Raw genomic sequence first — 85,070 nt, forward strand, 5'->3', positions numbered from 1 at the left:
CTATGGGACTAGAGGCATCTACATGTTATAATCCTAATGAACTAGTTGATTCAATCAAAGAAGCATTACATAAAATTGAACAAACGAACAAACCAGTTTTAATTGAGGCAATTGTTGATCAAAATGAAATTCCACCAACGATGGGGAGGCAATAAGATGGAAAAGAACGAACGATACGCAGCTGGGTTAGAAGTAATGGAAGATTTATTTTCTGAAGAAGTACGCAGCGGCATGGAACAAATGAAAGCAGTTTCTCCCGACCTTTGGGAATTGATTGTCTCTTTTGGTTTTGGAGATTTATATGCGAGAAGCACATTATCCCTTTCACAACGGGAAATTGTTACACTCACGACACTCATCACGCAAGGCGCTTTTGACCAACTTCGCGTTCACTTACAAGCAGCCTTGAACGTAGGACTCACAAAAGAGGAAATTACCGAAATCATCATCCATTGTACCGGATATGTAGGGTTTCCAAAAGCTGTTCAAGCAATGGGAATCGCTGGTGAGATATTCAAACAGAACGAGATGTAAATACTTGTGAGAAGCCATTCAAATGGTATAAAGTTGAAAAGAGCTAGCGACAAGATAAGAATTTGTCGCTAGCTCTTTTATTTTTATCGAATAAGTGTATATCGCACAGGTCGAATTTTCTGCATTGTTGATAAATAATACCTAGTAGACTAGTATGTAATTAGAGTGGAAGCGCTTTCGAGAACAGTATTTGGAGAAGAAACTTTGTAAAGGGGAACGGTGTATAGTGAAAATGGAAAAGGTTCGTTGGGGAATAATTGGGTGCGGTGATGTGACCGAGGTGAAAAGTGGACCGGCGTTTCAAAGAGTTGAGAATTCGGAGTTAGTGGCAGTTATGCGTAGAACTGGTGAGCTGGCGAAGGATTATGCCGAGAGACATGGTGTTGCGAAATGGTACGATGATGCCAATGCATTAATCAATGATCCGGATGTCGATGCAGTCTATATTGCAACGCCGCCAAGTTCCCATAAAGAATATACACTTAAAGTGGCAAAGGCGGGGAAACCTGTTTATGTTGAAAAGCCTATGGCACTTAATATAGATGAATGTAATGAAATGATTGCTGCGTGTGATGAAGCAGGTGTGCCTTTATATGTTGCCTACTACCGGCGGGCAATGCCAAGATTTGTGAAGATTAAAGAGTTGTTGGATAACAATGCAATTGGAGATGTTCGTTTTGTCTCAACGACACAATATCAAAAGCCTTTGGAAGGCGCTGAGAAAGCATGGCGAGTTCAACCTGAGGTATCCGGGGGCGGGCTGTTTTTTGACATGGGCAGTCATATGTTAGATATCTTGGATTTTCTACTGGGACCGATTAAAGAAGTGAAAGGATTTACTTCCAACCAAGCGGGTAATTATCGTGCAGAAGATATCGTAACGGGTGCATTTACATTTGAATCAGGTGTTCAAGGTACAGGGAATTGGTGTTTCGCTGCTTTTGACGATGTAGATATGAATGAAATTGTCGGTAGTAAAGGGAAGTTGTCTTTCTCCACGTTTGGAAACGAACCCATTGTATTAACGACTGCTGACGGAACAACTGAGTTTGAGTTCGAGCCACCGAGGCATGTGCATCAACCACTTGTTGAATTAATTGTAGCTGAATTGACATGCGCTCAGGGTACTCATGAAAAATGTCCAAGTACTGGGCAATCCGGTGCAAGAACGAACAAGGTTATGACTGATTTTTTTACATAAGAGGAGTTGGGAAAATGAGAATCCAATATGATGATATGAAAAATGAATTTAAAAGGATATTACTACAAAAAGGATTTACAGAGGAAAAAGCGGATGAAGCAGCGACATCTTTTACGAATAATAGCCGTGATGGTGTTTATTCACATGGTGTAAATAGATTTCCGAGAGTGATAGATTATATAGAAAAAGGTTACATAAAACCAGATGCTGTTCCAGAGAAAATCAGTGCTTTTGGTGCGATTGAAAGATGGAATGGGAATTTGGCATTGGGCAACTTAACTGCGAAACAATGTATGGATCGATCGATGGAACTTGCATCTGAATTTGGAATTGGCTGTGTCGCCTTACAAAATACAAATCATTGGATGCGGGGCGGGGAATATGGCTGGCAAGCCGCGGAAAAAGGATATATCGGAATTCTATGGACGAATACGATGCCGAATATGCCTGCTTGGGGTGCGAAAGAAAGAAGAATTGGCAATAACCCTATTATCCTTGCGCTGCCTAGAGAAGATGGGCCAGTCGTTTTGGATATGGCGATGTCTCAGTTCTCCTATGGGAAAATAGAAGAGTACCGGATGGCAGGCGAGGAATTACCAGTACCGGGTGGATTTGACAGCGAAGGGAATCTTTCAAAAGAGCCTAAAGCAATCGAGGAAACTTGGAGAGTGTTACCGGTAGGCTTTTGGAAAGGGTCAGGTTTATCGATTGTACTCGATTTGATAGCTGCTAGTTTGTCCGGAGGAAATACGACCCAACGTATTGGGGAATTAGGAGAAGAAGAGTATTCGGTTTCGCAAGTATTTATGTCAATATCGCCCGATAAATTAGGGGATCTGTCAGCTATGGAAGAAAAAATTAACGATTCCATTCAATACATTAAAGACTCCGCTCCTGCTACAAGTGATGGAGAAGTCTATTATCCCGGTGAGCGTACGAAGAATACTAGAGAAGAAAATTTAAAACTAGGAATTCCTGTTAGTGCGGAAGTGTGGGAAAAGATTTTAGCTTTGTAAATCATTCATTGTAATCTTCCTACTAGCGTTTACTAAATAAGAAAACCGACAAAATAAATATTTGTCGGTTTTTTGTCTTTCATTCAAAGTCTTTTATAGAAACGTTACAAAAAAGGTGGAAATATGCTCCTGAAATGAAATAAAGATGGACATTTCCACCAATAAGATTATAATGAAATTAAGAATTAGAAATATTGAGGTGATTGAATGAATTCTATAATAAAATCTCTTGAAGGAGGACTAGTCGTATCATGCCAGGCTCTTGAAGGTGAGCCGTTACATGGTTCTAGCCTAATGAAGAAAATGGCGATTGCTGCACAAATGGGCGGCGCTAAAGGAATTAGAGCGAATAGTCCGATTGATATTCGTGCAATAAAAGAAAGTGTATCTTTACCAGTGATCGGGTTGTATAAAAAGGAGTATGGGGATAGTGAGGTTTATATTACCCCAACTTTAAAAGAAGTAGCGGAAGTAATTGATGCAGGTGCTGATATTATTGCCTTTGATGCAACGATGCGAAGTCGTCCGGGGGGACAATCCCTAGATGAATTTATTGCTCAAGTAAAACATTCCTTTCCTAATCATTTATTAATGGCTGATATTTCTACTTTTGAAGAAGGAATGAATGCTTCTCGTTTAGGGGTAGACATGATTTCAACGACATTAGCAGGCTATACAGATTACACCGTTCATATCAATTCATTTGATAGAGAACTACTTTCAAAACTTTTGAGCAAGTTGGCGCTTCCGATTATTGCAGAAGGAAGAGTGAATACGCCCGAACTTGCAGCGGAATGTATTCGACTAGGTTCATATGCAGTAGTCGTTGGATCAGCTATTACACGGCCACAAGAGATTACTAAACGTTTTGAGTCTGAGATTCAAAAGTTAACGATTGAATGAAATATTGAAATAGATTAGCCAGCACGTCAAGGCATATAGGGGTGAGAATAATTATTGCAGTATTTGGCGTAGTAGATAATATGAAAGAAACTGTCAGATATACGGATTTTTTCTCTGATGTATCAGCGTTGTCAACCATAGATGTCGAAGATTACCAAGTGATTTTGATAAACGGATTTAAAAACAATGCGCCTTCTCTCCTCCCATACGAAGTGGTAAGCAAGCTTTGGAAGTTTGTTGAGAATGGGGGCTTGCTTTACGGTGAAATGGTGAATTGCGAAGATTTCCCTACATCTCGATTATTCGGATTCAAGCAAGACTTCTCAGTAACTTCAAGACGATTAGAAAAGTTACGTATTGCTAAAGACAGTTTGTTTTGTAAAGAAGGCCAGCTCTTAGAATGGAACGGGGAATTTCTAACTGGGTTTACATTTGATACAGAAACACTAGTTGAATTGGATATTTTTCCTGAAACGCATTTATCACAAAAAAACGGTAAGCATCCAGGCATTGTCACAAAGAAACTAGGTAATGGCAGGACAATCTTTTCTGCATTTTCTTTACTGGGCAATGAGCAGAGTTGGACATTAAGACCGAATTGGTTATGGAATCAATTATTGGAGTGGTTAAATTCTGATTTTGGTTTCCCTTTTAAAAACCTTCCTGCAACCATTCAGTTGAAAAGTAAGACTGTAGATCAAGTTATTTCCGAGAGTGCGAATTGGTTTTTACAATCAGGAATAATGCCTAAAGAAGATGGAAGTGCTGGGGTCTATGAAAATGTTCATTCGATTAGAGGGAATGTTAGTAAGGATATGAGACCCGATTGTAATGCGCATGCTGCATTAATGTTTCATTTATTAGGAGAATATAAAAAGGAAAAACATTGGAAAGATGTCTCCAAAAATGTATTATCCTATCTATTTAATTCGGGTTATCAAGATTTGGACCCAACATCTAGCTCTTATGGATTTTGGAAATGGTTTAAATTTCCTGGTGATAAACCAGATCAAATATTTTCGGATGATAATGGATGGGTCGCGTTTGTATTACTCTACTTATATAGACGTACAGGAATCGAAGAATACAAAGTCCGTGGATTATTGACGGCAAATTCCTTACTGCAAACGCAGAACAAATTTGGGTTAAGGCCGGAAGCAATTCGGGAACAGGAATTAGCTTCAAAAGGACATACATACTTTCAAGACTCAGAAAAAAGTAGTATGAATCCACATTTTGAAAGTATCGTTCATGCAGCATTTCTACAGGCGTACATCGTATCTAAAGATGAAAAGTATCTGCTAATCGTTAAAAAGGGGACAACCCATTTATTAGAAAACATTGACCAATTAAAGTATATGTACAGTAAAACAGCGGGATATAGCCGTTTTCTGTTTTCCCTTTCCCATCTATATGCTTTAACGAAAGAAAAAACTTACCTTAATGGAATTAATACGGTAACCGATTATTTAAAAGAACATCAGCATGAGTTCGGCGGAATTGAAGAGGCTGATAATCCTGATCCAGATAGGTACGGTACCGAAGACACAGGGGTCTTCCGCATTAATGGAGAAAAGATTGCAGATCAACTTTACACAAATAATTTTATGATTATTAATAGTTGGGAAGCGTGGAAAGCGACCCATGATCCAAGGATATCCTCGTTTAACAATGAATTAGTACAATATATTTCCGAAATACAAATCGTCTCTATGAAGAAAGAGTTTACCGGTGGATGGATGCGTTCATTTCATTTAGACCGTAAAGAGTATTTCGGTAATAATGGCGATACTGGTTGGGGGGCCTACTGCATTGAGAGTGGTTGGACAAACGCGATCATTACAACAGGCTTATTGTTAAAAGAATTAGACTGGTCATTAGTAGATTAAAAGAAAAGAGGGGTTAAGATGAAGAAATTATTTGTATTTATGCTTGCGTTATTAGTGATTACTGGGTGTTCATCAGGGGATGATGAAAATTCGAAAGATGAAAACAAAGGGGAAAAGGTGAGCATTGAAGTCATGATGTTCGAAGGTGGGTTTGGTTCTGAATGGGTTAAAGAATCCGCACAACAGTATATGGATGAAAATGAGAACGTTGAAGTAAAAGTGAGCGCGAGTCCTGATATTCATCAACAATTGCAAACAAGGTTCTTATCTGGTGAAGTTCCAGATTTAATAAATCCAGGACCAAGTTTCGATATTCAAGGTGTAATTAGTGAAGGAATGATTCAGGATTTAGATAAGGAATTACAAGGGAATGCATTTGACAGTGATGAAAAATGGATAGATACATTTGAAGCTGGTCAATTCAACTTGCAAAAAGATGGAAAAACATATGGAATTCCAACCATTTTTTCGCCGGGCTATATTTTATGGTACGACGAAAAATTATTTGAAGACAATGGATGGGAACTGCCAAAAACACAAGAAGATTTATATGACTTGAAAGAAAAGGCCGATAAAGAAGACATTGCCGTATTCGCTGTTCCTGGGAAACATCCAGGTTACTATTTCTATGGAAGCTTTATGCCGTTAGTTGAAAGAATTGGTGGCAAACAACCTATCTTAGATGCATTTAATCTAAAAGAAGGTGCCTGGCAGTCAGATGCATTTATCGAAGCTGCGAAAGAAACACAAAGAATGGTAAATGAAGGTCTATTTCTCGAAGGTACCTTTGGTTTGTCGCATACAGAAGCACAAACATTATTTTTCCAAAGAAAGGCTTTATTTGTAACAGCCGGATCATGGTTGGAAGGTGAAATGTCGGATGTCATCCCAGAAGATTTTAAACTTCGCGCGATCAATCAGCCAGCAGTTTCATCAGGTTCAGGTGAGCAACTTGCACCAGTTTCAACTGGTTGGGGTGGGGCTTGGTACGTTCCGAGTGATGGTAAAAACAAAGAAGAGACTGTTAAGTTTTTGAAGTTTCTCTCAAGTAAAGAAGAAGTTGAAAAAATGGTGAAATCTAAAGGACTTGCGAGTGTTGTAAAAGGGACAGACGAAGCGATTGAATCTGAAGCATTAAAGAGTGCATTGAAAGTGTTGCAAGATGCAAATGGATCATATGCACCAACTGCAATCAATGATTCTTATCCTGAGCTGATTGGTAATATTATGAACGTCTATCAAAGCTTGGTTCTTGGTGAGATTACTCCAGAAGATTTTGCTGAACAAGCAGAAAAGTTTGCTGAGCAAACACGTAATGACTCGAATATAGAGAAAGTGGAGTTTTCCTGGTAATAATAATTTATAAGAGTGAGAGGTCTATATTAATTGGCCTCTCTTTTTTATTAAGAGGGTGTGAGATTGTGAAGAGTGCTAGTGAAAGATGGTCTATCGTGATTTTCTTATTGCCAGCAGCATTGTTGTATTTATTATTTGTGATTTATCCTTCATTTAATGCGCTGCGAATGAGTTTTTATAATTGGCGCGGACTTGGTTCAAAAACATGGATTGGTTTTGATAACTATAGAAGAATGTTGGAAGATAGTAACTTTATAAACGCATTTAAGGTAACGGGGAAGTATATCATTATTCAAGTTCCAATCGTTTTACTGCTATCCGTTGTCATTGCGATTACCATTTCATTTCTCATCAAAACAAAATGGTTTAATATCTATCGATCAATCATTTTTTTCCCTTATATTTTACCAGGCGTTGCGATTGCAATGCTGTGGTCTACCATTTTTAATCCTGTAAGTGGCATGTTGAACGGGATACTGGACATAGTAGGATTGGATAGTTTCATAACAGAATGGTTAGGTCGAACAGAGACAGCGTTTGGAAGTGTAGTTTTTGTGAATATATGGAGCATGGTAGGATTTTATAGTATTTTGATTTTAGCGGCCATATTAAATATTCCTCAAGACGTATTAGAAGCAGCTGAAATGGATGGTGCTTCCAAGTTTCAAAAAAGTATTTACATAACCTTGCCTATGTTAAAAGATATTATGCAAGTTGTCATTATCTTTACATTAATTAATACTTTAAAGGTTTTCGAGATGCCTCAATTATTAACTTCTGGTGGACCGAATCGCTCGACGCAACCAATATCTTTGTATATGTATGAACAAGCGTTTACCAATTTTAACTTTGGTTATGCTTCAGCAATCGGTGTCGTATTTTTGATATTCACTTTAATCGCATCCTTGTTGACGCTTAAAATTACTAGGGGGAGTGACCGATGATGAAAATTGTGCAAATGGTAAGGAATCACTTGTTCCTAGGAATATTGTCTGTACTCATTCTCATTCCGGTCCTCTGGGTATTTGTAAACTCAGTTAAATCATCTGCGGAGATTTTATTAGAACCATTATCATTTCCTAGTAAATTAGAATTTGGAAACTTTTCAAGGGCGTGGAATGAAGCGGGTTTTGGGACGGGATTTATTAATAGTATTATTGTAACGACCATCACAGTTACGTTAATCGTCATAATTTCAGCGATGGCGGCTTATGTTTTGAGTAGAAAAACATTTCGATTTCGAACTGCGATTCAAAACACCTTTTTAATGGGCTTAATGTTACCGACCTTTTTGGCAATGGCACCGCTTTTTTTATTGATGAATAGTTTGAAATTGGTAAACAGTCTTCCAGGTTTGATCGCGGTGTATGTTGCTTACTCGATATCCTTTACAATATTTATGCTAATTGCTTTTTTTAATCAAATACCTAAGTCATTAGAAGAGGCAGCAATTATTGATGGGTGTGGACCGTTTAAATTGTTTTGGAAAGTTATGTTCCCATTAGTTAAGCCAGGTCTAATATCTGCAGCCATATTTAACTTTGTCGGTATTTGGAATGAATATATCTTAGCGCTTATCTTAATTACTGATGATGATGCTAAGACTTTGCCCCTTAAATTAGCGAACATTATGATGGTCCAACAATATCGTACGGATTGGGGAGCGTTATATGCTGGTTTAGTGTTATCATTTATACCAGTAACAATCTTTTATTTGATATTCCAGAAACGTTTAATAGAAGGATCTACTGCAGGGGCAGTCAAAGAATAATTCAGGAGGTAATATGATGAGCATATCTCATACTTCTTTGAAAGTTAGCAGCTACTATAATAGCTTTACGAAGACAGAAAAAAAAGTAGCAGACTTTGTTTTAGAGAATACAAATGATGTCATGTACTATTCCATAACGGAACTTGCCGATAAAGCAAGTGTGGGGGAGTCAACTGTACTTCGATTTAGTCGGAAACTGGGGTTTTCCGGTTTTCAAGATTTTAAATTAGCAGTAGCTCAAGATCAAGTTCAACCGTCAAATTTTGAAGATGAAGAAATTCAACGAAGCGATGATATGAAGAGCGTCATAAATAAAGTCATAAAAAGGCAAATAAATAGTCTAGAAGGAAATCTTCAACTTCTTGACGATAAATCTATACAAAAGGCAGTAGATATCATATTGCAATCTCGTAAGGTTACATTTTTCGGTGTAGGTTCTTCAGGGATAACTGCCAGTCAAGCTTCTAGTTCCATGTTAAGAATTGGGATTAATTGTGACTATAAGCAAGATACTCATTTTCAAGCCATGAGCGCTTCACTTTTATCGACAGAAGACTGCGTTATTGGTATCTCAGTTTCTGGCAGCACAAAAGATACAATTTATAATGTAGAAATTGCCAAGAAAGCAGGAGCCAAGATTATTTGTATAACAAATAATGCAAAGTCGCCAATTACAAAACTGGCAGATATTGTTTTATTAATATCTGGAAAAGAAAACCCATTAGAAGGTAGTTCAGTTCTATCACAATTAGCTCAGTTATCATGTGTCGACATACTTTGTACTGCCATAAAAAATCAAGGGAATATTAAATCGAAAGTCTTTAGTGAATTAACCGCTAAGGCCTTATCGGAAAAACTATATTAAATTTAAAAAATGATAAAGGGAAGCGTTTTAATTGGGGAGACATATAGGGGATTTCACTTTACAAGAATTACAAAAGTACAGACCAACACTCATAAACAAGCCTACGAATTTCAATGAATTTTGGACTAATCAAAGAGCGCGCCTTCAAGAATTGAGTCCCGGGATTCAAATCGAATGGAGAGATTATCCTATTTCAACAGTTGAGGTTGCGGATATTACCTTTGACAGTTGGGATCAGACACCACTGGCTGGAATATTGATGAAACCAAAAGGAGTCACTGAATTTCCAATAATTCTAAGCTTTCATGGCTATACAGGAAGTCGTGGATTAGCTGGAGATCATCTTAAATGGTTGACCCTAGGCGTCGGTATTTTATCATTTGATATACGCGGACAAGGTGATTCACCTGACTTTGCGAATTACCCAAATGGCAGTAGAATTCCTGGGTGGATGCTTCATGGGATAGAGGATCCAGAGAATTATTACTACACAAACGTTTACCGGGATATTTTGATGCAAATGAATTGGGTCAGATCCAAGGACTTTCCGTTTACGATTACAAAATTTGGTGTCATGGGTGGATCCCAAGGCGGCGGACTTGCCATTAGTGCGGCTGGCTTAGACAGAAATATAGATTTTTTAGTCGCGGATTGGCCGTTCATTTCTCATTTTGAAAGAGCTTTGGAAATCGCGACATCTGGTCCTTATATGGAAATTGTGAATTACTTCAAATGGAATGATCCACAATATAAGAAGCAAAGTACGATTGTAAAAACACTTGGCTATATTGATTGTGTACATTTTGCTCAATCTATAACTTGTCCTACGCTGATGGGGGTAGGACTTGAAGATTCAGTGACCCCACCGTCAACTGTATTTGCTGCTTATAACCATTTGAGTTCAAAAGAAAAACGAATGGAAGTTTACCCACAATTTGTTCACGAGATGAACCCCTTTCATGAGGAGAAAAAGCTAGCGTTTGTTGCGAATCAACTAAAATGAATTTGATAGTTAAAAAATCATTCAATCGAAGAAATCCGATTATATCACAACGGGTTTCTTCGATTTTAATTTCAAAGAGTCTTAGGTGCTAGCGTCCTACCTCACTAAACCGAAAACTTCATAATATTTCCAAACTTAACAATAACATTACAAGAAATTGACACTTCCTTAACAAACCCTCTTTATACTTAACATTGAGTATGACTTTTATAGAGGGGGAAATATTGAGAATGAAACGTTTTCGATCTGCATTGGCAGCTATCACTGCTAGTATCCTATTCCTTACGTCTTTTTTACCATCGGCTGGAACAGTATTTGCTGAGGAACCCGCGGAAGTAAATCATGAGCAGGAATTGGAAAATCAGCTAGAATTACATCATGAACAGCCTCTGGAAATCAACCAGTCCGACCCTTTTCAAGTACAGATACAGAGTACAGCTGCTGATGAAGTGACACTCTTTTATCGTTCATCAGCGCTTTCACAAACAATCGCTCTACAGATGGAGGAAAGTGAAGATAGATTATTTAGCGCGACTATCCCACATACAGCACTCTGGTCATCACAAATTGAATACTGGTTTGAATCAACCGAAAATGAAATAAAGACACAAACCTATCAAGTGAATGTAAACAGTCCAACTGATCATAACAATAAGACAGCCTCGAAAATATTAATTACAGAAGCGAATTTAAATCATGAGGGTTATCAATTTATTGAACTGTATAACAATACAAGTCAGCCTATTGATTTAGCAAATTATCATGTAGTTGCACAGAATATCATATTAGAGTTTACAGAAGGAACTACCATTCAATCACAAGAAACAAAGGTAGTTTGGCTTGTCAATGAATTACGTAACGCGACAGACTTTAATAAGCATTACCAATCAACTCTCGATGAACAGCAATTGGTTATGATTGAAAACAATCAGCCGCTAGCAAATGCTTCACATATCAAGCTAGTGGATAAAAACACAGGAATTTCTGAAGTCGCTGCGCTGTATCAGCAAGTAGCAGAAGATTCCAGTCAACTTTTTTACTTTCCAAAAGAAGGTAATGAAATGAATGACGGTGGCTTTGCGCAGACTGTCCAACCAGGAAAATTGGTTGCAGGACAAGTTCCTGAAAATGCGATCGTCGTTGAAGAACCCACAAATGATGAGGAAAATAAGGAAGAGACAAAAACTGAACCTATCACTGAAGCTACAAAAGAAGATATCGTCGAAACAGAGCCAACTCAACAAGCAGATATCATTCACCAGCCAGTCTTTGAAATAGATGGAGAAAACGCTTTGTCCTTAGAAGCGACTGTTTCCAATGCAAACAACGTAACACTGCAATTTCAAACGGGTCAATCTATGGAATTTCAAAGTCTAGAATTTGTAAGACAAACCGAGACTGATAGATATACAGTGGAAGTACCGAAGAATCAGCTTTGGTCTCCATTCTTTAATTACAGAATTATTGTAGAAACTGAAGAGCATCATACCTCAACATTCCCAGAAATCGGTTATGTTGAAGCAGAAGTTATTTTCACTCAAACTAACGATACACAGCAGATACCACCTTTGTTAATTACCGAAATCACACCAGATACAGCCAATATCAATAAACTAGACGGCTATGAATTTATCGAAATCTACAACAATACCAATCAACCGATTAATATGAAAGACTACAAGATTATCTATCGTTATCCAGCAAGCAGTAGTAGTCCTGAACAACACTGGAATTTAACGGACGATAAAATTATTGGTGCGGAAGACAGCTTTATTGTTTGGATCCATAATGAAGGAAATAAAGACAAAACAGTTGCTGATTTTAATGAATTCTACGGTTTAAATATGGAGGAAAGCAATGTTACCATTATTGAATCTGATGGTATGGCGAACGGTAGTGAACGTTCACTTGTCATTGCAGATAATTTTAATAATGAGATTGTCAAAGCTACCTATAATGACGGGCAAAGAGATGTAAAAGTAGATCAAGGTATTATTTATAAATACCCATCAGAAGGAACGTCTATGGTTAAAGTGGGTGTAAGTGAAACTGTTACACCACTCACAATCATTCCTGGACAAGTACCTAGTCAGCCCGTACAGATTGAAGTCGGTCAAGATGTTCCGGTTATCGAGCATGAGCAACCGACTTTATCTGAAGAAAATCAAGCCATCACTTTGGAAGTGACAGTTACCTCGGAACAAGAGGTATTAGGTGTAAATGCATATGTTAGGCAAAGTAGCAGTATGGATTTTCAAGCCATTACAATGGATTCCACGACAAATCCAGAAATCTATACCTTAACGATTCCATATGAATCTATCTGGAGCGACCATATAAGTTACTATTTTGAAGCATCCAACCAGTCTGGAACAGAAAAAACTGACACTTATCAATTAACTATTCCACAACCAGCAGTGGATTATCAAAATGTTCCACAATTATTTATTACCGAGCTCGTCCCTGATAGTACCAATGTGAATTCACTAGACGGTTATGAGTTTATCGAAGTTTATAATAACGCAGATCAAGCTATTGATTTTACGGATTATACGATTCGTTATCGTTATCCAATGGAAGGTCCTGGCGCGGATTTATTGTGGGGGCCAACTGAGGATGAAAGAGTCATTATTCCATCCGGTGAAACGGTCGTATTTTGGAATATCAATAGCGGCAATACGCATTTAACAGGCGAGGATTTTAACAATAACTATGGAACAAACTTACAAGAAGGAAAAAACCTAATCAAAATTTATAATAATGGGCTAGCAAATAGTTCCTATCGTTCACTTGTCATCGCTACTAAAACAGGCCATGAGTTATCAACTGTCAGTTATTTTGATGAAGTGAATGTCGATGATACCGTTCCCGACAAAGGGATTTTCTACCGTTTTCCGACAGATGGAAGTACTCAGTTAACGAAAATTAGTGCTGGTGTACTAAATGCTACGCCTGGATCGGTGATGTCTGAACAGGTTCCAGTGGAGAAAGTTCAGGTGATCGCAGATAACGAGAAACCAACGATAAATGATTTAACTGAAAAGAGCGAGGTAACTTCTACTGAACCCGTACAAGTTATTTCGGAAATAACAGATAATCATCAAGTTAAGTCAGCAGCATTACATTACCGAACAGCTAAAACAGAAGACTACAACAAAGTAAATCTAGAAATGAAAGAAAATAATCGCTATCAGCATATGATCTACGAACCTGAATTAATTGGTAAAAAACAAATAGAATACTATTTCACAGCTAGTGATGGTGTAAATATAACGACATCAGAAACAAATCGCATCTCTATTCAGCATCCAGGTGTAAGAGAAGGGCTACGTTTAAACGTTTCAGAAGAGGAAATCATGTCTGGTGAGAAAATACTCAAAGCGACATCAGAGCAAGCGCCAGAAAATCTTGCGTTATTCGTCGATGATAAACAAGTGACAGATACATTTACAGCGCTTGAAACGGAAGCCTACTTTGCATTTGATGTTCGTAAAACAAATCTTTTCTTCCAAAATGGCGTGACTATGGGTGACGAGATTCTGTATATTTTTGACGATACCATTAATGCATACACAACATTAACCGTTCCAATTTCAGCGAATCGGTTAGTGCATGGAGATAACACAATCTCCATTCGATCTGGAAATAAAGTAAGTCCTTTTGATGAAGGATCATCTGAAAATCGAGATGACTTTAACATCAAAAATATTCGACTTGTTTTATCAGATGGAACAACGATTTATGATCCAAATTACGTCAATGTAAATGAAGAACTTGCAGTTGGAGACGATGGAAGCTCAATTCCAGTTTTTGATTTTACATTTACAATTGATCCGGAGAAATTTACTTCTTTGGCTTATCAATTAGATACGACAGTGTTATCTGATGGCGTTCACGAAATAAAAGCAGTCCTAAATGAAGAGGAAGTTAAAAACAATATTATAATAGATAACACTGCACCAGTTATTCAACCAACAATTGAGGAAGGAAAATCCTATAAGGGTTCATTCACAATTGATGCAAAAATCACTGATGCAACCAGTGAAGTAGACACGATTACCACCCAGTTAGATGGGAAGTATATTACTTTACCTTATGAAACCTCTTCCGCTCTATTGGAAGCTGGCGCACATGAATTGGTAATCACAGCTAGCGATATTGCTGGAAATACGGGTATGCAGAATATTTCCTTTAGCACGGTCGAGGAAAATCCACTGCTGCCAGAATGGTTAAAGGATGATCCAGAAGACACAAGCGCAACTTTATCCGTTAGGGTGAGCGATCCAACAAATGACACTTTAGACGTTTCGTTCTTTCAATCCTATCAATATACTGCTGCGGACACAGACAACATGAAAATTTCTCATCACGCAGTAAACACAGAGCCACCGCAAAGTTATTTGCCAGAGGGCGAAAAGGATTTCACTGAAGATGAACGCAAGAAAATTGAGGAATTAGACGGTCAGGAATTTGGAACTGAGTCAACAACGGAGTTTCCTTATCATCGTTTTGATGTCACTGTAGATGAGCGCGTCTTGCCTGAAGATGAAATCGAAATTGTATGGAATGGCTCTTCTCTTCCAGGTCGAAAAGTAACGATGTATGCTTGGAATTATGAAACCGAAAAATGGAAAGATCTCGTTTCTACCGTTGCCGGTGAGACGTCATTCGAACTGATTGGTTCTGTAACAGGTAACGAATACATTCAAAATCAAAAAGTGAGTGTCATTGTTCAAGATCAGATTGAAGAGACCCTTCAAGATGATTTCACATTTGTTTGGATGTCTGACACACAATATTATTCGGCAAGTTATCCGCATATCTACGAGACCGAGGTAAATTGGATTGCTGAGCAACAAGAAGCGTTAAACATCCAATACGTTTTCCATACAGGGGATCTCGTCGATAACTCTGAGGACTTTAATCAGTGGGAAGTTGCAGACAATGCAATGAAAGTTCTGGATGATGCGAAAATACCTTATGGTGTGTTGGCCGGAAACCATGATGTCGATCATAAAGATGGCTTATACGACAATTACTATCAATTTTTCGGAGAACATCGCTTCAAAGATCGTTCTTATTACGGTGAATCTTATCTCAACAACCGTGGACATTATGATTTAATCTCAGCAAATGGGAATGACTTCATCATGGTGTATATGGGCTGGGGTGTTGATGAAGCCGGTATCGAGTGGATGAATGAAGTGCTAGAAAAATATCCGAATCGAAAAGCGTTTATTAATTTGCATGAGTATTTACTTGCAAGTGGTACACGAAGCCCGATTGGAGAAGAAGTTTTCCAAAAGGTCGTGCTTCCAAATCCGAATGTGTACGCTGTTCTAGCTGGCCATTACCATAACAGCCAAAAGGTTATCGACGAAATTGATGATAACAATGATGGCATAGTCGATCGCACGGTCTATCAGCTACTTGCGAACTATCAAGGCGGGCCAGAAGGTGGACAAGGTTATATGCGATTACTTAACTTTAATTCAGCAACAAATGAAATCGATGTCCAGACATACTCCCCTTATTTGGATGAATACAATTATTACGATCCAATCGTACATCCAGAAAAAGACGAGTTTAAGATTCCATGGGACATGACACCTCAAGTGAAAAAAGTAGCGACTGATTATGTCGAAGTCAATGTCTATACAAATGATTTAATCGGCAAAGTAGACAATGTACCTAGTGGTGAAATCGCATCAGTCGTATGGAACGATTTAGAGCCAAACGGCAAATATTTCTGGCATGTGATTGCCGAAGATCAGTATGGTGGAAAAAAACGGTCTGACATTTGGTCCTTCCTTACAAAAGAAGGCGTCGTCATCGTAGATCCAGAACAACCCGAGGACCCTGTCAAGCCTGGAGACAACGACCCAGTGATTGAAGATCCAATTGTTCAACAACCAGATCCGAACGATGAGGGTGACAAAAATGTACCACCAGGCGATAACCCGAACAACAACAATAAACCAGACAAAACGGGACCTCCTTATTTTGAAAACACACCAAACCAAAACAAAGGCGGCGCTCCCTTACCAAGCACAGCAACAAATAATTTCAATTACCTCATCACCGGCTTTCTGTTACTACTAGCAGGCAGCAGCTTATTAATATATAGAAGAAAAGAAATGGGGATTGGAATCGAGTAAAAAAGGTAGGAGCATTCTTTGAGGAAAAAAGTACCCTCTCAAAACGGTACCTTTGCAAGAAAAAACACAAAAAACACATTATAATTGCATAAGATGAAAAGAGAGATAGTGACAATATAACACTTTGTCGCTATCTCTTTATTTTTTATCTGAACCGCAGACTTGTCATAATTGCACCTTGCGCAGGTACTACCGCCTAAATTTCACATCATAATTGTGTATTACCTTGTAAAATTAATTATTTTTTTATAATATCTTCTCACTTCACTAAGTTCATGTTCGTTAACTTTCCCTGCCAAAGAAACCAAAGTGCTATTGTTTTTTTCGTTTATTTCCATATTAGAAATTTTTTTCATCATATAAGCCATTACTTCAGGTACAACAAATTCATCTGGATTGTTCAAACTAATTATGGCTTGTGATACCAACCAATCTAAATCACAATCCACTACAGAAAAATATAAGAATCCGTCTGTTATTAAAAATGGATCGTCTCCTTTTTTTATAATTTTCTCAAATTGTGAAGTTGTGTAAGAATTTTCCGCAATTAGTTCAAACTCATCCTCCTCACTATCTCTCATAAGCAGATCAATAAAATCTTCAAAATCAATTGCTAATTTCACATCTATATTTTCATCTACATCTATAAAGGAAACGCAAGGTATTTCTTTACTTTGTCTATAATCTAAAAAAACCCAACTATGCCCATCTCCACTAATCAATACAATATCATCAGGTAGCTTCCATTCTTTTATCATATAAGGCGTGATAAGAATACCTTCATCAAACTTACCTCCAATACCAAGGAGATAATCAACACGAATATTTAATTGATCTAACTGAATTAAATTTCTAAACAAACGTCCTCCGTTTTGAATGCTCATTAATTCTACATACGATCTTGGTAATTTAACTCTTAATGAATTTTCAACCATCTTCAATGTCAGTTCAGTAAAATCTTCTAATTCATATTCATCCATAACATCAAATTCCCAAATTCTCTTATTCAAAACAACATTACCTACTTCCATTTATAGTGTTTTTTCGATGTTGGCTGATGAAATCAACTGGAACAAGTTTCAAGTTGATTAATTGTTTTTACTGTAACATGTTTTTCAAGATAATACGCCGCTTTCCTATTCAGTTTTGTCGTTATCTCTTTGGATTTATCCAAAGTCGTGAATCGTCAGAATTGCACCGTACACAGTACGTCGTTCAGGCATGTGATTAAAAATGGCTATATCGTTAGGAGAATTATAATTTATTACTAGTCTACCTATTCCTTTAGCACTTATTTATCATTAAACGACATTACCTATGATTCATTTTCAGAATATTTAAAGGAATCGCTGGTCGCGGAATGGAATACCTTTAACTACCGTGAAAAGTAGAGGGAGGTAAGAAGAGGATAAATAGGTGGCGAATATTTACGCAGAAAAGATTGGGAAGCTGGCAATTGATTCGAAAATAATAGGAGGAATGATGATTTCATGCCGAAAAACAAATTTAAAAAACTAGTACTAACATTGACACTTTCTGGTGCATTAGTGCTCAGCGCATCACCATTTGCGTCGCCGTATGCAGAAGCTGTAGGAGCACCAATAGGTTACACATCAAATGGAAATCCGGATTCATCTAAAGATAACAAAATTATTAAAAGAGTTGAAGCAGAAAGGGCAATTGAACATATTCGCTATCTTTCAGAAGAAATTGGCCCGAGAGCTGGGGGGCTTGAAGGAGAAAAACAGGCAGCGGATTACGTAGCATCTGAGTTAAGAAGTCATGGTTACGAAGTGGAATATCAATATTTTCCGGTAGCTGACCAATATATAGCTGAAGCCGCTTTTGCTAATGGTGATGCATGGCAAATGGGAGCGGCGCCAAACGGTTCTTTAAGTAATACTGCTGTAAACGGAGAAGTGCTGTTTGTTGAAGGGGGAACTACTGCGAGTGATTTCCCGACGAACACTGTCGGGAAAATTGTTTTAATGACGCGTGAAAGTTCAACTGCGAACTATCGTCTGCAAGTAGACAATGCAGTCAATGCAGGAGCAAGTGGCGTGATTCTGCAAAGTGTAAATGGAAGTCGTGGAAACTATGGTTCTACGTTTAACCCAAGCTTGACGGGGGTGTATGATATTCCCGTGTTCGGTGCTGCCTTCATTCAAGGGGAATGGTTAAAAGAACAACTTGAAGAAGGGCCAGTTGAATTGGCATTAACTGCAGAACGTCATTCAAATCTTGAGTCTGTAAACGTCATTGGAACAAAGAAATCGAAGAATAAAAAAACAGATGCAAAAGAAGTCATTTTAAGCGCACATATGGATAGTGTTGTCGGTGCACCAGGGGCGAATGATAATGCTTCAGGGGTAGGATTAATGCTCGAGTTAGCACGCGTATTCAAAGGATACAACACGGACAAAGACCTTAAGTTCATTGCCTTCGGATCAGAAGAACGAGGATTACTCGGCGCTAGGTACTATGTGGATCAGTTAACTCAAGAAGAACGAGATAATATCGAAGCGGTTTTTAATCCAGATATGGTTGCAACGAAATATGAAGAGGCTAGAAACCTTTATGCAATGACTGTAGATGGTAGCACGAATATCATAACTGATTCAACAGTAGCTGCCGGTGCGCGGTTAGGAAATTCCGATATTTTACCAGGGAAATTTGGATCTAGCGACCATGTTCCGTTCCATAATGCCGGCATTCCTTCTGCATTGTTTATATGGATGGGAATCGATAGCTGGGATCCACTAGTTTACCATATCGAAAAAGTTTATCACACGCCGCAGGATACTATTGAAGACAATATATCTTCAGAGAGAATGCAGTCTGCATTAGAAGTTATCGGTGCTGGACTTTTTGATGTCGTGCGGAAAGATGTACCTGGATTAAAGCGGTAAAATTAATCAAGTTAAGTTGAATAATCAAAGTTCTGCGAAGGGGATGTGACGTGATGTTAACTGGGAAAAAGATGAAGAGCTTATTATTATCATTCTTAATTGTAATGTTAGCTTTTGTACCACTAGTTGGACAGGAACACTCGTTAATCGCAAATGCATCTGAAGAAGTAACAGCAAATCAATTGGTCGAATCCGAGACATTAAGTGAAAAACTTCAAGCTATTTTAAGCGACAGGCGTCTAGATGGCGCAATAGCTGGCGTTAGTGTCAGAAAAGAAAATGGCGTAGAGTTATTCGAGCAGGACGGCGATATTCGCTTACATCCTGCATCGAATATGAAGTTATTAACAAGTGCAGCGGCGCTTTCGACACTTGGAGAGGATTATCAATTTACGACAGAAATATTAACAGATGGGACACTTAGAGGAAAAGTACTTCAAGGTAATTTATACATGAAGGGTAAAGGAGATCCGACTTTATTGAAGGAAGACCTTGATCAACTTGCGGTGGAATTAAAAGAACAAGGTGTTCATAAAATTAAGGGGAATTTGATTGGCGATGATAGCTGGTATGACGATGTTCGCTTATCGATGGATTTAAACTGGAATGACGAACCCTTTTATACTGGGGCACAGGTTTCTGCTTTAACGATTTCACCGAATGAAGACTATGATTCTGGAACTGTTATTGTGGAAGTAAGTCCTTCCAAAAATGGTGAAACTGCGCAAGTCACATTGTCACCTCAAACAGATTATGTCAATATTATCAACAAAACAAAAATGGCCCCGGCAGGTCAAGCGAAGAGTATTTCAATAGAACGCGAACATGGCTCGAATAACATTATCGTTGAAGGGACAATGCCGTTAAATGGGACAAACTCAAGGTCCTGGGTTGCTGTGTGGGAACCGACCATGTACGCGATAGACGTGTTTAAGAAATCACTAGAAGAGAATGGCATACAGCTCATTGGCAACTCAAAAGTGTCTACAGGCGTTACGCCAACAGACGCTAAGTTACTCATTTCTCGGAAGTCCATGGAACTAAAGGATCTTCTAATTCCATTTATGAAACTGAGTAATAATGGGCTTGGAGAAACGTTAACAAAAGAAATGGGGAAAGTTGTCCATGATAAGGGCACTTGGAAAGAAGGACTCCAAGTCATTCATAAAGTGACAACGGATCTAGGGGGTAGAGGAGATACAATCTTGCTTCGCGATGGTTCAGGGATGTCACATAAAACATTAATCCCTGCCACAGAGTTTACAAAAATACTGAATAATGCTCAGGAGAAAAGTTGGTTTCCTTCCTTTGAGAGATCTTTGCCAATAGCAGGCGAGCCAGAACGATTAGTCGGAGGGACCTTACGAAACCGTATGACCCAGGAACCGACGAAAGGGAACGTCACTGCAAAAACGGGTTCAATCACCGGTGTTACTAGCCTTTCAGGATACGTAACGTCTAAAGACGGGGAGAAGTTAGTCTTCTCAATCATGATTAACAATTACCTCGGCTCCTCTCTAACATCAATAGAAGATGCAATTGCAACAGTCCTTGCAAAACATGAATTTGAGGAGTGAACAGTAATAAAAATACACGACAACTGCATAATGTGAAAAGAGCGATAGCGACAATACAACACTTTGTCGCTATCTCTTTATTTTTTGTTGAACTAGAATTGTCGAAATGTACCACTAAAACAGTACCACCAAAAGGGGACTTCAAGGTGAGGTTTGCTAAATAACTGAATTTTGTTGAAACGATAATCGAATTATGATAAGTTTAAGGTGAATATAATTCAACTTAGTTGAATACACTTCAAGTGTAATCATTAAGATAACGAAAAGGGGTAACTCAATGACTAAATTAAATTCGAGAATTGCTCAGTTTTATAACAAGTCTGTGGATGAACGTTTACAAATCATAAGTGAAATGACAGGGATGGATGAGAAGGATAAGGAAGTACTCGCTTTTAGTAAGGGTTTTTCGGCAGATGTTGCGGATCATATGATTGAAAATGTGGTCGGCGGATTTCAGCTACCATTGGGAATTGCAACGAACTTTAAAGTAAACGGGAAAGATTATTTAATACCTATGGCGGTGGAGGAACCTTCCGTGGTAGCGGCGGCAAGCCATATGGCGAAGCTCACACGTGATTCGGGCGGATTTGAAACGTCTTATAGTGGCTCCGTTATGATTGCTCAAATACATGTGATCGATATCGCAGATCCTTTTGGGGCGAAGCATGCACTTTATAGAAGAAAAGTTGAGTTATTAGCGCTTGCGAATAGTTGTGACAAGACGCTTGTTTCATTGGGCGGTGGCGCAAAGGATATTGAAATACGCGTGTTGGATCAATCCAATTCAGAACCAGTGCTTGCGCTTCACTTGATTGTCAACGTGTTAGATGCAATGGGCGCTAACGCAGTGAACTCAATGGCGGAGAAACTTGCACCTCTCGTGGAGTCAATCACCAATGGAAAAGTATTATTACGTATTTTAAGTAACTTTGCAGAATACCGAGTGGTTCGTGTGAGAACGCAGATACCAGTGGCACAACTGGGAACGGAAGAATTTAGTGGTGAGGAAGTTGCTGACCGCATGGTAAAGGCCAATTATATTGCCATTATTGATCCATACCGTGCCGCCACGCATAACAAAGGCATTATGAACGGAATCGACCCGGTTGTTGTCGCAACAGGAAACGATTGGCGCGCAATCGAAGCGGGTGCACATGCATATGCGGCCAAAGATGGCGTATACAAAGCACTCACAAATTGGGAGCGAAATGAAGCAGGAGATTTGGTCGGAACAATGGAAATCCCTATGGCGGTCGGCATCGTAGGCGGCGCAACAAAAACGCATCCTGCTGCCCAATTAAGTCTCAAGATTATGGACATCGACTCTGCTGAGGAATTAGCACAAGTCATAGCTGCTGTTGGCCTCGCTCAAAATATGGCCGCTTTGAAGGCATTATCAACGGAGGGTATTCAACGAGGGCATATGGGATTACACGCAAGAAATATAGCACTTCAAGCCGGTGCATCACCAGAAGACATTGGGTGGGTAACGGACAAAATGGTTGAAGAAAAAAGTGTATCAATCGACCGAGCAAAAGAAATTTTATCGAGTAAATAAGGCGGGATTGTTATCGGCATTTCATTGATCGGCCAGCGAATTAAACAAGCACGATTAAGACAAGGTCTCACACAACAAGTCCTCGCTGAACGCTGCGGATTCACAAAGAGTCTATTATCAAAAATTGAAAATGGCCAGACAGCATCAGCAGTTGCAACGCTGTCAAAGATTGCCAATGAGTTAAATTTGTCATTGGCCTATCTCTTGGCAGAAGATGAGGACAAAAGTTTACAAATCACGAAAAAAACAGCCCGACAAACAATATCCGGGAATAACGAAGTCGGCTATTCATATGAAACGCTTGCAAATCTTTCGGGAACAAGTCAAATTGAACCAACAATCGTTCATGTTCTTGAAGAACCCATCTCGAATGAACGATTCACACATAACGAAGATGAGTTCATTTATATCTTGTCAGGCGAAATTCATCTCAGTTATGGTGATGAATTTCACCACTTGCAAGAAGGAGATAGCGCATATTTTAAAGGAACCGTTCCACATGTGTTTCTCCCTATCAATCGGAAAGAAGCAAAGGTTCTAACGATATTTATTGGGAATAGTTTTTAAGAATAGGTAACAATGGGAGATCGACTGTGTAACATTTTGTCGGTCTCCCATTGTTTTTTTATGAGAAATTTTGAATTATTATAGCTCCACCGTGCATAGTGCCTGTTACAAATTTAAAAATATTGCGTACTAAAAATGATTGACAAATGAGCTCCTATGTTTTATGGTGTGTATATTGACATACACACTACTCGTTTTTAAGGGGAGAGTAATTTGGGAGATTGGAAACAAGCGATCCTTTTGGCGAAATTTGAACTCTGCCATTCAAAGAAAGCACTTATCACATTGGGATTAATGTTAATTACCTTTTCATTTTCCATCATTAGTTCCATGTCTACTTATTTAGAAAAAGGGTTCATTATCTTTGATATATTCTTCTTAATGACTGTTGGGATTCTTGCAATGTGGGCAAAACCGAAGGAGTTTCAATTGGAGAAAATGGCAGATAATTCATTTCAAAAATCATATTTTTCCATGCTCTATCAGTTGCCAATTCGAAAAGAGATTTTGATTAAAAACTTATTTGTTATTTATTATGTATACACGATTCCGTTTCACGCATTATTTTTAGCCTCAATCTATGCATTTTCAGAAACGATGCGATCATTCTTGACGTTTCCAGAATACATTGCCTTCTCGATTATCTGGCTGTCGTTTGGAATTTACTGGGGAGTGATGTATCCTTTGACTGATTTAGGTGAGGTGACTAAATCTAGCACCTTTAAGATGTGGCTGTATACAGTATTATTCTTTGCACTCATTATTGGTGGATTTATTCTATTACAGCAGTTTACAGGTCAAGGTGTTGTACATTGGTCTATGGTCATTGCAAAGAAATGGCCGCTTTTATCGTCAGTCTTATCGATTATCGCCGCTTATCTTGGTACGACATTAGCGCTTCGACAGGCAAACAAAAAAATGAAGGAAATTGACTATTAAGGGCGTGTGTAAAATGGAACTTCCGATTCAATTATCTAAGGATTCTCGGGAACCGATTTACTTTCAAATCGAAGAGCAAATCAAAGCTTTAATTGCAAGTGGGCAATTGAACGCAGGAACTTTGCTTCCTTCAATTCGCGCGTTGTCCAAAGACCTTGAAGTAAGCATCATTACAACGAGAAGAGTGTATCAAAATTTAGAACAGAGTGGCTTTATTTATTCGAAGCAAGGGAAGGGCTCTTTTGTTGCCGAAATAGAAGAGGGACTGAAAAGGGAAGTGACAATCAGAGCAGTGGAACTTGCATTTGAAACTGCCATTGAGACTGCACTCCGTCATGATTATTCAGTGGTGCAAGTGAAAGAGATTTTTGCTGCCGTTATGGAAAAGTACGAGGGAAATGGGAAGGAGTCTTAATACATGGAACATGCATTAACGATACGCAATCTACATAAAGTCGTAGATGATTTTCAATTGGAGATCACCCATTTAGATATTGAAAAGGGGACAATATCCGCGCTTATCGGAAAGAATGGGGCTGGAAAAAGTACCATTTTGAGATTATTCATGAATTTAATGAAAGTAGATGCTGGTGACATAAAACTCCTAGGACAATCGCTGTCAAGAGAAGATGAGGCCTGGAAAAGTAAAGTCGCATACCTACCACAAAAACCGCCCATGATTACGCCTTTTACAGGAAAAGAATTAAGGGATTTAATTGCACCATCGTATCCGAGCTGGGACGAATCTTATTTTCAAAGGATCATAGAATTATTTGGCATTAATCTATCAACAAAATTCAAGAAATTATCGCCTGGTGCACAACAACAATTAAATTTAGCGCTTGTACTCGCTAGAAATACAGAAATCCTGATTCTTGACGAACCGACAGCACATCTCGATATACCTTCTAAGAAGATTTTAGGAGATTTGCTCGTAGAATGGATGGATATCGGAGAAAGAACGATTATTCTAGCGACCCATCAAATCGAGGATATTCAGAAGTTAGCAGACTATCTCATCTTTATAAAAGATGGCCACATTCAGGAAAAGTTTGAAAAAGAAGTATTAACTGATATGTATAAGCGTTATTGGTTTTCACAACCGCTCGAATGTGGAACTGTACCAGGCGAGGTCGAACGTAAAGAAAATACACTCATAACAAATCGACCTATTGAAGCTGAAGCGTATTTCGATCAAGCGAAGCTGAAATGGATAACAGTCCAATCGCTCGATTTGGATGAAATCGTAACCATGTTATTAATAAAGTGACTAGGGGGGAACTGCAAATGACAAAAGTTTTAACCGTGAAAAATCTGGGGAAATCTTTCAAATCAAAACAAATTATCAAAGATATTTCGTTTGACGTGCGTAAAGGGGAAATCATGGCGATTTTAGGGCCAAATGGCGCAGGTAAATCAACGACAATCCGTAATATTATGGGCATCATGTATCCCGACGAGGGCAGTATTGAATTCAATGGATACGCAAAGAATGAGATTCCGCGTCAGAAGATTGGCTATTTACCTGAAGAACGTGGCTTGTACAAAAACGTGAAAGTCATGGATATGATTTTATATTTGGCAGACTTAAAAGATTACCCAGTAAAAAAAGCGAAAGAGCGAGCATTAATGTATTTGGCGAAGTTTGGATTAGAAGGTAAGGACAAAGTTTCTGTCGAGGAATTATCTAAAGGTATGGGCCAAAAAGTCCAATTCATCGCTTCGATTATCCATGAACCTGATCTCCTAATTTTGGATGAGCCATTTTCAGGATTAGATCCAGTCAGCCAGGAAACTTTCAAGGAAGAAATTCGTTCACTTGCAAATAACGGAACATCGATACTACTATCTTCCCATCAGATGAATGTGGTCGAAGAATTATGTGATCGGCTGTTTATGATTCACCGTGGTGAAAAAGTGATTTATGGTGCAATGGAAGATGTGAAAAATGAATATGCAAATTTTAAATGTACGATTAAAGGTAAAAATGCGATTTCTTTATTAGAAACGATTCCAGATGTCCTACGTATCGAGCAAAACGAAGATGTATCAGTGCTTTATTTGACACCAGAAGTTGTTGTTCCTGCATGGTTAAAACATTTACCAGAAACGATAATGATCCAGGAGTTGTCGGTCGACAGAATTTCACTTCATGAAATATTTATCGATATTGCGACAGATCAAAATCAATTGACTGAGGGAGTTGAAAGTTATGCGTAATAGTTTAAAAGTAGCCAAATGGGAAATCAAGCGGAATATGACCAACAAATCATTTATTATATCAATGTTGAGCACACCCATTATCTTTTTGGCCTTCTTTTTCATTCCCATGTTATTTCAATCAGATTCAGACGAGAATAGTCATGTTCAAGTCTTTTTGTATGATGAATTAGGTGTATTTGATGATGTGGTAGAAGTGGTGGACGCTGCAGAGAAAACAAATTGGACATTGGTCAATACAGAGATGCAAGAAGCAGAGATGCGAAAAGAATTGGCAGACAGTGAACAAAGTGTTTACCTCGTCATGACTGAAGAGGCACTTGAGCAGGGTCAAGTCAAAATGTACATGACTGATGATATAGAAGACTCTTTTCCCTTTGAAGCAACGATATTGGAACAGCCGCTTCGGGAACTCCAAATGGAGAAACTGGGCTTAACAGATACACAGAAATTAGCTATTCTGAACCAGGTAACGATTACAGCGATAGACGCCGATGAAATGGAATCGATCATCCAAGAAGAGGAAAGTGGCATCGTTTCAGATGAAGCAGATCCACTAGAACGAATAATTCCTGGTGTATTTGCTGGCGTTATTCTGTTTTCGATTGTCATGACAGGCATGATGATATTCCAATCAGCTTCACAGGAAAAGAAAGAAAAAGTTGCAGAAATCATTTTGTCCTCATTGACACCGACAGAATTGATGCAAGGGAAAATTATTGGTTACTTTGTCCTTGGTGTTACGCAAGTGGTCGTATGGCTAGCTGTGGCGCTGCCTGCTATGATCTGGCGTTTCGATATCCCGTTGATGGAGTACTTACTAGTTCCGGAATTGATACTACTCTTATTTATCGCATTCGCAGGGTATCTGCTTTTTGCAGCCATTTTCGTTGGAATTGGTGCAACAGTGGAAGATATGACAGCAACGAGTAATTTTCAAGGAATGGTTATGATGTTACCTTTCATACCTGCAGTATTTATTGTTCCGATCATTTCAAATCCAAGTGGACTGATTGCACAAATTGGCTCATTCATACCAATCACTGCTCCGGCAGTCTTGCTTGTTCGTCTGTCGGTACTTGAAGAATGGCCATGGATAGAAATAAGCCTTGCAGTTGTCGTTCTGCTCATCAGTATCTGGCTATTTATGAAATTGGCTGGAAAGGTTTTCAATATGGGAATCATGATGTACGGAAAAAATGCCACACCGAAAGAAATTTGGAAATCGTTGTGGGCTTAATGTGAATAAAACATGCAATTCCTTTTCCCAGGGAATTGCATGTTTTTCATTAGAATCCTAAACGAATTAACACACCCACCTCTATACGAATAAGATGGGTTAACACGTAAAAGAGGTGTAGTATGATTCAAATAGCTGGAAAACCCTTTCAACCAAGCGATTTGGAATTGAATGACAGCATCGAAAGCATCATTCTTCAACGAATCAATGATAGCGCGACAGCCTATTCCTATGCGTCCATTACAGAATTATCATTTGAAATTAAGTTGAGAAAAAATATTATAGTAAGCGCAAAAGCCATGAATCAAGGGGATGCAAAATTTGCGGTGTTTAAAACCTCTCGTTGCAACCCGAAATATTGGACATTAACAAGTGTCGGCGGATTTCAATTACTCCATGATGTAAAACCATCCGACGCAATTGAAGATATTTACTCGAACAGTTCAAAGTATGCATTTGAGTGCGCAACGGCGATGGTTATCATCTACTACCATGCGTTCCTCAAGCTTATCGGAGCAGATTTATTCAACCAATTATTTAAAGACATCTACTTATATAGCTGGCATGCCGATTCAAATCTTGGACTAACAGCCATCAATTCGCAAGCGTATATACCCGGCGATGTCGTCTATTTCAACAACCCAGAATTTAACCCGGATACACCGCAATGGCGCGGAGAAAATGCCGTCCTTTTAGAAGACGGCACCTACTTCGGACATGGCATTGGCATCCATAAAGCTGACCAAATCATTCACGCCCTCAATCAAAACAGAAAACCAGACAGCCAGAAATCAGCCTACCTAACAAACATCGTCGTAAGACCATCATTCAAACCTTATCCAGTATTTAATAACCAACCCATCGTCGCTCACCATAACTTTAATTCAATCTCTTTTGGCCAATACGCATTCATTTAATCGTTAAGATTGATGAGTGATCAACGCTTAAAGCAAAAGAAGAAATCGACTGGGTATGACCTTTGTCGATTTCTTTAGGTATGTTTATTTAACGGACATTATTAATTGTCCTGATTCTGCCGTGTTTACCTCGAAAATCACCTATGTGATTGGAGATAGCGAGACAGTGATTTCAGAGCAAATGAAATTGTTTTATGAGTAGTGCATTCTAACTTATTTATTGCATCTAAATTATAATAATTTTCTATAAAAGGGTTATTGAAATTTATGTCGAATGAAATATATGAATTTAAAAATAATATAAAAATGAAATCTAATATACTATTGGAAATATTTCGAAGGTGGTTAACATATTGAATGCGAATTAATTTTTAATACAAGAAGTAAGGGGTGCAGGTATGAGAGATGTTTCGAATTGGATATTTGTTAGTCATGGGGAAAAAAGTACATTAGAAAAAGAAGAACTTCTCTCCTGAAAAAACAGACTATATAATAAAGTATCCTAGAGAGTTTGATGGTGAACGGGTTAATTGGGAGGATATAACTGAAGTAATTGCTGCAAAGATTGCGGAAATACTAGGATTTAATACAGTGAAGGCGGAAGTAGCTTATCGAAATGGAAAACGTGGCTGCTTAATGTTACATTTTTTAACACAATATGGAGCGGACCAAGGGGAACCAGGTGGTCCTTTGTTAGCCTCGGAATATCAATATGAGTATGATTTATTGCAAATGTCTGATTCGAAAAAAACAGATTTGATTGAGCAGTCTTTCTCCTTAATTGAAAAATTCTCTTATTTTAATAATATTAAAGAACAGTTTTTGCAGATGATCATTTTTGATATATTAATAGGTAACCAAGACAGACATCCTCTTAACTGGCAGGTCCTATATTCAGGGAATGAATATTTTTTTGGTCCGTTATATGACAACGGAGCTTCGCTTGGCTGGCAACTTGACGATATTAGACTTAAAGATCTATTAAATGATGAGGTGAAAATGAATAGATATTATAAGAGAACAAAAGTAAAATGCGGTATCTTAGAGCATGTGGAAGCTCCTTTGCTAGCTACACAAGTACTTTCTTATTGTACAAAACGCTATCCAGATATTATGGAGAAATTAAGCCGGCAACTTGAAGAATTTGATACCGATGCCTATAATAAGTATATTAGTCAATTTCCGTTGATAACAGATATAAGAAAAGAATTTCTGAAAAGTTTTATTGATTTTCGAAAAAACAAAATCATATCCGCTATTCAAAAGGGGATGTATTAAATGAATAGTATAAAATCATTATTAGTTTTGTGGAAGAATAAATTAAGTAATCAATACTTTCATATAGGTACACTATATTTTAATGGGGAACAATATAAATTTCATTATACTTTTAATAGTGATTCACCTCGGAAAGTAAAAGATGCAATTCAAAATGGCTATCGTCTTCACCCAATATTCCCTGAGTTAGAAAAAGAATATACATCCAATTTCATGTTCGCAACATTTGACCGACGAATTCCTTCAAGTGACCGTGTTGACTATTCAAATATATTATCAGATCTTGGCTTAGCAAGTGATGCAGATCAGATGGATATCTTGCGAGAAACTCGAGGAATGCTATCTGGAGATGCCTATTCCTTCGAAGCACCACTTCGATTATATGATGACCAGCATTTAGAAACGGAGTTTTATGTAAATGGGATGCGCCATCGTAAATTGCCTAATGATTGGTTTACACGAATTCATTTAGGGGATGAACTATTGACGGCTCTTGAACCAGATAACAAGCGAGATCCTAATGCAGTCCGCTTAGAAAACATGGATGGTTTACATCTTGGATATGTACCAGCCGTTTATGCAGCAGCAGTTAAATCATTAATTGAAAATGGAATAGATGTTAGTTTAAAAGTAGCTGATATTCGTCCTGAATCTGCACCACAATGGTGGATTCGTTTAGAGTTTTATTGTGATTTGAAGAAGATAGATGAAAAGCTCATCTTAGATAATCAAATAATAGGTGGACTAATATTAGAAACTGCATAATCTTAATTAGAAAAGAGGTCAATTAATTTCTTGTTGACTTCTTTTTTGTATGGTAAATACAGCACGTCTACTATTAATCATGTGAGAGGTTGTCGTAATTTGTTATCCCGATTGATTATCCTCGCCTATATGGCATTTATATTGATAGCTACCTGTACATCGGATCCTCATGCTTTTCTCTATCAACAGGTTGTTAGTTTTAAAGTAGATTCATCCCCCGTATTCACCGACTTGTTCATAGTCGGCGATATTCCATGGACAAGTAGTTTTTATTTGATTCAAAAAGCATCGCATATCATTGGGTTTGGTGTGCTATTTATATTGCTGCTTCGGCATTTTACTAATATTAAAACAGCTTTCGTCATAAGTGGATTATTTGCATTGCTAACAGAAATTTTACAACTATACTTTTCACGTAGCGGAAGACTCTTTGATGTTGGAATCGACCTGGTGGGGATTTTCCTTGCATTTTTACTTTACAAATCCATTAAAAATAAAGTTTAGTGAACTATCTGATAAAATATCGTGTATCTAATGGTTTTAAAACCGTATCGATTGTGGACAAGCGGCGACTTCAGTATAATAAAAGGTATAGTAAACTATATGTCGTATGATAACTTATGAGGTGATGAAATATGGAAAACGCAGGAGAAAACAGTTTAAGGGATATATTGTTACAAAGCCTTTATGATTTTCATTTTGCTAATAATGGAGCGAGCTACATATTGCCTAAAGCAATGGTAGACACGGACTTAAATAGCAAAAAGGCAATTGAATACTTAGTTGAACAAGAATTAGCAGTAGATAGCGGACAAGGAACAGATAATCTCGTTTTAGCAATCACGCCGCAAGGAATCGACTATATTAAAAATAAATAACAAATTTAAGAAGTGGGAAGTCGACTATTTTTTGTCGCCTTCCTATTTTTTATATTATCCCTAACACGACGGGACGTTTAGCAATTATGATGAAAAGATAAGATTGGGGATAAGCTGAAAAAATAAGGAGGCGTTTTTATGAAAGAAACATTAATGGCTATGCTCGAAGAACGTAAAGAAGAGATGATTCAAATTCGTCGCCATCTACATGAGAATCCTGAACTCTCATTTGAAGAAGAAAAAACTGCACAATATATAGCCGATTTTTATAAGGGAAAAGATGTAGCCATTCAAACGAATGTAGGAAATGGTTATGGAATTATCGTAACCATTAAAGGGGACAAGCCCGGAAAAGTGGTTGGATTAAGAGCCGATTTTGATGCACTACCAATTCATGAAGAAGCAGATGTCCCGTTTAAATCGAAAAATGATGGCGTCATGCATGCATGTGGGCATGATGGACATACCGCTTATATGCTCATCCTGGCAGATTGTTTGATTCAACTAAAATCATCCATTGCGGGGACGATTAAAATCATTCACCAACATGCAGAAGAAACTCCACCAGGCGGTGCAAAAAGTATCGTCGAGTCTGGTGTTCTCGATGATTTAGACGCTGTTTTTGGAACACACTTATTCCCAACTGATCCTGTTGGAACGGTTGGTTATCGGAGCGGCTATTCGATGGCAGGAAGATCCTATTTCAAATTAGTCATTCAAGGAACAGGCGGCCACGGTTCATCTCCACATACCGCAAATGATCCAATTGTTGCAGGCGCACATTTTGTGACCGCTGTACAAACCGTTGTCAGTCGCCGCTTAAATCCGTTTGAAATGGGCGTTGTCACGATTGGCTCATTCGATGGAAAAGGAACTTTCAACATCATAAAAGACAGCATCGAAATCGAAGGCGATGTGCGCTATATGAATGAAAAAACAGAGCAGTTGATTAGCAAAGAGATTCACCGTATTGTTGGTGGGATTGAACGGGAATTTGGTGTTAAGTGTGAGTTGACGTATCAGTCCGATTATCCACCTTTGTATAATGATCCAACAGTGACTGCGGAGATCGTTTCAATTCTTGAAAATGCAAACGACCCAGTAATTAGTAAGGTCAAAGAGTACCCAATGTTGTCAGGATCAGAAGACTTTGCGTATTATTTAGAGAAAACGCCCGGCGCTTTCTTTTACATCGGTTGCAAACCCAAAGGAGTCGAAAGAGCCTATTTCAATCATCATCCGAAGTTTGATATTGACGAAGATGCTTTACTTGTTGCGGCGAAATCGGTCGGGCATGTTGTCTGTAGGTATTTAGAGCAATCCTAATCATCGAGATGTCCTATTCATTTAAGGTGGGGTTAAGTGATAATAAGGCAAGAGAAGAGGAGACTCTCTAGTGAATTAAACAATTCTTGCTCCGAGTGTATTTTTAAAGTGCGTCAGTGCCCAATCATGTCCTTGTTGGTTGAAACTAGCGACTCCTTTTTCATGAATAACAATATCAAAACCTTTGTTATACGCGTCAACGGCAGTATGAAGAATGCAAATATCAGTGCAAACGCCGACGAGGTGTATTTCATTAATTCCACGCTCGCGAAGTTTTAGTTCGAGATCCGTGCCAGTAAAAGCAGAGAATCTTGTTTTGTCTGACCATAAAACATGCTCATTGTTAAGATTGTTTTTATAAAGAGTATTCAGCGCTCCGTATAATTTCCGTCCTGGTGTATTCTCAATATTATGGGGTGGGAACTCTGTGTACTCCGGATGATAAGTGTCCCCTTCTTTGTGTAAATCTATGGAAAATACGACTAAATTTTCATTTTCGATAAACTTCTTAGTGAGCTCAGTAATATAGTGTTCCAACAATTGACCTGGTTTTCCACATGTTAATTTCCCGTCTGTTGCGACAAAGTCATAAGTATAATCAATATTTAGTAATGCTTTTCTCATCATGAATTCCTCCTGGTATATGTTTAACGACTTGTTAATCATAAAAAGTTAATATCGGTCTGCATAAATTGGTTTTAAAACATCCATCTTAAGTTAAAGTACTTTCAGTTTTGTCATATTTCTGCCACTTAACATACCACCATGTAATCAGAAACCCCGTCAAAATAAGCAGAGTCGCCATCAATCCGCCTTCTAAACCAAAAGTGCCGCCTGTCAACCAATCCCGACCTGCGACAACTTCAACGCCGTAAATTCCATTTGGGGTCATGCCGCTTACTGCGAATCCGAAAATATTTCCTTGAAAATAATTCCATGTAATATGATACCCAATCGGCATCCATAGACTATTGGTCTTATCAAACATATAAGCAAATAATATTCCAACCAATGCAATATTGATAAGTCCGAGAACACTAACATTCGGATTCATGCCGTGCACTGCACTGAAAATCAAAGCAGATACCACATAAATGACCCGTTTTTTATTTCCATTATTGGCCATAGTCGACATAATATAGCCCCTAAAGAATATTTCTTCGAAGAAACCGACTAAAATAAAAAAAATGAGAAAACTAATCGTATACACTGAAAACTGCGGACTAGACAACGAATTTAATAGAGACACATTTGAAGTTGCAAACAGCACAAAGAAAATCACGACAATTGATATCGCACCCAGAAAAAGGCCGAACCATAAATCATTCAAAGAACCCCTAAAGCCAAGTTGTTTTAAATTACCTTTATTAATAAAGCGCCATAACAAATAAGTAATCAGAATGCCACCTATAGATCCGCCGCCTTGCATGATTAGAAAAATCCAAGGATGTGCATCAAGGGAGGATAATAACGCATCAGAGTCAAATGTGCCGTTTAAAGGGAGTTCCGCAAAAATTAACATCAATGCACCCGGTAATGCAAATAATTGTTGCACGATAAACATCGAAACAATAGCCAATAAAATAATCCATCCAGCTCGAACCTGACCCTGTTGGTTTTTAAACATAATGTTCCCCCTAAGCTATTTTGGTTTTGTAAACTGATTCACAATTACCTTAGTTATTGATTAGTCATCTTAGAACTGTTATTACGACAATTTGTAGTAGTATTCTGATAGTACCATAATTTCACATTATAGTTGATGAATAATTGAAATTTTTTCAACTAAAAAATGAGCACCTATTAAGTGCCCATTTTCAATATATGACTTACTATTTTTTCTTGTCAGCTTGTTGTTGTTGGCTATTCTTAATTTTCGTCTCAAAATCTGCACTGATTTCTGTATTTTGGTTATTACTATTGCTGTTGATATTATTCTTGTAGATATCATAGCTATTATGGGTTCTCTCATTCATCGTCTTTTTATTATTTTTATTCATGAATTTCACCTCCATTCCTATAATGTGCACAGTATAGAAGGTTTTATTCGCCAGGACAGTGTATGTAAAAGTATATAGAAAAACGTATAAGAAAATATAGAAGTCTGCGCTGGTCGACAATTAAACCAATATATCTTTCAAAAGTCTAATAAAATTATTTATTTTTACTAAATACTTGCCATATTTTAAAAATTGTATATAATAAATATTGATAGGGTTAGGGATATTTACCTACTAACCAAAGAAGGTTATAGGTGGTTTTAATTATCTAAATAGATAATATTGTAAAATTATCTATCGTTATTAGGTGAATATAACTATTAATCTGGTTATGAAAGAAGGAGGTGAATTAAAAAATCCTCGGGTGCTAATGTCTAGCCGACACACCCGAGGAAAAGAAGTTGGAAGTATACCAACCTGGTTGAGTATACCTCCTAATTTAAGAAAATGCATTTTTTTTATAAAAGGGGGATACATTATTGGAATTCATTGAGGAGTTTATCTTAAACTACGAAACAGTTTTATTTAATCCGAAGTTCAATGGTTATGGAGAGATTCATACTTGGATAGTAGAAAACAATCAATTTTTTTTAGTGAAGAAAAGTCCGACTGATTTAATGGATGCTAATCTTCAGTACTATGGATCTAGTCTGAAAGGTGCCTCTGATGGTGCGCGTAAGATTTTGGGTAGTGGTTCTATGGCGCCGATTGTGGTGAATATCATTCAAGGTGTCTATTGGTTTCCCAGTAAATCACCATTTCAGACGGATTGTTTGTGGTTCGCGCTCCATCATATCAAGGACTACGACCAGCTTGAAAAAGGGAAAACGAGGATATCATTCATGAATGGGTGTACATTGGATTTAAATATTAGTACATACTCATTTGATGGGAAAGTGAAAAATGCCTATTTACTTAAAGGGAAAGTCGAAGATAGGGCAAATGATACAACTTTACGTATTTCAGAGTCGAGTGCGATTTATCATTTTAAGAAAGATGATCAAGACATAAATTATTATTTCGATGAATACATGAATAACACTGATTCATTTTCTTATTATACTTATTGATATCCTCTAAAAGTCAATCAACTCTGATTGGCTTTTTATATTTGTGTCGCCCTTCAATTTAAATGTTGTCACAGCCTCATATTTAGGTGTTTGCCCTGGATGAATTGTATATAGAGAGAACGACGTGACGGGGATAATGATTGGTTTCCATTGCTCTTTTTGAATGAGTAGTGGATCTGATTTCCTGCGTTTTTTTGCAATTGTAATATGCGGTGTAAACCTCTTGGCTAGTGAGCGATTTAACAGGGTAGCTACTTTTTCATCGATTTGCTGCTGTAATACTGATAACACATCGGATTCTAGGACCGATAAATAGACTACACGTGGTCCACTTGGAGAACCGAAGTAGGAAAGTCCATTCATATCCATAGAAAATGCTGGCGTTTTTTCAGCAATCTGTTGTAGTTCTTCTATTAAAGCTGGGAGTTCTTGTTCTGTCATCCCCCCGATAAATAGCAAGGTCATATGGAAGTCGCGTGGATGGGGAATAACTTTGTATTCATCTACTAACTTGTATTTTGTTATATACGTGTCTGCAATTTCTCTAATAATCGTCGGACATTGGATGCCGATAAAGTAATGTGCTGTCATTGTAACGCCACCTTCATATATTGCTGCTTAGTTTACCCTACCCGCGAATAAATTAAAAAGGAAACCGGATAGTTTCCAGCTTCCTTTTCAAGAAAATTCCTTAATCATTTCGTATATTTTCTCAGATCGCAAATTGCTAGTTACTGAGTCCTCAGTTTGCAATGCTAAGGCCGAGCCAGCGAGTCCTAGAAGACACGCAGTTTTAAGAGATTCTTCATGCAGTAATCCGAATACTGCGCATGCGGAAAATGCATCACTAGCACCTGTGATATCCACAATATCCGTCTTAGAAGGCGCAAGATACCCAGTCTCGGTGGGTGAGGAATAATATACACCAAGATTAGGAAGGAAAATAATGACTTTTTGAACACCGCGTTGTCTAATTTTGTCAGATGCTAACTGGAAATCTTCACTTGATTCTATTTTAGTGTCGCTAAGTACTTCAGCTTCTTCTTGGCTGATGATTAGCACATTAATACCCGTGAGTTGTGTTGGCAGTTTCTCTGCTTTCGCAGATGAAATGGGATCGATATATAAAGGGATGTTTTCATCATTACAACGTTCAATTATATAGCTAATGCATTCCTCGGAAAGGTTTGTGTCTAAAAACACGGCTTGTGAAGCAACAATATAAGACCACTTTTCTTCAATCATCGGTATCGTAATTTTTTCGTAAATATTCATATCGGCCATGGCGACAACAGTTTCGCCGTTATCATCTAATAGCGTCGTGTATGTCCCCGTTCGTTCTGTTTGTAAAATCCATACTTGGCTCATATCGACACCGTGATTTTTCGTTTCGTTTAGGAGCCACTGGCCTTCCTTATCATCTCCGATAGTTGTCATTAGGGAAGTGTTATAGCCGAGCCGACTTAAGTTTTCTGCGAAATTCCGCGCGACGCCGCCACAAACTTCAGTTGTTTTTACCGGATTCGATGAATATAAACGCACCTTTTGATTGGAACGTGCTTTCCGGTCGGTGTTTGCACCGCCGATACAGACGATTGAAGATTCTTCTTGGAGAATATAGGCACGTCCTTTAATTTCACCGCGCTTTGTTAAATTTGCGATATAATTTGCAACTGCTGACCGGGACAAACCGACCTTTGCGGACAGTTCTTGCTGTGAAATGAAAGGGTTTATCTTAATATGATGTAAAATCTGATTTTCTTTATTCATGAAAGCACCTCGCTTAAATTTAAACTAATGTTTGCACTCCAGACAAATGTTTGTCATACTTAATTGCATTGTAACTGGGGCGCCTATACTTTGTCGATTGAATTGAACAAAAGTTTATCGCTCAAAAAAATCATACACCATTACCACCATCTGGTAAATAGGCGTTACCTATATGAATAGATGGTTTTAGGAGGAATTTATACGCATGAGAATTTGGTTATATCCATTATTAGTCGTGATTGCAGCCAGTAGTTATGGTTTTGTATCGACAATTATAAAACTTGCATTGCTTGACGGTTTTACAGTTTCAGAAGCAGTTACGAGTCAATTTTTTGTTGGTTTTTGTTTTGCTGCACTTCTATTTATAGTAACAAATAGAACAACGATTAGCTTTAAAGGCATTAGTATTCTTATTTTAGCGGGAATATTAACCGCAATGACAAATATTGTGTACGGTCGTTCTTTAATCTATTTACCAGCCTCATTAGCAGTTGTGCTGCTCTTTCAATTTACATGGATTGGCATGCTAATCTCTTGTATTGTCAAACGTCAACTTCCTAGTCGTATTGAATTTATATCGTTAATTGTTTTGTTTGCAGGAACAATTCCAGCTGCTGGGTTAATCGATGTGGATCTGTCTCAAATCCCGATTCAAGGTTGGTTATGGGGATTAGGGGCGGCGCTTTGCTTTTCCTTATTCTTATTTGTAAATGGCAAACCACTTAAAAATATGAATTTGTCGAATCGATTATTGCTCGTTTCATTTTTTGCGTTTATGACGACAGCTGTATTTCAATCACCCGAAATTATTTGGAATGGTCGATTGTTCGGGGAAGGTTTGTGGGTTTACGGTTTGGCTTTAGGCTTAATGGGCATGATTATTCCTGTCTACCTATTTACGATTGCAGTACCTAAAGTCGGGTTAGGGATGTCCTCTATTTTAGGGGCATTTGAATTACCGATTGCTGTGATGGTTTCCGTGATTTTGCTAAGCGAAACGGTTACGACACTGCAAGTTATCGGTATCGTCATCATTATCATCGGGATTACATTACCATCATTAAAATTTAGAAAAAAACCGACTGTTAAAGATAAAGACGTAAAGATGGAAAAGATATATTGACAAGGTAAAACATTGTTCGTATAATAAACATATGTTTAACATTAAAACTTTTGTTTTAAATGGGAGGGGGTGTGACAAAAATCGCTAGTAAAGTAAATTTAGATGAAAGAAATATCAACCCGATAATTTGCATAGGCGGCGCGAACGTCGATCGAAAACTCTATGTGAAATCTGACATAACATATGGCACGTCAAATCCAGTGAAATCTTCCCGAACTGTTGGTGGTGTCGCACGTAATATTGCAGAAAACCTTGGCAGATTAGGCGAGAATGTTTCATTGGTTTCAGTAAGAGGCAAAGATGCTGAGTGGATTGAGATTCAAAATGGCTCTTCTGCTTTTATGGATTTAACAGATGTTATCGAAGTAGAGGGTGCATCTACAGGTTCTTACACAGCTGTGTTAGACCCAGCAGGCGATTTGTCAATTGCGTTGGCAGATATGGATATTTTTGAAGAAATAACACCAGCACTCTTAAAGAAAAACAGCAAGTTACAAACAGCAAAATGCATCGTTGTAGATTTGAACTGTCCAGCTGAAACAATTGAGTATTTATGTGCATTCGCATCTGAGCATAACATTCCGTTAATCATCATCCCTGTATCTTCACCAAAAATGGAAAGACTTCCAAAAGATCTAAGTGCGGTGAGCTGGCTCATTGTCAATAAAGATGAAACAGAAACCTACTTGGACATTGCGCTTAATAACGATCAAGATTGGAAAGATTCAGTCGAAAAATGGTTGGCATTGGGTGTTGAAAATATCATTGTAACGAACGGATCAAAAGGAATCGTCACTGGTAGTCGAGATAACGGCGTTCATTATTACCCGGCAATCGAAACGAAGACGGTTGTAGATGTTACAGGTGCTGGGGATTCGTTTTGTTCAGCAGTTATTTATTCCTGGTTGCAAGATAAAGAACTGAATCATATCATTCAGTCTGGTTTGGTGAATTCTCATAAAACCATTCTGTCAAAACATACGGTGAGACCAGAATTATCACAAAAGCAGTTAAAAATAGAGATGGAGGAAATTATATTATGAAAAACTATATTGTATTAGCAGAAGAGGTACTACAAGCGCAAAAGGAAGGAAAAGCAATTGTGGCATTGGAGTCAACAATTATTTCTCACGGCATGCCTTATCCTCAAAACGTAAAAATGGCACGTGAAGTTGAACAAATAATTCGCGACAACGGTGCAGTTCCAGCAACAATCGCAATTATTGACGGGAAAATTAAAATTGGTTTATCATCTGATGAGCTAGAGCTATTTGGTAATAGTTCAGGTGTAGCTAAAGTATCACGCCGAGACTTGGCTCAAGTTGTTGCTTCAAAACAATTGGGTGCAACAACGGTTGCTACAACTATGATCTGTGCTGAAATGGCTGGCATCAAAACATTCGTAACAGGTGGTATTGGTGGGGTTCACCGTGGCGCAGAAACGACGATGGATATCTCGGCTGACCTAGAAGAATTGGCTCAAACTGATGTAGCTGTAATCTGTGCAGGTGCAAAATCAATCCTTGATCTGCCACTTACATTAGAATACCTTGAAACAAAAGGCGTTCCTGTAATCGGTTATGAAACTGAATACTTACCAGCATTTTACACAAGAAGCAGTGAACATAAATTGAACATCTCAACAGACTCTGTAGATGAAATCGCAGATATCTTAAAAACGAAATGGGAACTTAATCTTAAGGGCGGCGCAGTAATCGCTAACCCAATTCCTGAAGAGTTTGCAATGGATGAAGACTTCATCAACGGAATTATTGACCAAGCAATTAAAGAAGCTGAAGAAAATAATATTGTCGGTAAAGATAGCACGCCTTTCCTACTTGGAAAAGTGAAAGATTTAACAGATGGAAAAAGCCTTGATGTGAATATCGAATTAGTAAAACATAATGCTAAAGTTGGCGCTCAAATTGCAGTTAGCTTAAACGAAAAAACAAAAGCTTAATAGTAAATTAACAGAATAGGATTGGTCCCATCTAATTGTCAGGCAATTGGATGGGCAATCTATATTTAATTATTTAAGCGCTGAGATGAAAGCGCTAACAGTTGGGGGAGAGTCTCTACATGAAATTTATATTTTTACTAACCGGGATTCTGCTAGTTTTCACGATTGCGTTTCTTTTCAGTAATGATCGAAAAAACATTAAATATAAACGTATTCTGATTATGTTAGCCGTGCAGATCTTTTTAGTGTATTTTATGATGAACACAAGTGTAGGTTTAGTTGTCATCACAAGCATTGGTAATTTTTTCGAAAAGTTATTGGCGATTGCGGACACGGGTATCCAATTTGTTTTTGGCGGTTTGGTGAATGAAGGTGAGATGCCGTTCATATTTGTCGCGTTATTGCCTCTGGTATTTTTATCCGTTCTAATTGGAATCCTTAATTACATAAAAGTTTTGCCTTTTATCATTAAATATTTTGGTTTAGCCTTAAGTAAAATAACTGGGATGGGTAGACTTGAAAGTTATTTCGCAGTATCGACTGCTGTACTTGGCCAACCTGAAGTGTTTTTAACTGTTCTTAAACAAATCCCGCTGTTATCGCCAAAGAGATTGTACACAATTTGTACATCGGCGATGAGTGCTGTGAGTATGGCGATGGTTGGGGCTTATATGACGATGTTAGAACCTAAATTCGTCGTAACGGCTGTTGTTTTGAATATTTTCAGTGCGCTTATTATCGCGAATATTATTAATCCTTATAATTTGAAAAAGGATGAGGATTTAATTGAAGTTGAGAAGGATGAGCGCGTTCCCTTTTTCCAAATGGTTGGGGATAGTGTAATGGACGGCTTTAAACTGGTTGTCACCGTAGCGGCGATGTTGTTAGGTTTTATCGCTTTGATGGAAATGGTTAATGTGATTTTCTTAGGGCTTTTTGATTTTTCATTCCAAACGCTGATGGGTTATGTTTTTGCGCCGATCGCATTCTTAATGGGTGTGCCGTGGGGAGAAGCTGTACAAGCTGGGGGTATTATGGCTACCAAGCTGGTGACAAATGAGTTTGTGGCGATGTTGAGCTTTGGTGATATTTCGGACACGTTGTCAGAGAAAACGAAAGCAATTGTATCGGTTTATTTGGTTAGTTTCGCAAACTTCGGTACGGTTGGTATTGTCGCGGGTTCCATAAAGTCGATTAGTGAAAAGCAAGGTAAGCATGTTTCCAAATTTGCATTAAAACTTTTGTTAGGTGCAACATTAGCTTCTGTTATTTCGGGTACGATTATAGGGATTATGATGTAAGGTTTTATAGGGAAAAGTGTAGGGGGATTTTTTCCTCTACACTTTTTTTGCCGAATTCCACTCATTTTATTATAAATATGAAGTGATTTAGGGTTGTGTTGGTTAAGCAACAGTTTTCGTATAGCAAGAAGGTCCCGACTAGCAAGAAAAATCATTTGAGTGCAAGCAAACCTCATTGAACTGCAAGGAAACGACGATTAAGTGCAAGGAAAACTTATCCAAGTGCAAGCAAATCGCCCATATGTGCAAGCTAAAAAAAGCCGTCTACATCGACGGCTTTTTGCTTCATTTTCAGTTAGATTATCTTCTATTCATCTCACTAGGAATCGAATTATTGCGTTCGTTGCGGTAAGCGCGGCAATTTTATCCAAATCTTCTTGGCTTAATTCGAAATCAAAGACGTCCAAGTTTTTGGCCATGCGCATTTGCAATTTCTTGAATAACGAGATCTTCCAATACCTTGGTGCCGTTCATCAGTGGACTGTATGCTTCTAGCAAAATGCCATGTTCTTTACAAAATGCTTTTAGTTCGTTTTGCTGCAAATAGGGGTGGCACTCGACTTGATTGATGGCTGGAATGATTTCGCATTCGTTAATAATCCGCTGTAAGTGCTCGATATCAAAGTTGCATACACCAATCGCTTTTGCGCGACCTTCTCTATAGATAGTTTCAAGTGCCTTATAGGATTCAACGTATTCATCATATTGCGGTGTCGGCCAATGGATTAAATAAAGGTCAACGTAATCGAGGCCCAGTTTATCAAGACTTTCATCGAATGCTTTTAGTGTGTTCTCGTATCCATGATCTGCATTCCAAAGCTTTGTCGTGATGAATAGTTCTTCGCGTGGCAAGCTAGTTGCTGCAAGTGCTTTTCCAACGCCGACTTCATTTCGATAGACTTTTGCGGTATCGATTAAACGATAACCAGCTTCGAGTGCTTGATTTGCTGCGGTTTCTGCTTCTTCATCGGGAACTTTCCACACACCGAAACCAAGTTGTGGAATATCGAGTCCATTGTTAAGTGTTTTGATCTGCATACTATCGCTACCTTTCACTGCTTTTCTTATAGTCTATCATTGGATTTCAGAAAATTTAATTTTACAGTATAAATCTGTAGGCAATTAAATAGTATCCCCTCGATTAATCATGGAGTTAAAATTCTGTGTCAATTGTGATTTTTTTGTCTAGTTGAGTCTTTTGGTGGGGTATTTCAAAATTCATATTGTAAATACTGAAATTAATTGATACAATAGACTTATTATGAAATATATATTTATCCAAAAACTTCATCTATAGGTATAAATATATAGACTAAATACCTTGAAATGAAGGTTTTTTCATCTGTACTTAATTAAATAAGGAAGAATTTGTGGAGGTGGGGTGATTGAATATGAGCATACCAGAAACGCAGATTATTTCTGAAAAAGGTGGCGTTGAAGTGACACAAAAAAGAGAACCGAACACTATAGAAGTTAATTCTCAACATCCGTATAGAACTGGGCCACTTGCCATTCACTTTGCAGAAAAAGTTAAACAAAGTGGTATCAATCCGAAAAATGGACAATCAATAAAACCACTAGTTGCATATGTACCACCTGAAAAATATGATAGACTTCAAAATCGGTTATTAAATACTAAAATCATAGGGGAGCCTGCGATAGATGGGCCGGCCTATGAGTGGAAAAAAATTTTGTTGCAATGGTTGAATCTGAAGTTCAAGGTAATCACATGGAGAGTTTCTGTGAAAAAGTTAATTACCCTCTTAAGTGATTCGGGAATCACTTTCAATCAAGATGAATCCAAAATATCTTCAGTAATTTTACAATGGCTTGAAATCTTTCGAACAGAAATTAAAGATGGCTTGGAACTCGAAATGAATTTGTTAATACGTGAGTGAGCAGTATTATCTATCAATTTGCTAAATTACTATTTTTCTTTGTCCTTAAAACGTCTTTAATAGACGTTTTTTATTATTGATATAGATTGCTAATATGGTTATAGGGCTATATTAATGTGTACCAATTCTTACTCCAACATAGCGAACATCAACGACTTTATAAGTTGTTGATCATTTGGTTGGGACTGAATTGGTTAGGCTGTGCCTTTAGGCTATTCGTAGATGAATGTTTTCAATGATAAAATATAGCTATAAATATTCGTAGGACAATGTACAATGGATGTATATTGTCTTTTTAAGTTTTTCCGTAAAGGGGATGTAATAATGAAAGTCGTTGTACTGGGGAATTATGATGAACTTAGTAAAGAAGCTGCGCGATTAGTTGAAGAGAAAATCAAGGGGAATAATCAGGCAGTTCTTGGACTCGCAACAGGTTCGACGCCGCTGGGATTATATGAGAAATTGATCGAGGGGTATAAAGAGCGTGGGATTTCTTATCGAAATGTGAAAAGCATTAATTTAGATGAATACCTTGGACTTGAGAACAATCACCCTGAAAGTTATCACGCTTTTATGCTAGAAACATTTTTTGAGCATGTAGACATCGAGCTTGATCATACATATATACCAAACGGTGTTCCCGATTCTACTGACACAGAATGTCTACGTTATGAAGCCGTGATTGACGAAATTGGTCCAGTCAATCTGCAGATATTAGGGATTGGCACAAATGGTCATATTGGTTTCAATGAACCTGGTACGGATCCGCACAGTTTAACACATGTAGTGGAATTGAATGCATCGACAAGAGAAAGCAATGCAAAGTTTTTTAAGTCGATGGATGAGGTTCCTACACACGCCATCACGATGGGCATTTCCTCAATATTAAAGAGTGAAGAAATTATTTTATTGGCCTCCGGAAAAAATAAAGCACGATCTGTAAAAACTCTACTGGACAAAGAAGTGGCCTCGGATTTCCCTGCATCCTATTTGTGGAAGCATGATCAAGTCACGCTTCTTGTAGATCAGGATGCGTATGGACTTGTGAGTAAGTAGAATTTTAAAAAAACATACAAAAAAAGAGCCTATAAAACCAGGCTCTTCTTCATCTATTTAGTTCTTCATAAGCAATCATTTTTATTGATAAAATTTCTTCGTTAGTAAACTTATCTTCAAAGCTACTTAAAATGTGATTGATATCAGCTGGAGAAATTCCATTTTGATATTTTTTTTGCATATTTTGTAGTTCCCCTAATCCAACCTTTTGAATGATTGCTCTAGTTGCTTGTTCCTTCGTTTTGTAGGGGAGATCACTGGTCTCAATTTCTTTTCCCGCGGCTATAAACTGCTTAATCTCAGGATCATTGTTTACGACCTGTCTTACTTCTGCCAGCTGGCCATTACTTTCTAATTCGCTATATACGGAGTCCACAACATTTTCTGAGATTTTATTTGTTCCAAAATGAAACATGCCAAATCCAATACCACCCAATATTAATAAAAAGAAAAAAAGAAACTTAATCGTCTTCAATTAATCACTCCTCGGTTATAGGACTATTCTGGACAGAAAATGTTCATTTTATAAAAAAGTCATCCCAACTCTTGGTTATTTTTCTTCATATAAATTATGGATAAATCCGCTCATTTATCACAAATGGATAGTCCGTATAAGGTCGAATGGAATAGATATTTGCGCCAAGTCCATTCATAGCAGGGCGGATATAATGGCGGCGATCAATGATGCCGAGTTGTTCGAGTTTACGAATCGAACGACGGACAGTGACATTCGCTTTCCGGATTTCCACCGCAATGGCATCATGCGTCAAATGAGCGGCTCCGAACTTTACGGAGTAGTGCCAAATCATTTCAAGCACATCGTGATCCGTTCCATTCATCTTATTCCAATTCGCTTTCCGGTGTTTCCAAGTCGCCTCATCCAAGTCAGCCTTATTTTTGAAATGTGCATAGTCTGTTAAATAAATCGTCATACAAATTCCTCCTATTTTTATTCTTTATATAGAAGGAACTTGTTTTAAAGTGGACAGTGTTTTTAATTACGTTGGTTTGGGAATATATATAAGGAATGGATTTGGTGACAAAATATTTTATTGAAAGGGAATTCAAGATGAAGAAAATTATATTGATTGGTGGAAGTGGAACAATAGGAACAATCTTGCGAGAAGGTTTTACATCTGAATTTGAAGTCGTGAATCTTGATATAAAAGTCGATGAAGAGAGTCTAATCAATCGTAAAGTGGATGCGACTAAATATGATGAACTCATTCATAACATCCCTAAAGATACAGATGTCCTGATTAATTTACTTTCCAAACCACAATCTGATGAACTTGTTGCTGTCAGTGAAATGGACAAACTGGGGGATCTATTTCTCAAAGCATCTTATCATATTTACCAAGCAGCAGTCGAACTAGGAATCCCGAAAGTTGTCGTAGCGAGTAGTAATCATGTCACCGATTATTACGAACAAGACGGGGACTCAACACTTGGCCGAGAAATTACCGTCAACGACTATCCGTATTCCAATGGACTTTACGGGATATTGAAACTGGCAACCGAAAATCTGGGCTTCGCTTTTCATAATAAACATAATCTCTCTGTCGTTAATCTGCGAATCGGTAGCGTCAAACAAAGTGAAGAAACTAGAATCTACGAAGACCTTGACAGACTAAAGCATACCTGGCTATCGGAAATCGACACCGTCAACCTCTTTCGAAACGCAATTATTACAGATATAAAGTTCGGCACATATTACGGCGTTTCCGATAATGAAGGCAAACCATGGAGCAATAACAAAACAAAAAGAGAATTAGGATTTGAATCGATAAGGACTGCGGAAGATGTAATCGAGGAAGGAGAAAATTAATAAAGGTGAAAGGAGAACCCTACGTTAGCCATTCTTATTAATCTAAGCGTACTAGTTTCCAAACTAGTGCTCTTTGTTAAAATAAATTGGTTGCGGCACTGCTGGGTGGCATCCCCAGTTGGATTCGCGCAAGTATTATTTTCCACCTTCCGTCGAAGGTGCCCCTAGCGTGCGCGGGACAAAGTAGTGCCGCCTCTCTGTAACTAATAGTATATACAGGAATGGGGTGTTTTATTCTAGATATATACTGAATTATGTAAGAAAACCTTTAATGTTTAATAGTACATTCATCCCCTACACTTCCGATCTTGAAATCATTGCCAGAACTCTTGAAAACTTCCCGTTCATTCTGAATATACATTACTAAAGAGATTCAATGTTTTCAAAGATTTACCAGATAGAAAGTGGTAAACTGAACTTATATTCAATTAATTCTATAAGAAATCTGATTTATATTGAAAGGTAGTTTAAATTGAAAAAAAACAGAAAAATATTTGGGGTATTATTTTTACTTATTGGACTGATCTTGATATCTATTCCGCTCTATCATGAATGGCAACAGAACAAAAGCTTATCTGCTTTAGAAAAAGCAATGAGCCTAATAGCTGAATCAGACGGGAAACCTGTTGACTTATCAGCTATCGACAACCTTCCATTTACGGAAGAAGAAATAAAAAATATACTAGAATTAGAAATTCCATATATTGACATAAAACAAAAAGTGTTAAGTCGGACGACGGAAGAAAATCTTGCCATTGCACTAACGCAAATTAAAGAAGACCAGGTTCCGGGAAGTGGAAATTTTACAATAGCTGGGCATAGAGGGTATCGGGACGGACGCCATTTTAGTAATTTAGCCGAAGTACCCATAGGTGAAAAAGTATACTTGCATACCCCGGAGCAAACATTTGTTTACGAAATCACGGGTTCAGAAGTGATTGAACCGACGAATATCGGTGTGCTAGAAGATACAAAAGATGCTAACGAAATCACGTTGATCACTTGTACGATATCAGGAGCCGACCGAGTAGCAGTCAAAGGAAAACTAATTGATACAATTGTGAACTAGACTAGAAATATCCGGGGGGAAATTCAATGAAGGCAGTTATAGTTGATGATGAGCAACTTGCAATAGAAGTACTTTCAATTTCACTTTCTAAAATTGAAAGTATTGAAATCGTAGGGAAATACACCAATCCCATACTGGCGCTAGAGGAAATTGGGGAATTGAATGCAGATGTCGTCTTTCTTGATATGGAAATGGGCGAACTACACGGTCTTCAATTTGCTGGAAAACTAGTAGAGAAGCTTCCGCATATTGATATTGTTTTTATCACAGCACATTCACAATTTGCGCTAGAGGCATATGAAGTTTATGCTGTTGATTATTTACTGAAACCTATAAATAGTAAGCGATTGGTTAGGACAATAGCTGAGCTACGTAAGAGAATGACAACTAAACCAACAAGAAAAAAAGAAATTCTGAATGAAGAAAAATACTTAGTTGCCCGGACAATGGGGAGCTTCCATTTACTCGACTCGAATAACAATGAAGTAAAATGGCGAACGAAGAAAGTGAAGGAGCTTTTTGTTTATTTATGTCATCATAGTTCAAATCCAGTTCATAGATCCAGAATTTTAGAGGATCTCTGGAATGATCTTCCAGAAGACCGAGCAACAACGCTGATGCACACGACCTTGTATCAATTGCGAAAAACGATTAGGGAGATTGGTTTTTCCAATCCAGTAGAATTGGTGAATGAGCACTACAGGATTAATGTCCCAATCGAAAGTGATTTTATAAAACTCGAAAGTATGATTCAATCGGCCGATATAACGCCGCACATGATTCAGGATAGTATTGAGTTGTATAGGGGCAATTATTTAGAAGGCGAAGATTATAATTGGGCCCTTTCTACACAATATAAGATGAAAGGTGCTTTTCTAGATTTTTTAGAGAGGTATACACGTAGCGAAACAAAAAAGCAGGATCAATCATATTTTGTGGAAAAGTGTCTTGAGAAGATGGTCGAACTAGAACCGTATAATGAAAAGTTTGTTTACTATCTTGTAGAATTTTTCGGAAAAACGAAAAGCTTTTCAAAATTAGTCGAAGCTATTAAAAAAAGTAATAAAATATGGGTAGAAGAATTAGGTATTGATTTGCCTGACGAGATAATTGAAATATACAATAATCACATCATCCTTTCATGAACTTTTTTATATGGATACAGAATAGGGGGTTTAAGATTTCAGTGGTTATCAGAAATTTCGGTGCTATTCCTTCAAAAGTATTAGGTGAAAGTTATATGAAATTAGTAATAATATGATAGTTTTACAATTAAAATTATAAATTAGAATTAAGAGATTACAGACCGTTCCGGTGATTGGAAGGTACTGTAGTCTTTTTTTTTATGATTTCTATTAATGGAATTTCTTTTCTGGCTTTATTGAATTAATGTTCATAATTTGTTCAGTTATACTATAGTACCATTTAAGAGTGTGAAATTTTCATCGAACTCTTCTCGCTTAGTACTTTAAGTCTGAGGATTGATATCCTATTATATTTGCAAGAGGAGTGATCAATAACGTTTTTTTAAGTTAATTGTACAAAAATTAGAGGGGGATATTCACATGTTTAAAAAGTTTAATGTATTTGCATTAGCACTTTTAATTATTGGGCAAACGATTCTAGGTCCAATGGCCGTAAGTGCTGAAGCGTTACCAGCATCAGAACCTGAAGTCATCGAAGTTGATACAACTGAATCAGAAGTTGATGGGGCTACGGAAGATGATGAAGGACAAAGTGAATCAATTGAAGACGATTCAGCCGAAGAAACAAACGATGAAGCTGATGAAGACACAGGTGAAATTGACGAACCTGAAGAAGTAGAATCTGATGTTGAAGAAAGCGCAACAAAGGAGTCTACAACTGAAAAAGAAGAAACAAATAAAGGAAATAAAACAGAAGTTAAAGAAGAAAATACAGAAGTTAAAGAAGAAACTAAAGTCGATGATGAAAAGAGTGTGACCAATGCACCGTCAGAAGTCACAGAAAATATACTCACTAGCGCTGAAATCATTATCTTGGACGAAAATGGCAATATTATCGAAAGTGCGGACCTTAATTCAATCATTTCGATGAATTATACATGGGCACTTGAGAACAACCATGGTTATACAGCGGGCTCGACATTCACATTTCAAGTTCCATCAGAATTAGAGGTTTACGAAATTGTTGACAATGAAACAATGCGCGCAGCAAATGGCGATATTGTTGGGTATTTTTCAGTCGCAATGGATGGAACAGCAACAATTGTGTTTACCGATTATATTGAGAACCACTCCAACGTATCAGGAACACTTCAAATCGCAACTGAATTAAGAGAAGACCTTATCGTTACAGAAGATAAGGAAATTATCATCACACCAATTGAAGGTGAAGCATCGATTGTTGTGCCAATTACTTATCATCCAGGCGGACCATCAGTTGAAAAAAAGGGTATCCCGAACAAAGGATATAATACTGAAACAATTGAATGGACAGTGGACTTCAATAAAACATTGGAAACTGTGGAAAATGCAGTTTTAAGCGATCCAATTCAAGCAGGGCAAGCATTACAATCAGGAACTATCAAGCTATACCACTTAATTACTCAAATAGACGGGACTACTACTCAAGGTGAGGAAGTAGATGCAAGCGCGTATACAATCGGAAAAACTGTAGCTGGAGCCGATTTTATAATCGATTTTGGTGGCGATATCTCGACTGCCTACCGCGTTGTCTATACGACTGATATTACTGATCAAGACCAAGCGGATTTTAGAAACACAGCAACATTATTATCAAATAATACCAAAGTTGCGGATGCAACAGCATCTGTTAAGGTTCAAAGAGGCACGCCATTGGATAAAAGAAGTGCCCGTTATGATGCAGCAACACAAACCATTACTTGGGAAATCAAGTATAACTACAATGAAAAAAATATAGCAGAAGCAGATGCGCTATTGAAAGATTTGTTCAATGGTAGTCAAGAACTTCTGGCAGATTCATTTGTTGTTCAAGAAGTTACAATTGATGGAAACGGTGCAGAAGTCGGATGGAATGAAATCGATTCAGGCTTTACTGTGACACCAATATCTGAAGATGGCAAAAACGGATTTACATTTGCTTTCAATCATGATGTAGAAAAAGCCTATAAAATTGTCTATAAAACCAAAGCTACGGACCGTGTTTTCGACGGCGAAACGATTGTCAACGAAGTCAGCACGAAAGACGATTATGCTAAAGGTGACCGATGGATTGGTCAACAAATCCTGTTTAAGAATCATGGCACGCCAAATTATGCGGATAAAACAGTAGATTGGACAATCAGTTTTAACCATGACAGTCATGAAATGAAAAACGTTACATTAACAGACGTATTTACGAACAAAGGACTAACGCTACTACCAGATACGCTTGTAATTACCAATACTGAAAAAACGTTAGAACTAGGTGTGGATTATGAATTAATCTCAAATGGTGAAAATGGTTTTAATATTGAGTTCAAAAACACCATCACTACACCACACACAATTAAGTACAAGACGAGCTTTGATTATAACCAAAGAGAAAACAAAGATTTAAATTACTTGCAAAACGGCGTAACGCTGACTTGGGAAGATAAAGATGGCGTTGATAAATCAAAAGAAGCGAAATCTAATTTTACACCTGATGGTTACACACAATCCAACGGTTTCAAAAACGGCTCATACAATGCTGTTTCAAAAGAAATCACTTGGAATATCGGGGTAAACTATAATCTTCAAACGGTTGAAAATGCTTCTGTTGAAGACTTTATTCTAGGGAATCAGAAACTCATTAAAGATTCAATCGAAGTCTATGAGATGAAGCTTACTGGCGGGGCGAACGGAACTGAAGTAAAAGAATTGGTCCCTGGTGTGGATTACTCAATTAGTTGGGTAGAAAAAGACGGGAATCCAGGTTTTCTTGTGAAGTTTAACAGTACGATTACAAAACCTTATATGGTTACGTACAAAACTAGCTTAGCAGATGCGAATTTCATTGACGGGCAGTACTATAATACAGCAACAGTTTATGAAGGTACTGAGAAAGTAACAGATTTGAATGCGGATGTATCGATTCCACATGGTGGGGCGTATACAACTAAATCGGGTACACAGAACGGAAAGATTATCGATTGGTCTGTCAATATTAACTTTGCGCAATCGAAAGTTACAAATGCAGCAATCACTGATACACCAAGCACGAACCAATCACTGTTGGAACAATCATTCCATCTCTATGCAACTGAAGTTGCTGAAAATGGGACGGTAACAAAAGGTGATGAGTTGACACTTGGTGAAGATTACACGCTTGAATTTAGTGAAGACCCATATTCATTCGAACTCAAGTTCACAGAAGAAATTAGTGAACCGTATATTTTAGAATATCAATCACTAATTCTTGCAAAACCAGGCGACAACGTGAATAATGCTGTTAAATTTAGCGGCGAGAATGTTGAAGAAGGTGATGCCACTGAGTCTAGTAGTCGTGTGAATGTTAGATATACTTCGGGCATGGGAACTGGTAACGGTGAAGTTAGTAGATTGACAGTTACCAAAACCGATGCAACTACTGGCGAAGTTCTTAACGGTGCAACCTTTACTTTAAAAGATGCAGACAGTGGAACAGTCATTAAAACGGCAACTACCGATGAAAATGGTGTCATCACTTTTGATCGATTGCTATATGGTGACTATATTTTAGTTGAAGATGAAGCGCCTGAGGGCTATCTTACAGTTCAAAAAGAGACATTCATTACGATTAATCAGCCATATGAAGAAGGCCATGAAACGCAAGTTGGAAATGAAATAACAATTACAAACCAAAAGATTATCCGCGCAGTTCAGCTAGAAAAAGTGGACAGTGAAAATTCTGAGCTTAAACTAGCAGGCGCAAACTTTGAGCTACAACGAAAAGTTGGGGATAACTGGAATACGATCGGATTACTTGTAACGGACGATAAAGGAATTCTTTACAAAGAAGGACTAGAGCCGGGCGAGTACCGATTTATTGAAAGAATTGCACCATATGGTTATCACGTAGATGACACACCGATTCCATTTACAATTGGTGAAAACCAAACTGAAGTATTAACAGTAGGACCTATTGCAAATGAAATTATCAAGGGTGCTGTTGAACTTACAAAAGTCGATAAAGATAACCGACAAACAGTATTAGAAGGTGCCCTCTTTGAATTACAAGATGAAGAAGGCAATACACTTCAAGAAGATTTAACAACTGAAGAGAATGGTAAAATTGTCGTAACTGATTTAATGCCAGGAAACTATCAGTTTGTCGAAACACAGGCACCACATGGTTATAAATTAAATCAGACGCCAATCGAATTTACGATTGTAGCAGCACAAAACACGATTATAAAAGTAACAGCGTTGAATGAAATCATTTTAGGATCAGTCGTTCTCACGAAAGTGGACGAAGACGATTCAGAAATTACATTGGATGGCGCAGTATTTGAATTACAAGATGCTGATGGAAATGTCATTCAAAGTGGAATTTCAACAAATGATGAAGGAAAAATTACAATCAAAAACTTAACACCAGGTGACTATCAATTCGTGGAAACGAAAGCACCTACTTACTATCAACTTGACCCAACACCAATTGAATTTACAATTGACATGGGTGAAAACGAAATCGCAATTCCTGTCACTGTACCAAACAAATTAATAACAGGTTCTGTCGAATTGACAAAAGTTGATATAGATAACAACGAAATCACATTAGAAGGTGCAGTATTTAAACTTCTAAATGAAGCAGGCGAAACGCTTGAAGAAGAGTTGACAACAGATAATGATGGAAAGATTACTGTAGAAAACTTGAAACCAGGCAAGTATCAATTCGTCGAAACACAAGCACCTACGTATTATCAATTAGATAATAAAGTAATTGACTTCGAGATTGAGAAGACTAGAACGGTTGTAGATATTCAGCTACTTGAAATTACAGTTGAAAACGAACTAATCACGGGATCCGTCGAGTTAACGAAAGTTGACGAAGACGATAATTATGCACCAATGTCTGGTGTGGTCTTCGAATTATCATCTCTAGATGGATTTGATCTTGAAGAAACAACATTCACAACGAACGAAGAAGGAAAAATCATTGTAAATGAGTTAAAACCAGGTCTCTATGAATTTACTGAAGTAGAAACATGGTTTGGCTATGATTTAGTAGAAGCGCCAATCGGATTTGAAATTATTAAAGGTCAAACTGAGGTAGATATTCCGAAGTTTACAGTTGGCAATGAGCTACTAACAGGTTCTGTCGAGTTATTGAAAGTTGATGTAGACAACGAAAACGCAGTAATGTCAGGCGTAGTTTTCGAACTTACTTCACTAGACGGACTTGATCTCGAAACAACAACGTTTACAACGAATGAAGAAGGAAAAATCGTTGCAGACAATCTAAAACCAGGTAAGTACCAATTCACTGAAGTAGCAGCGCCATTTGGTTATGACTTACTCGAGGAACCAATCGAGTTTGAAATTGTTAAAGGTCAAACTGAATTGGAGATTCCACTACTAACAGTTGTGAACGAATTGACTACAGGTTCCGTTCAATTATTGAAAGTTGACGTGGACAACGACAATGCACCATTGTCAGGTGTTGTTTTCGAACTAACTTCATTAGACGGACTTGAGTTAGCAGAAACAGAATTTCCAACGGATGAAGAAGGAAAAATAGTTGTAGATAACCTGAAACCAGGTAACTACCAATTGACTGAAATAGAAACACTGTTCGGCTATGATTTACTCGAAGAACCAATCGCGTTTGAGATTATCATCGGCCAAACAGAACTAGAAATTCCAGCACTCACCGTTGGGAATGAGTTGACTACAGGTTCAGTCGAGTTATTGAAAGTCGATGTAGACAACGACAATGCACCATTATCAGGCGTTGTATTCGAACTTACTTCTTTAGATGGACTTGAGTTAACAGCAACAGAATTTACAACTGACGAAGAAGGAAAAATAGTTGTAGATAACCTGAAACCAGGTAAGTACCAATTCACTGAAGTAGAAGCACCATTTGGTTATGACTTACTCGAGGAACCTATCGAGTTTGAAATTGTTAAAGGTCAAACAGAACTGGAAATTCCAGCACTAACAGTTGAAAACGAATTGTCTACAGGCTCTGTCGAGTTACTAAAAGTAGACATAGATAATGAAAATGGACCAATGTCAGGCGTCGTCTTTGAACTTACTTCACTAGACGGACTAAATCTTGAAGAAACAACGTTTACAACGAACGAAGAAGGAAAAATTATTGTAGACGGTCTAAAACCAGGCCACTATGAGTTTACTGAGATCGAAACATTGTTCGGCTATGATCTACTCGAAGAACCAATCGACTTTGAGATTATCATTGGCCAAACAGAACTAGAAATTCCAGCACTAACAGTTGGGAATGAGTTAACAACAGGTTCAGTCGAGTTATTGAAAGTTGATGTAGACAACGACAATGCACCATTATCAGGCGTTGTATTCGAACTTACTTCTTTAGATGGACTTGAGTTAACAGAAACAGAATTTACAACTGACGAAGAAGGAAAAATTGTTGTAGATAACCTGAAACCAGGTAAGTACCAATTCACTGAAGTAGAAGCACCATTTGGTTATGACTTACTTGAAGAGCCAATCGCGTTCGAAATCGTTAAAGGCCAAACAGAGTTGGAAATTCCACTACTAACAGTTGTGAACGAATTGTCTACAGGTTCCGTTCAATTATTGAAAGTTGACGTAGATAACGACAATGCACCATTGTCAGGCGTTGTTTTCGAGCTAACTTCATTAGACGGACTTGAGTTAACAGAAACAGAATTTACGACGGATGAAGAAGGAAAAATTGTTGTAGAAAACCTGAAACCAGGTAAGTACCAATTCACTGAAGTAGCAGCACCGTTTGGCTATGACCTACTCGAAGCACCAATCGGATTTGAGATTATCATTGGTCAAACAGAACTAGAAATTCCGGCACTTACAGTTGGGAACGAGTTAACTACTGGATCTGTCGAATTAACTAAAGTTGATAAAGACAATAACGAGTTAACTTTAGAAGGAGCTATTTTCGAACTACAAGATTCTGAAGGCGTAACATTGCAAGAAGGTCTAACAACTGATGAAGACGGGAAGCTCGTCGTGACTGATCTTAAACCAGGTGACTATCAATTCGTTGAGACAGAAGCTCCGTTTGGTTATGATTTAGATGTCACGCCGATTAAATTTAAGATTGATATTGGGCAAACTGAAATCGCAATTACCATCGTAAGTAACGAATTGACAACAGGTTCTGTAGAATTAATAAAAGTTGACAAAGACAATCAAGAAATCACATTGTCCGGTGCGGAATTTAGCCTACTAGACGCAGATGGTAATCTGATTGAAGAAGGATTGACAACGAACGAAGAAGGAAAAATTGTTGTCGATAATTTAAAACCAGGTAATTATCAGTTTGTAGAAACGAAAGCACCAACAGATTATCAACTTGCTCCAACACCAATTCACTTTACAATTGATAAAGGGCAAGAAGTAGTACTCACAGTACTAGCTGAGAACGAGTTAATCACGGGATCAGTGGAACTTACAAAGGTTGACAAAGACAATGAGGAATTGACTTTATCTGGAGCTGAATTTGAATTACAAGATGCCGAGGGTAATACACTTCAAGAAGGTCTTACAACTGACAAAGATGGCAAATTAGTTGTAAATGATTTAAAACCGGGTGACTATCAATTCGTAGAAACCAAAGCACCATTTGGTTACGATTTAGATCCAACACCAATCACATTTACGATTGAAAGAAGCCAAGTTGAGATTCTGACACTCACAATGGTTAACGAATTATCAACAGGGTCTGTCGAGTTAACTAAAGTCGACAAAGACAATGCTGCTGTCACGTTAGCTGGCGCAGAATTTGAATTACAAGATGTAGATGGAAATACGCTACAAACAGGCCTAACAACAAACGCTAAGGGTAAAATTGTTGTAAATAATTTAAAACCTGGCAACTACCAGTTTGTTGAAACCAAAGCACCAGTTGGATACGAATTAGATTCAACACCAATTCCATTTGAAATTGTAATCGGGCAAGAAACAGCGATTGCATTAACAGTGGATAATGTAAAAACACCGGTAGAAGAAGACAAACCTGTAACACCAATTAAGCCGGAAAAGCCAAGCAAACCTGAAACACCAGGTGGCATACTTCCACAAACAGGTGAAGAGCAGTTCATGTATATGATGATACTAGGTGCTCTATTCTTAGTAGCAGGCGGAGCACTCTTATATCGCAACAGAAGATCAGAAGCATAAAAAATTAAGAAAGTCCTTATAGCTGCATTGGCTATAGGGACTTTCTTTTTTAAAATTAAAAATGTGTCGATGAATGTCTTGTGCTTCGTCAATATAAATGATGTCCGCATAATTCATCATGCTTTCCGAATTCCTCTCCCATCCCAGCGCACCAATTCAAAGACACGCTTAGAACTCCATCTCAATGCGCCTGACTCCTTGGAATGCAATATGCACAATAAAAAAGCCACCCGCTAGATCTAGCGGGTGGCTCCCAAGACTTAAGATATCTTACTCTCTTGAAACACTCGTTCAATCTTCTTACGCCCTTCATCAATCCCAGGGTGGAATTGAATAGAAGCAGCATCACGTACAACTTTAACATTTTCAACAGCTTGCTCGATTTTAGCGTCAATATCTTTATGGTTCCGCAGTTTTTGCTTCACAATAGATAATCCAGCTAATTCTCCTTGCGCCCTTGCGACTTTTGCGCTTTCGATGCCTGTGATGTTGCCGGCAACGAAAAGTCCTTCGAGTGGCGTTTCCATTTGCTCATTGTGGACAGGAACATGTCCGCCTAATTCCTCGATGTATTTGAACGGACAACCGATAACAGAGGCAAGTTCGGCTAGTGGATAAAGTCCACCCGCGATACAAACGAAGTCGACGTCAATGACTTTTTCGCTACCATTGATAATATTGCCATCTGCAGTAATATCGACCATCGTCACAGATTCTACTTTTTCAGTTCCATTAATTTTAACAACGGCTTTTCGAATGTGAATGGGCATGCCCCACATTTTCACGCCGCCTTTTGGATAAAAGGAAACTGCGATGTTACGAACCCATTCTGCCTTCGCGAATTTACTCCCGAAGCGCAAGAAAGCTGATGGTGCTAAATGGGCGATACGCACCAATCCTTCCATTACTTTTCGAGGATTTGCGTGATTTTTCGTAACTGGGTTACTCGCCGGTAATGCCATGCTATGTAGCTCAATACCAGCCAGTTGCAACTCGCGAGCAATGGCAGCGGATAAAACGTTCACACCGACAACGACGCCTTTATTTCCAACGCGTACGCGGTGGACGTTCGTCATTACTTGTGCCGCCCCGATTGACATAACACCCGGAAGTGTCCAGCCCGGAATTGGCGCGGCAGTTTCAGCTGCGCCGGTTGCGATTAACAGATTTTCCGATTCGAAAACGCCTTCATTTGTATGAACTGCATAGCCGTGATCAGTTTTTTCAATATGATGAGCGGAAATTCCACATTTAATTTCGGTTTGTAAAGCGGTTGCTTTATCTGTCAAAATCCGTGTTTCTTCGATGCCATTCCACCATTCTCCACTTGGTTCTTGATGAAGTTGACCAAGAAGTCGACCGCCTGGTTTTGGAAATTCATCGATAACAAGAACGTGCAGGTTTGATTCTCTGCAGGCAGTGGCAGCTGATAATCCAGCAGGACCCGCACCGATGATAACTACGTCATACATGCGGTTCACCTTCCTTTTTGCTTGCGGTTGCTCTTTCGAAATCCGCATATGTACGCGGCCATTCTTCCGGTTTTGTGTTGAACGGTGCAGCTTGTATTTTTCCACTATCGACTTTCATGTTTTCATGAATGGTTGTCATGCATGCACGAACGCCGTTCACATCATCGACCGTGACACGACATTCAAAACAATGCCCAATGTTGCAGTAGATTGCGCGCGGTGCACCGGTTTCTTCGTGCACACGCAATTGGCGAATGCCGTTTGCAAGTAAGGCAGAAGCAATGGTGTCACCTTCAAAACCTGTATATGTCGTTCCATCAAAAGTAAACTTAACGGATGTTTGGTTCTCTAACTTACCTAAAACTGGATGATCGGTAATCCGATTATTCATCATCGATTTTTACCTCCCAATACAGATAGTGAGACAGGTCGAACAGGGGGTTGAACCTTTAATGGAATATCATGACCTGGTTTTTCTCCTGTAACTTTTTCAAGTACAGCATCTACTGCTGGACGACATGTGCGACCTCCACAATAGCCCATTCCTGCGCGCGTCCGCAGTTTTAACTCCCGGGCTGAACAGCTGTATTTACTTGCTGTATTTTCAATGTCTTCAAGAGACACTTCTTCACATCTACAGATAATCAATTTATCCATAAGGCCAGTCCTCCCTTTACCATACCAATTATTATGTAACTGCTTACATTTTTACTTGAAGAAAAGTTTGACACACGATCCCCTCCTATTCTAACATATATATTAGTAGAGCAATAATAAAAATTATAAAAACAGAAGGTTGTTTAACGCTTTTCTATTATAAGAGTCGCCTAAACGATTTGTCTGTCTCAAAAGGGGGAGTAGGCATATGTCGAAACAAAATCATGCAGAGGTAGCGATCATTGGCGGTGGGATTGTCGGCTCAGCCATCGCATATTACGTTGCGAAATCAGGAATCGATTGCGTCTTAATCGAAAAAAATGATATTGCCAGTGGAACATCTTCAAGATGTGATGGGAACGTTACAATCGTAGATAAAGATCCAGGTTTTGATAGTTTGATGTCTCTAAAAAGCCAAGAGTTAACCGTGGATTTACAACACGAGTTGGACTTGGATTTTGAATATCGTGCACTTGGCAGTTTACTTGTGTGTGAAAATGACCATGAAATGCAAGCGGCAGCCGAATGGGTAGACATTCAAACGCAAGCTGGTTTGAAGTTCAAATTATTGGACCGCGAAGATTTACGTCAAGAGTCACCTTATTTTGCAGACGACATTCCAGGTGGCTTAGAATGCGAAACTGATTCTCTTATTAATCCTTATTTGTTTTGTTATTCACTGATTGATAAAGCGAAGCAATACGGTTTAAAATTACAGACACAGACTGAAGTTACAGGAATTACCAAAAAAGAGCACTTTACAATTGAAACAACAAACGGTACATTTACAGCTAAGAAAGTTGTGAATGCTGCAGGTGTCTGGGCACCGTTTATAGGCAAGATGTTGGATTTAGACATTCCAATCACGCCAAGAAAAGGGCATATTATCGTCGGTGCAAGGCAAAAGCCGGTTATGATGCGAAATGTTATGGAATTCGGTTATTTGATGAACAAGTTCGGGCGTGACCGCATCGTTGATAAGCGAACAGAAAATCATGGGGTAGCACTCGTATTAGAACCGACTGAAAGTCAAAACTTTTTAATCGGCAGCAGTCGTCAATTCGTCGGGTATGATGGAAGAATCGACATGAATGTTGTTGAAACAATGGCGATGAGAGCACTTCGTTTTTATCCGAAAATGAATGATTTTACGATGATTCGAGCGTATACTGGGTTTAGGCCTTGGACAGAAGACCATCTGCCAATTGTTTCGGAAGTCGAGAAAATTCCTGGATTTTACATCGCAGCAGGTCATGAAGGGGACGGAATTAGTTTAGCAACCGTAACTGGGAAGCTCATTGAGGAATTAATCAATGGAAAAACGACAACCATTCCAACAGATCCACTTCGATTTGACCGTTTTGATAAAGTACCAGTTCTAACGGGCATTAACGGGCAGTAAGCTGCCCACCTTAAAGGAAAGGTGGGCGGGTCAACTGCCCGTAAATGCCCGATTGGTTCAACTAACAATCAGTTAGGAAGAATTGAACTGCATTCTTCTTAACTGATTGAAGTTTCACTATATATCAGACAGTGGCTATCTTGAATGCTGCGGTAAAATTGCAGAGGTTAGGATGGCTTTTTTATTAACTAATACATATATATCAAAAGGGGAAATTTACGACTATTGGGGGAAATAAATATGTTCAGAGCTTTAAAGATGGCGAGTGCATTTATCGGTATCATCGTCGGCGCAGGGTTTGCTTCGGGAAAAGAGATTGTCCAGTATTTCACGAGTTTTGGACTATTGGGTACAATCGGTGCAATTTTGTCTACAGCATTATTTGCGTATCTCGGCATGACATTGACTAGACTAGGAAGTCGCACGCGGACAACTTCCCATAAAGAAGTCATTTATAAAATAAGTGGTCCTTATCTTGGTGTTGTTGTCGACGCCATTATTGTCTTTACATTATTTGGTGTCGGTGTTGTCATGCTGGCAGGTGCAGGCTCTGTTTTGAATCAACAATTTGGACTTGAACCGTATATTGGTAATCTACTAATGGCTGTTTTAGTTATGGGTACAATCATGATGAATGTGAATCGTGTAATTGCTGTGATAGGTAGTATTACGCCATTCCTTATCCTGACGATTATTATTATTGCGATCTATTCAGTTCTTACCATGGACTCATCTTTCGCAGCATTAAATCCGATTGCGATGGACTTGGACACGACATTGCCGAATTGGTTCATTTCCTCGATTAACTATGTGTCCTTTAATATTGCAGTAGGGGCTGCGATGGCACTTGTTTTGGGTGGTGCTGAGAAAGACGAGAAGACAGCAGCACTTGGTGGCTTATTCGGGGGACTTGGTCTTGGAATCATGATTATTATTAGTCATCTGGCGATCTATTCTAAAGTAGATGTGGTAGGACTTTATGACATGCCGATGTTGAAACTCGTTGATGATATATCGCCGATTTTAGGTATCTTCATGTCAATTATTCTATTTGGAATGGTGTTTAATACAGGCGTTGGCATGTTCTATGCATTTGTCGCTCGGTTTGCAGTTATGCATACAAGGAAGGCAGATGTGCTAATTGTTGTGACCGTAGCTGTTGGTTTGGCCTTAAGTTTCATGGGCGGCTTTACATTCCTTGTTTCTAAAGTCTATCCATTCATCGGCTACATTGGCCTATTCCTCATCGCGGCCTTAATCTACGCACCTTTTAAATTAGCAAAAGATAGACGTATACAGAAAAAGTAATAGATATTGCTGGGTACCTTTTGACATCTAAGGTATCCAGTTTTTTAATTTCATTCGACTAGATATAGATTATGTTTTGCCAGTAGCTAGATTTAAATGCTTGTGCTACAGTTAATTCGAATATACGTAATGGGGGAGTAGCTATGAAAGTATTGGCAATAGATATCGGGGGAACATCCATAAAGCTCTGTATAGCTGATGAAAAAGGAACAGTTACGGAGTTTCAAGAAATTGAGTCTGGTGCTTCTCAAGGTGGGACGTACCTTGTTGATAATCTGATTGAAGTGATATCAGCGAATTACACAGATTTCGAAGCAATTGGCATTAGTACGGCTGGTCAAGTGAATAGTCAGGAAGGCATAATCATTTATGCCAATGAAAATTTTCCTGACTTTACAGGTACAAATTTAAGAAAGATTTTTCAAGAAAAGTTCGAAGTCCCTGTAAAAATTGAGAACGACGTGAATTCAGCTGCATTAGGCGAAAAGCATTTCGGTGCAGGTCGACAATATAATGACTTTCTATGTTTAACTTACGGGACAGGAATTGGTGGCGCGATTGTTATTAACTCCGAAGTGTACAAAGGCGCGAATGGCTCCGCGGCTGAAGTTGGCCATATGATCGCACACCCAGGGGGGAAGCCTTGTAATTGTGGATGTGTAGGTTGCTATGAAATGTACGGATCGACAACTGCATTAGTGAAACAAGCACTCAAAGTTAACGCAGCATACGTAAATGGACGCAAAATCTTTGAAGGACTTGAAAAAGGCGATGACCAACTCGAAAAGGTGCTTGCAGACTGGATTTCAGAAGTCAGTTACGGTCTCGTATCTCTCACGCATATCTTTAATCCACCAGCCATCCTCATCGGCGGCGGCGTTATGGAACAAGAAAAGTTAGTCGAATTAGTTCGAATAAAAGTTCAAGAACAAATCATCAACAGTTTTTCCGACGTAGAAATTCTGAAGGCTCAGCTGGGGAATAAAGCAGGATTACTCGGTGCTGCTTCTTTGCATTTTAGTAAGGTTGAGTAATAGTTTTCAATAAAACTTACCTTATATATTGGCATCTACTGAAAATTCTAGTACTAAAACAAGTATTAGTTCGGTACGCGGTAAATTTTTATTCAGTACCCTCAGATAATAGAAGGTACTGAATAATTTCTTAATAAAAGGTTGCTTTCGTACGGGTAAAAAGTCCCGACTTGCAAGCAAATCTCTTTAAGTGCAAGCAAAAGTCATAAAGGTGCAACCAAATAGCGTTCAAGTGCAAGCAAACCCCACCGCGGTGCAAGCAAAATACGTTTGAGTGCAAGCAAATAAACACGTACGAAGCTTTCAACACATACAAGCAGCAAAGGAGTACGAATATGGATAACAACGCTGGATTTATGGGCGCGTTATACGCCCTTAGTGAGTGGGTTATGAGATTCTCGCTCACAAATCTACTATGGATACTATTTAATATACCAATCATCTACTTGCTGCTTACAGCTTTATTCGTAGAGCAACTACAAGATGCACTCTTTTTATTGATTCCTGTGATTCTACTATTACCATTTGTATTCTTTCCAGCCACGACAGCAATGTTTGCGCTGGTACGAGATTGGATCATTAAAGACGAGGGAAACAATCAGTTTTTCAAAAACTACTGGGGTTACTACAAGGAAAATTATAAACGAAGCATGGTTAATGGAATTTTGCTAACTGTTGCATGGGTCATATGGGCAGCTGATATCTATTATTTTTACGAAAAAAATACCGCAATGATGATCCTCTTTATTATCATGGGCATTCTATTACTAGTCTTTTCAATTAACTTGTTTTCAGTAACTGTCCATTTTCATTTAAAGTTTTCAGCATCGTTAAAAAATGCTTTGCTTCTAACAATTGGGAGCCCTGTTTTGTTTTTCGCAGTAGCAATGAGTACTGGTGTAATCATCTATATTAGCTTTAACGTCTTCCGATTTATCATCCCATTTCTAACTGGTTCTCTTATCGCATTTCTCTCTTTTTCAGCGTTTTATCGAAACTACTTAAAGATAATTGAAAAAAAATAGAATAAAGTGTTGCACGATTTAAATTACCGTGTTACTCTAGGGGAGAATAATCTGTGCAAGCGGTTTCATTGCATTCCAATCTGACTAATAGTTGGTCTGGTAAACTAATGCTTCTCATTTATGCAACCGTATTCATTAAACAGAAAAGGGGAGATTTTATTGGGAAACAAAAAGTCTATACGTAGTTTAGTAGCCGTATTTCTAGTTTCTATTCTAGCGTTAGTAGGGTGTTCCGACGATGACAAGGGGAAAGATGCAACATCTGGGGATCAAATCACAATCGATATTTTTCAATTTAAAGTAGAAATCAAAGATCAGTTTGAAGCACTTGTTAAAGTTTATGAGGACGAAAATCCAAACGTAAAAATTAATGTTAAAACGGTAGGCGGCGGAAATGATTATGGGGCATCATTAAAAACGTCATTTTCTTCTGGTGAAGAGCCGGACATTTTCAATGTTGGGGGACCCTCTAGTGTTGAAGAATATAGAGAGTACCTAGCAGATGTTTCGGATACGAAAGCAGTTGAGCAATCCATTGATGGCACGTTGACGGCTGTACAAGACGGCGATGAGGTTTTAGGATTACCATTTAACCAAGAGGGTTATGGTTTAATTTATAACAAAGCAATTTTTGAAAAAGCTGGTCTACGTGCAGATGATATTAAAACATTTGCAGACTTGGAAGAAGCGGTTAAATTACTTGATAGCAAAAAATCCGAGTTAGGCATTGACGCAGTATTTGCATTACCAGCTAAAGAAAAATGGGTGCTAGGTGACCATATTTCAAATATGTTTATCGCACCTGAATTTAATAATGATATAACTGAAGCATATAATTCCAAAACAATTGCATTTGAAAAAGGCGATGAGCTGAAAAGATATTTGGATTTACAAAACACTCATACTGTTCAGCCTGTACTAAGCCTTGATTATTCACAGCAAGTTGAACAATTATTTTCTTTAGAAAAAGTTGCAATGATTCAGCAAGGTAACTGGGTTTACAACTCTGTTTATGATATGGATCCAGAATTAGCTGAAAACGGAATTGGTATTCTTCCAGTTCCAGTTGAAGGATTTGAAGGGAAAATCCCTGCTGGCGTTCCAATGTTCTGGGCTGTAAATGGTAAAAGCGATGACAAAGTTGTTCAAGCCAGTAAAGATTTCTTGGATTGGATGTATACATCTGAGACAGGAAAAACGGCTGTACTTGAAGACTTTAAATTCATACCTGCTTATAAAGGGTATGACGCATCTAAAATCGCAGATCCACTTTCTCAAACAATTTACGAGTACGCTGAAGCCGGAAATACACTCGAAGGATGGGTATATCAAGCTTCGCCGACTGGGTGGAATCAAGAAACACTTGGTGTGAATATTCAGAAGTATTTAAGTGGAGACATGAAGTGGGAAGACGTAATTTCTGAGTCGAAAAGCAAATGGGAAGAAGAACGTAAATAATCAGAAGTAGATAAAACTACAGCTAACAAAAACCTCCTAAAAAAAGATTTTTGTTAGCTGTAATTATTTACAACGGAGGTGCTCAGCATGCGAAATCGTGATTTTTCATTTTGGTTGTTTCTAACCCCAGTCATTTTAAGTTTAAGTCTTGTTATCCTAGTTCCATTTGTTTACGGGTTTATTTACTCTTTTACGAATTGGAATGGCATGGTGGCGACTGAATTTCTTGGTTTTCAGAATTACATCACCTTATTTAAAGATGCCGAATTCAGAGCATCCGTATGGTTTACGACAAAATTTGCAATTTGCTCGGTCATTCTCCTGAACTTCTTGGGGTTGGGACTTGCATTGCTTGTCACCCGTAATCTAAAAACAAATAATTTAATGAGAACTGTTTTCTTTATGCCAAACTTAATTGGTGGACTTATTTTAGGATTTATTTGGCAGTTTATATTCATTAGCGTCTTTGGTAACTTAGGAGATTTACTCGGAATAGAAGCGTTAACTGGATGGTTGTCAACAACTGCAACTGGCTTTTGGGGACTTGTCATCTTAACATCTTGGCAAATGGCCGGTTACATAATGATTATTTATATCGCTTACTTAGAAAATATACCGAAAGACTTGCTAGAGGCAGCGGAAATCGACGGGGCATCTAGTTGGCAACGTTTTCGTAATATTACATTCCCTTTAGTTGCACCTGCATTTACGGTTAGTATGTTCCTAACCTTATCCAATTCATTTCAAATCTATGATCAAAACTTATCCTTAACAAACGGTGGTCCGTTCAACTCAACGCAGATGGTTGCGATGAATATTGTAAAAACTGCCTTTACTGAAAATAAAATGGCTTTCGCTCAATCAAAAGCCGTCATTTTCTTCCTCATTGTAGCAGCTGTTGCGATTACGCAAGTTTATTACAATAAGAAAAAGGAGGTTGATATGTAATGAGCGGGAAGAAACGTAATCTAATCATTATTGAAATCATCGGTCTCTTGCTCGCGTTATTATGGATTTCTCCTTTTTACTTGATGATTGTGAATGCATTTAAAACGAAAAAGGAAATCTTCTCAGGCGTACTTGGACTTCCAGATGGACTTGAAACGAATAACTTTGTTCAAGCTTTTAAGGACTTGGACTTTATTAATTCTCTGTTTAACTCCGTTCTTATCACAGTTGTAGGGGTAGGAATCATTATTCTATACTCCTCAATGGCAGGCTATGCATTAGCTCGCAACAAAAGTAAACTGAGCGCACTCATACTATTACTTTTTGTCGCGGCGATGCTAGTTCCGTTTCAGTCGGTCATGATTCCACTTGTTTCGTTATTTAATAAGGCTGATATGTTAAATCGTGTAGGGCTTATCTTTATGTATTTAGGATTTGGTTCGAGTCTATCGATCTTTTTATATCACGGAGCGATGACAGGAATATCGAATTCATTGGATGAAGCGGCGATTATTGACGGTGCCAATAAATTTCAAGTGTTTTGGCACATCATTTTCCCATTATTGAAACCGATTTCTGTTACAGTTGGAATATTAAATGTTATTTGGATATGGAATGATTACTTATTACCATCCCTTATCCTGGCAGATGAAAATGCAACGATCCCGATTAAAATGTTCTTGTTCTTTGGACAATACACAAAACAATGGCATTTAGCATTAGCTGGCTTAACGATTGCAATTATTCCAGTTATTATTGGCTACTTTTTTGCACAGAAGCAAATTATCGAAGGAGTATCCGAGGGAGCCGTTAAATAAATTGAGTTGGAGTGAAAACCTATGTCGGTTACCATCAAGGATGTCGCAGCACGGGCGAATGTTGCTCCGTCAACTGTTTCACGTGTTATCTCGGATAGTCCCCTAATTAGCGAGAAAACGAAACGAAAAGTTCATAAGATTATGGATGAAATGGGTTATCAGTTGAATTATAATGCACGTATTCTCGCCCAAAAATCAACAAAGACTATCGGAATTGTTATGAAGAACTCGACAAAGGAATCGATGCATAATACATTCTTTCCTGAAGTCATTCGTGGGATTAGTGCATTATGTAATAAGTATGATTTCAGCATCAGCCTTACCACGGGAGAATCCGAGGAAGAAGTCTTTAAAGATACGGTCAAAATGGTCGGCGGAAAAAGAGTCGACGGCGTCCTTGTTTTATACTCGAAAAAAGATGATAAAGTTGTTCCGTATTTAATCGAATCTGGCATTCCTTTTGTTGTTATAGGAAGGCCTTTAATCGAATCGAGTCAGATTATGTTCGTTGATAACGATAACGTTCAAGCCGCTAAAGAAGCAACAAAGTATTTACTCGGTTTAGGACATGAGAAGATTGCGTTTATCGGGGCAGATATCGCGTTTGAGGTTGGGGAAGCCAGATTGAATGGATTCCAACAAGCGATGAGAGATAAAGGGCTACATGTATCGAATGATTATATTAAAGATACGCAATTAGACCCTGATCACGGGAAGCAAGTTGTTGCGGAATTAATGGACTTACCTGAACCACCAACGGCGCTCATCATACCGAATGATTTAAATGCCTTAATTGCGTTGACCGCTTTAGGGGAACGAAATATTAAAGTACCTGAAGACGTAAGTATCATTAGCTTTAATAATTCAATGATATCAGAAGTGTCGAATCCACCATTAACATCTGTTGATATTCAAATATTTCAATTAGGATATGAAGCGGCAAACTGTTTAATAGAGTCAATTAACGATCCGAATATGTTTAAAAAAAGCGTCATTATTCCAACCGTTATTCATGAAAGAAAGTCCTGTTCACCATTGAAAGTTTAGGTTCCCCCTAGACTTTTAAGTATCTATCCCGCATTAACGTGCCGTAAAACCCATCAACGGCACGAAAGAACGGAGGAATCTAGAACATTCCTCCTTAATGCCCGATTGGTTCAACTAACAATCCGTGAAGAAGAATTGAAGTGCATTCTTCCTTGGAGAAGAATTGAAGTGCATTCTTCCTTGGAGAAGAATTGAAGTGCATTCTTCCTTGGAGAAGAATTGAAGTGCATTCTTCCTTGGGGATGAGGCCCCCTACGGATTGAAGTTTCACATGATGCAAGCGCTTGCTTGAATCANGTGCATTCTTCCTTGGGGATGAGGCCCCCTACGGATTGAAGTTTCACATGATGCAAGCGCTTGCTTGAATCAATGCAACATCTATATAAAGGAGCGATACTATGAATATTGTCGTATGGAATGAAAATCGTCATGAGCAGAAAAATCCTGTTGTTGCAGACATTTATCCTGAGGGGATCCACGGTGCGCTTGCAAACCTTTTAAAAGAAGATGCGCATACCGTAACAACGGCGACGCTCGATGACCCCGAACATGGCTTATCTGAAGAAGTATTGAATAATGCGGACGTCCTCGTTTGGTGGGGACATCTTGCGCATGATGAAGTGAAAGATGAAGTTGTTGAACGCGTGAAAAAGCGCGTGTTAGAAGGTATGGGCTTGATTGTTTTACATTCAGCTCATTTCTCAAAAATATTTAAATCGCTAATGGGCACGACTTGCGATTTGAAATGGCGTGAAGCTGATGAAAAAGAACGTTTATGGGTAGTCGATCCAAGCCATCCGATTACAGAAGGCATCGGGGAATATATTGAACTTGAAAAAGAAGAAATGTACGGGGAACACTTCGATATCCCTGCACCAGATGAATTGGTTTTTGTCAGCTGGTTTGAAGGTGGAGAAGTCTTCCGAAGCGGCGCAACGTTTAAACGTGGGAATGGAAAGATTTTTTATTTCCGTCCTGGCCATGAAACCTATCCAACTTATCATCATAAAGATGTACAAAAAGTAATTCGCAATGCGGTTAAATGGGCGGGAAATACGAATACACCAACACCCGTTTATGGAAATGCGAAGCCATTAGAAAAGTTGGCAAATAATAACTGATCAGGAGTGAAAACATGCAAAAGTTAAAAGTAGCGGTTATTGGATGCGGGAGTATCGCGAAATATAGACATTTATCAGAGTATAAAAATCACAATGCGGTCGAAATCGTAGCGGTTTGTGATATTGTCGAAGAAAGAGCCTTGGAAATGGCAAGCAAGTATCAAGCCAAATCTTATACAAATTATAAGGAATTACTTAAAAATGAGGAAGTTGACGCGGTTAGCGTTTGTTTACCAAATTATTTACACGCACCTGTTTCCATTGCTGCATTAAACGCAGGCTGTCACGTATTATGTGAAAAACCGATGGCGACCTCTAAAGAAGAAGCAGAAGACATGATTCAAGCCGCGACTAAGGCAAATAAAAAGCTAATGATTGGGCACAACCAACGTTTCGTACCCTCCCATGTTAAGGCGAAAGAGTTAATTGCAAGTGGTGAAATCGGAAATATTTATAGTTTCCGAACTGCATTTGGACACGGGGGACCTGAGCAATGGAGCGTTGAAGGTGAAGATAGCTGGTTCTTTAAAAAGGATCAGGCATTTATCGGCGCGATGGGGGATCTTGGCGTCCATAAAGCAGACCTACTTCGTTACTTATTAGGGGAAGAGTTTGTTCAAGTCGCTGGTTTTATTGAAACGAGCGCAAAAGAAAATAGTGATGTAGATGATAATGCAGTTTGTATATTAAAAACTGAAAGTGGGATTATCGGGACGCTTGCAGCGAGTTGGGCTTATTCAGCAAAAGAGGATAACTCCACAATTATTTATGGTGAGAAAGCAATTTTGCGTCTTGAAGATGACCCTAATTATTCATTAATCGTTCAATATAAAACCGGGGAAGTCGTTAATTATGCATTAGGCGGGATTCAGTCAAACGCTGAAGGTGGTCAAACAACAACAAACACCATCAATCATTTTATAGATGCAATCATTCAAGATACTGAACCGCTTATTAACGGTGAAGAAGGCAAGAAATCATTAGAAGTGATTTTAGGCGCGTTGGAGTCAATGAAAACAAAACAATTTGCTAACCTATAAAAGTCCAAGGAGGTTTTATCTATGAAACTCGGTGTATTTGCAGTTTTATTCTCACAGAAATCATTTGAAGAAATGCTAGATCATGTACAAGCTGCTGGATTAGATGCGATTGAAATTGGTACAGGCGGTTATCCAGGAGACGCGCACTGTAACGTCGATGAGCTACTCGCTAGCGAAGACAAGCGGAAAGACTATTTGGATAAAGTTCATTCTCGAGGATTAACCATAAGTGCGTTCAGCTGTCACGGTAATCCCGTTTCGCCGAATCAACAAGTTGCCCAGAATGCTCATGAGATATTCGTGAAAACGGTGAAACTCGCACAATTGCTAAACGTTCCCGTAGTGAATACTTTTTCAGGAACTCCAGGATCAAACGAAGACTCCAAGCAACCGAATTGGCCAATTTCTCCGTGGCCGACGGAGTACACCGGTATTTACAATTGGCAATGGGAAAAGAAACTAATTCCGTATTGGAAAGAACAAGGGAAATTTGCGGAAGATCACGGTGTGAAAATCGGCATCGAACTTCACGGCGGATTTTCTGTTCACACCCCCTACACGATGTTGAAATTAAGAGAAGCAACGTCACCTGCAATCGGAGCGAATTTGGATCCGAGTCATCTTTGGTGGCAAGGCATTGATCCAGTCGCGGCAATTAAGATTTTAGGAAAAGAAAATGCCATTCACCATTTCCATGCGAAAGATACGTATATCGACCAGGAAAACGTGAATATGCACGGGTTAACGGATATGCAACCATACGGAGAGGTGCAATCTCGTGCATGGACATTTAGATCAGTCGGCTGTGGGCATAGCATTCAAGAGTGGTCTGATATGATGAGTGCACTACGTACATATGGCTATGATTATGTCGTCAGCATTGAGCATGAAGATCCATTAATGTCCGTTGATGAAGGATTTTCACATGCCGTGACGAATTTGAAATCTGTGTTGATTAAAGAACAACCTGCGGATATGTGGTGGGTGTAAAAGAATAAGTAGTTGTGGTATATGAAAATTTTGCATATATCACAACTTTTTTTACTTCGTTATCATTAATTTTACATAAAAGGAAGGAAAGTTGTTTTATGAAGGTATTAAGAGTGGGCATTATTGGCGCAGGAGCCATCGCGGGTGACGTCCATATTCCGAACTACTTGTCTTGTGGAAGTAAGGTACAAGTTGTTGCAATCGCGGATGTGGTCATTGAACGTGCCAGGGAAATGGCAAAGAAGTTTTCAGTTCCACATGCTTTTAGTTCATACGAAGAAATGCTTGCCAATGTTAAACTAGATGCAGTGAGTGTCTGTGTACCGAATAAGTTTCATGCGGAAGCAACGATTGCAGCACTTGACGCAGGTTGCCATGTATTATGTGAAAAACCGCCGGCGATGTCAGTTGAAGAAGCTGCTTTAATGGCAGAGACGGCTAGAAAAACAGGGAAATTCTTAACGTTTGGCTTCCATTATCGCTATCGACCAGAAGTTGAAATTGCAAAAAGATTTATCGATGCTGGTGAAATGGGGGAAATCTATTCTGCCCGCGTTCATGCGATACGTCGAAGAGGGATTCCTGGTTGGGGTGTTTTTACGAATAAGGAATTGCAGGGCGGCGGTCCGTTAATCGATATCGGCGTGCATATGCTAGACACCGCTTTATATTTAATGGGATATCCAGAGCCCGATAATGTCCTTGGACAAACGCATCAACGAATTGGCAATAAAAAAGGTGTCGGTTTGTTCGGGGAATGGGATTATGAAAATTACACAGTCGAGGACATGGCTATTGGCATGGTGACATTCAAAAATGGTGCAACATTGACATTGGAAGCTTCTTTCGCTGCGAATGTTGAGAAAGATGAAACGATGCAAGTGGCGTTGATGGGAGAAAAAGGCGGTGCGGATATTTTCCCGCTTAAAATATTCCAAGAAAAACATCATTCATTGGTAGACATCACACCAGTCTATCTGCCACAAGTTGCTGGGCACGAACGTGAGATTCAACAATTTGTAGACTGCTGTCTCAGAGGTGTCCAACCATTAAGTACACCACAACAAGGACTGATCATCCAAAAAATCGTTAATGCGATTTATGAATCTGCAGAACAAGGTAAAGCGATACAATTATAAAAAACTTGGCCAAATACTGAATGACAGTATAGGCCAAGTTTACTCATGTTTCTATTTTATTTACTGCATCCAATGCCTTCTCTAGTTCTTCAGGTTGTTGAGTGCCAATGACCACGGTTTGATAGCTTAGTTTGATTTCCAAACCTTGTTTACCATTCACATTATAAGCTGTTTCTCCATTGAGATTTAAACGAATGCCCCAACCACCAAAACGAGTAAATGAATTATAAGTAATTACCTCAAAGTGTGTAATATCCTTAAATAAGAACTTTCTATACTTGATATGAAATGGCGTAAATCGAATATAAAGACCATCATCACGAACTTCGATGATCAATTTAACCATGCCGAGCATGACTACAGGGAAAATAATCCCGAAAACAACCCATATTATAATCATCATCACATCTGGCGCAGGCTGATTCCCGAAAGGAATCCCGAAAATAATTTGTTGAATAAAGCCATACCACATCAAAATAGCAATCGCCAAAACCAACAACCACCAAAAAATTGACCGAGGTCTTTGAACTTCTCGGTATTTAACTATACTTTTATTTTCTATTTTGATCACCCCACAGTAATATCCCCGAGTAAAACTGGCACTTATAGGCTAAGAATCATTGCAACCTTCCGCGAGATTTCATGTGTATTTATCGACGATTCGATTTGTCTATTTTCCACACTACTGATAAACTCTTCGACTTCGTAATACATCGTATCAAACTCATGTTTTATAGAGATATCCTCCGTTTTTCCATCTCTATATTTAATCATCACTTGCTGAGGTCCACTAATGTGATCAATCTCGATTACCCCATTTTCACCTTGAATTTCACTCGGTAAAAATGAATCAGTAATCTTCGAATACATGACAACCGCTTCAAATCTATCATAATTCAAAATCATACTTCCTTGACCTTCTGCACCGGTAGACAATAAATAATTATTTTTCAAAACTGAAAGGGGCTCCCCGGCCAAGTGAACAATCGGTGCAACCGCATATACACCTAAGTCAGTCTTCGCACCATTTCCTAATTCGGGTTTAAACGCATTCTCAATAATCCCATCTTTATAACGGTCATACCTAGAAGAATATTGATTGTAGTGAAAAACAAATCGTCTAATTGGTCCAATTTTGTCCAAATGCTTCTTCAAGTTTAGGAAAGAGGGTGTCACAGTCGACTTCATAGCTTCCATAAACAGTACGCCACGCTCACGAGAAGTTTGAGTCACAAGATCCATTTCCTCAACTGTTGTCACAGCGGGCTTTTCACAAAGCACATGAATGCCATTCTCCATCGCTAAAATACTCTGCTTTGCATGAAATACATTGGGTGAGGCAATATAAACTGCTTCAATATCACCGCTCTTGAACATTTCGTCTAAATCTGTGTAGACGTTTTCAACCTGATACTTCTCCGCAAAAGCTTTCCCCGTCTCCTCAGTTCGCGAATAAACCGCGCCAATACGAAATGATGGATGCACACTCGCAGCCTTGATAAATCGATCCGTAATCCAATTTGTTCCGATAATCCCGAAATTCATAGTATAACCTCCAACGATTAACTTCTAATGAATAGTATGTCATAAGAAAAAGAGTTTGGGTAATATTTTCAGTGACTGCTCAATACTTTACTGTACGACCAAGTGTTATTAAAGTTTCAAATAGATAATGGATGCTAAATGCATTAGAAGAAAAAACAGGTTATATTAATAAGAAGGAAATCGATACGATATCTAGTCAAATCCACGTAGAACAGATTGATAGCATAAATTGATTGCAGGGAAGGGAGTTTAACTTTGAAAGAATTATATTTAACGAACGCAAGAATTGTTTTGGAAGACAGCATTTTGTCTAGGGGTTATATACATATAGTAGATGGTGAAATTGAATCAGTTGGCGAGATGAGTGATTGTCCATCAATTGGTGAACAGGTTAAAATTTACGATTGTGCAGATAAACAATATGTTATTCCAGGCATGATTGATATTCATGTTCACGGGGCGGCAGGCTATGATTTTATGGATGGACATACGGAAGCGGTTGAAGGAATTGCTATTGCGCTTGCGAAAGAGGGCGTAACATCGTTTCTAGCCACTACAATGACAAATCCAATCGATTATACAAGTGATGCAATCAAAAATATAAAGGATTACCTGATTAAAGAAAATCAACCCGGAACGGCGGAATTAGTCGGTATTCATTTAGAAGGTCCTTTTATTAATCTAGAACAAAAAGGTGCGCAACCTGAGGAAGACATTATTCTTCCAAACGTAGAGCTCTTTAAAAAATGGCAAGCTTTGTCGGGAAATTCTATCAAAATTATTACGTTCGCACCTGAACTAGATTTGGATTTCGACCTATTGAATGAGCTGAAAAAGATGAAAGTGATTCCTTCTATGGGCCATACAAATGCGACTTATGAAGAATCTGTCAGTGCGATACATAACGGAGTTTCTCATGCAACGCATCTATTTAATGGAATGAGAGGGCTTCATCATCGTGAGCCAGGCGTTGTCGGTGCGGTTCTTATAGAAGATGATGTATATGTAGAGGTAATCCCGGATGGCATTCACTTTCATCCAGATTTGCTGAAATTGATTGTCAAAACGAAAGGGCTCGAAAAAGTATTAGTCATTACAGATGGCATGCGTGCTAAGGGATTATCAGATGGTAGTTATGATTTAGGTGGACAGGAAGTTACTGTTCTTGATGGTAAATGCTTACTAGCGAATGGTTCACTGGCAGGCAGTGTTGTGACGATGAATGCTGCGCGATTAAACTTAGTAGAATGGCTCGGCTTATCAATTCATGAGCAAATGCAAGTGACTTCTGTGAATCAGGCAAAACGCTTAAACATTTTTGATCGAAAAGGGTCTATTGAAGGTGGGAAAGATGCAGATTTAGTTATTCTCGATGCTGATGGACAAATTGGTTTAACAATTTGTAGAGGGATAGTTGCCTACCAACGTGATTGATAACCGATACACAAATGCATCTGATATAATTAAGTAGATGTTTTAAATCGGAGGGAATTGGATGAGAAAAGTTCGATGGGGTATTTTGAGCACCGCAGGTATTGCACAGAAGGAACAAATTCCAGCATTTTTGAGAGCTGAAAATGCTTTGGTAACCGCAATTGCAACTGGAAGCGATATTGAGAAGGCGAAAGAAGTGGCCACACGTTTTTCAATTGAAAAGACCTATGATAGCTATGAAAAGTTATTGGATGATCCGGATGTTGAAGCTGTTTATATTCCACTTCCAAATCATTTACATAAAAAATGGGTAATTGAAGCAGCGAGAAAAGGAAAACATATTTTATGTGAAAAACCAGCTGCAATTAGTGCAGCTGAAGTTGAAGAAATGGAAGCGGCGTGTAAAGAAAATGGTGTTCTTTTCATGGAAGCTTTTATGTATTATTTTCATCCGCAGCATGAGCGTGTTAAAGAGATAATCGATTCGGGTGAAATAGGCGATGTAACTTATATGCAAGCAGGCTTTTCGTTTTACTTGGATGAAGAACGTAGAAAAACATCCATAAAAATGAGCAAGGATACAGGGGGCGGCAGTATTTACGACGTCGGTTGTTATGCCATTCATGCACTCCGAAATATCCTAGGAGCTGAGCCGGAAACTGTCCAAGTTCACGCGGTGACGGATGTTGAATCCCAAATTGATACAGATGCGGTCGGTTATTTAACATTCCCAAATGGTGTACGCGGGACGTTCGATTGTAGCTTCAATTTAGCGATGCGAAATGAATATAGAGTATTTGGTACGAAGGGTAGTATTACTGTTCCACGTGCATTCCGACCAGATAATCACGACGGTGAAGGCTTAGTGGTGATTGAAACAAATGGTGCACCCCGTAGCGAAACGATCACGAGTGATCAGTACAAAGGCCAAATTGAACATTTATCATCAGCGATTTTAGAAGGAAAGCACATCGTAGCTCATGACTTTGTAAACACTTACCATAATATGCGTGTTATAGATGCTTGTATGAAGTCCATTCAGACAGGACAACAAGAGAAAGTATACTAGTTCTGAGAAAAAGCTCATTTGAATTGGTAAGAGTATTAAAAAAGTGCAAAGCCTATATAGACTTTTCTTTTTCAATGCCCTCGATTTATTCGTGGGTTTTTTTATTTGATTTCACCTTATAAAACGGTCTCTTTGCTATGAGAAAGGGAATGGTGGTAGTATTAAGCGTGCAATGAACTACTCAGGAGATGTTTAGCATGAAAAAGTATTTAACGAAAAAATGGTCTGTTATCAGTATTGCCATTTTTTGTTCCATCTTATGGGGGAGCGCATTTCCCGTGTTAAAGGTGAGTTATGAAGAATTGCAAATGGTTCCAGAAGATACGATTGCCAAAGTGGTATTTGCAGGCATGCGATTTTTATTGGCGGGGCTAATCCTCTTAGTTGGCATGTTACTGTTCAATCGAAGAGCTTTAATTGTCTCGAGAAATAGAATACCCGTCCTTATTATCTTTGGAATTACACAAACAGCTTTGCAATATTATTTCTTTTATAATGGACTCGCGAAAACGACGGGGATGCAAGGTGCGATTCTTGCGTCTAGTGGAACTTTTTTCACGGTGATGTTAGCACATTATTTTTATGTGAATGATAAAATGAATTGGCAAAAAACAATTGGTTTACTGGCTGGATTTGCAGGCATTGTCGTTGTCAATTGGGGCCAAGGATTACAAATCAGTTTTCAAATGACAGGGGAAGGCTATATGATCCTGGCCGCTTTAACTGGGGCTGTTGGAACAATCATGGCTAAAGAAATGGCTGTAGGGATTCATCCATTTGCTTTAACAGGCTGGCAATTGACGATCGGTTCTGTTCTTTTATTAGCAATTGGACTGCCTCAATTGCAAGAGAATGCAATGACATTTACCCCGCTCGGTTGGTGGCTTTTCATCTATTCTGCACTACTTTCAGCTGTTGCATTTGGGTTGTGGTACTCTATTTTAAAATATAATAAAGCTGGAGAAATCAGTATTTATCGATTTGTAACGCCTGTTTCAGGAGCAATCCTCTCTGCGATGTTTATTCCTGGAGAGAAATTAACGTTACTAGTCGTTGCAGCATTAGTGTTTGTCTCTATAGGATTTATAGCCATTAATTATAAACCTAAATTAGCGGTTAAAGATGAAAATGATTGAGTTCTCACATTTCGTGAGGGCTTTTTTTTCTATCTAAAAAAGGAAATATCGATTATCGTTTCAAACATAAGTCTCTTATAATATTATGTGAATTTTGCAGAAATCTAAACTCTCTCGTCAAATGCACTTGAAAAGTAAAGCGTTTACATTTAAGATAGACAATAGAGAGTTAGTCTGTTTGTTTGATAAACAAACTAACTCGATGACGTTGTTTTCGATAGATTTACATAACTAAAAATTGAAAGGTTGGTAATTATGAAAACTTTTATTACGGATGATTTCTTATTGTACAATGAAACGGCGAAAGAGTTATTTCATGGCACTGCAAAAGATTTACCGATTATCGATTATCACAACCATTTAAACCAAAAAGAAATTTTGGAGGATAAAAACTTCAAAAATCTATCCGATATCTGGTTAGGCGGGGACCATTATAAATGGCGTGCGATGCGTGCGAATGGTGTCAACGAGTCTTTCATCACGGGCAATAAAAGCGACTATGAAAAGTTTCTAGAGTGGTCGAAAACGGTTCCAAAAACATTTGGCAATCCTTTATATCACTGGACGCATTTAGAACTGAAACACTATTTTGACATAGATGAATTGCTTAATGAACAATCTGCACCAGCTATTTGGGAAGAAGCAAACAAGAAACTAGCTACAAAAGAAATGTCTGTTAGATCATTACTGAAAAAAGATAAAGTTCAATTTTTGGGAACAACAGATGATCCTACAGATGATTTAGTGAGCCACAAAGCCTTAAAAGAAGAGGGCTTTGAAATCACTGTATCCCCTTCATTCCGACCAGATAAAGGGCTTAATCTTGAGCGCGAAGAATTTATTGGTTGGCTGGGTAAACTGGGTGAAGTTACGAATACTTCTATTGAGACCTATGACCAATTCCTTGATGCATTAGCAAGCCGTGTTGATTATTTTGACGAACATGGATGCCGTGCGTCAGACCATGGAATTGACGTTATGTTCTTTGAGGAATCGACGAAAGAAGAAGCCGCGGCTGTTTTCCAAAAGCGCTTAAACGGTGAAGCTTTAACAGCAAAAGAAATAGAGCAGTATAAAACATTTACACTGATCACATTAGGTGAATTGTATGATGAAAAAGGCTGGGCGATGCAATTACATCTAAGTGCGCTTCGTAATAATAATACGAGAATGTTTAATGTTCTTGGCCCTGATACTGGTTTCGATTCAATCGGTGATCTTTTAATTGCCAATAAAGTATCGAACTTCTTGGATGCACTGGATAAAAATGATAAATTACCAAAAACGATTTTATATAGCTTAAATTCAAATAATAATAATGTACTGGCGTCAATGGCTGGGAACTACCAAAGTTCTGAAATTGCTGGGAAAGTTCAGTTTGGTACTGCATGGTGGTTTAATGATACAATTGATGGTATGGAAGAGCAGATGAAGATGCTGGCGAATACTGGCCTAATTAGTAATTTTGTGGGGATGTTGACTGACTCAAGAAGTTTCCTGTCATTCCCAAGGCATGAGTATTTCAGAAGAATTCTCTGTAACCTTCTAGGAACTTGGGTTGAAGAACAAAAGGTCCCGAAAGATATGGCTCTTCTCGAGCAGTATGTCAATGACATTTGTTATGAGAATTCAAAGCGTTATTTCGGACTATAAGTTATACTGTATCCAAGTGAAAAAAACTTATGAGATATAGGAAGGAAGACGAATAGATGTCTAAACAACAAATCGGCGTTATCGGTTTAGCGGTAATGGGAAAAAACTTAGCGCTAAATATTGAAAGCAGAGGCTATTCTGTATCGGTATTTAACCGTACAACTGCTAGAACAGAAGCGTTTTTAGAAGATGAAGCAAAAGGTAAAAATGTTTTTGGCGCAACATCAATCGAAGAATTTGTAAATTCTTTAGAAGTGCCACGTAAAATTTTGCTAATGGTTCAATCCGGAAAACCAACGGATGCGACGATTGCATCATTGCAACCATTTCTTGAAAAAGGTGATATTCTCATCGACGGCGGAAACACTTTGTTTGAAGATACAATCCGCCGCAATAAAGAGTTGGAGAAAACGGGTATTCACTTCATTGGTACAGGCGTTTCCGGTGGAGAAGAGGGTGCACTGACTGGTCCTTCAATTATGCCAGGTGGTCAAAGAGAGGCTTATGATCTTGTCGAACCAATCTTCGATGCAATTGCAGCGAGAGTTGACGGCGAATCATGTAGTGCCTATATCGGACCAGACGGCGCAGGTCACTATGTGAAAATGGTGCATAACGGAATTGAATACGGCGATATGCAACTAATTGGTGAAGCGTATTTCATCTTGAAGCATGTGCTTGGCATGGATGCTCAGGATCTTCATGAAACATTTACTGAGTGGAATAAAGGCGAATTAGATAGTTATTTAATCGAAATTACAGCTGAGATTTTCACGAAAATCGATGAGGATACAAACCAACCATTAATCGATGTCATTTTGGATAAAGCCGGACAAAAAGGTACGGGTATGTGGACAAGTAAAAACGCATTGGATTTAGGTGTTCCACTACCGGTTATTACTGAAGCTGTTTTTGCACGCTGTATTTCATCAATGAAAGACGAGCGAGTTAAAGCGAGCAAAGTACTTAAAGCACCAGCACCAATTGACTTCGCAGGAGATAAAGAAGAACTTGTGGAGGCAGTCCGTAAGGCACTTTATATGAGTAAGATTTGTTCTTATGCACAAGGTTTTGCACAAATGCGTGCACAATCTGAAGAGAGCGATTGGAATCTTCAATATGGAGAAATCGCAATGATCTGGCGTGGAGGCTGTATTATCCGTGCACAGTTCCTACAAAATATCAAAGAAGCTTATGACCGTAATCCTGAATTGGAAAACCTCTTATTAGATGAATACTTCAATAATATTGTTGGTGAATACCAATCGGCTTTACGTGAAGTGGTATCAGTTGCAGTGAAACACGGTATTCCAGTTCCTTCATTCGCAAGTGCGATTTCTTATTATGATAGCTATCGTTCTGAGAACTTGTCTGCAAATTTAATCCAGGCACAACGTGATTATTTCGGTGCACATACGTATGAGCGTAAGGATAAAGAAGGTTCATTCCACACTAATTGGTTCTAATTTTTAACAGTAAACAGACGCCCATTCAATTATGAAATGGGCGTTTGTTTTCATTGTTATCCTATAAAAAAAGAACCCCTATGAAAGGGATTCAAATTTATTCATCATCTAGCGTTAACAGGAGTTCAGGAACTTCTAGGAAGTGTTGAATGGCTAATGCACATGCACCGATTGAACAGGATTTATTGCCCAAATCTGAAAGTTCTAGGCTGCCGTATTTACTCACTGTCGATTTAAAATTGCTTTTAATTTTCTCGATTGAATTTGGATACATTTTCAATACTTCGCTCGTTAACACCAATGTTTCTGGGTTATACATATTAATAATATTATTCAGTCCAGTCGACAAATCGCAAATATATTGTTCGATGAGCGCAATTGTCGTTGGGTCGTTTTCAGTAATTAGTTTTTCGATATCTGCATAGGTCACTTTGGGTACATTCAATTGCTCTTTAAGTTGAGCGAATAAGCTCGTTTCAGATGAATATTGTTCCCAGCAACCGCTATTGCCGCAACGACAAGGTTTACCGTTTTGCGCAATAATCATATGGCCCATTTCACCAGCATAGCCGTTATACCCTTTGTGAAGTTTGCCATCAACCATAATGCCTACGCCAATCCCTGATGACAGCATGATACAAAGCAAGTGATTACTATCATGATGTTTATACACACGTTCGGCATACGCTGACAAGTTGGCATTGTTTTGAATGCTAATTTCTATATCAAGTTCTTTTGTTAAGTCTTCTTTTAATGTTTTGTTGTGCCACTGATATGTCGGGATAAAGAAGATGCTGTCATCTTTTTTATTAACAGTACCGTGGATTCCAATCATCACACTTACTAAGCCATATCGACGATCGGAAAATTGTTTTTTATACTTTTTAATTTGTTTTATTAGTAGACTGACAATCACTTCGTATTCATCAGTTTCGATGTCAATGGATTGATAGTGAACGAGCTTGCCACTTAAATCCGAAACCATGTACTGAATATTTTTATAATCGAGGTCAATCCCTAAGACGTACCCTGCATTTTTGTTAATCGACAGCATAATCGGTCTTCTACCCACGACATTATGTTCAAGTTTTGTTTCGATGATCAAATCTTCGTCCAATAAATCAGCAACCTGTACCGAAATCGTCGCCTTATTTAATCCTGTAATTTTTGATAAATCGGCTCTCGAAATCATTTCATGTTCGAATATTTTACTTAAGATTATGCTTCGATTTATCTTTTTTATGTAAGCCCCGTCACCTGTGATAATCATTCATTACTGCCCCCTGTATTCCCTATATTGAATTATTTGCTTTATTTTGTTTAGTAAACAAATTAAATGTGGTATCTTCAATATATCGTATATGCAGTGGAATGAAAAGGCTTTCATTGAATTTTATTCATTATTTACTGAAGAATGTATCGATATTAGGAGGGAATTATTAGATGAGTACTTTATATTTTGATTGTTTTTCTGGAATTAGTGGTGATATGGTCATTGGCGCTTTAATCGATGCTGGTGGATCCCCCGACCATTTATTGAGCGAATTAAAAAAACTCAAAATGGAGGATGAATATGAACTCACTTTTACCAAAGTCGTAAAAAATGGAATTACTAGTACAAAGTTTGATGTTTTATTGGCAGATGAAGTACATAGTCACAATCACGGCCATGAACATGCTCACAGTCATGATCATAGCCACGAACATGGGCATTCCCAAAGTCATGATCACGAACATTCTCATAGCCACGATCATAGTCATGCGCATAATGACCGTTCGTACAAACATATTGTTCAGCTGATTAAATCGGCGAGTTTTTCTGAAAGAGTAGAAGAAATCTCATTGGCGATATTTGAGAAAATAGGGATTGCAGAAGGGAAGATTCATGGGGTTGCGCTTGAGGATGTCCATTTTCATGAAGTTGGTGCGGTGGATTCAATTATCGATATCGTTGGCACGGCCATTTTATTGGATCAATTGGAAATCAAGCACATAAAGTCTTCAGCGATTCCTGTAGGATCAGGAAAAATTCATATTGACCATGGCATTTACCCAGTACCGGCACCAGCTACTTTGGAAATTCTACGTGGGATTCCGATTGCTGCGACAGATGTAAAAGGGGAGCTTGCGACACCCACTGGTGCAGCGATTGTTGCAGTTTTAGCTGAATCATTCGGCCCATTGCCTGCTATGACAGTTAAATCGATTGGTTATGGAGCTGGAACAAAAACATTCCCGACACATCCAAATGTTGTTCGTGTTATTATTGGAAATTAATTAGGTCTTTTGTAAAACAAGCAGTAGCGTCGATGAGCTGCTTGTTAGACTATGGGGGTAGTTGGTCGTCATGAAGCAACATTCAATATTTCAATACCTATATATTCTTTATGCGTCTGTATTTGCTGTTAACATTGCAAATATATTTATAGAAAGTGAGACGCTAAATTACATTATCGGATGTTTTGCAATTTTACTATTAGCGATTTCCTTTCTGGGCGCTTCGAAACTATTTGTAATTTTAAGTGCTTCATTTCTAGTAATTGGCGCACTGCTTTATTCATCAACAGGGAAGTCAGTATTGGAAATTCCAGGCATTCTCACATCGAATATGGCGCTGCTTACATTACTTGCGATGCTACCTTGGATGAATAGTGTTGTGAGAAGTGGACGATTTGACCGAAGTCTAAACACGTTGATGAAAGTGAATGTCTCCGATTTAGGAAAATTGTACATGCGGAGTTCTATAACGACGCTTACATTGACGTCATTCCTGAATTTATCGGCAGCCTCCATTTCACAAGATGTGTTAAAAACGAATTTAGCAAATGAGGATAAAAGATTGAGAGACTCATTTATCAGTTCGTCTACTCTTCGTGGGTATTCAATCGCTTTGTTGTGGAGTCCACTTGAAATATTATTGGCCATGTCAATTTTTCTAACAGGTGTCTCCTATGTATCGGTGTTACCATGGTTACTCTTGATTGCAGTCATCGCATTTGCAATCGATGCATTGTGGGGGCGCATTCGCTATCGTAAGTATGCTTATAATAGTCCGGAAAATGTTGGTGACGAACCAGTAAAAGTTAATATTGAAGGATTAGCGGGTAAAGTGTTCCACCTTGCATGTGCATTGGTTCTGTTTCTAGGGCTCGTTATTGGATTAGGGACATTATTTGACATTGATTTTATCCTAACGGTTACGCTACTAATCTTTCCATTTACTTTAGTGTGGTCATTCATCATGAAAAGATCGCGCAGTTTCTGGACAATCGGCTGGAATAATTGGAAGATGAAAACGAATATGATGCAAAACTTTATCATCCTATTCATTTCACTCTCATTCTTCTCTTATAGTATTAGCAATGCTTCCTTTTTGGAGGTCATTCAGCAGCCAATTTTATACGTATCAGAATATCCATTAATCGTCTTTTTTGTTATCCAATTAATCTTTATCGGATTGAGCATGTTTGGCATTCATCCACTCGGAACGTTCGGGATTTTAGGAAGTCTAATCGTCTTATTATTAGAAGTGTATAACCCATTAAGTTTAGCGATTGTCCTCATTACAAGTTCGGTAGCGACGCTAACGGTGGGAACATACGGACTTGTCGTTACATTAACTGCCATGAATACAAATCAAAGTCCGTATCGCATTACGCTCAACAACCTAGGCTACTCCCTTCTTCTCGGAGGTATCGGGACGCTAGTCGCTTACTTTTTATTGTGAAGATGAATTATGAACATAGTGCCTGTTGAGGGCGCTATGTTTTTTTGTTTGCTGGAAAGTTGTTTAAGAATTTTCGTGAATACTAAAAAACTCCATTATTCAAGTCCCTGTTTTTATATGATTCGTTGATTTCCGTTTCGGGCGGACGCTTTCCTGCGGGCGAGCGCCGATCCTCCTCGTCGCTACGCTCCTGCGGGGTCTCGGCTAAGGAAAGAGCGAACTTCTCTTTCGTACTTCGCTAATTCCGCGGGAGTCGCCACCCTCATACGCGTCAACTTAAGGTTCTGTTCATCACTTCTTATCA

The 85,070-nt window shown here is 38.4% G+C and carries 70 protein-coding genes and 2 pseudogenes (1 of these 72 running past the window's edge); 57 read left to right on the forward strand and 15 right to left on the reverse strand.

All coding sequences use genetic code 11. From position 1 onward, the window contains the following. The 12 genes from AC25Y1_RS05570 to AC25Y1_RS05625 all read left to right on the forward strand — a co-directional run. On the forward strand, positions 1–155 hold the 3' end of the coding sequence (locus tag AC25Y1_RS05570; protein WP_488146959.1) for a thiamine pyrophosphate-binding protein. It extends 1,480 nt beyond the left edge of the window; 155 of the gene's 1,635 nt are visible here — the last part of the coding sequence; the start codon falls outside the window, past its left edge; it ends in the stop codon at positions 153–155. Between the two features lies 1 nt (position 156). Beyond that, a complete protein-coding gene (locus tag AC25Y1_RS05575) occupies positions 157–534 on the forward strand; it encodes a carboxymuconolactone decarboxylase family protein (RefSeq protein WP_488146960.1) in 378 nt (125 codons plus the stop codon). A gap of 232 nt (positions 535–766) precedes the next feature. After that, a complete protein-coding gene (locus AC25Y1_RS05580; protein WP_488147038.1) occupies positions 767–1,735 on the forward strand; it encodes a Gfo/Idh/MocA family protein in 969 nt (322 codons plus the stop codon). 14 nt (positions 1,736–1,749) lie between these two features. Continuing rightward, on the forward strand, positions 1,750–2,751 hold the full coding sequence (gene yiaK, locus AC25Y1_RS05585; protein WP_488146961.1) for a 3-dehydro-L-gulonate 2-dehydrogenase: 1,002 nt from the start codon (positions 1,750–1,752) through the stop codon (positions 2,749–2,751). 207 nt (positions 2,752–2,958) lie between these two features. After that, entirely contained in the window at positions 2,959–3,654 is a 696-nt protein-coding gene (locus AC25Y1_RS05590; RefSeq protein WP_488146962.1) for an N-acetylmannosamine-6-phosphate 2-epimerase, read from the forward strand. Positions 3,655–3,695: 41 nt separating this feature from the next. Then, positions 3,696–5,543 carry a hypothetical protein gene (locus AC25Y1_RS05595; protein WP_488146963.1) on the forward strand — a complete coding sequence of 616 codons (1,848 nt, stop codon included), beginning with the start codon at positions 3,696–3,698 and terminating at the stop codon, positions 5,541–5,543. Positions 5,544–5,561: 18 nt separating this feature from the next. Further along, entirely contained in the window at positions 5,562–6,896 is a 1,335-nt protein-coding gene (locus AC25Y1_RS05600; protein WP_488146964.1) for an extracellular solute-binding protein, read from the forward strand. A gap of 68 nt (positions 6,897–6,964) precedes the next feature. Next, positions 6,965–7,843 carry a carbohydrate ABC transporter permease gene (locus AC25Y1_RS05605; protein WP_488146965.1) on the forward strand — a complete coding sequence of 293 codons (879 nt, stop codon included), beginning with the start codon at positions 6,965–6,967 and terminating at the stop codon, positions 7,841–7,843. Next, on the forward strand, positions 7,840–8,670 hold the full coding sequence (locus AC25Y1_RS05610) for a carbohydrate ABC transporter permease (protein ID WP_488146966.1): 831 nt from the start codon (positions 7,840–7,842) through the stop codon (positions 8,668–8,670). The genes AC25Y1_RS05605 and AC25Y1_RS05610 overlap by 4 nt, the downstream gene beginning before the upstream one ends. Before the next feature lie 16 nt (positions 8,671–8,686). Beyond that, a complete protein-coding gene (locus AC25Y1_RS05615) occupies positions 8,687–9,535 on the forward strand; it encodes a MurR/RpiR family transcriptional regulator (protein WP_488146967.1) in 849 nt (282 codons plus the stop codon). A 31-nt stretch (positions 9,536–9,566) separates the two neighbouring features. Beyond that, positions 9,567–10,538 carry an acetylxylan esterase gene (locus tag AC25Y1_RS05620; protein ID WP_488146968.1) on the forward strand — a complete coding sequence of 324 codons (972 nt, stop codon included), beginning with the start codon at positions 9,567–9,569 and terminating at the stop codon, positions 10,536–10,538. 230 nt (positions 10,539–10,768) lie between these two features. Further along, positions 10,769–16,696, forward strand: coding sequence for a lamin tail domain-containing metallophosphoesterase family protein (locus AC25Y1_RS05625; RefSeq protein WP_488146969.1), 5,928 nt, complete (start codon positions 10,769–10,771; stop codon positions 16,694–16,696). Positions 16,697–16,917: 221 nt separating this feature from the next. On the opposite strand, the gene AC25Y1_RS05630 is transcribed toward AC25Y1_RS05625, so the two are convergent. Further along, positions 16,918–17,727, reverse strand: a complete 810-nt coding sequence (locus AC25Y1_RS05630; protein ID WP_488146970.1) for an SMI1/KNR4 family protein — start codon at positions 17,725–17,727, stop codon at positions 16,918–16,920. A gap of 459 nt (positions 17,728–18,186) precedes the next feature. Between AC25Y1_RS05630 and AC25Y1_RS05635 the strand changes: the two genes are divergently transcribed. The 15 genes and pseudogenes from AC25Y1_RS05635 to AC25Y1_RS05705 all read left to right on the forward strand — a co-directional run bounded on the left by AC25Y1_RS05635 (position 18,187) and on the right by AC25Y1_RS05705 (position 32,870). Next, positions 18,187–19,605, forward strand: coding sequence for a M28 family metallopeptidase (locus AC25Y1_RS05635; RefSeq protein ID WP_488146971.1), 1,419 nt, complete (start codon positions 18,187–18,189; stop codon positions 19,603–19,605). Positions 19,606–19,658: 53 nt separating this feature from the next. Next, positions 19,659–21,182: a D-alanyl-D-alanine carboxypeptidase/D-alanyl-D-alanine endopeptidase gene (dacB, locus tag AC25Y1_RS05640; RefSeq protein ID WP_488146972.1), complete on the forward strand. Its 1,524-nt coding sequence runs from the start codon at positions 19,659–19,661 to the stop codon at positions 21,180–21,182. Between the two features lie 256 nt (positions 21,183–21,438). Further along, on the forward strand, positions 21,439–22,740 hold the full coding sequence (locus AC25Y1_RS05645) for a hydroxymethylglutaryl-CoA reductase, degradative (RefSeq protein ID WP_488147039.1): 1,302 nt from the start codon (positions 21,439–21,441) through the stop codon (positions 22,738–22,740). 24 nt (positions 22,741–22,764) lie between these two features. Next, the gene (locus AC25Y1_RS05650) at positions 22,765–23,307 is read left to right on the forward strand and encodes a helix-turn-helix domain-containing protein (RefSeq protein ID WP_488146973.1); all 543 of its coding nucleotides are present in this window, start codon (positions 22,765–22,767) and stop codon (positions 23,305–23,307) included. Between the two features lie 213 nt (positions 23,308–23,520). Continuing rightward, entirely contained in the window at positions 23,521–24,246 is a 726-nt protein-coding gene (locus AC25Y1_RS05655) for a hypothetical protein (protein WP_488146974.1), read from the forward strand. 13 nt (positions 24,247–24,259) lie between these two features. After that, entirely contained in the window at positions 24,260–24,661 is a 402-nt protein-coding gene (locus tag AC25Y1_RS05660; protein WP_488146975.1) for a GntR family transcriptional regulator, read from the forward strand. Between the two features lie 3 nt (positions 24,662–24,664). After that, entirely contained in the window at positions 24,665–25,516 is an 852-nt protein-coding gene (locus AC25Y1_RS05665) for an ATP-binding cassette domain-containing protein (protein ID WP_488146976.1), read from the forward strand. Positions 25,517–25,533: 17 nt separating this feature from the next. After that, positions 25,534–26,466 (forward strand): ABC transporter ATP-binding protein, encoded by a 933-nt coding sequence (locus tag AC25Y1_RS05670; protein WP_488146977.1) that lies wholly within the window; start codon positions 25,534–25,536, stop codon positions 26,464–26,466. Continuing rightward, positions 26,459–27,706, forward strand: coding sequence for an ABC transporter permease (locus AC25Y1_RS05675; protein WP_488146978.1), 1,248 nt, complete (start codon positions 26,459–26,461; stop codon positions 27,704–27,706). Before AC25Y1_RS05670 ends, AC25Y1_RS05675 begins: the two co-directional genes overlap by 8 nt. A gap of 122 nt (positions 27,707–27,828) precedes the next feature. Then, complete coding sequence (locus AC25Y1_RS05680; protein WP_488146979.1) at positions 27,829–28,623, forward strand: protein-glutamine gamma-glutamyltransferase; 795 nt, start codon at positions 27,829–27,831, stop codon at positions 28,621–28,623. 486 nt (positions 28,624–29,109) lie between these two features. Beyond that, a pseudogene (locus tag AC25Y1_RS05685) lies at positions 29,110–29,901 on the forward strand (HipA domain-containing protein); the annotation flags it as partial. Then, positions 29,902–30,666 carry an HIRAN domain-containing protein gene (locus AC25Y1_RS05690; RefSeq protein WP_488146980.1) on the forward strand — a complete coding sequence of 255 codons (765 nt, stop codon included), beginning with the start codon at positions 29,902–29,904 and terminating at the stop codon, positions 30,664–30,666. A 30-nt stretch (positions 30,667–30,696) separates the two neighbouring features. Then, entirely contained in the window at positions 30,697–31,170 is a 474-nt protein-coding gene (locus AC25Y1_RS05695; protein ID WP_488146981.1) for a VanZ family protein, read from the forward strand. Positions 31,171–31,301: 131 nt separating this feature from the next. Beyond that, on the forward strand, positions 31,302–31,544 hold the full coding sequence (locus AC25Y1_RS05700; RefSeq protein WP_488146982.1) for a hypothetical protein: 243 nt from the start codon (positions 31,302–31,304) through the stop codon (positions 31,542–31,544). Positions 31,545–31,682: 138 nt separating this feature from the next. Next, the gene (locus AC25Y1_RS05705) at positions 31,683–32,870 is read left to right on the forward strand and encodes an amidohydrolase (protein WP_488146983.1); all 1,188 of its coding nucleotides are present in this window, start codon (positions 31,683–31,685) and stop codon (positions 32,868–32,870) included. A gap of 75 nt (positions 32,871–32,945) precedes the next feature. Here the strand turns inward: AC25Y1_RS05705 and AC25Y1_RS05710 are convergent, their stop codons facing one another. The 3 genes from AC25Y1_RS05710 to AC25Y1_RS05720 all read right to left on the reverse strand — a co-directional run bounded on the left by AC25Y1_RS05710 (position 32,946) and on the right by AC25Y1_RS05720 (position 34,870). Continuing rightward, entirely contained in the window at positions 32,946–33,494 is a 549-nt protein-coding gene (locus AC25Y1_RS05710) for a cysteine hydrolase family protein (RefSeq protein WP_488146984.1), read from the reverse strand. A gap of 88 nt (positions 33,495–33,582) precedes the next feature. After that, positions 33,583–34,497, reverse strand: a complete 915-nt coding sequence (locus AC25Y1_RS05715) for a CPBP family intramembrane glutamic endopeptidase (RefSeq protein ID WP_488146985.1) — start codon at positions 34,495–34,497, stop codon at positions 33,583–33,585. 205 nt (positions 34,498–34,702) lie between these two features. Beyond that, positions 34,703–34,870, reverse strand: coding sequence for a hypothetical protein (locus AC25Y1_RS05720; protein ID WP_488146986.1), 168 nt, complete (start codon positions 34,868–34,870; stop codon positions 34,703–34,705). 479 nt (positions 34,871–35,349) lie between these two features. Here AC25Y1_RS05720 and AC25Y1_RS05725 point away from each other — a divergent pair, with 479 nt between their 5' ends. Next, positions 35,350–35,940: a competence protein ComK gene (locus tag AC25Y1_RS05725; RefSeq protein WP_488146987.1), complete on the forward strand. Its 591-nt coding sequence runs from the start codon at positions 35,350–35,352 to the stop codon at positions 35,938–35,940. Positions 35,941–35,946: 6 nt separating this feature from the next. Here the strand turns inward: AC25Y1_RS05725 and thpR are convergent, their stop codons facing one another. Next, positions 35,947–36,531 carry an RNA 2',3'-cyclic phosphodiesterase gene (thpR, locus tag AC25Y1_RS05730; protein WP_488146988.1) on the reverse strand — a complete coding sequence of 195 codons (585 nt, stop codon included), beginning with the start codon at positions 36,529–36,531 and terminating at the stop codon, positions 35,947–35,949. A gap of 87 nt (positions 36,532–36,618) precedes the next feature. Next, positions 36,619–37,710, reverse strand: coding sequence for a PfkB family carbohydrate kinase (locus tag AC25Y1_RS05735; RefSeq protein WP_488146989.1), 1,092 nt, complete (start codon positions 37,708–37,710; stop codon positions 36,619–36,621). A gap of 205 nt (positions 37,711–37,915) precedes the next feature. Here AC25Y1_RS05735 and AC25Y1_RS05740 point away from each other — a divergent pair, with 205 nt between their 5' ends. The 4 genes from AC25Y1_RS05740 to AC25Y1_RS05755 all read left to right on the forward strand — a co-directional run bounded on the left by AC25Y1_RS05740 (position 37,916) and on the right by AC25Y1_RS05755 (position 42,094). Further along, positions 37,916–38,833 (forward strand): EamA family transporter, encoded by a 918-nt coding sequence (locus tag AC25Y1_RS05740; RefSeq protein WP_488146990.1) that lies wholly within the window; start codon positions 37,916–37,918, stop codon positions 38,831–38,833. A 71-nt stretch (positions 38,834–38,904) separates the two neighbouring features. Further along, positions 38,905–39,876, forward strand: coding sequence for a carbohydrate kinase family protein (locus AC25Y1_RS05745; protein WP_488146991.1), 972 nt, complete (start codon positions 38,905–38,907; stop codon positions 39,874–39,876). After that, the gene (locus tag AC25Y1_RS05750; protein ID WP_488146992.1) at positions 39,873–40,793 is read left to right on the forward strand and encodes a pseudouridine-5'-phosphate glycosidase; all 921 of its coding nucleotides are present in this window, start codon (positions 39,873–39,875) and stop codon (positions 40,791–40,793) included. Before AC25Y1_RS05745 ends, AC25Y1_RS05750 begins: the two co-directional genes overlap by 4 nt. Positions 40,794–40,912: 119 nt before the next feature. Next, a complete protein-coding gene (locus AC25Y1_RS05755) occupies positions 40,913–42,094 on the forward strand; it encodes a NupC/NupG family nucleoside CNT transporter (protein WP_488146993.1) in 1,182 nt (393 codons plus the stop codon). Positions 42,095–42,394: 300 nt separating this feature from the next. Here AC25Y1_RS05755 and AC25Y1_RS05760 read toward each other — a convergent pair. After that, positions 42,395–43,132: pseudogene (locus AC25Y1_RS05760) on the reverse strand (aldo/keto reductase). A gap of 347 nt (positions 43,133–43,479) precedes the next feature. On the opposite strand from AC25Y1_RS05760, the gene AC25Y1_RS05765 reads away from it, so the two are divergent. Together AC25Y1_RS05765 and nagB are read left to right on the forward strand one after the other, a co-directional pair. Further along, the gene (locus AC25Y1_RS05765; RefSeq protein WP_488146994.1) at positions 43,480–43,992 is read left to right on the forward strand and encodes a hypothetical protein; all 513 of its coding nucleotides are present in this window, start codon (positions 43,480–43,482) and stop codon (positions 43,990–43,992) included. A 324-nt stretch (positions 43,993–44,316) separates the two neighbouring features. After that, positions 44,317–45,048 (forward strand): glucosamine-6-phosphate deaminase, encoded by a 732-nt coding sequence (gene nagB, locus AC25Y1_RS05770; RefSeq protein ID WP_488146995.1) that lies wholly within the window; start codon positions 44,317–44,319, stop codon positions 45,046–45,048. 49 nt (positions 45,049–45,097) lie between these two features. Here the strand turns inward: nagB and AC25Y1_RS05775 are convergent, their stop codons facing one another. Both AC25Y1_RS05775 and AC25Y1_RS05780 read right to left on the reverse strand, forming a co-directional pair. After that, positions 45,098–45,523 carry a hypothetical protein gene (locus AC25Y1_RS05775; RefSeq protein ID WP_488146996.1) on the reverse strand — a complete coding sequence of 142 codons (426 nt, stop codon included), beginning with the start codon at positions 45,521–45,523 and terminating at the stop codon, positions 45,098–45,100. Between the two features lie 94 nt (positions 45,524–45,617). Next, positions 45,618–45,980, reverse strand: a complete 363-nt coding sequence (locus AC25Y1_RS05780; RefSeq protein ID WP_488146997.1) for a hypothetical protein — start codon at positions 45,978–45,980, stop codon at positions 45,618–45,620. A gap of 137 nt (positions 45,981–46,117) precedes the next feature. Between AC25Y1_RS05780 and AC25Y1_RS05785 the strand changes: the two genes are divergently transcribed. The 4 genes from AC25Y1_RS05785 (at position 46,118) to AC25Y1_RS05800 (ending at position 57,277) form a co-directional block, all read left to right on the forward strand. After that, on the forward strand, positions 46,118–46,876 hold the full coding sequence (locus AC25Y1_RS05785; RefSeq protein ID WP_488146998.1) for an NAD-dependent epimerase/dehydratase family protein: 759 nt from the start codon (positions 46,118–46,120) through the stop codon (positions 46,874–46,876). A gap of 472 nt (positions 46,877–47,348) precedes the next feature. Further along, on the forward strand, positions 47,349–47,945 hold the full coding sequence (locus AC25Y1_RS05790) for a class D sortase (protein WP_488146999.1): 597 nt from the start codon (positions 47,349–47,351) through the stop codon (positions 47,943–47,945). Between the two features lie 26 nt (positions 47,946–47,971). Beyond that, positions 47,972–49,090 carry a response regulator gene (locus AC25Y1_RS05795; RefSeq protein ID WP_488147000.1) on the forward strand — a complete coding sequence of 373 codons (1,119 nt, stop codon included), beginning with the start codon at positions 47,972–47,974 and terminating at the stop codon, positions 49,088–49,090. Between the two features lie 420 nt (positions 49,091–49,510). Continuing rightward, positions 49,511–57,277, forward strand: a complete 7,767-nt coding sequence (locus tag AC25Y1_RS05800; protein ID WP_488147001.1) for a SpaA isopeptide-forming pilin-related protein — start codon at positions 49,511–49,513, stop codon at positions 57,275–57,277. Between the two features lie 260 nt (positions 57,278–57,537). Here the strand turns inward: AC25Y1_RS05800 and AC25Y1_RS05805 are convergent, their stop codons facing one another. From AC25Y1_RS05805 to AC25Y1_RS05815, 3 genes are read right to left on the reverse strand one after another with little or no spacing between them, the layout of a single operon-like run. Continuing rightward, positions 57,538–58,749, reverse strand: a complete 1,212-nt coding sequence (locus AC25Y1_RS05805; RefSeq protein WP_488147002.1) for an NAD(P)/FAD-dependent oxidoreductase — start codon at positions 58,747–58,749, stop codon at positions 57,538–57,540. Then, entirely contained in the window at positions 58,742–59,143 is a 402-nt protein-coding gene (locus tag AC25Y1_RS05810; RefSeq protein WP_488147003.1) for a (2Fe-2S)-binding protein, read from the reverse strand. The genes AC25Y1_RS05805 and AC25Y1_RS05810 overlap by 8 nt, the downstream gene beginning before the upstream one ends. After that, positions 59,140–59,406, reverse strand: a complete 267-nt coding sequence (locus AC25Y1_RS05815) for a (2Fe-2S)-binding protein (RefSeq protein ID WP_488147004.1) — start codon at positions 59,404–59,406, stop codon at positions 59,140–59,142. The genes AC25Y1_RS05810 and AC25Y1_RS05815 overlap by 4 nt, the downstream gene beginning before the upstream one ends. A 208-nt stretch (positions 59,407–59,614) precedes the next feature. Between AC25Y1_RS05815 and AC25Y1_RS05820 the strand changes: the two genes are divergently transcribed. From AC25Y1_RS05820 to AC25Y1_RS05875, 12 genes are all read left to right on the forward strand, one after another. After that, on the forward strand, positions 59,615–60,808 hold the full coding sequence (locus tag AC25Y1_RS05820; RefSeq protein WP_488147005.1) for an NAD(P)/FAD-dependent oxidoreductase: 1,194 nt from the start codon (positions 59,615–59,617) through the stop codon (positions 60,806–60,808). A 240-nt stretch (positions 60,809–61,048) separates the two neighbouring features. Continuing rightward, positions 61,049–62,116 carry a YkvI family membrane protein gene (locus tag AC25Y1_RS05825; protein WP_488147006.1) on the forward strand — a complete coding sequence of 356 codons (1,068 nt, stop codon included), beginning with the start codon at positions 61,049–61,051 and terminating at the stop codon, positions 62,114–62,116. A gap of 143 nt (positions 62,117–62,259) precedes the next feature. Next, positions 62,260–63,150 carry an ROK family protein gene (locus AC25Y1_RS05830; RefSeq protein ID WP_488147007.1) on the forward strand — a complete coding sequence of 297 codons (891 nt, stop codon included), beginning with the start codon at positions 62,260–62,262 and terminating at the stop codon, positions 63,148–63,150. A 335-nt stretch (positions 63,151–63,485) separates the two neighbouring features. Further along, on the forward strand, positions 63,486–64,175 hold the full coding sequence (locus AC25Y1_RS05835) for a YesL family protein (protein ID WP_488147008.1): 690 nt from the start codon (positions 63,486–63,488) through the stop codon (positions 64,173–64,175). 159 nt (positions 64,176–64,334) lie between these two features. Next, a complete protein-coding gene (locus AC25Y1_RS05840) occupies positions 64,335–65,633 on the forward strand; it encodes an ABC transporter substrate-binding protein (protein ID WP_488147009.1) in 1,299 nt (432 codons plus the stop codon). 87 nt (positions 65,634–65,720) lie between these two features. Beyond that, entirely contained in the window at positions 65,721–66,581 is an 861-nt protein-coding gene (locus tag AC25Y1_RS05845; protein WP_488147010.1) for a carbohydrate ABC transporter permease, read from the forward strand. After that, positions 66,581–67,399, forward strand: a complete 819-nt coding sequence (locus AC25Y1_RS05850; RefSeq protein WP_488147011.1) for a carbohydrate ABC transporter permease — start codon at positions 66,581–66,583, stop codon at positions 67,397–67,399. The genes AC25Y1_RS05845 and AC25Y1_RS05850 overlap by 1 nt, the downstream gene beginning before the upstream one ends. A 21-nt stretch (positions 67,400–67,420) precedes the next feature. Then, positions 67,421–68,446: a LacI family DNA-binding transcriptional regulator gene (locus AC25Y1_RS05855; RefSeq protein ID WP_488147012.1), complete on the forward strand. Its 1,026-nt coding sequence runs from the start codon at positions 67,421–67,423 to the stop codon at positions 68,444–68,446. 398 nt (positions 68,447–68,844) lie between these two features. Then, on the forward strand, positions 68,845–69,567 hold the full coding sequence (locus tag AC25Y1_RS05860) for a ThuA domain-containing protein (protein WP_488147013.1): 723 nt from the start codon (positions 68,845–68,847) through the stop codon (positions 69,565–69,567). Between the two features lie 14 nt (positions 69,568–69,581). After that, positions 69,582–70,607: a Gfo/Idh/MocA family protein gene (locus AC25Y1_RS05865; protein ID WP_488147014.1), complete on the forward strand. Its 1,026-nt coding sequence runs from the start codon at positions 69,582–69,584 to the stop codon at positions 70,605–70,607. A 21-nt stretch (positions 70,608–70,628) separates the two neighbouring features. After that, on the forward strand, positions 70,629–71,597 hold the full coding sequence (locus AC25Y1_RS05870; protein ID WP_488147015.1) for a sugar phosphate isomerase/epimerase family protein: 969 nt from the start codon (positions 70,629–70,631) through the stop codon (positions 71,595–71,597). Between the two features lie 98 nt (positions 71,598–71,695). After that, the gene (locus AC25Y1_RS05875) at positions 71,696–72,736 is read left to right on the forward strand and encodes a Gfo/Idh/MocA family protein (RefSeq protein ID WP_488147016.1); all 1,041 of its coding nucleotides are present in this window, start codon (positions 71,696–71,698) and stop codon (positions 72,734–72,736) included. Positions 72,737–72,779: 43 nt separating this feature from the next. On the opposite strand, the gene AC25Y1_RS05880 is transcribed toward AC25Y1_RS05875, so the two are convergent. Beyond that, positions 72,780–73,298 (reverse strand): DUF6141 family protein, encoded by a 519-nt coding sequence (locus AC25Y1_RS05880; RefSeq protein WP_488147040.1) that lies wholly within the window; start codon positions 73,296–73,298, stop codon positions 72,780–72,782. A 41-nt stretch (positions 73,299–73,339) separates the two neighbouring features. Continuing rightward, a complete protein-coding gene (locus AC25Y1_RS05885) occupies positions 73,340–74,281 on the reverse strand; it encodes a Gfo/Idh/MocA family protein (RefSeq protein ID WP_488147017.1) in 942 nt (313 codons plus the stop codon). A gap of 255 nt (positions 74,282–74,536) precedes the next feature. Here AC25Y1_RS05885 and nagA point away from each other — a divergent pair, with 255 nt between their 5' ends. From nagA to gndA, 5 genes are all read left to right on the forward strand, one after another. Continuing rightward, a complete protein-coding gene (gene nagA / locus AC25Y1_RS05890; RefSeq protein ID WP_488147018.1) occupies positions 74,537–75,715 on the forward strand; it encodes an N-acetylglucosamine-6-phosphate deacetylase in 1,179 nt (392 codons plus the stop codon). Positions 75,716–75,776: 61 nt separating this feature from the next. Further along, a complete protein-coding gene (locus AC25Y1_RS05895) occupies positions 75,777–76,784 on the forward strand; it encodes a Gfo/Idh/MocA family protein (protein WP_488147019.1) in 1,008 nt (335 codons plus the stop codon). 197 nt (positions 76,785–76,981) lie between these two features. After that, positions 76,982–77,920 (forward strand): DMT family transporter, encoded by a 939-nt coding sequence (locus tag AC25Y1_RS05900; protein ID WP_488147020.1) that lies wholly within the window; start codon positions 76,982–76,984, stop codon positions 77,918–77,920. 255 nt (positions 77,921–78,175) lie between these two features. Then, positions 78,176–79,573 (forward strand): glucuronate isomerase, encoded by a 1,398-nt coding sequence (gene uxaC / locus AC25Y1_RS05905; protein ID WP_488147021.1) that lies wholly within the window; start codon positions 78,176–78,178, stop codon positions 79,571–79,573. Between the two features lie 56 nt (positions 79,574–79,629). Next, positions 79,630–81,039, forward strand: coding sequence for an NADP-dependent phosphogluconate dehydrogenase (gndA, locus tag AC25Y1_RS05910; protein ID WP_488147022.1), 1,410 nt, complete (start codon positions 79,630–79,632; stop codon positions 81,037–81,039). A gap of 97 nt (positions 81,040–81,136) precedes the next feature. Here gndA and AC25Y1_RS05915 read toward each other — a convergent pair whose 3' ends face one another. After that, a complete protein-coding gene (locus tag AC25Y1_RS05915; protein WP_488147023.1) occupies positions 81,137–82,309 on the reverse strand; it encodes an ROK family protein in 1,173 nt (390 codons plus the stop codon). 173 nt (positions 82,310–82,482) lie between these two features. Between AC25Y1_RS05915 and larC the strand changes: the two genes are divergently transcribed. Further along, entirely contained in the window at positions 82,483–83,316 is an 834-nt protein-coding gene (gene larC, locus AC25Y1_RS05920) for a nickel pincer cofactor biosynthesis protein LarC (RefSeq protein ID WP_488147024.1), read from the forward strand. 70 nt (positions 83,317–83,386) lie between these two features. Beyond that, positions 83,387–84,766, forward strand: a complete 1,380-nt coding sequence (locus AC25Y1_RS05925) for a hypothetical protein (RefSeq protein ID WP_488147025.1) — start codon at positions 83,387–83,389, stop codon at positions 84,764–84,766. Positions 84,767–85,070: the final 304 nt, after the last annotated feature.

Source organism: Sporosarcina sp. Y1009 (assembly GCF_057669865.1).

Excerpts from the sequence above, each read along its gene's own strand:
- AC25Y1_RS05575 (WP_488146960.1), top strand. The coding sequence starts at position 157 with ATGGAAAAGAACGAACGATACGCAGCTGGGTTAGAAGTAATGGAAGAT.
- AC25Y1_RS05580 (WP_488147038.1), top strand. The coding sequence starts at position 767 with ATGGAAAAGGTTCGTTGGGGAATAATTGGGTGCGGTGATGTGACCGAG.
- yiaK (WP_488146961.1), top strand. The coding sequence starts at position 1,750 with ATGAGAATCCAATATGATGATATGAAAAATGAATTTAAAAGGATATTA.
- AC25Y1_RS05590 (WP_488146962.1), top strand. The coding sequence starts at position 2,959 with ATGAATTCTATAATAAAATCTCTTGAAGGAGGACTAGTCGTATCATGC.
- AC25Y1_RS05600 (WP_488146964.1), top strand. The coding sequence starts at position 5,562 with ATGAAGAAATTATTTGTATTTATGCTTGCGTTATTAGTGATTACTGGG.
- AC25Y1_RS05610 (WP_488146966.1), top strand. The coding sequence starts at position 7,840 with ATGATGAAAATTGTGCAAATGGTAAGGAATCACTTGTTCCTAGGAATA.
- AC25Y1_RS05615 (WP_488146967.1), top strand. The coding sequence starts at position 8,687 with ATGAGCATATCTCATACTTCTTTGAAAGTTAGCAGCTACTATAATAGC.
- AC25Y1_RS05625 (WP_488146969.1), top strand. The coding sequence starts at position 10,769 with ATGAAACGTTTTCGATCTGCATTGGCAGCTATCACTGCTAGTATCCTA.
- AC25Y1_RS05630 (WP_488146970.1), bottom strand. The coding sequence starts at position 17,727 with ATGGAAGTAGGTAATGTTGTTTTGAATAAGAGAATTTGGGAATTTGAT.
- AC25Y1_RS05635 (WP_488146971.1), top strand. The coding sequence starts at position 18,187 with ATGCCGAAAAACAAATTTAAAAAACTAGTACTAACATTGACACTTTCT.
- dacB (WP_488146972.1), top strand. The coding sequence starts at position 19,659 with ATGTTAACTGGGAAAAAGATGAAGAGCTTATTATTATCATTCTTAATT.
- AC25Y1_RS05660 (WP_488146975.1), top strand. The coding sequence starts at position 24,260 with ATGGAACTTCCGATTCAATTATCTAAGGATTCTCGGGAACCGATTTAC.
- AC25Y1_RS05665 (WP_488146976.1), top strand. The coding sequence starts at position 24,665 with ATGGAACATGCATTAACGATACGCAATCTACATAAAGTCGTAGATGAT.
- AC25Y1_RS05670 (WP_488146977.1), top strand. The coding sequence starts at position 25,534 with ATGACAAAAGTTTTAACCGTGAAAAATCTGGGGAAATCTTTCAAATCA.
- AC25Y1_RS05675 (WP_488146978.1), top strand. The coding sequence starts at position 26,459 with ATGCGTAATAGTTTAAAAGTAGCCAAATGGGAAATCAAGCGGAATATG.
- AC25Y1_RS05680 (WP_488146979.1), top strand. The coding sequence starts at position 27,829 with ATGATTCAAATAGCTGGAAAACCCTTTCAACCAAGCGATTTGGAATTG.
- AC25Y1_RS05690 (WP_488146980.1), top strand. The coding sequence starts at position 29,902 with ATGAATAGTATAAAATCATTATTAGTTTTGTGGAAGAATAAATTAAGT.
- AC25Y1_RS05700 (WP_488146982.1), top strand. The coding sequence starts at position 31,302 with ATGGAAAACGCAGGAGAAAACAGTTTAAGGGATATATTGTTACAAAGC.
- AC25Y1_RS05705 (WP_488146983.1), top strand. The coding sequence starts at position 31,683 with ATGAAAGAAACATTAATGGCTATGCTCGAAGAACGTAAAGAAGAGATG.
- AC25Y1_RS05710 (WP_488146984.1), bottom strand. The coding sequence starts at position 33,494 with ATGAGAAAAGCATTACTAAATATTGATTATACTTATGACTTTGTCGCA.
- AC25Y1_RS05715 (WP_488146985.1), bottom strand. The coding sequence starts at position 34,497 with ATGTTTAAAAACCAACAGGGTCAGGTTCGAGCTGGATGGATTATTTTA.
- AC25Y1_RS05720 (WP_488146986.1), bottom strand. The coding sequence starts at position 34,870 with ATGAATAAAAATAATAAAAAGACGATGAATGAGAGAACCCATAATAGC.
- thpR (WP_488146988.1), bottom strand. The coding sequence starts at position 36,531 with ATGACAGCACATTACTTTATCGGCATCCAATGTCCGACGATTATTAGA.
- AC25Y1_RS05735 (WP_488146989.1), bottom strand. The coding sequence starts at position 37,710 with ATGAATAAAGAAAATCAGATTTTACATCATATTAAGATAAACCCTTTC.
- AC25Y1_RS05740 (WP_488146990.1), top strand. The coding sequence starts at position 37,916 with ATGAGAATTTGGTTATATCCATTATTAGTCGTGATTGCAGCCAGTAGT.
- AC25Y1_RS05750 (WP_488146992.1), top strand. The coding sequence starts at position 39,873 with ATGAAAAACTATATTGTATTAGCAGAAGAGGTACTACAAGCGCAAAAG.
- AC25Y1_RS05755 (WP_488146993.1), top strand. The coding sequence starts at position 40,913 with ATGAAATTTATATTTTTACTAACCGGGATTCTGCTAGTTTTCACGATT.
- nagB (WP_488146995.1), top strand. The coding sequence starts at position 44,317 with ATGAAAGTCGTTGTACTGGGGAATTATGATGAACTTAGTAAAGAAGCT.
- AC25Y1_RS05780 (WP_488146997.1), bottom strand. The coding sequence starts at position 45,980 with ATGACGATTTATTTAACAGACTATGCACATTTCAAAAATAAGGCTGAC.
- AC25Y1_RS05785 (WP_488146998.1), top strand. The coding sequence starts at position 46,118 with ATGAAGAAAATTATATTGATTGGTGGAAGTGGAACAATAGGAACAATC.
- AC25Y1_RS05795 (WP_488147000.1), top strand. The coding sequence starts at position 47,972 with ATGAAGGCAGTTATAGTTGATGATGAGCAACTTGCAATAGAAGTACTT.
- AC25Y1_RS05800 (WP_488147001.1), top strand. The coding sequence starts at position 49,511 with ATGTTTAAAAAGTTTAATGTATTTGCATTAGCACTTTTAATTATTGGG.
- AC25Y1_RS05805 (WP_488147002.1), bottom strand. The coding sequence starts at position 58,749 with ATGTATGACGTAGTTATCATCGGTGCGGGTCCTGCTGGATTATCAGCT.
- AC25Y1_RS05810 (WP_488147003.1), bottom strand. The coding sequence starts at position 59,143 with ATGATGAATAATCGGATTACCGATCATCCAGTTTTAGGTAAGTTAGAG.
- AC25Y1_RS05815 (WP_488147004.1), bottom strand. The coding sequence starts at position 59,406 with ATGGATAAATTGATTATCTGTAGATGTGAAGAAGTGTCTCTTGAAGAC.
- AC25Y1_RS05820 (WP_488147005.1), top strand. The coding sequence starts at position 59,615 with ATGTCGAAACAAAATCATGCAGAGGTAGCGATCATTGGCGGTGGGATT.
- AC25Y1_RS05825 (WP_488147006.1), top strand. The coding sequence starts at position 61,049 with ATGTTCAGAGCTTTAAAGATGGCGAGTGCATTTATCGGTATCATCGTC.
- AC25Y1_RS05830 (WP_488147007.1), top strand. The coding sequence starts at position 62,260 with ATGAAAGTATTGGCAATAGATATCGGGGGAACATCCATAAAGCTCTGT.
- AC25Y1_RS05835 (WP_488147008.1), top strand. The coding sequence starts at position 63,486 with ATGGATAACAACGCTGGATTTATGGGCGCGTTATACGCCCTTAGTGAG.
- AC25Y1_RS05845 (WP_488147010.1), top strand. The coding sequence starts at position 65,721 with ATGCGAAATCGTGATTTTTCATTTTGGTTGTTTCTAACCCCAGTCATT.
- AC25Y1_RS05850 (WP_488147011.1), top strand. The coding sequence starts at position 66,581 with ATGAGCGGGAAGAAACGTAATCTAATCATTATTGAAATCATCGGTCTC.
- AC25Y1_RS05855 (WP_488147012.1), top strand. The coding sequence starts at position 67,421 with ATGTCGGTTACCATCAAGGATGTCGCAGCACGGGCGAATGTTGCTCCG.
- AC25Y1_RS05860 (WP_488147013.1), top strand. The coding sequence starts at position 68,845 with ATGAATATTGTCGTATGGAATGAAAATCGTCATGAGCAGAAAAATCCT.
- AC25Y1_RS05865 (WP_488147014.1), top strand. The coding sequence starts at position 69,582 with ATGCAAAAGTTAAAAGTAGCGGTTATTGGATGCGGGAGTATCGCGAAA.
- AC25Y1_RS05870 (WP_488147015.1), top strand. The coding sequence starts at position 70,629 with ATGAAACTCGGTGTATTTGCAGTTTTATTCTCACAGAAATCATTTGAA.
- AC25Y1_RS05875 (WP_488147016.1), top strand. The coding sequence starts at position 71,696 with ATGAAGGTATTAAGAGTGGGCATTATTGGCGCAGGAGCCATCGCGGGT.
- AC25Y1_RS05885 (WP_488147017.1), bottom strand. The coding sequence starts at position 74,281 with ATGAATTTCGGGATTATCGGAACAAATTGGATTACGGATCGATTTATC.
- AC25Y1_RS05895 (WP_488147019.1), top strand. The coding sequence starts at position 75,777 with ATGAGAAAAGTTCGATGGGGTATTTTGAGCACCGCAGGTATTGCACAG.
- AC25Y1_RS05900 (WP_488147020.1), top strand. The coding sequence starts at position 76,982 with ATGAAAAAGTATTTAACGAAAAAATGGTCTGTTATCAGTATTGCCATT.
- uxaC (WP_488147021.1), top strand. The coding sequence starts at position 78,176 with ATGAAAACTTTTATTACGGATGATTTCTTATTGTACAATGAAACGGCG.
- gndA (WP_488147022.1), top strand. The coding sequence starts at position 79,630 with ATGTCTAAACAACAAATCGGCGTTATCGGTTTAGCGGTAATGGGAAAA.
- AC25Y1_RS05915 (WP_488147023.1), bottom strand. The coding sequence starts at position 82,309 with ATGATTATCACAGGTGACGGGGCTTACATAAAAAAGATAAATCGAAGC.
- larC (WP_488147024.1), top strand. The coding sequence starts at position 82,483 with ATGAGTACTTTATATTTTGATTGTTTTTCTGGAATTAGTGGTGATATG.
- AC25Y1_RS05925 (WP_488147025.1), top strand. The coding sequence starts at position 83,387 with ATGAAGCAACATTCAATATTTCAATACCTATATATTCTTTATGCGTCT.